Below are 115,343 nucleotides of genomic sequence, written 5' to 3' on the forward strand. Positions count from 1 at the left end.
CTGAAAGCAGCACGGACAAAGCTGGCCCTGGCCGAGGATGAGGTGCATCTGGCTAATATCGAAAAGCGCGAAAACCCGCAGGTCAATTTAGGCACGCGCACAATACGCGGCGGCTTTGATACGCAATTCAACGGCGCATTGAGCCTGAGTGTGCGAATCCCACTTGATGCAGAAGTGCGCTCTGCCCCCATGCTGGCCGCCGCCAACAGTAACTTCGCCCGTGCGGCTGCCGATCTTGAGCGGCTACGCCTCACCATGGAGACCATGCTACATGAAAGCATGCATAACCTAGAAGTCACCCGGGATGAGCTTGAAATCGCCACCCGGCAACGCGAAATTGCCCGGGAGAACCTGCGCCTGGCGCGCAAGGCTTTCCAGCTTGGAGAAAGCGACCTGGTTGGCCTGATGCGTGTCCAGGCATTGGCGACAGATGCAGAGCGTGCCTTCCAGAGCCGCCAGATACAAATGAAATGGGATATTGCCAAATTCAACCAAGCTGTTGGAGTCTTGCCATGAATAAATTTACATCTTTTACCCTACTCTCCCTCATCATGGGCTGGAGCCTGGGCGCTGCTGCAAGTGAGCAGGTAACCCTGACAGCAGCACAGCAGTCTGCATTGGGCATCCGCCTGGGACAAGCTGAAACTGTCAGCTCGTTCAATAGCCTGATGCTGCCCGGGGAGATCATACTGCCGGTCGGCAAGGAGCATATAGTCAGTGCTCCTCAGGACGGCATGGTGGACAAACTATATGCCGCTATTGGGCAGGATGTGCAGCGCGGACAAGTGCTTGCCCACTTGAGCAGCCAGACGCTGTTGGCCTTGCAGCGGGATTATTTACAGGCGCAGACCCGCCAGCGACTGGCCAAAAAGAACCTGGATCGTGATACAGAGCTGTTTCAGGATGGCATTATTGCCGAGCGTCGCTTCCTGCTGACACAGGGAGAGTTTGAGGATGCTGATGCCGCCCTGCAGCAAAGCCGCCAGAGCCTGCGGATTGCCGGACTGGATGATGCCACTATTACCAGGCTCAGACAGGCATCCCAGCTTGGCAGCGGTTCGACATTGACTGCGCCGATTGCCGGCCAGGTCATAGAGCAGAATGTCCACACCGGTCAGCGCGTGGATATGGCAACACCTTTGTTCAGGATCGCCGACCTGTCCACATTGTGGGTACTGATTCATGTCCCGGTGAACCAATTGACCAATATTCGCCATGGAACTGCGATCAGCTTAGGCAGCGCTGGCATTCAAGGCAAAGTCATTGCCATTGTGCGCAATGCCAGCCGCACCGACCAGACAGTGCAGGTTCGCGCTGAGTTCCGGAATACGGGCCAGCAGTTTGTACCAGGGCAATTTGTCGAGGCCCAACTGTCACTGGAGCCAGTGGATGGCAGCGGTCAGGCATTGCATTATCGCCTTCCACGCACTGCCATTACCCGGCATGAAGGAAAAACCTATATTTTCAGTAGTGTCGACAAGCTGCATTTTGAAGTGCATCCCGTTGATATCGTCGCTGAGCAAGGTGACCAGGTGACTGTCAAATCCAGTACTGCCCTGAAGTCCGGGATTGCCTTGAGTGGGATTGCTACCCTCAAGGCCGTGTGGACCGGCCACTCAGGGGAGGAGAAATAATGTTTTCTTCCCTGATTCGGCTGGCCTTGACCCAGCGCCTGCTTATGCTGGTGCTGACAGCAGTCCTGGCTGGCGCCGGCTTCCAGGCCTTTCGCCATTTGTCGATTGATGCGTTTCCTGATGTATCTTCCACTCAGGTAAAAATCATTATCAAGGCGCCCGGCATGTCGCCTGAGGATATTGAGGCCCGCATTACAGCGCCGATTGAGGTTGAGATGCTTGGGCTACCGCACCAGACCATGTTGCGCTCGGTTGCCAAATATGCGCTGACTGACATCACCATCGATTTTGCTGACGGCACCGATATTTACTGGGCGCGCCAGCAAGTCACGGAGCGGTTGAATGGCGTGTGGGAAAAACTTCCAGAGGATATCAGCGGCGGCATTGCCCCCATGACCACTCCTCTTGGTGAGATGTTCATGTTTACCGTGGAAGGCGATATCTCGTTACAGGAGAAACGCAGCCTGCTGGACTGGGTCATCCGCCCTGCCCTGCGGACTGTGGCTGGCGTGGCAGATGTCAATGCGCTGGGAGGCACTGTCCGCAGTTTCGAGATTATGCCGGACCGCAGCCGCATGTATGCACGCGGCATCAGCATGGCGCAACTGCAACAGGCGCTGGAATTCAATAATCGTAATGATGGCGCCGGACGGCTGGATGATGGCGAAGAATCCCTGCTGGTCAGGGCCGAAGGCCGGTTCAAGACCTTGCAGGATATAGCAGAGACGGTCATCCGCAGTGTCAATGGCATGCCGGTGCGTATCGGTGATATCGCCCAGGTCAGGGTGGGCGCCCTGACCCGTTATGGGGCTGTCACGGCTAATGGGCACAGGGAGTCTGTGCAGGGGCTGGTACTCAGCCTGCGGGACGCCAATGCCCGCGAGGTCGTGCATGGCATCAAGGCCAAGCTGGATGAAATCAGCGCCAGCTTGCCGGAAGGTGTGACACTGCATACATTCTATGACCGCAGCTCCCTGGTGGATAAGGCAGTTGGCACCGTCAGCAAGGCTTTGCTGGAAGCCGTTGTGCTGGTTATCGCATTGCTGATACTGTTTCTTGGCAACCTGCGTGCTGCCCTGACAGTCGCGCTTTCACTGCCACTGGCAGTATTGATTACCTTCATACTCATGCAACAGTCCGGCCTGTCTGCCAACCTCATGAGCCTGGGTGGGCTGTCGATCGCCATCGGTATGCTGGTGGATGCGGCGGTGGTGGTTGTCGAAAACATTATTTCCCACCTGGCACATGACGGACCATCGCGCCTGCCACGCCTGCACCTGATTTTTCGTGCGGTACGCGAAGTCAGTGTCCCGGTGACTGCCGGTATTATCATTATCGTGACTGTGTTTCTGCCCTTGCTGACCCTGCAGGGCCTGGAAGGAAAATTGTTTTCCCCGGTCGCACTGACCATCGTGTTTGCCCTGTCCGGCTCCCTATTGTTGTCACTGACTGTGATCCCTGTCCTGGCCTCCTTCCTATTGGGAAAAGTCAGCCACAAAGAGCCATGGCTGGTGCGTCAGGCCTTGCGCCTCTATCAGCCGACACTGCAATGGTCACTGGCTCACAGCCGCCTGGTATGCAGCCTGGCCCTTGTATTGCTGCTGGTGACAGCTTTTATCTACTCCCTGATAGGCAAAACCTTCATGCCGCAAATGGATGAAGGTGATGTGGTCATGCAAACCGAGAAGCTGCCCTCTATCAACCTTGAATCAGCGCTGGGCATTGACAAGGTTGTGCAGCAGAAAATTCTTGCCCAGGTACCGGAAGTTACAGAAATCGTGGCCAGAACCGGCACGGATGAACTCGGACTGGACCCGATGGGACTCAATCAGACTGACAGTTTTCTTGTGCTGAAGCCACGCTCGCAATGGCGCTCCCCGGACAAAAATGTGCTGCTGGATGCCTTGCGCCAGACCATGCATGAAGTGCCTGGCATTCATTATGCATTTACCCAGCCTATTGAAATGCGTGTCAATGAGATGATTCTCGGCGTGCGTGGCGACCTTGCTATCAAGATATTTGGCGATGACCTGGATGAGCTGAACCGGCTTGCTTTGCAGACCGTGGACATCCTGCAGGATATTCGCGGATCGGAAGATGTTTACACGCCGATCAATGCTGGTGTGCAATATCTGCGCATTACGGTAGACCGCCTGGCTGCAGGGCGCTTGGGGTTGGATATCACGCAACTGCAGGACACGTTACGCAGCCAGCTCGAAGGCAGGCAGATCGGTATCGTACAGGAGGGACCAGTTCGTACGCCGGTATTGTTACGAGGCAATGCAGCATTGCAAGGCTCTGTTGCCGAATTCAGCAATCTCAGGATCACCCTGCCGGATGGTAGTAATGTGCCCGTCAGTACTGTCGCCAGCCTGGAACGTGTGGATGGTCCGGTAAAAATTGACCGTGAGCGCGGCAACCGCATGGTCGTAGTGGTCGCCAATATCCGAGATCGTGATCTTGTCGGCTTTGTTGATGAAGCCAAAAGCAAGGTCCAGCAGCATATCATGCTGCCACAGGGCTACCTCATGCAATGGGGCGGACAGTTCGAGAACCAGCAGCGTGCCGCCGCGCGGCTGGGTGTCGTAGTGCCGCTGGCAATTGTGCTGGTTTTCCTGCTGCTGTTTGCCACGTTCCGTTCATTACGCCAGGCAGGGTTGATCCTGTGCAATATCCCGTTCGCCATGATAGGCGGTGTGCTGGCATTGTGGGCATCGGGTGAATATCTGTCCGTGCCGGCATCAGTTGGCTTCATTGCCTTGCTCGGGATTGCTGTACTGAATGGCGTGGTTATGATGAGTTATTTCAATCAGCTTGCCGACCAGGGTATGGCACTGTCAGAGATCGTCATGGAAGGTGCCAAGCGCCGCTTGCGGCCTGTGCTGATGACTGCCAGCATCGCTGCTTTCGGGTTGCTGCCCTTGCTGTTTGCCAGCGGCCCAGGTTCGGAAATACAACGACCGCTTGCGATTGTAGTCATCGGCGGGCTGGTGACTTCTACACTGTTGACCCTAATCCTGTTGCCGATTCTTTATCGCCGCTTCGGTTTCCGGGAAAGGAATTAAAATGTCCCATACCCTTATCCAGCTAGTGGTAGCAGACAGGCTTGAAGAGGCTGTCATCGACTGGTTGCTGCATTATCCGCAGCCATTGGTATTTGAAACCGGCGAGGTGCGACAATATGGACAGCCGCTGCACAGCCTGAAGGAAAAGGTTGCCGGTTGCAGGCAGCAGGTTTTATTCACGTTGGAACTGCCATCAGGACAGGTGGATGATTTACGCTCCGGCCTGTACCAGCATTTTTCCACAGAGCTGGTGAGGTTTCGCGCCATGAAACTGGAATAACGAAGCAACTGGCAACCAGCTCTTGGCAGCTACTTGAGATGCACACTTAGCCATAACAGTTTAGAGTAAAGGGCATGAATACCGCATCCGCCAATCTGGTTCCCCACCTTTTGAATGCCCTGTCCTGTGCAAAAATCCTGACACAAGGTGCCACACAAGATAGATGGTCATGCTGATCACGCAATCGATTAAGTTGCCGCCTGGATATCGCCATACTGACATATTGGCATTCCATGGCCGGGATGAACACAGTGTTTCCGAGATGGTGGCAGGCAACACCCTGCAAAAGGGCATCATGTGGAACGGTCACCCTGCCCTGTTGACGATTATGTTTTCGGGATTCCAGGCGCACGTGCAGCTGCATACGGATGGTGCAACAGATTCCCCAGGTGATGCGCAGGCGCTGGAAACCATGGCCAGGCACATGCTGGAGCTGACCCAGCCCATTGAACCATTCGAGGCTGCGCATGGCGATCACCCCTTGATCGGGGATATTCTCGTGCAGCAATCTGGCTTGCTGGTTGCTGTCTGTGCCTCGCCGTTTGAGGCGCTGACATGGGCAGTGACCGGTCAGCAGATCAGTCTGCGTGCTGCCATTGCATTACGCAGGCGACTGATCCAGGAGCTGGGTATCCGGCACTCATCCGGGATGTATTGCTATCCAGATGCCAGTCATCTCGCCAATATGGATGATGATGCATTCAGGCTGACCGGCATGTCTCGCAGTAAAAGCAATACCCTGCGCACCATCAGCCAGGCCGTACTGGAACAGCACCTGCCTCTCGATGCATGGCTGCACTCCCCGCCGGAACAGGTTCCGGAGATTTTCAGCGTACTGAGGAGTATCAAGGGTGTCGGCCCATGGACTATCAACTACACCCTGTTGCGCGGCTATGGCTGGCTCGATGGCTCCCTGCATGGCGATGCTGCAGTCAGGCGTGCCATACGCACATTGATACAATGCAGTGAGCTGGATGAAAAAGCAGCTGAATTGTGGCTGCAACCATTCAGTCCCTGGCGCGCTATCCTGGCTGCCCACTTATGGCAATGGCTCTCTGGTCATGAGGCATAGTGGACATCCGGCGACACCATCCGCGCATCGCTGGTACAGAATGAATATGGAAGGAGGCTATTCATGATACAAATGGATTTTCTACTGGAGCGAGTAGCTACCCCACTTGGCCAGATGCTGATCGTGACAGATGAGCAACAGCGTTTGCGTGCGCTGGACTGGCAGGACCACGAGGATGATATGCATGTATTGTTCAGGCGCCAATACCGCGAACACAGCATCGTCCTGCATGAAACCAGCACCGTCTCTCCAGCCACGCAAGCCATGCTGGAGTATTTTGACGGCAATATCCCGGCCATTGACCAGATTGCCGTCGCCACGGGTGGCACAGACTTTCAGCAAGCGGTATGGAAAGCCCTGCGGGAAATTCCCCATGGGCATACCATCAGTTACGGAACATTAGCACAACGTATCGGCAGGCCTGCTGCGGTGCGTGCCGTTGGCATGGCCAATGGGGCCAATCCTGTTTCGATTGTCATTCCCTGTCACCGCGTGATTGGCGCCAACCAGTCACTGACCGGCTATGGCGGCGGATTACCACGGAAACAGTGGCTGCTGGCCCACGAAAGCCGGATGCTGACAGGCAGCCTGATATAGAAAACCAGAATGCCTGTATGTGCTTCCGTACTACATGAACACTTGCATGACAAAAAAAGTGACCAGAAATGACAAAGGCCTCGCACAAATGGCGAGGCCTGGATATTAATCACGAGAGTGTTGAAGACTACCTGTTATTGAAGAATGCAATATTCACGCATTTATCATTCACAAAAGTCAGCTCGATCGTTTTGTAAGGTGCACGTTTTGGATCGTATTTGACGAGTTCCTTGTAGTACCACATTTCCACCTGGTCTGGCTTACCTTCTTTCTCAGTTGGTCGGCCGATCACATTGGATGCATTGCTGGGTTTGACAGATTGCTCTTTCTTGAGTGGCTGTCCCAATTGCTTGGCTACTGCATCACGGGTCTTGTTGCCAAACGCACTCAGGAACTCCTCTTCAGTGTAGGTTTTCTTAGCCGGTTCAGCTACAACAGGTGTGGTGATCATGATAGAGGCCAATAACGCACCCATGACCAGCAAGCATTTCTTGTTCAATACCATTACTACTTACTCCTTCTTCCTCTGTATTCTGGCCTGTCCGCCATGCGCCAGGCCCTTGTAATTTAAAAATCCGCTATTTCAAGCTTGAGTCCATCATACCCTACCTGTACGGAGGATGGCAGCATTTTGCTGACCGTTTCATACTCCATTTCATGAGTCATATGGATCAGGTAGGTCTGTTTCGCGCCAATGATGGCAGCCTGCTCCAATGCCTGCTCCAGGCTGAAATGCGTGTAGTGTGGCGTGTAACGCAGGCAGTCCAGCAACAGAACATCAAGGTCTTCCAACAGCGCCATGGAGCTGGGCGGGATTTCTGAGGCATCTGTCAGGTATGCCAGCTTTCCCACCCGGTATCCATACATGGCCAGGCGTCCATGCATAATGGGTACCGGCAGTATCTGTGTGCCAAACAATTCAAATGCCTGCTCAACCGGATTGACGCTCAGGATCGGCAAATCCCAGTAATCTCCAGCCTCACGGATGGTATAGCCGAACTTGCTGACGATATGTTCCATGGCATCCGGCCTACCATACAGCGGGATTTGTTGGCGCTGACGCTGACAGAAGGCGCGCAAGTCATCAATTCCATGCATGTGGTCAGCATGAGTGTGGGTATAGAGCACGGCATCCACATGCGTGATCCCTTCCCGCAATGCCTGCTGCCTGATATCCGGCCCGGTATCAATCAGGATATTCTTGCCATTGTCCAGGGTGATCAGGGAGGAGCAGCGGGTGCGCTTGTTTCTTGGGTTGTCTGACAGGCATGTAGCGCATTGGCAGGCAATGACCGGTGTTCCGGCACTGGAGCCAACGCCCAGCATGGTCAGTTGCATGGACGGGCATCCTTGAACAGGCGGAAGAAGTTTTCTGTCGTGGCCTGTTCTACTTCCTGGTAACTGATACCGCGCAGCGCGGCAATTTCCTCTGCGACATAGCGCACATAGGCTGGCTGGTTAAGCTTACCCCGGAACGGCACCGGTGCGAGATAAGGGGAATCCGTCTCGACCAGGATACGGTCCAGTGGCAGCACCTTGGCAACCTCCTTCAGCGCTACGGCATTCTTGAAGGTGACAATACCGGAAAAGGAAATATAAAACCCAAGCTCTATTGCCGCCAAGGCAACATCCAGGCTTTCCGTGAAGCAATGCATGACACCACCGATCTTTTCGGCATGCTCCTCGCGCAAAATGCGCAAGGTATCCTCAGCCGCACTGCGGGTGTGGATGACCAGGGGCTTCTGTGCCCGGATCGCCGCACGGATATGGGTACGGAAGCGTTCACGCTGCCATTCCAGGTCACCGGTCAAGCGAAAATAGTCCAATCCAGTTTCACCGATGGCAACCACTTTCGGGTGCGCAGCAAGGGCAACCAGCTGATCCTCGCTGAACTCAGGTTCGCTTTCATAATCCGGATGCACACCTACCGACGCATAAAAATTCTCATTCGCCTCAGCCACGGCCAGCACTTGTGGAAAATCAGGCAGCGTCACGGAAATGCATAGTGCATGCCCTACCCTTGCTTCCTGCATGGCAGCTCGCAAGGCCTGCATGTTATCCCGCAACTCAGGAAAATTGAGGTGGCAATGAGAGTCGACCAACATAATACAATTTCAATCCAGGTTTTTAGCTCATCAGCAGGCACATCAGGTGCGCGCCTTGCTGGAAAACAATTTGCTGTATTGCAACAGCAAATGCTCAAGCTGTAGTTCATTATTCAATGGATGGCTGGCAGAACGCCGCGCGCTATCCACATCACGTTGGTACGCCAGCAACTCGCTCAAGTCTACGCTTTTGCTCAATGCTTGCAAAGCAGGCAGGCTGTTCAGGTGATAGCGCGGCTGGGTATCCAGGCTGATGGCCAGCAGGTCATATAGCCATTTCTGCAATGCAGTCATGACCTCCTCCATCCCCAGCATGGCAAATTCACTGGCTGTCGCAAACGGGTCCAACCCCTGCCCTTGTGCCAGGCGTGTTGCCAACGCCTGCAGGCGTTCATTGCCTGTAGTCGCAGCCTCTGCAGCCTGTAGCGGTGATCCTCCACTATATGCCAGCCAGTTAGCTGCATCCTGCACGCCTTGCTGTTCCAGCCACGCTAGTGCCTCCGCCTCAGCAGGTGTCGGCATTTCCACTTGCTGACAGCGGCTCATGATGGTGGGCAGCAACCGCTGCGGATGACTGGTTACCAAGAGAAATATGACATTGGCCGGTGGCTCTTCCAGCATTTTCAGCAAGGCATTGGCAGACGTCTGGTTCAGTGCATCTGCGGGATGAATGACCACCACGCGCCGACCATCGACCTGATGGCTGGAAAGTTCAAGGAACCCTGCCAGCTCGCGAATCTGGGTAACCGAGATCTGTGTGCTCTTGCGTACAGCCTTTTTACCGCTGGCTGCCGCTGCCTCTGCGCCTTCAGGCGCGTCCTGCTCCGGTGTCAGCAAGCGGTAGTCGGGGTGCGTACCTTGCGCGAACCAGCTGCAACTCACGCATTGCCCGCAGGCATCTCCATTGTCCAGCGGGGACTGGCATAACAATGACTGGGCAAGTCGGTTGGCGAAATCCAGCTTGGCAATGCCCTGCCTGCCGCGTAACAACAAGGCATGGTGCCTGCGCTGCCGCGATTGCTGCAGGCGCTGCCAGGTGCTGTTATGCCAGGGATAGTGCTGCTGCACACTCATGCGCAAAAGTCCTTGAGGATATTCACGACTTCCTGCCGGACAACTTCCAGGGGGCGATTACCATCAATCAGACGGAAACGCTGTGGATGTGCTTCTGCCCGTGACAGGTAGCCATTGCGGATACGTCGGAAGAATTCGGCACTTTCGCGCTCAAACTTGTCTGGTGTCCTGGCCGCGGCCAACCGTGCCACACTTACCTCCACCGGCACGTCAAACAATAACGTCAGGTCTGGCTGCAGGTGCTGCTGTACCCATTGCTCCAGGACTTCCACCTTGCTACGCTCCACGCCACGCCCGCCGCATTGATAGGCAAAAGAAGCATCGGTAAAGCGGTCAGATACCACCCATGCACCATGTGCCAGCGCCGGCTCGATCACTTCAGCAATATGCTCCCGCCTGGCAGCGAACATCAACAGGGTTTCCGTTTCTGCATGCATGGCCTGGTGCAGCAGCAATTCACGCAGCTTTTCTCCCAGTTCCGTACCTCCCGGTTCCCGCGTTGCCACCACCTCCAGGCCGCGGTTCCTGAGCGTGGCCAGGATATTATCGATATGGGAGCTTTTTCCAGCTCCATCCATGCCTTCCAGAGTAATAAATTTACCGCGCATTTCCACCTTTCAACTGATAGCGCACTACTGCACGATTATGCTCACTCAACGTCCGGGAAAACTGATGGCTGCCATCGCCTTTGCCAACGAAATAAAACGCATTGGTTGTTGCTGGGTGCAATGCTGCAGTGATCGCTGCCATGCCGGGCATCGCTATCGGTGTGGGTGGCAGCCCTGCCCTGGTATAGGTATTGAATGGTGTATCGCTTGTCAGGTCACGTTTCCGCAAGTTACCGTCAAAACTTTCTCCCATGCCATAAATCACGGTCGGGTCTGTCTGCAGCCGCATCCCTACCCGTAGCCGGTTCAGGAATACACCGGCAATGACAGGTCGCTCGCTGGCCATGCCAGTTTCTTTTTCCACAATAGAAGCCATGATCAAGGCCTCATAAGGAGAAGCATATGGCAGCCCGGCGGCACGTTGTTCCCAGGCAGCGCGCAAGCGGTTCTGCATTGCCACATAGGCACGCTTGAGGATGTCCTGGTCGCTCATGCCACGGCTGAAATAATAGGTATCAGGGAAGAACAACCCTTCCGGCAATGTTTCGGCGGCATTAATGTTATGCATGATTTCCGCATCGGTATAAGCCATGGTCAGATGCCGAATCGACTCATGCTTATTCAATGCCTGGCGCATCTGGGAGAAATTCCAGCCTTCGATGAAGGTGATGCTGTCCTGAGTCACATTGCCATTGCTCAGTGTCGTGAACAGTTCATAAGGCGTCTGCCCTGATTCCAGCAGGTAATTGCCAGCCTTGATGCCAGCCGACATTTTCATGGCCCTGACCAGCAGGATGAAACGCCAGGGCTCCTGTAGCACCCCTTGATCAACCAACTGCTGGGCAGTGGTACGCAAACTGCTGCCCATGCGCAACTCAAACTCAACTGTCTGGGTAGCAAACTGCAAAGGAGTGACAAGAAAATAAGTCATCCAGGCAGCAAATCCGATGACTGCTAAAGCCACTAACAAAAAAACACTCTTCAATATACGCATGCTATTCCTGCAATACTCGACGCAAGCTGGTGCTCAGTTCACCCTTCGCCCAGGTGCGTCCATTAAAATCTACTACTTGCCAGGCTCCATACAGGCTGTTGCACATCACAACCTCATCGGCTTGCATCAGCTCCGGCAGGGATAAATGCACAATGTCTGGTGTCAGGCCAAAACTGGGAGCCAGTTCAAGAATGCGCTGCCGCGTCACGCCGGCAACACCACACTGCTCCAATGCTGGAGTCACCAGCATTGTACCTGAGCGTACAAAGATATTACTCATGACACCCTCTATCACCCAGCCCTCCTGGTCCAGCATCAGGCCCTCGCTGATTTCCGGATCATGCCATTCATTTCGTGCCAATACATTTTCCAGGCGATTGAGATGCTTGATGCCTGCCAGTAAGGGCTGATGTGCCAGTCTTGTTGCACACAGGTGTACGCGTATCCCTTCGCTGGCATTCTTTTCAGGATAGGCAGGCAAGGCTGTCCGCATAATGATGCGCGTCGTTTCCGCATGTGGGGCAAACGCATATCCGCGCTCAGCAATGCCCCGCGTCAGTATCAGTTTGGCAACCCCACTATCCTGCTTTGCAAATAAGCGGGCCATTTCTTCGCGCCATATATCGGCAGGAGGACATGTTATCCCCAGCCGGGCGCTGTCCGCTGCAAGTTTACGATAATGGATATCCCACAGCAGAGGCTGCCCTTGCCGCACAGCAATGGTGCGAAACACCCCATCGCCATAGGCCAATCCTCTATCCAGAGGGGAAATGGCTGCGCCAGGCATGCCGTTGACGAGGAAGGAAGTTGAGCTCATAACCATATGCAGAATGAATAGTCGCCCATGCTAAAGCATACTGATCGGCTTAGAAAGAAAATCTCTCCACAAAAGCTGTGGATAGTTTTGTGGATGAGCTTAGGAAAGGTAAGCTAAGCTATCGTTATCATTACAGTTTTTTTAAATCGCCCAGTTTTTAGGCAGATAATTTTATTTATTAAAATCAATAAGTTAAAAAAACACCCATATAAACAAGCATTAAAGCGTACATCTTACTGTCACATATCAGCAATCTGTGCATAAAAGCCCGCGCCTCCTGAGAGAGTGCGCGGGCTTTTATGGTTGCCTCTGACGAAGCAGATAAAGATCAGGCCTTGCGGAAAACCAGACTGCCGTTAGTGCCGCCGAAACCGAAATTGTTTTTTACAGCCGCATCAATTTTCAAGTCCCTGGCTTCATTTGCACAGTAATCCAGATCACACTCAGGATCCTGATTGAAGATATTGATGGTAGGTGGTGATACCTGATGGTAGATAGACAGCACAGTAAATACTGACTCCAACCCTCCCGCACCACCAAGCAAGTGACCTGTCATTGACTTGGTGGAGTTAACCACCAGTTTCCTGGCATGATCACCAAATGCCGCCTTGATTGCGTTGGTTTCATTCGTGTCACCCAGGGGTGTCGAAGTACCGTGAGCATTCACAAACTGCACTTGATCAGGATTCAGTCCGGCATTCTTCAATGCATTGACTACTGACCTGCGTGGTCCATCCATACTTGGCGCCGTCATGTGATAAGCATCGGCACTCATCCCGTAACCAACCAGCTCTGCGTAAATTTTTGCTCCACGCTTTTTCGCTGATTCGTACTCTTCCAGCACCAGAACTCCGGCACCTTCACCAATGACAAAACCATCACGGTCAGCATCCCAGGGGCGGCTGGCTGTGGCAGGATCATCATTGCGAGTGGACAAGGCACGCGCTGCAGCAAAACCACCAACTCCAAGCTCTGTGATTGGTGCTTCGGCGCCACCGGCGACCATGACGTCTGCATCTCCATACTCGATCATGCGGGCAGCATCACCAATTGAATGTGTGCCTGTGGTACAGGCAGTCACAATCGCGACGTTGGGTCCCTTGAAACCATACATGATGGAAAGGTTACCCGAAATCATATTGATAATAGTGCCAGGGATGAAGAATGGTGAGATCTTTCTAGGCCCGGACTCGTGATACAACTTGTCCGTATCTTCAATCAACTGCAAACCACCAATACCGGAACCGATGGAAACACCGATGCGCTCAGCATTTTCGTCAGTCACCTCGATGCCGGAGTCCTTGACGGCCTCAATGGCTGCTGCCATGCCGTACTGGATAAAGGTATCCATTCGGCGTGCTTCCTTGGCAGGCAGATATTGAGACACATCAAATCCTTTGACCTCACCTGCAATTTGCGAAGCAAATGCAGAAGCATCGAATTTGGTAATGTTGGTGATACCGGACTGGCCGGCCACAAGGTTGGCCCAGGATGTTTGTACACCTATACCTACAGGTGACACAACGCCCAGGCCAGTAATAACTACCCTACGCTTGGACAAGACGACTCCAAGAAAAAATCAGAAATTGGAAAAAGAAAAAACTACTTCAGGTTTGCGTTGACGTAGTCAATCGCTTGCTGAACAGTAGTAATTTTTTCGGCTTCTTCGTCAGGAATTTCACAGTCGAATTCTTCTTCCAGCGCCATCACCAATTCTACGGTGTCGAGAGAATCAGCACCCAGATCGTCAACAAAAGAAGACTCGTTTTTAACGTCAGCCTCGTTTGCACCCAGTTGCTCGGATACGATCTTTTTAACGCGTTGTTCGATGTCAGACATCTAAATTATTCCTTTCAAGTTAAGTCGCTTAAAAAAGCTCGGGCTATTCTATCAAAAGTCCCGAGGAATTCAAAAACAGAATGACTAAGCAGTATAGCTATCATACAGGGCATTACGCCATGTACATGCCACCGTTCACATGCAAGGTCTCGCCGGTGATGTATCCGGCAGAGGCCGAAGCCAGGAAACTGACGGCTGCGGCAATATCGGCCACATCGCCGAAACGGCCTGCTGGCACGCGTTTCAACAACTCTTCGCGCACTGCCTCAGGCAATTCACGCGTCATATCCGTATCAATAAAACCAGGGGCAATGCAGTTCACGGTAATGCCACGGCTGCCAACTTCTGCAGCCAGTGAGCGTGTGAATCCAGCCATGCCCGCCTTTGCCGCTGCATAATTGGCCTGCCCTGGATTACCCATGTGGCCAACGACAGAGGAAATATTGATGATACGCCCCTGTCTTGCTTTCATCATCGGGCGCAACACTGCCTGGGACATACGATAAACAGAAGTCAGGTTGGTGGCAATCACGGCATCCCAATCTTCATCTTTCATGCGCATCAACAATGTGTCACGTGTAATGCCTGCATTGTTGACCAGGATACTGACATCACCGAACTGGGTGGCAATGTTCTTCAATACAGATTCAACCTGGGCAGCATCATTGACATCCAGTGCCAGGCCAAGGCCTTTATGTGCATTCAAAGCCTGTGAAATCTGTGTAGCCCCGGACTCAGTGGTGGCGGTACCGATAACGATAGCGCCCTGCTTTGCCAATTCAAGCGCAATCGCAGCGCCAATGCCGCGACTAGCGCCGGTTACCAGTGCAACTTGCCCTTCCAGCATGATTGCCTCCTCTTAAATTTATATTATTGGTTAAATTGTGCCTGGGCTTCCGCCAGCGCATCCTGATTGACCAGTGCGATACAAGGCAACTCGGCAACAGTACGTTTCACCAACCCGGCCAAGACCTTGCCTGGGCCACATTCTGCGCTGGCAGTCACGCCGGATGCGTGCACAGCCTGCACGGTTTCTACCCAGCGCACAGGGCTGTAAAGCTGGCGCACCAGCGCATTCTTGATTTCTTCCGCATCGTGGTGGCTTGTCACATCTGCGTTATGCAGCACAGGCACCTGGCCTGCGTTAAAGTTGAGATCCTTGAGGTACTGGGCCAGTTCATCGGCTGCAGGCTTCATAAGGGCGCAATGTGAAGGGACGCTGACCGGCAACAGCAAAGCACGCTTTGCCCCTTTGCTCTTGGCCGCCTCAATGCCACGTTCAACCGCTGCCTTGTGCCCTGCGATCACCACTTGCCCTGGAGAGTTCAGGTTTACGGCTTCAAGCACTTCACCCTGTGCTGCTTCAGCACAAGCTGCACGTACAGTATCATCATCCAGCCCCAGTACAGCTGCCATGGCTCCCACACCTTCAGCCACCGCACGCTGCATGACTTCTGCACGAAAACGTACCAGCGGCAAGGCTGTCTCATAGGAAATGATGTTGGCGGCTACCAATGCGGAATATTCCCCCAGGCTATGGCCTGCCAACACTGTTGGCAAAGCACCTCCCTGAGCCTGCCATGCACGCCATGTGGCAATGCCGGCAGCCAGCATCAGAGGTTGTGTGTTGCTGGTCTGGTTGAGCACTTCATTCGGCTCAGTCGCCATGCGCCAGAAATCCACCCCGAGAATATCTGAGGCTTCAACAAAGGTATCCTTGATAATGGCAAGATCACCGAATCCCTGCATCATGCCAACAGATTGGGAACCTTGTCCGGGAAAGAAAAATGCAAATTTCATGAGTTCGGCCTTTATCGAGGTCGTAGAAACTGATCAGATCAGTATTTAAGAAGTACGGAGCCCCAGGTGAATCCTCCACCAAAAGCCTCCATTAATACAGTTTCACCACGCTTGATGCGCCCATCACGTATGGCCACATCCAGTGCCAATGGTACGGAAGCTGCTGAAGTATTACCATGCCTGTCCACAGTTACGACAACACGTTCCATATCCATGCCCAGCTTGCGCGCCGTGGATTGCAGGATACGGATATTGGCTTGATGAGGCACCAGCCAGTCGATATCGGATTTCTGCATGCCATTGGCCTCAAGCGTTTCATCTACAATAGCGTCCAGAGTATTGACTGCGATTTTGAAAACCGCATTGCCTTCCATGTGGATGGTGCCATTCTCGCCGCGCTCGGAAACACCGCTGGGTACATTGAGCATTTTGGAATACTGGCCATCTGCATGCAGATGAGTGGAAATGATCCCCGGTTGGTCGCTGGCACCGAGCACGACTGCCCCGGCGCCATCGCCCCAGAGGATACAATTGCTGCGGTCTGTCCAGTCAGTAATGCGCGACATGGTTTCGGCCCCCACTACCAGCACCGTACGTGCAGCACCGCTACGGATAAAATTGTCCGCAGTTGCCAACCCATAGATAAAACCGCTGCAAACTGCCTGCACATCAAATGCAGGTGCCCCGGAATTACCAAGCTTCTGCTGCAACAAGCAAGCGGTACTCGGAAACACACGATCGGGAGTGGTGGTTGCCACGATAATCAAGTCCAGCGCATCAGCAGCCACACCTGCGCTTTCCAGCGCACGCCTGGCTGCATTGAGCGCCAGATCACTGGTAAATTCGTTTTCTGCGGCAATATGACGTTGACGAATACCCGTGCGCGTATAAATCCACTCATCTGTCGTGTCGACCATACGCTCAAGATCAGCGTTAGTCAGGATTTTTTCTGGCAGATAACTGCCAGTTCCCAAGATGCGTGAATAAATGGTCATATATCCTCTTTATTTAATTTCTTGACTGGCAAGCTGTGGTTGAAGGTGCTCAATCTCCAGCTGCTCAGTAATACGCTCCAGCACGCCATTACGCGACTCTTCTGCCGCCGCTCGAATGGCATACTGAAATGCCAGGCTGTCTGCGCCACCATGACTCTTGACCACAACGCCGCGCAGCCCCAGGAAAGTGGCACCATTGTAACGGCGATGATCGAGGCGGCGCTTGAATGCCTTCAGAACCGGCATGGCCATCAAGGCTGTCATTTTTGTCAGCCAGTTGCGCTTAAACTCCTGCGTCAGGAAGCGATTGACCATCTGGGCCAGGCCTTCCGATGTCTTGAGTGCTACATTGCCGACAAAACCATCACAGACCACGACATCGGTCGTGCCCTTGTAAATGTCATTGCCCTCAATATTGCCATAAAAGTTCAAGTGGCTGGCACGCAATAATTCACCGGCTTGCTTTACGACCTCATTACCCTTGATGTCTTCCGAGCCGATATTGAGCAGCCCCACAGTCGGGCGCTCCTTGTGCTCAACACAGGACACCAGCATGGCGCCCATGATCGCGAACTGCAATAAATGCTCTGGCGTACAATCGGCATTCGCTCCCAGATCCAGCATATATACCTTGCCTTTTTGCGTGGGCAGGATGCCTGCAATCGCAGGCCTATCAATGCCTGGCAAGGTTTTCAGGACAAACCGTGCCGTCGCCATGAGTGCACCGGTATTGCCGGCACTGACACACGCGTTGGCCTCGCCACTCTTGACGAGGTTGATTGCCACACGCATGGAGGAATCTTTTTTGTTTTTGAGTGCACTCTGCGGAGATTCATCCATTGCCACGATTTCACTGGCGTGATGAATCCTGAGCCTGGGGCCTGCCTCAGCTTTATTCGCAGCAAGCTCAGCTTCCAGCACATCCCTTGGTCCAACCAGGATAATGCTTAGCTGGCTATCATGTCGGATAGCGTGAAGTACGGCGGGAATGGTGACATGAGGGCCATGATCGCCTCCCATCGCGTCAATAGCAATTGTTATATCCATGCTCACAATCGGAGGTTAAATACGAAAGCGCCAGCTCTGGAGGCTGGCGCATATAATCTGAAAAAATTCAGATGAATTACTCACCCTTGGCAGGCATAACCTTGCGACCACGGTAGTAGCCGTTTGGGCTAACATGGTGACGCAAGTGGGTTTCGCCAGTAGTTGGCTCAACTGCCAACGGAGGGTTAGTCAGAAAATCGTGGGAACGGTGCATACCACGCTTTGATGGTGACTTCTTATTCTGTTGAACGGCCATAATTTACTCCTATTTAACTAATCGTTTTGGCTTTTGCCAGCTTTAAAACCTTTTAACACAGCAAAAGGACTCGGTTTTTCCAACTCAACCCTGCCTGTTCCACTACAAGCCTCATCAGCATGCTTAGGAGCCAGCGGCAAGGTCAGCAATATCTCGTCTTCTACCAGGTCTATCACCGGCATTTGCGTTTCCGCCACCAGATAATCCACCTCATCGTCATATTCACCTGAATCTGGCGATGGAATCGCATCTTCACTGGCGACGATTACAAATTCTGCAGTCACGTCCAGCGGGTATTCAAATGAATCCAGACAACGCTGACAAGCCAACTCCAGCACTCCTTGCACTTGCAGATGAAGTGCAGGCTTACCTGAGCTGTCAGCCTTGCCAATCAGGGTGATTTCTAACGACCCATTGGAGGCAGCCAGATACTCACCCAAGCGAGAAAATCGCAGGAGCGGGATTGTATCACGAAACTCCAGCGCTTTTCGCGCAAAGTCGAGACTATTAATAACAGGGATGTTGATTGCATGTGCAGTCATAAGCCGCGCATGATATAATTTGTCGGTTTCCCTGTCAAAAATCAGTACCATTTTTCAGGCTTAGGTTTACTACGTGATCAAAAAAATTCTAATTGCCAATCGCGGCGAAATTGCTGTGCGTATCGTACGTGCATGCTCCGAGATGGGCATAAAATCTGTTGCTATATACTCAGATGCCGACCGTCATGCCCTGCACGTCAAAAAAGCAGATGAAGCTTACAATATCGGGTCAGATCCGGTACTCGGCTATCTAAATGCACATAATATAGTCAATCTGGCTGTAGCCTCAGGCTGTGACGCATTACACCCTGGCTATGGTTTTCTTTCCGAAAATCCGGAGCTGGCTGAAATCTGCGCCCGCCGCGGTATCAAGTTCATAGGCCCTGATGCCAGGGTTATTCGCCAGATGGGTGACAAGATCCAGGCACGCACTGCCATGATTAAGGCAGGCATTCCCTGTGTACCCGGAAGCGAGGGCAACCTGGCTAATCTGGAAGAAGCTCGCAAACTGGCCAATAAGATTGGCTATCCCGTCATGCTGAAAGCCACCAACGGTGGCGGTGGCCGCGGCATCCGCCGCTGTAATGACGAGAAGGAACTGCTCAGCAACTATGACCGTGTGATTTCCGAAGCCAGCAAGGCATTCGGCAAGCCAGAAGTATTTCTGGAAAAGTGTGTGGTTAATCCCCGCCATATTGAAGTGCAGATATTGGCAGACAGCCACGGCAACGTTATCCATTTGTTCGAGCGTGACTGTTCCATCCAGCGCCGCAACCAGAAGCTGATCGAGATTGCACCATCACCACAGCTGAGCAAGGCGCAGCGTGAGTATATTGGCAACCTGGCAGCCAAGGCAGCCAAGGCTGTCGGCTATAAGAATGCAGGCACTGTCGAATTCCTGTTGGATTCGGACAATAATTTCTACTTCATGGAAATGAATACCCGCCTGCAGGTGGAGCATACTGTCACCGAGCAGATTACCGGTATCGACATTGTGCAGGAGCAGATCCGCGTTGCAGATGGCCAGCGCCTGCAATACAAGCAATCGGAAGTGCAGTATCGTGGCTTTGCGATGGAATTCCGCATCAATGCGGAAGACCCCAAGAATGATTTCCTGCCCAGCTTCGGCAAGATCACGCGCTACTACTCCCCGGGCGGCCCTGGTATCCGTATGGATGCCGCCATGTACAGCGGGTATGTGATTCCCCCCTACTACGACTCCATGTGCGCCAAACTCACCGTATGGGCACTAAACTGGGAAAGTGTTGTGGAGCGTGGTCGCCGGGCGCTCAATGACACTGTGGTATATGGTGTCAAGACCACGATTCCTTATTACCAGGAAATTCTGAAACACCCGGATTTCCGCAACGCCAGGTTCAATACCAGCTTTGTGGAGTCCCATCCTGAACTTGCCAATTATGCAACCGAGTTCCCACGTGAACTGATTGCGGCAGCGATTTCAGCCGCCATAGCTGCCCACGAGGGTATCTGAGGCTTACAATCAACACCTTGAAGTGGTAAAAAATTATGGCAAAAGTACATATAACCGATGTAGTTCTACGTGATGGTCACCAATCTCTGATTGCAACTCGCATGCGTACAGCCGACATGCTGCCCATCTGCTCAAAACTCGACTCAGTTGGCTACTGGTCACTGGAAGCCTGGGGTGGCGCAACATTTGATGCCTGCGTCCGCTATTTGCGTGAAGATCCCTGGGAGCGTCTGAAGAAATTGCGTAAGGCATTGCCTAACTCCCGCATCCAGATGCTGTTGCGTGGCCAGAACCTGCTGGGATATCGCCACTATTCCGACGATGTAGTACGTGCGTTCGTGCAGAAGTCTGCGGATAACGGCGTGGATGTGTTCCGCATTTTTGACGCCATGAACGACCTGCGCAACCTCAAGGTCTCCATTGAGTCAGTCAAGGCAGTCGGCAAACATGCGGAAGGCACGATCAGCTACACAACCAGTCCGGTACATGACATTCCCTATTTCGTCAGCCTGGCAAAAGAACTGGAAAGTTTCGGCTGCGACACCATTGCCATCAAGGATATGGCCAGCCTACTGACCCCGCAAGTCACAGGCGACCTCGTCAAGGCCTTGCGCGAGGCTGTCAGCCTGCCTATCCACTTGCATGCGCATGCGACTTCCGGCCTGGCCAGCATGTCGATCCAGCGCGCAGTCGATAACGGTGTATCCATTGTTGATGGCTGCATTTCCTCATTTGCAGAAGGTGCCAGCCTGCCGACCACGGAAAGTATCGTCGCCGCACTCAAGGGCACGGAATATGACACCGGCCTGGATATCGGCCTGCTACAGGAAATTTCTGCCTATTTCCGCGATGTACGCAAGAAATATTGGCAGTTTGAGAGTGATTTTACCGGCGTGGATACCCGCGTGCTGGTCAATCAGGTGCCAGGTGGCATGATTTCCAACCTGTCCAATCAGCTCAAGGAGCAAGGCGCCCTGGATCGTATGGATGCTGTGCTGGATGAAATCCCCCGCGTCCGTGAAGACCTTGGCTTCCCTCCGCTGGTAACGCCAACTTCACAGATCGTTGGCACTCAGGCAGTGCTGAATGTCATCACCGGTGCACGCTATAAGTCCGTGACTAACGAAGTCAAGAACTACCTACTGGGCCATTATGGCAAGGCACCTTCTGTGGTCGATGCAGAAGTACGTAGCCTGGCCGTAGGCGATGCCCAGGTGATCGACTGCCGCCCTGCTGACCTGCTGACGCCAGAAATGGACAAGTTGCGCAATGAAGTGGAAGGCCTGGTGAAGAACGAAGAAGATGTGCTGACTTATGCCATGTTCCCAGACCTGGCCAAGACCTTCCTGCAGGAGCGCAATGCCGGCACACTGAAACCCGAAGTCCTTCTGAATAAGGAAGAAGTCAGCTCCAGTGAGTCCCGCTCCCGTTTTGCGCCAAGTGAATTCAATGTCACCCTGCATGGCGAGACCTTCCATATCAAGCTCACCGGCAGTGGCCACCATGGTGAAGACCAACGTCCTTTCTATGTATCCGTTGATGGTGTGGCGGAAGAAGTGGTGGTTGAAACACTCAGCGAAATCGAGGTGTCCGGTGGTGGGCAAAGCAACGGGGATGCCAAGAAAAAATCCAGCCGTGCCAGTGGTGGCAGCAGCCGCCCTCGCCCATCACATCCTGGCTGCGTTACCACTGCCATGCCGGGCACGATTGTCGATGTCAAGGTCAAGGTCGGTGATAAGGTCAATGCCGGCGATGCCGTACTGGTGATTGAAGCCATGAAAATGGAAAACGAAATCCAGTCAGCCAAAGCCGGGGTGGTGGTAGCCATCAACGTGACCAAAGGCGACAGCGTCACTCCAGATGAAACCTTGCTGGAAATCCAGCCTGACTAGAGTTTAATCTCCAGTAACTGAAAAAGCCGGGATATCCCGGCTTTTTTCATTCTGTTTTTCATCTATTCCATGCCACAATAAAACTTTCCAATTCATTATCCACCATGCAGCCATTGATTCTTGCCTCATCCTCCCCTTATCGCAGGGAGTTACTCAGCCGCCTGCAATTACCATTCAATGTGCTGTCTCCTGATATTGATGAAACTCCTTATACGGATGAGCAGCCGGAACAGACTGCATTACGCCTGGCGCAGGCAAAAGCTTGCAAGATTGCCGAAACCCATCCGGATGCGCTGATTATTGGCTGCGATCAGGTTGCAACTCTGGACGGACTGCAGTTAGGTAAACCCATTACTCATGACAATGCCGTCAGGCAGTTATCGCTCATGCGCGGACGCAGCGTAGTGTTTCATAGTGCGCTCTGTCTTTATAATGCGGCTAATCAACAGATGCAGGCAGATGTTGTGCCTTATACTGTCACCTTTCGTGACCTAAGCGACCAGCAAATAGAAAACTATCTGCGCAAGGAACAACCTTATCAATGTGCCGGTAGCGCCAAATCCGAAGGATTAGGCATTGCAGTCATTGCCGCCATGGAAGGTAATGACCCGAACGCACTGATTGGCTTGCCATTGATTCGCCTGATAGACATGCTCTCTCACCAAGGCGTTGATGTTATCTAGGCACCTACATATAGAGGATCTCTCATGACTTTCAAACCTACACTTCTTGCCTTGGGCTTGTTAAGCGCATTCCAGGCCATGGCTGCCGACGATGAAATCCGCAGCACACTGCATGACCAGCAAAGCGTTGCAGTCACGATTTACAATGGGAACCTGGCCTTGATCAAGGATCAGCGCAAGGTCAACCTGAATACCGGCTTGAATGCACTGGCCTTGCGTGATGTCAGTGCCCAGATCCGTCCGGAGACAGCGCTGCTGCGTAGCCTGCGCGGACAGCTGCAGACATTGGAACAAAATTTCGATTACGACCTGTTGAGCCCGGAAAAACTGTTAGAGAAGTACATAGGCCAGACAGTCCAGGTGATACGTACCAACCCTGCCACAGGCGCCGAAACCATCGAGCCGGCTGAAGTGCTGGCTGTCAACAACGGCACTGTACTCCGCATGGGGAATCGTATTGAAACCGGCATTCCCGGCAGGATTGTATTCCCGGATGTACCGGAAAACCTGAGAGACCGCCCCACGCTGGTCACACAGCTTAACGCCAGACAGGCAGGCCTGCAGGATATAGAGTTAAGTTACCTGACCTCAGGCCTGAGCTGGCAGGCCGACTATGTGGCGGAACTGAGCCCGGCAGAGGATAAGCTGGATTTGTCGGGCTGGGTGACATTATCCAATACCAGCGGTACTTCTTATCGTGATGCCAAACTGCAACTGGTGGCGGGTGATGTCAATCGCGTGGTTACACCACGTCCGTCTATGCCATTGGCAGCCATGCGCAAGAATGAAATGATGGTGGCAGATGCAGCGCCTGCCATGTCTGAAGAAGCCCTGCTCGAATATCATTTGTATTCCCTTGACCGTCCAACCACACTGGCAGAAAACCAGACCAAACAAGTGGCATTGCTGAGCGCACAATCCATTCCTGTCCGCAAGGAACTGGTGCTCAGAGGGTCAAATTACTATTATCAATCCAGCCAGGGTGATCTGGGCCAGAAACTCAAGGTGGGTGTTTTCGTGGAGTTTGACAACAAGGAAAGCGCCAAGCTTGGCAAACCCCTGCCCAAAGGTGTCATGCGTGTCTACAAGCAGGATAGCCAGGGTAATGCGCAATTTGTGGGCGAAGACAGGATTGACCATACCGCGAAGAACGAAACCGTGCGCCTCAAGCTGGGAGAGTCTTTTGATGTCACCGCCAACAAAAAGCAGACAGACTTCAAGAAACTTCCCAACCCAGCCAAGGGTAATAGCCAGTTTGAAAGCGCCTATGAAATCGTCTTGAAAAACGCCAAGAAACAGCCAGCTACCGTCACCGTGGTAGAACCGATTCCCGGAGACTGGAGAATTTTGTCCCAGAACCATACAAGCAGCAAAACCAGCAGCAACACGGCCAGTTGGCAGATTGCCGTCCCGGCTGAAGGCACGGCAACACTGACCTATAGAGTGCAGGTGAGATATTGAGCAACAACGGCATCCTCTACATGCTTCCAGTCACTCTGGGAGCTGACAACCTGCAGCAGGTGCTGCCAGATGACGTCATTCAGCTGGCACAAGGCCTGGATACGTTTATCGTCGAAAACGAGAAAACAGCCCGCCGCTTTCTCAGCCTGATCAAGACACACAAACCCGTGCGTGAGCTGGCCCTGCTCCCCTTGAACGAACATACCACGGATGCAGAACTGCCAGCGCTGCTTGCACCTCTTCGCGCCGGCAAGGATGTAGGGCTGATGTCAGAAGCGGGCTGTCCAGGCATTGCCGATCCAGGTGCCCGCCTAGCCGAGCTTGCCCACAGGCAACAGATTCGCGTTGCCCCGATGACAGGCCCCTCCTCCATCCTGCTGGCCTTGATGGGCTCAGGTTTCAACGGACAACGCTTTACGTTTCTGGGGTATATCCCCAGCGACAAGCAGGCCCGCATCCAGGCACTCAAGGATCTTGAACGTCATTCCAGGCAACACCGGGAAACGCAGATTTTCATTGAAACGCCTTACCGCAACCAGCATTTGCTGGAGGATATCCTCGCGCATTGCGCAGCGGAAACTCGCTTGTGCATTGCACGTAATCTCAGCCTGCCAACAGAACTTATTATCAGCAAACCAATCCGGGAATGGAGAAAATCGGAACTACCGGAGTTGCATAAGCAACCGACTGTATTCCTGTTGCTGGCCTGAGCAGCAATATTGAGCTGGTCAGGCCAGGCTCAATACCTTCCTGACAGGCGCGTAACTACGCCTGTGGATTTCACAGGCGCCGTGCTTTGCAAGCAATTTCAGGTGCAGCGCCGTAGGATAGCCTTTGTGCCGGGCAAAATCATACTGCGGATACCGCTCATGCATTTCCAGCATTTCATGATCACGTGCCGTCTTGGCCAAGATTGAAGCAGCGGAAATTTCCTGCACCTTGCTGTCGCCCTTGACTATGCCCTGCGCCGGAATGGTGATATCAGGACAATGCAAACCATCGACCAGCACCTCGGTTGGTTGTATGGACAATTGTGCAATCGCACGTTTCATTGCCAACAGGCTGGCCTGCAGGATATTGATTTCATCGATTTCCGCAGCACTGCAGGATGCAATCGCCCAAGCCAGCGCATACTGCTTGATCTCGATTGCCAGCATATTGCGTTTTTTCTCGCTCAAGGCTTTGGAGTCTGCAAGCCCGGAAATCGGTCGTTGCGGATCCAGAATCACTGCTGCGGCATAGACTGCGCCTGCCAATGGTCCGCGCCCGGCCTCATCCACACCACAAAGAATCACTTGGCTCATTTGATAAAGGACAATACAGCCTGCGCTGCTTTTTCTTCTGTATTCTGCTGGAGAATAGTATGGATGCGGTGGAATTCCGCCTGGATATCCTCTCTTTTTGCCTTGTCATCAGCCAGCTGCAAAGTCGTGGCTGCCAGCTTTTCAGGCACAGCATCGTGTTGCAGTAGCTCAGGCACGACAAAGCGGCCAGCCAGCACGTTGGGCAATCCGACATAGGGCAAATACTTCATCCGCTTCAGTATCTGCCAGCTCAGACCAGGCATTCGATAGGTAATCACCATCGGCCGCTTGATCAATGCTGCTTCCAGGGTTGCAGTGCCTGAGGCCACAATCACCACGTCAGCCGCCTCCATTGCGCGATGGGCATGCCCGAACATGATCTGGATCGGCAATGCCTGTGCCTGATTCTTATATATCGCATGCTCGAATATCAAGCGTGTTTCCCGCGTAATGAGGGGAACCAGGAACTGGACGCCAGGCCGTTCTGCCGCGATAAGCTTCGCCGTCTTGATATAGAGATCCGCCAGTTGTTGCACTTCGCTTTGCCGGCTACCAGGCAGCATGGCAACCACCAAGCCATGTTGTGGTAGTTTCAGCTCCTCCCTGACTTTCTGCATATCAGGGTTCATGGGCAACAGGTCTGCCAGTGGATGCCCCACATAGGAAACCGGGATACCAGCCTGCTGATAGATTTCCGGTTCGAATGGGAACAACGCCAACATATGGGAGACTGCCTGTTTGATCTTCTTGATCTTACCCCGACGCCACGCCCAGATTGATGGGCTGACATAATGAATTGTGGGAATACCCTGCTGCTTCAATTCGCGTTCCAGCGTGAAATTGAAATCAGGCGCATCTATACCGATGAACACATCGGGACGCTGATCAAGAAAATACTGCGTGAGCTGCCTGCGGATTTTGAGCAGACCCGGTAGATGGCGCAAGACCTCCACATATCCGCGCACCGACAACTGCTCCATGGGAAACAGGGTTTCCGCCCCCTCAGCTATCATCTTGGGACCGGCAATACCCACGAACCTCAAGTCCGGCCGCTGTTTTTTCAGCGCCCGGATCAAGTGGCTACCCAGCAAATCGCCAGAGGCTTCTCCAGCCACAATACCGATGGTCGGCATATGACAACCTTGGTCTAGCGGACAATACCGCGTGTTGAATGATTCAGGAAGTCCACCAGAATCTTCAGTTCCGGTGCGATTTCCTGTTGCGTGGTCAATTGTTGCTTGGCTTCTTCCAGTGTCAAGCCATTGCGATACAGGGTTTTGTATGCGCGCTTGATTTGCAGAATATTCTCAGCAGAGAAGCCACGGCGCTTCAAGCCTTCCGAATTGATGCCATGAGGCTTGGCGTCATACCCGGCCGCAGTGACATATGGGGGAATGTCCTTGAATACCACGGAACCCACAGCTGTAATCACATGAGAGCCAATCTGGCAGAACTGGTGTATCAAGGTAAAACCACCGAGAATGGCATAGTCATGCACGTCCACATGCCCGGCAAGGGAGGAATTGTTCGCAAAAATCGTATGATTACCAACCATACAATCATGCGCAATATGCACATAAGCCATGATCCAGTTATGGTTGCCTATCTTGGTCGTGCCCTTATCCTGTACTGTGCCACGGTTAAAGGTACAAAACTCGCGTATGGTATTGCCATCACCGATTTCCAGTAACGTCGGCTCATCCCTGAACTTCTTGTCCTGAGGCACTTCGCCGAGAGAGGAATACTGGAATATCTGGTTATCCTTGCCGATAATGGTCGGCCCTTTGATCACAACATGACTTGCCACGCGTGTACCAGCAGCAATCTTTACGCCTGGACCGATAATACTGAATGCACCGACTTCAACACTTGAGTCCAGCTCCGCCTTCGGATCAATAATGGCGGTGGGATGTATTCTTGCCTCTGACATCAATCAATCGCCTTCAGAATACACATCATGTCGGCTTCAGCCACCACTACACCATCCACCAGGGCTTCGCCCTTGTATTTCCAGATACCGCGCAAGATACGGTCTATGCTGACCTTGAGAATCAGCTGGTCTCCAGGAGAAACCGGTTTTTTGAAGCGTACGTTATCCATACCGGCAAAATAATAGACTGACTGATCATTCGGCTTGGTGTTCATTGTCTTGAAAGACAGGATTGCCGCCGCCTGTGCCATTGCCTCAACAATAAGGACGCCGGGCATGACCGGATGATAAGGGAAGTGGCCAGGAAAGAAAGGCTCGTTGATGGTGACATTCTTCACCGCCACGATTTCTTTGTTCAACTCCAGTGAAAGCACACGATCCACCAATACAAAAGGATATCGATGCGGCAGGTAGTTCAGTATCTCATGGATATCCATGCTCGTAGTGGCTTGTTCAGTCATGGCTTTTCTCGTTTCTCAACATCAGTTTATTCATTATTTTCCCCGGCAGCTGATGCCAGCACTCCTGACAATTGCTTTTCCAGCTGCTTGACTCGCTCAGCGAGTTCCCCTAAACGCCTGATACTTGCGGCGGTCTTGAGCCACTCCTCATGTCGCTGGAATGGCATCAATGCAGTATAGGTATCTGACTTGGCCAGTGAGCGTGTAATCATACTCCCTGGCGATACTGTGACACCATCTGCAATCTCGAGATGCCCCAATATCATGGCAGCACCTCCAATACGACACTGGCGTCCCAGCACAGCACTTCCTGCGATACCGACACAACCCGCAATCACGGAATGTGCTCCGATACGGCAATTGTGTCCAATCTGGACCAGGTTATCGATCTTGCATCCATCCTCGATCACCGTATCATCAATCGCACCACGGTCGACGGTGGTATTGGCACCAATATCCACATCATTGCCGATGCGCACACGACCAACCTGCGGAATTTTCACCCAGCGCCCATTATCCGGCGCGTAACCAAACCCATCGCCGCCAATGACACTGCTGGAAAAAATCGTACAACGCTCGCCAATACAGCAGTGATGGTAGATCACCACATTGGCATGCAGCACAGAGCCGGCGCCGATCTCGACGCCATCACCGACGAAACAGCCCGGATAAAGGACGACGTTCTCACCGAGCACAACATCACGGCCAATCACCACATTTGCCATGATGGTACAGCTTGCTGGGATGCTGGCATTAGCCGCAATGCTGGCTGTTTTATCCGCACCTGCAGCATATTGCGGTAGCGGGTTCAGCAGGTCGGAAACCCGGGCAAAATAAGCGTAAGGGTTATCCGTAACAATCCGCGGCAACTCCGTGGCATCCTGATGCTCCGGCTTCAATATAACCGCACTTGCCTGGGTACCGGCAAGCACAGAGAAATATCTGGAATCTGTCAGAAAACTGATTTGCCCGGCCTGGGCATTGACCAGCGAAGCAACCCGTGAAACCAGGATATCCTCCTGCCCCACTACTTCGCCCCCCAATCTGGATACAATCTCCCGCAGTGAGTAGGACGTGCTCATGAACGGTTACTGAGCTTACTTCTTGCCAAGTGACTTCAATACCTTGTCAGTGATATCGATCTTCTTGTTGGCATAGGCCACGCCACTGTATACCACCAGGTCATAGCCTTCTGCTTCAGACACTGAGGAAACTGCCTTATTGATCTTGTCCTGCAATACACCTAACTCTTCGTTCTTGCGCAGATTGACATCTTCACGTAATTCACGCTGCTTACGCTGGAACTCGATTTTGAGGTTGGATGCATCGCGCTCCTTGTTACGGCGATCTGCTTCCGACATGGTCAGACTGTCTTTTTCCAGTGCAGTTTCAAGATCACGGATCTGTTTCTGCAACTTGTCCAGTTCAGTAGTACGTGGACCAAATTCCTTTTCAAGCTTCTTGCCACTTTCAGCGGTTTGCGGGGCTTCCTGCAGGATCTTGTCAACCTGTACATAGCCGATTTTCAACTCAGCTGCCTGTGTACTCACTGCAAAAGATATAGCACTTGCCACCAACAGACTTTTCAACAACTTATTCAATTGACTTTCTCCTGAAATTCAAGCGTTTGTTTCAATAATTTTAATTCACTATAAGGATTTAGTGAAATCAGAACTGTTGTCCCATCTGGAATTGCAACATCTGGGTACGGTCACCATCCTGCTTGTTGAGAGGCTTGGCCAATACCAGTTTAATCGGCCCGAATGGAGACAACCAGCTTACTCCCACCCCGGTGGAATAGCGAATATCACTCAAGCTTGTAGAATAATCCTTTCCATATGCATCGATACCGTCACCTGCAATCGAACCGGCATCAATGAAGGTACTCAAACGCAAGGAGTTATTGTCTTTCATGCCAGGAATCGGGAAATACAATTCTGCATTTGCCAGCATGCGCTTGGTACCGCCGGCAGCAAAGTCACTATAGGTTCCATTCGTATCGTAAATACGCGGACCAATCGAGCTTTGTTCATAACCACGCACCGAGTTCACACCACCGGCATAGAAGTTCTTGAAGAATGGGAAATCCTTGTCACCATAGTTATTGCCATAACCAATTTCGCCATTAAGCATCAAGGTTACATGCTTGCTGATATCCTTGTACCAGGCATGCTTGTATTCCAGTTTGTAGTACTGCAAATCCAGGCCAGGCAAGGAAACTTCAGAGCTGATACGTTGCAATACCCCGCGATTCGGGAACATGATGTTGTCACGCGTGTCATGCGTCCATGCGAGATTGACAAACCATGAGCTGTTGCTACAACTATTCTGATCTTCTGCAGCGCTGCAATAACGCTTGAATTGCGGTGGACTATTAGTGCTCAGCTCCACGTCAGTATAGTCGAACGTCAGGCCGGCACTGATAAAGTCACGTTCATTCAGCGGCATGCCGAAGTTCACACCTGCACCATATGAGGATGTCTTGTAGTCACCCGTATTCAGGTAGGTCGTATCCACTTTACGATGGTAAAGATTGAAACCACGGCTGATACCATCCGGCGTGAAATAAGGATCCGTATAGCTCAAGGAATACACGGTATTGATCCGACCAGTATTCACCTGAGCAGCAACACGGTTACCAGTGCCCAGGAAGTTGTTCTGGTTGATGGTCACACCCAGCACAACACCTTCATAGCTGGATAGACCGGCACCAAACATGACGCTACCAGTGGAGCGTTCCGTTACATTAATGTTGAGGTCAACCTGGTCGTTGGTGCCAGGCACAGCCGGTGTTTCCACATTGACATCAGAGAAGAACTGAAGGCGCTCAAGACGCTGCTTGGAACGCTCAATCTTGTCCGCACCATACCAAGCAGATTCCAGCTGACGCATTTCACGGCGCAATACTTCATCGCGGGTACGTGTATTACCTGTCAGGTTGATACGACGCACATACACCCGACGGCCCGGATCAATATAGAAGGTAAATGCAACGGTATGCTTGTCCTTATCCACCTCGGGAATGGCATTGACGTTGGAAAATGCATAGCCATCGTTGCCCAGGCGGTCATTGAGCGCCTTGCTCGACTCGGTCACGCTCTGGCGATTGAAAATATCGCCGGGCGCTACAGAAATCAAATTACGTGCCTCAGCTTCCGGCAGCAGCATCTCGCCTGCCAGCTTGACATCAGTCACGGTGTATTTTTCGCCCTCGGTGACGTTGATCGTAATATAAATATCACGCTTGTCAGGAGTAATGGATACCTGGGTAGAGTCCACGTTGAACTCGAGGTACCCCTGATTCATATAAAACGAACGCAATGCCTCAAGGTCAGCGGTCAGTTTCTGTCTTGAATACTGGTCGTTCTTGTTCCACCAGGTCAACCAGTTAGGTGTAGTAAGGGTCAGTTTTTCCAGCAACTCGTCCTGCGTGAAGTCCTTACTACCCACAATGTTGATATTGCGGATTTTGGAGACGGCACCTTCCTCAATATCAAAACGCACTGCCACCCGGTTTCTTTCCAGCGGTGTCACGGATGTTTTGACAGAGGCACTGTATTTACCTTGTGCCAGGTACTGACGCTTGATTTCCTGTTCTGCACGATCAAGCATGGATTGATCAAAAATCAATCCCTCCGCCAGGCCGATCTGCTTCAGACCTTCCTTCATCTTGTCGGTAGGAAACGACTTGTTGCCATTGAAGACCAGTTGCGCAATGGCAGAACGTTCCTGTACCAGAACCACAAGCACACCACCATCAGACTCGATCCGCACATCCTTGAAAAAACCGGTCCCGTAAAGCGACTTGATTGCCTGCGTCGCCTTTTCCTCTGTCATGGTGTCGCCGACACGCACTGGTAGATAATTAAATACTGTGCCCGCCTCGGTTCTCTGCAACCCCTCCACACGGATATCTTTCACGACAAAAGACTCTTGTGCCAATGCTGAAGTGGAATACAGTGCCAGGATGAGCAGCGGAATTTGTTTAAGCTTCATGCCAAACTTCATTAAAATCAACCTGTTATAAACCTGGTTATGTCATTATAAAAAGCAACTGCAAACAGCAGTGCCAATATTGCCAGCCCAATACGTTGCCCCACATCCATGATGGCCTCCGAGACAGGGCTACCCTTTAAAATTTCTATCGTATAATACAGCAAATGCCCACCATCCAACACTGGTACAGGCAATAGATTCAATATCCCCAGGCTGATACTGATCAGAGCCAGGAAGCCAACAAATGATTTCCAGCCGGAATGTGCACTCTGTCCCGCATAACTCGCGATCGTCACAGGCCCGCTCACACCCTTCCACGATGCTTCGCCTGTCACCATTCTTCCCAGCATCCTGAGACTGAAGACAGAAGTTTCCCAGGTTTTATCAATGGCCTTGCGCATGGATTGCCATGGCCCATAATTCACCACCACCATCATTTTCTCCATGATGGCATCATCCACCTGAAAAGCCGCTCCAATACGCCCTGTCTTCACTCCGTTATCATCGACATTATCCGGTGTCACCACCACTTCCACTCCCCGGCCTTCACGGCTGACCCTCAGTGCCAGAGGCTGTCCCGGATGTTCGCGCACCAGTGTGACAAACTGTTCCCACTCATGAATTGACTGATCGTTAACGGTCAACACTTCATCCCCTGGCTTCAAACCGCCCTTCTCTGCAGCACTATCAGGCATAACATCCCCGATGCGTGCCGGCATAGGCAAACGATAAGGCTTCAAGCCCAGTTTTTCCAGGAAATCAGACTCGATATCTTCCTTGTCCAGGCTATCCAGCCCGAGCGTCACCGTGCGTTTCTGCTGTGCCTCGTCCTGGACCTGTATGGTCACTGCAGGTGCCTTGATTGATTCCTGCATCAATATCCAGCGGACATCAGTCCAACTTGTCACAGCCTTACCTTCAATGGCAGTAATCAGGTCATGCTGGCGCAATTCAGCCTGCGCAGCTGGTGTTGCTACAGGAATTTCCCCTAGCAACGGTTTCATGCCCGGTACGCCCTGCATGAACAACAGCCAGTACAAGAAAATAGCCAACAGCAGGTTGGCGACTGGTCCAGCTGCCACGATCGCGATACGTTTCCAGACAGATTGCCGATTAAAGGCACGGGATAACTCCGTCTCACTCAGGCCACCTGCAGGCAACTCATGCTCGTCCAGCATTTTGACATAACCGCCCAGAGGCAATACTGAAATCACGAATTCGGTCTGGTCCGCACCAAAACGCCGCCTGAAAATGGGCTTACCAAAGCCGAGTGAGAAACGCAGCACCTTGACATTGCACCAGCGTGCCACCTGGAAATGACCATACTCATGCACCGTCACCAGGATGCCAAGTGCCACGAGAAACGCAACCAGGGTCAGCATGATGGTCTCCATTGCATGGCCTGGGAGCGGGCCAGCGCATCCACTCCAATCAGTTGGGCAATCGAATTGACTGGCTCAATATGCATTGAATTCATGACGGATTCAATCAACTGTGGAATATCCTGAAAACCTATGCCTCCTTTCAGGAAAGCGTCTACCGCAACCTCGTTAGCCGCATTAAGGATGGCCGGAGCCGTTCCTCCCTGCGCCAGCGCATCGAATGCCAGACGCAAGCATGGGAAACGCGCAGTATCAGGTGCTTCAAAATCCAGACGACCCACCTGGAACAAATCCAACGCACTCACTCCAGCATCCAGTCGCTCCGGATAACCCAGGCCATAGGCAATAGGAGTACGCATATCCGGGTTTCCCATCTGCGCCAACACAGAACCATCGACATATTCAACCATGGAGTGGATCACGCTCTGCGGATGGACAACCACTTCAATCTTTTCCGCAGGAGCATTGAATAGCCAGTGAGCCTCAATGACTTCCAGCCCCTTGTTCATGAGCGTGGCAGAATCAATCGTGATTTTTGGTCCCATGACCCAGTTAGGGTGGTTCAGGGCCTGAGCAGGTGTGACTGCTTTCAGCTCGTCCACGCTTGCCTTGCGAAAAGGCCCGCCGGAGGCTGTCAACAAGATGCGTTTCACTCCCCCATCCTGCAGTGCACTCAAGCGCCTGGCCGGCATCACCTGGAAAATAGCATTATGCTCACTATCAATGGGCAGCAAAGTAGCTCCACCCTTTTCCACCGCCTGCATAAACAGGCTGCCAGCCATGACCAGCGTCTCTTTGTTGGCAAGCAGGATACGCTTACCTGCATGGGCTGCCGCAATGGCTGGCTTGAGACCAGCAGCACCGACAATAGCAGCCATGACAACATTCACATCCACATGCGATGCCACTTGCTCCAGGGCCTCGATACCTTCAAGCACTTGCGTATCGGTATCACGCAGTGCCTGCCGCAGCCTTTCCGCTGCATCCGTATCGAGCATGACCGCATATCGCGGCTGGTAGCGCCGGCATAATTCGGCCAACTCGCTCACGCGGGAGTGGGCGGTAAGCGCAAACACCCGATAACGCTCCGGATGGCGGGAAATCACATCCAGAGTATTGAGACCTATCGTGCCTGTTGCACCTAAAATCGTGACATTTTGTAGCATGGGAATTACGCGGAATACATCCACGCTTGGTAATAAAGCGGCAAATGAAGAAACAAGGCTGCCAGAGGCAGGCTGGATGTCAGCCCATCGACCCGGTCAAGAACCCCACCATGTCCGGGCAACAGTGTTCCACTGTCCTTGAAACCTGACTGGCGCTTGATCAGCGACTCGAATAAATCTCCCATGATGCTGAATACAGCAAGTATGAGGAAGCCAGGAATAATGAATAGGTTCAGGTTGAATGCCACGCACAAGGCCCAGCCATACAACCCAACTGCGACCAGGGCACCCAGCACTCCTTCCCAGGTTTTTCCGGGACTGATATGGACAGCAAGCTTATGTCTGCCGAAACGCTTGCCTGCAAAATAGGCTGCACTGTCTGCAATCCACACTACCAGCATGACAGCCAGCAATATCCAAGGAGTAATGGCACGCAGGCTTACCAAGGCCAGCCACAAAGGCAGCACCAATATCCACCCGGACAGCAACATCAGGTAGACATTGCGTATCCTGGCGCGAGACATCAGCCAGGCTGGAGCCAGCACAATCCAGAACAGGGCTGCCACGGGCAAGCCCCAGAACAAGGCATACTCTTGCAGAAACGCATTCTCAGGACCATGCCCGAATGTCAACAAAACTCCACCCAGCGCGGTAGCAGCGAGATAAAGATATTTCACGGCAGGCTTGAATCCTGCCATGTTGGACCACTCCCAGAGACCGATGATGCTGGCAGCCAACATCAACAACGACCAATATGGCTCTGGCAACAGAAACAGGGCAAGTAGGAATGCAGGAATCAAGACAGCTGCAGTTAACAGGCGGGTTTTCAACATATTCAGTTTGTTATCAGTTGTTCACTTGTTTGGCCGAACCGGCGCTCGCGCTGCTGATAGGAAATAATTGCCTGCTTGAATTCAGCTTCGTCAAAATCCGGCCATAATGTATCGGTAAAATAGAGTTCACTGTAGGCAAGCTGCCATAGGAGAAAATTGCTGATGCGCTGCTCACCGCCCGTACGGATGAACAGGTCAGGCTCAGGGGCATAATGAGTGCTGAGATAAGCAGCAAGATCATTCTCGGTGAAACTGCTGGCAAGTTCAGGCTTTTCAAGCAATAAACGCTTCATCGCCTGCATGATATCCCAGCGCCCCCCATAATTGACAGCAACCGTCAATGTCAGGCCATTGTTGGTGGCTGTCTGCTGTTCTGCTTCAGCAATACTATGTACCAGCGCAGGGTCAAATCGGGAGCAATCCCCAATCATGCGCAAACGGATATTATTTTCCGCAAGCTTTCCCACTTCCTGCTTCAAGGCTTCCATAAACAGGTTCAGCAGGAAACTGACCTCCTCTTCTGGACGGCGCCAGTTTTCACTGCTGAAGGCAAACAGGGTGAGGTACTTTACTCCATGCGCAGCACATTGGCGTACCACTTCGCGCACAACTTCCACGCCTCGCTTATGCCCGGCTGCTCGCGGAAGAAAACGTTTTTTGGCCCAACGTCCATTGCCATCCATGATAATGGCAATATGCTGGGGAACATCACCCGTTGCCGGGACAGTCTGGGTGGAGCTGGAAAAAAGTGCCACTCAATGCTCCGCGAAGATAAACACAATAAAAAATCAATCGGTGTGCGATTAAACCGCCATCAACTCGGTTTCCTTGGTTTGCAGCATTTTGTCGATTTCTGCCACGTATTTGTCAGTCAGCTTCTGCACATCATCCTGAGCACGACGTTCATCATCCTCACTGGCTTCCTTGTCCTTGACCAGCTTCTTCAAGGCATCATTGGCATCACGACGTACATTACGCACTGCAACTTTGGCATTCTCTCCCTCGCTACGCACGACCTTGATCAGGTCACGCCTGCGCTCTTCAGTCAGCATCGGCATAGGAACACGAATCACATCGCCATTAGTAGCAGGGTTTAAACCGAGATCAGAATCACGAATGGCTTTCTCCACTTTGCCTATCATGGTTTTTTCATAGGCTTGTACATTCAAGGTACGGGCATCACCAAGACTGACATTAGCAACCTGGTTGACTGCCACCATTGATCCATAGTACTCAACCATCACATGATCCAGTAATCCCGTATGCGCACGGCCCGTACGGATCTTGCTCAAATCAGTTTTCAATGCTTCAATGGATTTCTGCATTTTCTGGTCTGCAGTACTTTTTACGTCTTGTATCATGATTTCTCCTGCCTAAATTACGTGTATCTGAGTGTTACGGTAGAACGCGAGTTCCTTCGTCCTCACCCATCACGACCCGTTTCAGTGCTCCCTGACGGAAAATACTGAATACGGAAATTGGTAACTTCTGATCCCGACACAAGGTCAATGCGGTCGCGTCCATCACCTTGAGATTTTTGACAATAGCCTCATCAAACGTCAGGCTCTTGTAACGCATGGCTTCCGGATTGCGCTTGGGATCATCCGTATAGACGCCATCTACCTTGGTCGCCTTGAGCACAATGTCAGCATTAATTTCCATGCCGCGCAATGCTGCGGCAGTATCAGTGGTAAAAAATGGGTTGCCCGTGCCAGCACCAAAGATGACAACACGCCCCTCTTCCAAATAACGAATCGCCTTGCCACGAATGTATGGCTCAGCCACCTGCTCGATATTCAACGCAGACTGCACGCGACTGACCAGGCCGATATGCTTCATGGCATCCTGCAAGGCCAAGGCATTCATCACGGTGGCCAGCATTCCCATATAGTCCGCTGTTGCCCGGTCCATACCTTCAGCTGCCGGCGCAACGCCACGAAAAATATTACCACCACCAATCACTACAGCCACCTCCACGCCGAGATCAACCACCTCCTTGACCTCTTCCACGATGCGGGTAATGGTCGCTCGGTTGATACCGTAGCTGTCATCCCCCATCAGGGCTTCACCAGAAAGTTTCAATAGTATGCGTTTATAGGCGGGAGTGCTCATGGGGATCCTGATTGTTATGCAAATTGTGCAAAACGTGAGCATTCGCAGGGCAAATAGCTCACGTTCAGTTTACTACAAGGTTATCGCGGCATGCGCGATCATCCCTTAACCTTTTGCTGCAGCAGCAACTTCAGCAGCAAAGTCAGTGACAACCTTCTCAATACCCTCACCCACCACATACATGGTGAAAGAAGCAATGCTGGCATTGTTGGCCTTGAGCAATTGCTCAATGGTCTGCTTGTCGTCCTTGACGAATGGCTGGCTCAGCAAAGTCACTTCTTTAAGGAATTTCTGCACAGTACCTTCTGCAATTTTCTCCAGCATGGCTTCCGGCTTGCCGGCTTCCCTTGCCTTCTCAATGGCGACACGACGCTCTGCGTCCAGCAGTTCAGGTGCTATACCGCTGGCATCCAGTGACTTCGGCTTGGCAGCTGCAATATGCATGGCAATATCCTTGCCCAGCGCTTCATCACCACCAACTACATCCACCAATACACCAATACGGCCTCCGTGGACATAACTTGCCAGCGTGCCCTTGGCTTCAGCAGCCACAAAGCGGCGCACGGTAATATTTTCGCCAATCTTGCCAACCAATTGAGCACGCACACTCTCGACATTGCCGCCTGCAATGTTCAGTGCGGAAAGAGCAGCCACATCAGCTGGCTTCTCATCAGCTGCGACATTTGCCACTTGAACGGTGAACTCCAGGAAGTCTGCATTCTTGGCACAGAAGTCAGTTTCAGAGTTGACTTCAACAATGGCACCTACTTTGCCATCAGCCTTGATGCTAACAGCTACTACACCTTCAGCAGCGACACGGCCAGCAGCCTTGCTTGCCTTATTGCCAAAACGCACACGCAGGATTTCCTCTGCACGCGCCATATCACCCTCAGCTTCAGTCAAAGCTTTCTTGCAATCCATCATAGGTGCATCGGTACGTTCACGCAGTTCCTTGACCATACTTGCGGTAATTTCAGCCATTTTTACTCCTTACACTATAGTTTTTTGGCCTCAGGCCAGAATCAGGTACAAAAAAAGGGGGCCAAAGCCCCCTTGTAACAGGGTCTTACTCTGCCGCGGCTTCTTCAACCTCGACAAATTCTTCTTCAGACGCTGCCTTTACAATTTCATTGATGCTTTGGTTGCGACCTTCCAGTACGGCATCTGCAATGCCACGTGCATACAGACGGATCGCACGACTGGAGTCATCATTACCAGGAATCACATACGCAATACCGTCAGGGGAGTTGTTAGTATCAACAACACCGATCACAGGGATACCCAGCTTGTTGGCTTCAGTGACTGCACCACTTTCGTGGCCAACGTCGATAATGAAGATAGCGTCAGGCAAGCCACCCATTTCCTTGATACCACCGATAGAACGCTCAAGCTTTTCAACTTCACGCTTGTAACCAAGCGCTTCCTTCTTGCCGAACTTCTCGATGCCGCCATCTTGCAGCATGGCTTCATAATCATTCAGGCGCTTGATGGATTGCTTGACCGTCTTGAAGTTAGTCAGCATGCCACCCAACCAGCGATGATTGACGTATGCGCAGTTAGCACGTGATGCTTCTTCCTTGATGATTTCACGAGCCTGGCGCTTGGTGCCAACAAACAGGATGCGACCCTTGTTTGCTGCCAGTTGACGCACATACTTCAGTGAGTCCTCAAACAGGGGAAGGGTCTTTTCCAGGTTGACGATATGAATCTTGTTGCGATCACCGAAGATGTACTGAGCCATCTTGGGATTCCAGTAGCGGGTTTGGTGACCAAAGTGGACACCAGCTTCCAGCATTTGACGCATAGTAACGGACATTTCAAATCTCCAGTAAGGGTTATGCTTCCATACGCCCAACATCACCTGCATACGAGCAGGCACCCTGTACGGGGCATATGTGCAGATTTGCAGCCTGACAACATTGACAAGCTACGGGGTTTCACCTGGCAAGCATTATTCCTGCCAAGCGGGTGCGTATGCTACCATAAGCAGCTGTACGAATTCAAGGAAAACCTAGGCGCAAGCCTTGCAATACCATGGCAATCAACATCAAATCTGAAAAAGATATCGAAAAAATGCGCGTAGCCTGCAAATTGGCTGCCGAAGTACTGGATTTTATCACACCCCATATCAAGCCAGGCGTGACTACAGGCAAGCTGGATGAGCTCTGCCATGACTACATGGTCAATGTGCAAAAAACCATCCCTGCCCCGTTAAACTACGCCCCGCATGGCCATACACCCTACCCGAAATCCATCTGTACTTCAGTCAACCATCAGATCTGCCATGGCATTCCGGGTGAGAAAATACTGAAAAATGGAGATGTACTGAATATTGATATTACGGTCATCAAGGATGGTTATTACGGTGACACCAGTCGCATGTTCCATGTCGGCGAGATTTCCATTCAGGCCAAGCGCTTGTCCGACATTACTTATGACTGCATGTGGCTGGGCATTGACCAGGTAAAGCCCGGCGCGACACTGGGCGACATCGGCCATGCCATCCAGACTTATGCCGAGAAACATGGTTTCAGCGTAGTACGGGAATTCTGTGGTCACGGCATCGGCAAGAACTTCCATGAAGATCCACAAGTGCTGCATTACGGGCAGCCTGGCAAGGGAGCCGTGCTGAAGCCTGGAATGATTTTCACCATCGAACCCATGATCAATGCCGGTAAACGGGATATCAAGCAACTGGGAGATGGCTGGACTATCGTCACCAAGGATCACAGCCTGTCTGCTCAATGGGAACATACGATACTGGTTACCGATACAGGATATGAAGTCTTGACAGTATCAGCAGGTACGCCTGCAAGCCCGGCGTTCATCAAATAGCCTGTCCCATGCCCTCCTCCGGCCTCGATACCCTTGCGCGTCAATGGCGCCAGGAGCTTAGCTCCGCCCAGGCATCTCTTCGTCAGGCATTCGAGCTGAAACCTGACGTCACGCGCCTGCTGCAGGCACAATCCAGGCTCACCGACCATATCCTGCAATCGTTATGGCAGGGATTCGCGCTGGATCAGCATGCCTGCCTGGTTGCCGTTGGCGGGTATGGCCGCGGGGAACTGTTTCCGCATTCCGATGTAGATATCCTCATTTTATTGGCAGAGGATGTCCCGGAAGCCATCAATCGCAAGCTCGAGGAACTGATCGGACTATTGTGGGATATCGGGCTGGCTATCGGGCACAGCGTACGCACACTGGCTGAATGCATTGAAGAAGCACAGCGGGATGTCACGGTGCAGACCAATCTGCTGGAGGCACGCTACCTCAGTGGCAATGCAGCACTTTATGGCAACTTTGAGCAGGACATCATGTCGTCAATGGATCCAGCCGCATTCTTTGAAGCCAAAATCACCGAACAGCAGCAACGCCACGCCCGCTTCAATGATACTGCCTATAATCTGGAACCCAATATCAAGGAAAGCCCGGGAGGCCTGCGCGACCTGCAGAACATCATCTGGATTGCCCGGGCACTCAAACTCGGCAGAAATTGGCCGGAATTAGTCAAATCCCGAATCATGTCGCGGCAGGCAGCCCAGCAAGTCAGACGTCATGAACGTAACCTGCAATTACTGCGCACCCGCCTGCATTTTATGGCCAGGCGCCGCGAAGACCGGCTGTTGTTCGATTTCCAGAATGAGCTTGCCACTCAGATGGGGCTGGTTCCCCGCAAGCATAAACGTGCCAGTGAACAGCTGATGCACAGCTTTTACCAGAGCGCCAAGTTTGTCAGCCTGATCAACGAAATTCTCCTGCAGGTCCTGCGTGAGCGCCTCTATCCGCAGCAGCATACCGTCATCAGTCTGGACAGCCGGTTTGAAGCCATCAATGGTCTACTCGAAACCAAGAGCCCCACCCTGCTGTACGATGATCCATCTGCCATCCTGGAAAGTTTTCTCGTGCTGCAACAGCATCCCGAACTGCAAGGCATGGGTGCAGACCTCTTGCGCGCCCTGCACCGGACCAAGAGTGACATCACGCCACAGTTCCGCCAGGATCCCAGGAACAAGGCACTGTTCATGGAGATCATGCAGCAGCCGCAGGGCATTACACATACGCTCAAGCGTATGAGCCGCTACGGCGTACTTGGCCGCTACATCCCCGCGTTTGGCAGGGTTTCCGGCCAGATGCAGCATGACTTGTTCCATGTATACACTGTTGACGAGCACATTCTCAATGTCCTGGCCAATCTCAGGCGTTTCGCGAATCCCGCGTTTGCACATGAGTTTCCATTATGTAGCCGCCTGATCAGGGAATTTTCCAAGCCGCACCTGTTATATCTCGGCGCCCTGTTTCACGATATTGCCAAAGGCCGCGGTGGCGACCATTCAACCTTGGGCGCGGTCGATGCCCGCCGTTTCTGCAAGCAGCACAGCCTGCCCAAGGAAGATGGCGAACTGGTCGCCTGGCTGGTTGAGGCACACCTTGTCATGTCCTCTACTGCGCAGAAGTCCGATATTTCCGACCCGGCAGTGGTGGAAAAATTTGCCCAGTATGTTGGTAATGAGCAGCGGCTGGTTGCCCTCTATCTGCTGACAGTAGCCGATATCCGCGGCACCAGCCCAAAAGTGTGGAATGCCTGGAAGGCAACATTGCTGGAGAATCTGTTTCGCTCCACCCAGCGCATATTGCATGGCAGCAACATGAATGAGGAGCTCAGCACCCGCCAGCAACAGGCAAGGGAAATCCTCAGCTATTACGGGGTAAGTGAACATGCCTACCTGTCACTCTGGCAAAAGCTTGGCTCAAGCTACTTCCTGCGCCATGATGGACAACTGATTGCCTGGAACACGCGCCTGCTGCTCGCTCACGCCAATACCCAGCAACCCGTGGTTCGCGCCAGGCTCAGCCCAGCAGGCGACGGCATCCAGACCATGATCTACATGCCAGACCAGGCAGATATCTTCGTCCGCATTTGCAGTTTCTTTGGCCGCCTGGGCTACAGCATTGTCGAAGCTAAAGTCTATACGTCACAACATGGCTATGCACTGGATAACTTCCTTGTTCTTGATCAATCAGATAGAAAAATTTCCTACCGTGATTTATTAAGTTTCATAGAGTATGAACTGACACAGAAGTTATTGAGCCAGCTACCGACAGAGATACCGGCACAAGGTCGAGTCAGCCGGCAGGTCAAGCACATGCCCATCAAGCCAGTAATACTGCTCAAGCAGGAAGAGAACAGCCCTTACACCTTACTGGACATTGCCACCAATGACCGGCCTGGCCTGCTTTCCCGCATTGCTCATGTGCTGCAACAACAGCATATCCGCTTGCACACTGCAAAAATCAACACACTAGGCAATCGTGCTGAAGATACCTTCCTGATCACGGACAAGTCTGGCCGTCAATTGAGGCAAGACATCCTGGACAGGCTGGAAATCAGCCTGCGTGAACAACTCTGAGCCTATGCAGATATAAAAAAAGCCCTGCTGACCCAGCAGGGCTTTTCACTACGCGATTAACGAATTAACCGTGTTTGTAGTGCTTGCGCAGTGGCTTGACCACTTCCCAGTTGCTTTGCAAGCCAACAGGGAACACAACCAGATCACCAGGAACGATGCGTACAGGCTCGCCACCTTTTGGGGTTACCAGGATTTCGCCTTCCAGAACGTAAGCGGTTTCCTTGATACCGAAATCCAGTGGGAACTTGGACACTTCCTTTTCCCAGATAGACCAGTTTGCAACACCCAGTTCCTTCAGCTTTTCTTCGCTTGGGTTGTGCTCAATAATAATTTGGCTCATTTAAAATCCTTCATCTAAAAATTGATAAGCCACAAAGCGGCTCCACCGGGATTCTAGCATGCGTTGAATTGAACCCACAAAAAAGAGCCCTTCCCGTCTTACTTCTACACTTCTCCGGTCTGCAATTTCCATAGCTCTGCATAAGGCCCTTCTTGATGTAACAACTCCTCATGCCGACTGGCCTGCACGATCTGTCCATGATCCAGCACATAAATACAATCTGCATGCCGCACTGTAGACAAACGGTGCGCGATGATGATGCTGGTACGCCCGACCACCAGTTTATTGAGCGAGCGCTGGATGGCAGCTTCGGTTTCATTGTCCACAGCGGAGGTCGCTTCGTCGAGAACCAGGATAGGCGGATTCTTGAGAATGGCGCGCGCCAGGGCCAGCCGTTGGCGCTGCCCACCCGAGAGCTTCATGCCGCGCTCCCCAACCTGAGTTGCATAACCACCAGGCAAACGTTCGATGAACTCATGAGCTTCCGCAGCCTTGGCGGCGGCGACAATCGCATCAATGCCGGCATCTGGTTGGCCATAGGCAATATTCTCGGCAATACTGGCATCGGCAAGAAAAGTGTCCTGTGCCACATACCCAATTGCCCGTCGCAGCTGTTGCAGGTCCAGGCTGGCAATATTTTTCCCATCCAGCAGAATGCTGCCTTGTTGCGGATCATAGAATCTCAGCAGCAACTTTGTTATCGTGCTTTTTCCACCACCTGTCGCCCCGACAAATGCAATGGTTTTCCCGGCCGGAATATATAGACTCAGGCTGGATAACGCTGGCTGACCGACAGCTGGATCATAGGAGAATCCAACGTCGGAAAAACGTATTTCCCCCTTTACCTTTTCCAGTGGCAAGGCCTTGCCGCCATACTGAATTGCCACTGGCGTATCCAACAGGTTCATGACACGTTGTATCGAGGCCATGGAGCGCTGATAGAGGTCAGTCAACTCTGCCAGCCCGGTCAGCGGCCATAGCAGGCGCTGGGTCAGGTATACCAGTGCGGAATAGCTACCTACCCCAAGATCGCCATTCAGCGTCATGAAGCCTCCATACAGCAGCGTCACGGTAAACCCTGCCAGAATCGCAATCCGGATCACAGGTGTAATGGCAGCAGAGAGGCGAATTGCTTCTGCATTCCTGGCACGATAGACATCAGAAGCGCCATGAATATGCTGAGCCTCAAACTCTTCCGTTGCATAAGCCTTTACTGTAGATATTCCCTGTAAGTTATTGTTTAATCTTGCAGCCAATGCGCCAGAAGACTCCCTCACCGATGTGTAACGCTGCCAGCCTGGACTGGAACCAGAATGCGCCATACAGAATGAAAGGCACAGGAATCAGGGCCAGGAATGCCAGTTCTTTTGTCAGAAAAAAGAACACCCCACCCACCATGAGCGTGCCGAAAAAGACCTGGACCAGGCTGTTGAAGCCGCCATTGAAAAAACGCTCCATCTGGTTGATATCTTCGTTGAGGATGGCCAACAGGTTGCCGCTGCGATTGCGCTCGAAATAAGCCAGCTCCAGCTTCTGTACATGCTGGTATGCCTGCATGCGCAGCTCATGTTGCAAGTTCTGCGCGAGGTTGCGCCAGCGTACATCGTAAAGATACTGGAACAGCGACTCCCCGACCCAAATAATCACCGTCAGGATAGCCAGGAGAATCAGCTGATCCCTTGGTTCCACCACTCCCAATCCAGCCAGGAATGAATCTTTCTGGTTCACCACCACATCCACGGCAACACCAATCAGAATCTCCGGCAGGACATCAAAAATCTTGTTGAGTAAGGAATAAAATGAGGCAACCCATGCATCCCTCTTGTATTGACGTGCATGTGTGAAAAGTCTTTTCAGGGGGTGCATGGGTATAAAATATTGAAACAAAGTTGAATTTTAGGACATGCCGTCACGAATATCAGCCACGTAATGAGTACGGATTTGTATCAAGCGTAAAAAACCCCATGCCTCAGCACAGGGTTATTCAAATCAAGAACACGGCTCAGCCAACAGCCCGTAATGTTGCCGTGCTGTCATGTCCACGCACCAGTGGCAATACCTCCTCACCAACCCGGTAAGCCTCTTCCAGGTGTGGAGTACTGGCAAGAATAAAGGCGTCAGCTCCCAGGCGAACCAGATCATCCAGCCTTTCCGCTACTTGTTCATAGCTTCCGACAATACCCTGAGTCTGGCCGCCACGCAGCAGGCTCAAACCAGACCAGACATTGGGATGGATGATGAAATCACGGTAATCATTAAGCTCTTTTGGCGCATTGCCACGCTGGCGGCTAGCCCCAACGGAATCTCCGGCCTGCTCGGCAAAACGCTTGTAGCGCTCGCGTGCGGCGCCATCAAGATTTTCAAATCCACGCCGAACTTCACGCCAGGCTTCCTCTTCTGTCCTGCGTGCAATGATATCCACGCGCACTGCGCATTTAATCTTGCGCCCCAACGCGGCAGTACGCTCTTTGACACGATCGAACTTATCCCGCAACTGATCAAAAGGCTCCAGCCATGATAGGTAATAATCTGCATGTTTTGAAGCTGAGGCCAGCGCCGCATCGGAAGAGCCAGAAAAATAGATTTCCGGGAAATCCTGCCCCAGCAACTGGACAGGCAACGCTGCATTTTCCACCTGGTAGAATTTTCCCTGATAGGAAAACTCTCCTCCTTTCCAGACGCCGCGCAAGATATCAAGAAACTCAGTAGTACGGGCATAGCGGTCATCATGCGGCGCCACATCCCCCCACCACAACTGGGCAGGCCCGCCCCCGCCAGTAATGACGTTGTAAAGTGCACGACCTCCTGTTGCCCGCTGCAAGCTGGCTGTCATTCTGGCTGCCACAACCGGATTGAGAAAGCCCGGCTGGAACGCGATCATGAAACGGAAGGTACTGGTTTCACGCGCAAGGAAGGAAGAAATGGCCCATGGCTCATCGGTCATGGGGAAGGAAGGAATCAAGCCACCTTGAAAGCCCGATATCTCAGCGGCACGTGCCACTTCTGCAATATAATCCAGGTTGGTAAAACCATCATCATGACCGCCACTCAAGCCTTTGTGCACTACGTGGTCACCATGTTGCTGTGACCAGTCGCCACGGTGGTGTAACTTGTTGCGCAGAGAGCTGGGCTCTCCATGAGTGGGAATTCTCCAGAAAACATCAATTGTCATTTTTCACTCCTTTTCAGGCTGCGCGCTGGTTGGCGCTGTTGATCAGGTGTCGCAGTCCAGGCAAGACATTCTCGCCGACACGATAGGCTTCTTCCAGGCTGGGTACCGCTCCCAGGCTGAAATGGTTGACCCCAGCCGTGGCATAGGCAGCCAGTTGAGCGATAACCTGCTCATAACTACCAACCAGCGTGGCATCTGCGCCGGTAGTCGAGGTCGTCAGGCCTGCCCATAATCCGGCATGCTGCAATTGCGTGCCCTGCCCGCTCTGCTCCGCATAGCGACGAGCATCAAAGACCGCCTCCTCCTCACTTTCCCGGGCCAGCACATCAATACGCAGCCCGAAATCCACCTGACGTCCGGCTTGAGCAGCGTACTGCTCCAGCCTGCCAGCCAACAACCGAACATCCTCCAGCGGTAGCGCATTGAATACATGCACATCGGCAAGACGGGCCGATAACTTCAAGGCAGCTTCATCGGAGCCTGAAAAATACACCGGTGGTACCTTCTGCCCTGATAATGGTCCCTGAAATCCACCTTGCAATACCTGGAAAAAACGCCCGTTGAAGTCGTAGCCTGTAGTAGTGATCACATTGCGTGCCACCGTGACAAACTCATCAATACGAGGATAAAGCCCTTCTTCCTCAACAAAGTCACCTTGCCTGCGGCGTGCTGCAGCATTCGGCTGCACAGTCACTTTCCAGGCAAAACGCCCACCAGTAAAACGCTGGAAACTGACCGCATTCTTGGCTGCATAAACAGCAGAACCACGACTGGCATCAAACTCGGTCAATACAGTCAGGTTCCTGCTTGCACGACTGACGTAGCCCGCAACAATCCAGGATTCTTCCCCTTCCGGATCATTGCGTATCTCTATGCCATCGAAGTGTGCCAGCTCGACAGCCCTGGCTACCTGATGCAAATAATCGAAATAATTGAAATTCCTGTCCCGTGGATCAGTTACTCCCGGCAGAAAATAAGCGTCATCCGTGGTACGTTCCCCGCGAATCCGCTGCTGCGCATCGGCATAACGGCCATCACCTGCGGTAGGCAACAACCAGAAAAATTGGGCGCTCATGCATGGTCTCCTGCAATACTGAATAGTATTTATCTGTCGCAGAAATCGTGCCACACACCAACAGGAATGCAATGTAATAGATACTTTCTATCTATTACATTGTTTATATTGAATATTACCTAAATTACCCCAGTACAAAAGCTGGAACACCTTCAGCAGCATCTGTTGAATTCAGGACACCAGCATTGAAATCACTGTTTGTTTTTATCCATCTGCACAGAACCCAACACCCATGCAAACAGTAAAATCCAGTAAAGAGTGTGTGTGATTGAACGCGCCATCATGCAGGTAACTGGTTGCGCTGCAGCATCTCCGGTAGCAGCCGCATGCTGTCGAATACCTGAGCTGCTCCGGCTTCCAGTAAACGGCTCGCACTCATGGTACCGGTATAGGCATAGACTTGCATGCCGGCTGCAACAGCCGCGGTCACACCTACATCCGTATCTTCGATCACCAGGCAGGCAGAAGGTAGGTGCCCCATATCAGCAGCAGCCTGCAAATAAACATCCGGTGCCGGTTTGGGTTTGCCCATATCTGCCGCGCTGAATACCTGTCCGTCGAAATAGGCTGATAATCCTGTAATTTCCAGCATTTCGTGTATTTTTTCCGCCCTGCTGTTGGAAGCAACACAATGAGGCAATTGCAGTTGCTGCAATACCTCCCTGATACCTTCTACGGGCTTCAGGTGCTGCCTCAATGCTGCATCACGCCTGGGTCTGTAACGAGCAAGAAAATCCTGTCTCGGTTCACGACCATAAATCCCCGCAATCATTTTCATACATTGATCCAGTGAACGGCCGACAAAATGGCGCGCCATATCCTCCATGCGAGCAGGAATAGCGTCTTCATTCAGCACATCAACAAACACCTGATTGGTGATCTTTTCACTATCAACCAATACACCATCACAATCAAAAATCACCAACTCACGGTCAGGCATGGCTTCCTCGTTACCTATATCAAGCGCAGCATCATGCCTGAAAGCGAAAACTCATGCATCTATGCCTTGCCTTCACCATCCAGCCTGCCATCATTTTGCCATTGCAACAGAATGGATCAGGCAACATCCTCCAGATAGCGGCCGCTGTAGGCCTTGGAAGGATCCAATAGCCCTGTACGCTTCCACTGTACTTCCAGTGCGCCTGGCGTATACAGCTGCGCGCCACCGATCTGTTCGGCTATTGCCTGATAGCGGGCAGCCTCTTCCACGAACAGGATCAGCTCGGAAGTCCGGATAATGCCCCTACCCCAGAAGTTGACACCACCATTAGACTCCAGCAGTGCTGGCGGCGGCGCCAGTTCAGGATATTTATCCAGCCGCTCCCGGATGATATCAAGCACAGTACGGGTGCGATCCAGATGATTGGGAATCTCACGCGCCAGCAAATGACGGGCCGCCGCAACATAAAGAATGGGGAACGGCTTATGCGCCAGTGACCATGCTGAGAGGAAATTGGTATGCACATGAATGGCAGTATCCGCATCCAGCCGCGACTCATTCAGGATATGGTGCTTTTCATCGGAAAAGCTGGTGATATTGATCGTGGGCGCCTGATCCCTTGCCAATCCACCCGGAAAGCGGATATGCAACAGCTTGTCGTGACCGGGAATGCGGTGGGTAATATGAAATATCAGGCTGGCTGACAGAGTACGGTTCTCACGCAAGGTATTGAAAGCATGTATTGCGTCTGCCTTGGCATCTTCTATGTAAGAAATCAGATCGATTTCTGATAAAGCGTCACTCATTGCAATGTCTCCTTAAACTTGGATTGAATCCTCCTGGCCCTGGAAACCGATGTGTCCCAGCCGCATGCCAGTTGGCCCTAATGATTCATTGCAAGCTACATGCCAATATATCCCATCCCCTTAAATATAAAAAATAATCAATTATTATCAAATAACTACATATATATTCAAATGTAATTTATTAATATTTGAAACTGTGTGCCAGATGTTTAAATTTCAGCATATGCCTGGCTAACAACACTAACCTACAAGCAAATTTCCTTTGTCTGGTGAATTCTGGACAGGTATCTGCAAGATGCTTCAAAACAAACAGGTTCTGTTGCGGGCACGTCTTTACCGCTGTTGGTTTATAAACAAATATATTGGTTCTTCTTGTGTCATAAAAATAAATTTTATTACAAATCAAATAGTTAAAATAAACCAACAAACTGGCATGTTTTCTGCGAACAGATGGCTATCTCACTGTATGTGAGCCCGTCTTAATCTGATTGCAGGAATGAATATGCCAAAACATGAAAAAACTTCTTTTGCATTTATCCGTAAACCCCTGACACATGCTGTCGCCGCTACATTCGCAGGAAGCCTAGCATTTGCTGTTGCACAGGCGGCAGAGGATAGTGCCAAGGAAAACATTAATACTTCCGCGGAATCTGACGCGGACGGTATCACGCAAGCACGCCCCAAAGAAGTTGAATCCTCGTTAGGCAGCGTAGTAGTAACAGCGCAACGTCGTGAAGAAAATGCGCAGGAGGTTCCTACAGCCATTTCAGTACTGGGTGGCGATGATTTGCAGGAGCGTGGTGTTGGACGCTCGGCCGGGGAAATCCTCAACAACGTACCCAACTCATCTGCCGGTACTATCCAAAATGGTCGTCCTCGCTGGTGGATCCGTGGCGTAGGTGCAGGACAGCAGCAGCTGGACTTCCCCAACCCAATTGGTTTTTATATTGACGATGTATTCATCAGTAACGCCAGCGCTACCGGCATCCCTATTTTCGATCTGGAGCGTGTAGAAGTATTGCGTGGGCCACAGGGCACCTTGTGGGGCAAGAACACCACAGGTGGTGCTGTGAATATTGTGTCCAAGAAACCAACTTTTTCCGACAAACCTGAAGGATACGTCAAGGCAGATTACGGCAGTTTTGGCGACAAAGTCATTCAGGGGGCGATCGGCGGCACCATTGTGGATGAGCGCATCGCAGGTCGTATTTCTTTTTACAATCAGGATCTGGATGGCCGCTTCAAGAACCAGTTCAATGGCAAAACTGCCGGGGCTGTCGATGACGCTGTTATCCGGGGCCAGTTGCTGTTCTCGCTGACGCCTGACCTTGACGCTTTGCTGAATGTCTATCATCGCAAATACAAGACAGATGGCAATGTAGGCACTGTCAAAAGCAATAGTGCCACCGGTGTATTCCGCGATGGTTATATCCCCAGCACGGATATCAATCATGTCAGCAGCAATGCAGAGGACAGCAACGAGGTCACGCAAAATGGTATTTCGCTCAATGTAAACTGGCAACTGGGCAAACTCACTCTGACCTCTATCACAGCATTTGCCAATTACAAGCAGGAAACCCTGAGCGACTCGGACAATACCCCTCTGGAAATCGGACGCGGCTATACCGATGCAAAAAGCCATCAATGGAGTCAGGAATTCCGCCTGGCTTCTCCACGTGAAGACCGCTGGAACTGGCTCACGGGCTTCTTCTATTTCAAGGAAGATATTGATTCATACACTGCCGCGGCACGCTTGCCAGATGGCGCGACTCCGCAATTGCCAGGCTCATCACAAGCTGTTTCATTCAACAGCACGGATTTGTCCCACAAAACAGAAAGCTATGCCATTTTCGGCAGCACTACCTATAGCTTCACTGACAAATTCGACGTCACGCTTGGTGCCCGCTGGACCACGGAAGAAAAGGAATATGATCTCAACCGCCTCAACAATGGCAACGCAGCATCCTGGTCTGACTATGCTCAATGGTGGAATAACTACAACGGTAACTACGGTGACGTCGGCACATTCAGCGATAGCCGCAGCAAGCGCTGGAATGCCTTTACCTATGACATCACGCCCCAATTCAAGATCAGCGATACGCAACGGGTCTACTTCAAGTTCTCACGCGGCATCAAGTCTGGCGGCTATAACACTGCTGCAGCCAACCCGCTGGCGCTCAATACGCTGAAACCGGAAGAGCTCAACGTCTATGAAATCGGTTACAAGTCAGAATGGCTGGATGGTCGCCTCAACTTCAATGCCAATGCTTTCTACTACGACTACAGCAACGTGCAAGTCAACGTGGTAGGCACTAATCTATCCGTACCGATTTCCTACCTGCAGAATGTGGAAAAAGCCAGCGTCAAGGGTGCGGAATTTGAACTTGAGGCCTTACCCACTACCAATTTGCACCTGAATGCCAATATAGGCTTGCTCAAGACCGAGTTTGAGAAATTCGACGTGCAGAACGGTGGCGGCAACTATGACGGTAACGAATTCGTACGCGCCCCTCACCTCACTGCCCAGGTTGCCGCGCGCTACCGCATCCCGCTCAACAACGGCAACCAGCTGGTGCTTTCAGCAGACGCGCGCTACCAAGGCAAACAATACTTTTTTGTCGTTCCACAGGATAACGACCTGCTGAATCAAGATCCTTACACCCTGGTAAATGCAAGAGTGACCTACAGCACCCAAGGTGACAAGGTAGAGCTGACTGCCTACGTCAACAACCTGTTTGACAAGGAATACCGTTATCACGCCCTGCCTGCCAGCAATGCCACTGGCAACACCGTGTACTGGGGCAATCCAAGAACTATCGGCGCCTCCCTGACTTTCAGGTTCTAACTATTCGGTGAGCCGCAGCCTCAAGGCTCATACACAATCCCGGCCTGACAATTCATTGTCAGGCCGCTTATTTTTCCGACCTGCCAGCATCCCAGCTTTTCCCCATATCGTTGCTTTCTGCCTGATGGCAAACATGTTGATATCCAGACAGTGCCTCCTGTTGCTGCTTGAACATCAATATTTAATCTGTATTATTAAAATAATTTTTTAATTATTTGATTAATATAAATTAATTACAATTAATACTTTGTGGCACAAAACATGCAGATTGTAAAACTCCATCCTATTCTATTACAGGTCAACACCCCAAGGAGATTACCGATGTCATCAGAAAACCTGAACACTACGCCGATAGATACCCTCTGGTACACCCGCTGCCCAGTACCGACTCCACTTGGCTTGGCCGCCCGCCAGGACTGGTTTACACAGGAGTTCCAGCCAGACAACATCACTATCAACACCTTGCAGGAGACACGTGATCCTGCGCTGCGTGAATCCCATTATGATCACAAGCTGCCGCACTCCTTCCGCCAGGGAGGCAATGTCCCGGCGATCTGGGCAAAAGCAAATGGCGCTGATACCAAGGTCATCGGCCTCAACTGGATTGATGAGGCACAACTGATCCTCGCGCTGCCTACTGCCGGAATCAAGGAACCCCAAGACCTCAAAGGCAAGAGAATTGCCCTGCCACGCAACCACATCAGCATTGACCATCAGCGTGCCAGTGCACTGCGTGGCATCATTGTCACCCTGGATACCGCCGGGCTGACGTCAAAAGATATTGAGCTGATTGACCTGGAAATACCGCAGCCAGACGGTGATTCAGGCTGGAGCAGTGGTACTCGCGCTGCCTACAGCACAGAACTTGAAGCGCTCAAGAACGGCAAGGTCGATGTCATTTTCACCAAAGGCGCCCGAGGCGTTGAAGTTGCCGAAGCCAATGGCCTCACGGTGATCTACGATGTCCGCCATCATCCAGATCCCAAAGTGCGGGCCAACAATGGTGCCCCTCGCCCGATCACTGTGGATAGTGAGCTCCTGCGCAAACGCCCCGACCTGGTGATCCGCTTCCTGCGCCGGATCGTGGATGCGGGCAAATGGGCTGCTGCACATGAAGCAGAAACAGCAGCCTACATTGCCAAAGAGTCAGGCTCCACTACTGACTATGTCCACAAGGCTTATGGACATGATATTCACCTGCACCAGGGCACCAGCCTGAATCCTGACCTCATTCAGGCTCTTGAGGGTTATAAGGATTTCCTGCTGGAATGGGGATTCATCAACACTGATTTTGATGTCAATGCATGGATAGATCCTGCGCCTCTGGCAGAAATACTGGGCAACTCTATACAACTGGCTGCATAGTGCATATAACAATAATGTATAACTAAATTACCTCTAATATGTTTTAATTAGGGCTGTTACTTGACAGAATAAAGTGACAGCCCTATTTATTCCAGATGGCCTGTGGATGATCATAAAGACAGGCCATGACAGTTCAGGGTTGAATAATCAACAGGAGGTCTCAACATGGCAACACTACGCTTGGGCGATACTGCGCCCGATTTCACCCAGGATTCAAGCATTGGTCCAATTTCCTTCCACAATTGGCTGGGAGATAGCTGGGCCATTCTGTTTTCTCATCCCGCAGACTATACGCCGGTATGCACCACCGAGCTTGGAGCAACCGCCAAACTGGCTGAAGAGTTCAAGAAACGTAATGTCAAGGCTATCGCACTTTCAGTAGACCCAGTGGAGTCACACAAAGGCTGGATCGTTGATATCAACGAAACCCAGAATACAGAAGTCAACTTCCCTATCATTGCCGATGCTGATCGCAAGGTATCAGAGCTGTATGACCTGATACACCCCAACGCCAGCACCACAGCCACTGTGCGTTCGGTATACATCATCGACCCGAACAAGAAAATCCGCCTGACGCTGACCTACCCAGCCAGCACTGGCCGCAACTTCAATGAGTTGTTGCGCGTCATCGACTCACTACAACTGACTGAGTATCACAGTGTAGCGACACCTGCTGACTGGAAAGATGGTGATGATGTCGTCATTGCGCCTTCGATCAAGGATCCAGAAGTGCTCAAGCAGAAGTTCCCCAAGGGTTATAAGGAAGTGAAGCCCTACCTCAGGCTTACTCCGCAACCGAACAAGTAAATCTGCCGTATCCGATGCCCGCTCATGCGGGCATCTGCATTTCCCATGTAAGCCCATACAACCTGCACATGGCAAAGCGGGCAATTGATTCAAAAAGGAAAATTCACAGATAGTAAAATCGGGGCAAAACAGATGACAAAAATCTGACATTTCTTTGCAGAAAACAGTTGACCGCACCCCTGCCAGCCCAGTATAGTAGCGCCTTCATCGATTCCCCGATAGCTCAGTCGGTAGAGCAACGGACTGTTAATCCGTGTGTCCCTGGTTCGAGCCCAGGTCGGGGAGCCAGATAAGAAAAGGCCCGCAATTTTGCGGGCCTTTTTGTTACGCTCTGTCCGTACTCATTACTTCGACACATCATGCATCATCCTGGAGTTTTCTTGTGTCAGTATCATTTGATATATTGCATAGAAACACTTGATCTCATGACTCTGCTCGTGCCATGAGTAGACTAACACCTCTCGACACATGATATATCTGAACATTTTCCTTGTCGCTTTCCTGGCATTTGCCTTGAGCATGATTTGCGGAGGCGGTGCCGGACTGCTGCTGATCCCGATCCTGGGTTATGTCCTACCTGCTGCCCAGGTGCCTGCCGCCCTTTCCATTGGGACATCCGTCAGCTCCATCACCAAGCTCCATCTGTTCTTCCGGCAAATCAACTGGAACATCGTGAAACACTTCCTGCCGTTCGCATTGCCCGGAGTGTTGGTAGGCGCATGGCTATTGAGTTACCTGGCCCCAATGTATATAGAGTTATGCATGGCGATATTTCTTGTATCCAACTTGCCTTATATATTCAAGACAGAATCCGCAACGCTTCAGGACAAACCTGCATTCTCAAACCATACGCTCAGGTTCATCGGCTTCCTGGCCGGGTTTATCTCCGCCTTGACTGGTGCTGTGGGTGTCTTGTTCAACCGGGTATATCTACGTTACGGGCTGACAAAGGAGCAGATAATTGCTACCCGTGCGGCCAATGAAATCATCCTGCATATTGTCAAATTATGCTTATATGCCTCGTTCGGCCTGTTTACGCTGCAAGCATTCTATATCGGCATGCTGGTTGCAGTGGCCGCCATTGCTTCCACTTACCTGATGAAGTATGTCCTGCCTAATATCTCCATCAAGTTATTCAGCAAGATTGGTTACAGCGCCATGGTGTTATCCGGCGTGTTGCTGCTGAATAGCGCTGTGGTAAGGATCCAGGCGGCTCATAACCCCAACATTGATCTCATCAGGGTATCAAAAGGTTACGACGCCAAATTCAATTGGGATGACTTGGTCTACTCCATTGAATTCAAATATGGCGAGGGCTTCGAGTTCGAGAAAATCATCCCTTTCTCAAGCTTGAATCAGGCACGACAGGCCCACGTACTCTCGCAAGATGTGGGAGCTGCAAAGATTGTCATTGAGAAAGTCTATGCCTTGAGAAAGATTTCGTACGAGGCATATTATTACGACCACAACGATCAGTTAATCAGGAAAATCAAGTTCCCCTGACCTTGTAAACAATAAAGGCCTGCACGCATGCAAGCCTTTTAAGGAGAGAGTGGACAAAATTACCGCTCAATGCACACCCTCATCAATCGCCGATTGGATGATGTCATCAGTGAAAGGTGTGCCGGCAGCCCGCAAGGCAATGACAAGATCATCGACTTCATGCACCTTCATGGAATCATCTGTTGCGATTAGTTGGTTATATTCTTTTTCACTCATGATTAGCTCCTTTGCAGTATGTCGAAACATCATAGACAGGCCAGATGAAGAGGATATGACAACTGATCATCAAGCACTGGTTTAAATCAAGCACAAGTTGTGCCAATACGGCATTTTCATCTCCATGACTCCTGGATCCTGCTGTACAATCGTCCATGATTCCGACACCCTCCTTCTGCCATCATGCTGCCTGTTTACGTTCTGATAGACCTTGAGACCACAGGCGCAACGCCTGATAAAGACAGGATTACGGAAATCGGCCTGATCCGTTATGAAGACGGAATTGAGGTCAGCCGCTGGCAGACATTGATCAATCCTGAAATACCCATTTCCTCATTCATTGAAGGCATTACCGGCATCAGCAATGCCATGGTACATGACGCTCCACTGTTCCAGGATGTCGCCAATGAACTACTTTCTCACCTGCAAGGTGCAGTTCTGTGCGCACATAATGTGCGCTTCGACCATGGTTTCCTGAGACGTGAATTCAAGCGGCTAGGCATCACGCTGCAACTGCAGGCGCTGTGCACCATCAAGTTGTCGCGCCTGCTCTATCCGGTGCATAAAAGCCATGGACTGGACGCCATTATCAACAGGCATGCCATCCATTGTGAGGCCAGGCACCGTGCCATGGGAGATGTCGAGGTCGTGGCAGAGTTCCTGCGCATTGCCGCTGCAGAACATGGCATGGAACATTTGCGAAATACTGCAGCGACACTGCTCCAGCATCAGTCGCCACCTGCCGACATTCACGCAAGGTTGATGGACGAGATGCCGGAAAGCCCAGGTGTATATTGTTTCCATGGTGAAAACAGTTTGTCGCTCTATGTAGGGAAAAGTACCAACATCCGGCGCAAAGCCATGTCGCATTTCAATGGAGAACATGTGCGGATACACAAGGTGCGTATTACCCAGGCAATCCAGGACATCACATGGACAGCCACTGCAGGCGAATTTGGTGCGGCATTACTGGAGGCAAACCTGGTCAGGCAACATCATCCCATCCATAATCGTTTTCACACCCACCAGCTGTACACATGGCATCTGGCCAGCGCAGCAGAGCAGCTCCCCTTGCTGAAACTGGTCACATTGGATGATATGACGCCCGAGATGTCAGGCCAATTTTATGGGGCATACCGTAGCATCCGACAGGCCACGGCTGCCCTGCGCCAGATGGCGGAAGCACACAGCTTGTGTCCGCAATGGTTGGGGTTGGAAGATAGTGATGGCCCCTGCTTTGCAGCACCGCTCAAGCGTTGCAAAGGCGTATGCTGTGGCAGGGAAGCACCCACATTGCACTATTTACGCCTGCAACAGGCGTTGATCAATCAACAGTTGAAGCCATGGCCTTACCCAGGAAAAATCGGTATCCGCGAGCCAGGCTCCGGACATGACAAGACTGACATACATATCTTCGACCACTGGTGCCATCTGGGAACGGTGGATAACATCAGCGACCTGGAGCAGTTAGGTGATACCAAGGCAACATTGCAATTCGATTTCCAGGTTTACAAACTGTTATTGAAGGAGCTGAGCAAGCCCTGTGTGCAATTGCTTCATCTCTAGAACTCCTGCCCCGCTTCATAGGCGCGATACAAGGCTGCATAATGTCCGCCTTGCTGCATCAAGTCCGTGTGCATTCCCTGTTCTACTACCTGCCCGTCGCGGATCACGGCAATACGATCAGCATCACGGATAGTGGCCAAACGGTGTGCAATAATAATGGCAGTTCTACCCTCGCATAGTTGACGTAATGCATGCTGGATCTTGCGCTCGGTCTGGATATCCACGGCAGAAGTCGCCTCATCCAGGATCAGGATGGCAGGATCAGCCAGATAGGCGCGTACCAGGCACACCAGTTGGCGCTGCCCATGACTCAGGTGAGATCCCAGGGCACCAACTTCAGTATGATAGCCATGCGGCAGGCGGCTGATAATCTCATGCACGCCCAATGCTCCAGCCGCCGCAACCAGTTCAGTCTCACTGGCTTTAGGCCTTGCCAGGCGCAGGTTATCGAGGATGCTGCCACTGAACAGCACATTATCCTGCAGGACAACACCCACATGGCGGCGCAGCTCATGCTGGGCCAATGTCCTGACATCTTTACCATCAACCAGCACCGCCCCACCCTGCACTTCATAAAAACGTGTCAGCAATTGCACCAGCGTACTCTTGCCATGCCCGGTCGGGCCAACAATAGCCAACACCTCGCCAGCTTCGACCTTGAGGTTCAGGTGGCGTATGACCGGATTTTCACCGTGAGGATGATATGAAAACACCACATCACGGAACTCCACATTGCCCCCCACATTCGATAATGATGCGGGGGATGATGCATCGCGGATTTCAGGCTGAGTATCCAACAACAGGAAAATACGCTGGGCCGAAGCCACGCCATTGATATAGCGCTCGAATAAATCCCCCAGTTCCTGCAACGGGCCAAGAAACATGAAGACATAGAACATGCTGGCTGCCATCTGCCCAAAGCTGATATGTCCCAGGGCAACTTCACGTCCGCCGAATACGATGAGCAGCATCATGCCCAGGGTAGTCAGTATTCCGGTGAAATGAGAGAACCAGCCGGCCATCAGGGTATTACGGATCAAGGCATTGATGAAATCCTCGATCAACAGCCGGTAGCGCTGACGGTTACTTGCCTCCTGCACAGCCTGCTTGATCAGGCGCACACCGGCAACTGTTTCCACCAGGTGAGCAGTGAAGCGGGCGCGATTCTCAGCCACGCGTGCATAATTGCTCTGGGCCAGATGCTTGAACAGCCAGGTTGCCGCCAGCAACAGCGGGATCACCGATGCCAGGCTGAGAAACAGCACAGGCGATGTCAGCCAGAGTAGTATGCCGGCCACCACACTACGTAACAAGGCCGAGAGCAGCTCCGGCGGCCCCTGGATCATCAAGGGTTCAAGGCTGTCCACATCACGGTCAATACGCGAGACGATGCGCCCGGATTTGGTACGGTCAAAATATCCCACGCTCAGATGCTGTACGTGATTGAACACGCTGACCCGTAATCCGTTGAGTACCCGAATGGCAGCCGAACCGGACAGGAACTGTGACAGCCCGGCCAGGCCAAAACGCCCGGCCCAGGACACTATCATGCCAACCAACGCCCAGAGCATGATATGTGTGTTCAAGTGATACAGCCCTTCCAAACTCCTGACCATCCCATGGTCAATCACCTGCTCAATCAGGTAAGGCCTCAGGAATATCAATGCCACGAGCACAATCTCAGCCACAATAGCACCAATGACAAAATGCCTGACCGGGCGTAGCAGCGGCAATAACCGCCAGAACATGCCACGCTGCAGTTTCTGTCTGGCCAGCATTTCTTCCAGTTCGATATCAGACATGACACGCAAGGCAGGTGATTTATCCATGGCCATGTTCCACTCCCAGTAATTGCCGGTACTCAGCGTTTCCCGTTACCAGGTCGGCATGCGTTCCTTCGGCCACAATCCTGCCACCGGACAGCATCAATACCCGGTCAGCCAGCAGAATGGTGGATAGCTTGCTGGCAATCATCAGCACCGAAACAGCCTGGCCATTTTCATCGGACAGGCTGCGGATATTGTTGAGCACGGTTCTCTCGGTCACTGCATCCAGCGCGCTGGTCGCATCATCCAGCACCAGGATGGCAGGCTTGCTGATCAATGCCCGGGCCAGGCATATGCGTTGCCGTTGTCCTCCTGAAAGCGTAATACCTCGATCCCCAATACGGGTTTCCAACCCATGCTCCAGGCGATCCAGCACTTCATTGGCTGATGCCAGGTGCAATGCCCACAATAACTCCTCCTCCGTAGCAGAGGGAGCTGCGAGCCGCAGGTTGGCCGCCAGTGTGTCAGAAAAAAGAAAACTCTCCTGAGGCACGACATGGATTGCGCGCCTCAAGCTATCCAACCTGAACTCCCTTATTTCATGCCATTCATCTTCCGCGCCAAGTGTGATCGTGCCATGGCTGGCATCCACCAGCCTGGGTAACAGGCTTGCCAGCGTACTCTTACCCGACCCTGTTGCTCCTACCAGTGCCACAATCTCCCCTGGCTTCAATTCAAGGCTGCAATCCTGCAATATCAGGTTGCCTCCGCCAGGCGGCGCTACATTGATATGCTGCATACGCACGCCGAGGGCTCGACCTGCAACCACATCCCGAGTGCCATCTGCAATTTCAGGCACTGCATCCAGTAGTTCCCAGATGCGTGCAGCGGATGATCGTGCATCGGCAAACACCTGTATCACACGTCCGACTCCCTCCACGCGGAAAACCAGTGTGGTGGACATCAGCAATGCTGCTACCAGCTCCCCGTAATTCAGGTGCTGGTCGGCGACCAGATAGGCCCCGATGCCCAGCACCCACACCTGCCCCAACCCGACGATGAATTGTGGAAGCGGGATGCGACTGGCAGAGTAACGTAGTGCCTCCAGTGCCTGGCTCACAAAAAACTGCACATGCCGCTCAAATTTTCTGACTCGACTGGCTTCCAGGCCAAATGCCTTGATAACGCGCACACCGTTCACACCTTCGGTCAAGTCCTGGTTGACGTGATCAAAAGCCCTGCCCACAGCGCGATCAAGCTGCACCAGGTGGTCAGCCTGGCGGAACAGGATATAGAACCCCAGGCTAGTGAGCAGCAAGGGCCCCACACCCAGCCATGGGTGGTACCAGAAAAGAAAACCGATAGCGGCAGCCACGATGAATGCAGTGTCCACCACCTGCCGCCAGAAGCTGATCAGGGCATCGCGCAATTTGTCCGCATCACGGGTTGTACGCGTGACAATTTCCCCTGCACCGTGTAACCAGTGATAGGCAAGATCCAGACGCTGCACCTGGACCAGAATCATCTCGCGGAGATGACCCAGCAGATCCTGTTGGATCGTGAGGGATAGCCAGCCGACAAAATACATAACCAAGGCACGGCCAGAGGCAATGGCCACAATGACCATCAACCAATGTACGGCCATACTGATATCCAGCCCACCAGCGGCATCAATCACCACTGCTACACCACGCTCGACATCGTGCAATGCACGCGCAATCATGCCCTGCTGCCACACCAGCATCAGGTTGGCCAGTGCAAACAGTGCGGTCGACAGCAGGAAGCGTATCGGTGTACGACGATACAAGGACAAGCAACGCAATAAGGGATAGGAATGGAGTTTCACAATTTCACACACTATTATTTTTCATGCCACGAAGCCAGGCATGGTGACAGCGAGAACCCGTGGTCGAACGCTGTCAATTATTCAGGAACTGGATATATCAGCGCAGGTTGCGCCAGCGGAAGAAATAGCGCCCGGTACGCTGAATAATGAAATTCATCCCATACCCCAGGAAGCCTATCAATACTGTCAGCACAATCAGAATATCCATGCGTGAGGCAGCCTGGGCATTCATCATGATATTTCCCAGGCCCGCACCGGCACTGAAGAGAATCTCACTGCCTATGGTGGCAAGCCAGGCAAACGCCAGCGCGAATGAAACTCCAGTAAATATATTGGGCAAGGCTGCTGGCAGCAGGATTTTAAAAAAAGCCTGCCAGCGACTCAATTTGTAGACATCACCAACTTCCTTATACTTAACTTCAACCTGGTACAGGCTTTCATAAGTAGCCAGCACTAAAGGATAAAATGCCGACAGGCATACCACCACAAGCTTGGATGGGTCGCCATTACCCAGCCAGAGGCTGAATAAAGGCACCAGTCCCATCAGTGGTACCTGGCGCAGCATATGATAGAGTGGCCCGATAATGACATCTGCCACACGCCACTGAGTCATGATGATGCCGACAATAAATCCGGCAAATCCGCCAAGCAGCAAGCCAAGAAAAGCACGTTGCAGGCTGGCCACTATACCCTGCTGCAACTCACCGGTAGAAATGATTTCCACCAAGCCATGATAAATTTGTGGGATCGAGGCAAATGCATAGGCATGCTCCGCACTCTGGCGCGACATGCACTCCCAGATGAGAAGTAAGGCTATCGGGAACAGCCAGCCACGTCCGCTTTGCAGAAAACGATATCGAGATAAGCTTTGTGTTGTCATTTTCATGCCTTGCGCCAAGGTATCAGCCTGGCTTCCCCCCATTTAAATATCCTGTCGATGCCAAACCCGATGAGTCCGGTCAGCACCACACCCACCATCACCACATCAATGCGGAACATCTCTCGCCCCATCTGCATCATATGTCCCAAGCCGCTATCTGCCGCCAGCAGCTCTGCTGCAACCAGGATGGTCCATGATCTTGCAAAGGCAATGCGAAAACCTGTCAGCACCGGCAGCAAAATCGCCGGAATCACCACACTGGTATACAGTTTGCGCGCAGGCAGCTGATAAGCCTGGGCCACTTCAAAATAATGGCGGGGAATGCCTTTTGTCGATTCATAGGACGCCAGTGCAACGGTAAAGAATGCGGCCTTGACTACAATCGCAACCTTGAACACCTCCTCAATCCCGAATAGCAGGATGAAGATGGGAATCAAGGCAATGCTAGGTACCTGGCGCAATGCCTGGAATAAAGGAGCGAACAAGTCTTCTATGGTGCGAGACAAAGCCATGAGAATACCGAACAGCAAGCCCGAACTGGCGCCAATCAGGAATCCTGTACCCAGGCGAGACAAGCTGACTGACAGATGCTCCCATAATTCACCGGAATCCAGCAGCTCAAGGAAAGCAAGCAACACTGCATCTGGTGACACCAGCAACTGAGTGGGGAATATTTCCATCCTGCTCACCCACCACCATAGCAGTATGAATGCCAGAGGTGATAAAAATGCCACCAAGCGTAATTGGTTACGCCGGCGAAACACTGGATCGGCCTGGTTGATTCCCAGCGCAACCCTGATACCTATACTCATGAAGGACTCTTTCCTGCTAATCAATACCGGCTTTACTCTGCCTGGGTCAACACTGCAAGCTTGGTGATGCCAGCACGTTCAATGGCCGCCATGACTTTGGCAACCACACCATAGTTCACCGCTTCATCAGAACTCAGGTGCAGCGCCAGGTCTGGATTAGCAGCCTGACGAAGCTTCAATTCAGCTTCCAGTTGCGCGATCTCTGTTTCCTGCTTGTCCACAAACACCTTGCCTTCCGCATCCACGCTCACCGTTACCGGTTTTTTGGGTTCAGGTGGCTGAGTTGCAGCCGTTTTTGGCAGATTGACCGTAATGGCGTTGTTCAGGACCGGGATGGTGACGATAAATGCCACCAACAGCACCAGCATCACATCCACCAAAGGCGTGATATTGATTTCACTCAAGATTTCATCAGAGTCTGTACTAGTCGAAAACGCCATTATGCAAGCACCTCATTTTTCAGTTTAACGACAGAGGAAATGTTTTCCTGCGGCTTGTTGGATGACAGCTCAACAGGCTTGCTACCTGCAAAATTGGCTTTGCGGGACAATCGAATCAGGTCAGCCGCAAAATCATCCAGGTCACCGTTGATCAACTTCAGGCGGCGAGTGAAGAAGTTGAATGCCAATACCGCCGGTACCGCCACGGCAATACCCAAGCCAGTCGCAATCAGGGCTTCACCGATAGGCCCTGCCACAACTTCCAGGCTGGCAGAACCCAAGGCACCAATATTGGTCAGCGCATTCATGATGCCCCACACCGTGCCAAAGAGCCCCACAAACGGCGAAGTGCTGCCAATACTCGCCAATATCGCCAGACCACTATCCAGGCTGCGGCGCTCTTTCAATATCTGCTGGCGCAACGACCGCTCCAGCAGATCCTGACGCTCACCCGTGTGTTCCAGATCACTGGAAGCATGGTTATCTACCTCTCGCAGAGTATTGAACCCTGCCTGAGCCACTCTGGCTGCAGGGCCATCGATATCATGGATACCAGCTGCCACGATAATATTAGGAGCACTCCAGAAAGACTTCTTGTAACGCCGGGACTGGCTACTCGCACGCCAGTGCTGGAATCCCTTGACCAGCAACAGGGTCCAGGTCGTAATGGAAAACGCAATCAGTGCATATAGCACGCCATCCACCACCAGAGAATTGGATTCAGCAATATCTAGCATTTCTTTGTTCCTTCAATATTTGATTAAATAAGACTGGTTTCATGAAGCCAACTTGAACTCAATGGGCACGGTCGCCCAGCCATCAATCGGCGTGTTGCCACGTCTCGATGGGGCAAACTCCCAACCCTTCACCGCCTCTACCGCTGCCTCATCCAGGGTTTTCCTGCCACTGGATTGTTTGATTTCAACGCCCTGTACCCTGCCATTCGCCAATACCCTGACGCGCAGTATCACAGTGCCCTGCCAACCCTGGCGCTGGGCGAATGATGGATATCTGGGCGCTGGATTATTTAAATATCCGGCATAACCAGTTGCCTCTGTCACCGGCTCTTCCTTCACAGCTTCAGGAGCTGGAGCCGGTGGAGCGGCCTCCACAGGCTCAGACGTCTTTTCTGTTGTTGTATTTTCCTGCACCACAATATCGTCAGGCTTGATATCAGGTTCAGCTTCCGGCGTTTTCAATGCCGGCTGGGGTTTAGGCTGAGGTGGTGGCTCCTTCACTACCTTTTTAGGAGGTGGCGGAGGTGGAGGCGGCTTCACTTCAGGTGGAGGCTCAATGACCGGCTTGATAATTTCAATGGTCACAGGCTTAGTCTTGGGAGCCACTACTACATGCGGAATATGATTGTAGTAATATGCCCCGCCAATATGAGCGGCAATGACAATCAGGCCCAGCGCCAGGTAGTGCCTGCTGCGCCCAGAGGCAATAACCTCTTGCACTATCTCTTGCTGCCGCAAGGAAAATGCATGATCCAGATACTGACTTTCCCCTGTTGCCCGCTTGCCGGACTCTCCCCTTGCATGCCAGGAATGGCCGCTGTCAATCAAACCCGCTGAGGGACTCAAGGCAGAAGTAGACACTCGTATCTCCTTTAACTCATCCGTTGCGTACTAGACAAAATCCGTCAACACATCATCCCTGATGGCATGAAATGCTGGCGCAGTCCTAATGCGTGGTCGCGGCAGGCTTACCGGGACAATCCGTTTGATGCGGCCTGGGTGTGACTGCATGACCACGACCTGATCTCCGAGAAATACGGCCTCTTCCACATCATGTGTCACCAGAATCGTGGTCAGTCCCTGGTGCTCCCAGAGTCGTTGCAGTTCCTGCTGCAACTTGAGCCTGGTCAGCGCATCCAGGGCGGCAAACGGCTCATCCAGCAACAGCAATTGCGGTCGCAATATCAAGGCTCTCGCGATAGCGACTCGTTGGGACATACCACCGGAAATCTGGTGGGGATATGCTTTCTCGAACCCGGATAGACCAACGAGGTCAATCTGCGCCTGCACGCGTTTTCTGCGTTCAGGCTTGGATACATTCGTGGCTGAAAAGGCCAGCTCGATATTGGCTTCCACTGTCAGCCACGGAAACAGACGATGCTCCTGGAACACAATCCCCCGGCCAAGATCAGTGCCCTCAATACGCTTGCCCTGATACACGATATCGCCCTCATACTGGGTATCCAGCCCAGCCACCAGCTTGAGTAAAGTGGATTTGCCACAACCGCTGGCGCCCACAATGGAAATGAACTCTCCTGAACGGATATCCAGATTGATATCTGACAAGACATTCAAGTTTTCCCCTGCAAGCTGGAATGTCTTGCCTACGCGCTGGATCGCCAAATCCACTGGTCCAGGCTGGCGTTGTACCCTATCCTGTAACTGATATTGCGGTGCTTGTTGTCTTGCGAAACTCAACACCGTATTCAATGCGCTCATGCTTATTTCTTTCCCCACCAAGGCTTGTGGCACCTACAGGCACCTGACTCAAATAACCAGAAACCATTTTTCATCGCTCACCTTTTGAGGAACGTAAAAAATTTAATCTTGCTATATATAGGCAATCGCCATGCCAACTACCATAAAATTAATTTCATTTTATTTTTCATATAGTTACTTATAAACCATCATTCATTCCAGTCTGAATGTGTTGCCTGGTCACCAGGAAAATATGCGCAGATGTTGGAAAATAAACAGGAGCTTGTGATGAAAATAGAACAGCCCTGCATTGCAGGGCTGTTCTATTTAATATCGCGGCCTGGTTGAGAGCGAGGACCGCATGAACTTCATGACATGATCACTGCTTTGCATGAACCTGGGGAATCTCCCGGCTTTGCCAATAATCTTCCAGATTCAATTCCTTGAGCGCATGCTCCACGAAGCGGGGATTGATCAACTGATCAAGATTTACCTCATTGCGCACCAGGCCAGAGTGCTTGGCATAGCTTGTCACACGCAGATAATGCGTTTTCAGGGCATCGTCATACAGTGGCGACCAACGATCCTTCCAGGCCACGATATCATTGTCGTAATCCTTGCGCACCACATCCTCCGGCAATGCATTGGTGGCATATTCCTTGATGTATTTATCCTTGTTGGCCTCCTGCGATATCCAATAGTTGGATTTCACGTATGCCGTCACAATTGCCTGGGTCAGCTGCGGATACTTCTTCACGAAATCATTGCTTGCCCAGAGCCCACCCATGAGCTTCCAGTCAGGCGGTGCATTCTTGGTCGACCAGATAATGCGTCCCACCTTACGCTGCTCCAGGATATGGGCATCATTCAAACCGAAGAATCCATCCACCGTGCCACTTGCCAGCGCTGCTGCACCGACTTGGGGATTGACATTGACGATCTTGAAATCCTTGAAACTCAGCCCCTTGGATTCAAGCAGGTTGGCAAACGCAATTTCCCACGGGCGGCCACGATGCAAGGCAATACGCTTTCCTTTCAGGTCCTCAATGCTCTGTGCCCCGGATTTTGCCGGCACAACCAGATAGGAATTGCCACTTCGCCCCCAGGGCGCTACCAATTGCACAGTGGGTTTGTTGGCGTTCAGGATCACTGGTGGCAGATCGCCATAAGAAGCAAAATCCACTTTGCCGCTGGCAAACCCTTCATTAATGATTGGGCCGACTGCGGCGTGTGATGCCGGCACCCATTCAATTTTCACTCCCTGCCTGGCCAAGGTTTCCTCCAGGCCACCTTCGGTCAACGCAGCAGCGCCATTCAGGTAAGTGGTTTTTCCTGCAATGTTGTATGCCACAGCCGCAATACGTACCACCTTGGGCGCTTCCTCCCGAGCCAGGGCAGCAGTGGCTGGTGCAGTGATAAAAGTGATAATAAGCAGCCTATAAAATGCTTTGCGTAACATGAAAAACTCCAGAAACGATATCGATACTGTTTCAAAACCCAGTACGGGGCATTTGAAACTCATCAAGAAACAGTGAAAAAACAGTGCGCTCTCCCGTCGTCGGGTAAAACACACTGGAACCTGCAAAGATCACCTGCCCACGCAGTTGCCCGCGTATATAAGTCCGTTGCCAGCGTCATGCAGCCTTGGATTGCAAGCGCTGCAATGCAGCTTGCAAGGGGCGCTGGTCAATCCACTCATCCAGCTCAAAATCCCGATCCAGCAAGCCATGAATCCACATGAAATTTTTCTGCTTGTCGAACAGGGCAATACGCTCAGGCGTCAGCGCAGGCTCCAGATGCAGGTGGAAATCGTTGCGGTAGGCGGTTGCGACGCTTTCCGCACCAGCAAACGTCTCATCCTGCAAAATGGCTCTCACCCCTTCCAGATTATGTTTGGCCCAATCTGCCGCGCGCAGCGTCTGGTAAAGAAAACGGACTACCAGATCAAAATGGTTTTCCAGCAGATGCTCATGCACAGTGATAGGACGCGGGGTGCCATTGTTGACACGTACCGCAGGATCAGGATGGCTATCCAGGTCTATCCCCACGACGACACCCAGGCGTTTTGCTGCTTCAACAGCAGAAGCGCCCTTCACATATACAGCATCAACATTGCCTGAAATCAGGTCATCCAACCCAGCCCACAATCCCCCCAGTACTTCACGGGTACGACGGGCATCGCCGCGTCCACGCCCTGCCGCCACCTCTACCAGCTCAACATCATCCAGGGTCAATCCTGCAATGCCCAGCGCCCCCTTATACCCATGCAGGCTCATACCACGGGCAATGCTGCTACCGCGCACATGCTCCTTGATGGGGTGATCAACAAATGCTGGCAGAGCTAAACGCTTGCCTTTAAGGTGCTGTGGTTCGGTAATTCCAGAATCAGGTCGCACCAGGATAGCCTGCCATTCGTCTATCCAAGTCAAACCAATCAGTCGCGTAGGCGCATATTGCGCGCGAGCAGCTATCGCAAGCAGGTTTCCACCCTCCCGTATCAATGTCGGCAACTGATGATCATAGTGGTGGCGGTTGAATTCCCTGGGGCCCTCCTGCAGTGTGGACACAGCAATACCATCACGCTCAAACTCCTCGGTCAGCCAGCCCAGTTTGTAGGCAATTCCAGTCGCAGTAGGCACTGGGCAACGGGTAAACCATATTTGATTCAATGCCTCATTTTTCTCGCTCATCGCAACCTCTCCCAATTAACCCAGATCAGTTGCAGGCAACAGGTTCAATGCCTTGGCCTGATCAAAAATCCTGGCCATACGCCATTGCTGGGCCAATACCCCAGGACCATAATCTCGCGACCCTCCAATGGCATCAGCCAGTATCTGGATCTGCGCCCCCTCTTCCAGCAGCAAAATGAATTCTGCGGTTTTGCGCAAGCCTTGCCTGCCCCAGACCGTGGAGCCGCCATTTGCCTCGAGAATCGCCGTGTGATGGGGATTAATCCTGATCTGGTCCAGGATAAAATCCACTTCCTGCTGCCGACGATCAATATAGATAGGAATCTCCCGGATCAGGTTATAACGCTGCACCGGTACATAACGGATCGGCAATGTGCGGTGTGTTTGTGCCCAGGCACCAAGATACGGGGAGTGCACATGAGAGACCGTAGTGATATCGGCATGCTCTCGGAACAGCTTGATATAGCGTCCAGCGCCAGCCGCATTGCCATTCCCCAGTATCAGCCTGCCTTCAAAATCCACGACAATGGCTTGCAGTTCGCGCTGCTCCCAATTAAATGGGCCGGGATCATTCACAATCACCAGCAGCTCCTCGCCCGGCACACGCTCAACAAACCCCACCGTGCCATTCGCAGTAATAGTGCCAGTCTGGCGAAATGCGGAAAATGCTGTTTTGGCATCAGCCAATACCTGGGCAGCAAAAGCTTCCAGGTCGTTTTCTGTATCAATTGCGGTTATCGTCATCTCTTACCTCTGAATTGTCATCAATAACAGGAACTATCTGTCAGGAGCCCGGCTTTCCCGGACACTATGCAATTCATTGGCAAGAGCTGTGCCATTGAAAAAGCAAACCCATCAAATAAAAAAATAATAATTTAAATTCAAATATTTATTAAAATAATATAATATTTAACATTAGATATTGCAGTGTGTATTAATCAACATTTGCGCATATGGCAACACCTACCCACCTGGCATCACTGCTTCAATCACAACAGTCCATTGTTGCCAGCAGCCATCACCTACATATTCCATTTAATAATATAATTATTAACATATAGTTTTTGTTAGTCTAAATAAGCAGCGTATATTGGAAAAAATTTAGTCAAGGAAAGTCCTGAACAATGCATGCTGAATTATGGAATTATGAGCGCGCATTCGAGAGTGCAGATCATGTGATCATCCATCCAGACCCCAATGCTGTCAGTCTGTCTGTCCGTGCCAGCGCACTGGTATTCAGCGACCCCCGCTCACAGGGATTGCTGAACCTCATTGAAAAAATCGCAACCAGCAATGCTACGGCCCTTGTCATCGGCGAGACCGGCACAGGAAAGGAGCTCATTGCCCGGCATATCCATGCACTGAGCAACCGCCGGAATGGCCCATTCCAGGCCATCAATTGCGGAGCATTCTCGGAAACTCTGGTGGAAAGTGAATTATTTGGCTATGAACGTGGCGCATTCACGGGCGCGACCACGGCCAAGACTGGCTGGTTCGAGTCTGCCAACGGCGGCACCCTTTTTCTTGACGAAATTGGCGACCTGCCACAATCCACACAGGTCAAACTACTGAGAGTATTACAGGAGCGTGAAGTCGTACGCCTGGGATCACGCAAGGCAACCCCGATTGATGTGCGTTTGATTGCCGCCACCAATGTAGACCTGGAAGAGGCCGTGCGGGCTGGACGTTTCCGCGAGGATCTCTATTACCGGATCAAGGTAGTGCCAGTCGATCTGCCGCCATTACGGGAGCGGCCTGGGGATATCCTGCCGCTGGTGGAACATTTCCTGAATGTATACAAGTCACGCCTGCATACAGACATTCCCAAACTGGCGCCAGAAACGATTCAGCAACTGCTTGAATATCCCTGGCCCGGCAACATTCGCGAGCTGGAAAACGTAATCCATCGCGCATTATTGATTTCAACCTCCGGCACCCTGTTTCCCCGTGACCTGGGGCTACCAGCCGTAGGAGCCTTGCGCCTAGACAAACCTGATGCCAGGCCGCCTGTATTCACGACGCATCACAACCCAGGACAAGAGGAAGCAAACCAGTTGGAGGCCCAAACATCATCATCCAGTGAGTCCTACCAACTGGAGCATGTTTTCAAGCAGCTGTTTGCATCACCGCCACCCGGCCTGTTTGAACTGGTCAATGCTACCTTGGTCAGGAACGCGTATGCATTCAGCAATCACAACCAGGTACACACTGCAAAACTATTGGGTATCAGTCGCAATATTCTGCGCACCCGATTGAAAGAGCTGAAACTGATCGCCTGAATCAGTTCCAGCATCAAAAGCGGTATATGCCGCTTCTGGTTTTCTAGGCCACCAGTGTCTGCGGCACATCCTGTTTCAGGAGGAATACTGCCTGTTCCACTGCAGTTTCAACCCGCTTACGGATTGCATCACTGGTCAACTGATAGTTGGTGAACTCTGTATCCTTGGCATAAATGGCAGTAGGCGTGGTGTAAATGTTGAAAAAACTCGCCAGCGTGCGCAGCTGATAATCAACAACCAACGCATGCTGGTCACTGCCACCAGTTGCCGCAAGAATGGCAACTTTACCTGCCAGTGCCTTGGGATCGAGCAGATCGAAGAAATGTTTGAGCAAGCCTGTGTAGGACGCCTTGTAAACCGGACTCGCGATCACGATCAGATCTGCCTCTTGCAGTTTTGCATACGCCTCTGCCAGCGGCTCGGGGAAATGATTGTATGAAATCGTACTGCCCAGTACCCCTGCGATTTGCGCAATATCAATGATCTCGGCAGGCGCATGCAATTGCTGCGATGCGCTGGCAGCAATCTCCTCCACCAGTGCCCTGGTCCGGGAAGGTTGCGTCAAACTGCCTGAGATACCTACTATTTTTGCCATTCCTGCTACTCCTGCTCACATTAATCGATTCACTTCATGCCATGGCATGCGATGAAATAGATTCAGCAAGAAAGGTGCCAGGGCAAAATGTAATTATAAATCAAATACAAACAATAAAGTCCCCCTGATCCAACATGGGTAAGTGTTGATTTTGCAGCTGTCATGCTGAATCAGTGCTGATTAACCAGCAGTTATTTTCCGACTGCTTTCATAGCAGCAGATACTTCTGCATCCATCCAATAAATGACTCATGGATTCATCCAATGCAGTATCCATTATGTCGGCCATCATCCTGACCAATGACATTTTTTTATGTTTGAATTCAATCGACTTCCGCCAGAATGCCTCTTGCCCCTTAAATCAGGCAATGAAATCACTGGCTGTTTGTACCAGCTTTGAGTTAGAATTTTGGCTTGGCGGGCCTCCCCGCATTGCAAAGTAGCCAACCTGGTCAGGTCCGGAAGGAAGCAGCCACAACTATTGAAGCAAGTGCCGGGGGTTTGGCTCGCCTCTTAAAGAACACTATGTACTACGCCTTGATTATCTGGCTCCGGACAACAATTGCCTTGAAATATCATAATCTCAGGTGCAGGCAGTCTCCCGTAACGCATGATACCCATTGAGTTAATACGCTATGAGCTATCAGGTTCTTGCCCGCAAATGGCGTCCCAAATCCTTTGATGAACTGGTTGGCCAGGAACACGTTGTACGTGCGCTGACCAACGCGCTGGAACAGCAACGCCTGCATCATGCCTATCTATTCACTGGCACCCGAGGTGTAGGCAAAACCACGCTATCACGCATTCTGGCAAAATCCCTGAATTGCGAACAAGGCGTCAGCCCCCGCCCCTGCGGCCAATGTGCAGCCTGCCTGGCCATCGATAAAGGCAGTTTCCTGGATTATGTGGAAATGGATGCCGCCTCCAACCGTGGCGTCGAGGATATGACCTCACTGCTGGAAAAAGCTGTTTACGCGCCAACCCAGGGCCGCTACAAAGTCTATATGCTGGACGAAGTGCACCAGCTGACCGGCCATGCGTTCAATGCCATGTTGAAAACGCTGGAAGAGCCTCCGGCCCACGTCAAATTCATTCTTGCCACGACTGACCCGCAAAAAGTCCCGGTCACAGTGCTGTCGCGCTGCCTGCAATTCAACCTGCGCCAGATGTCTGGCAGTGGTATTGCAGAACACCTGCAACATGTCTTGACCGAAGAGCATATTGTCTTTGAACCTGTCGCACTGAACCTGATCGGGCGTTCAGCCAATGGTAGTATGCGCGATGCTCTTTCACTGCTGGACCAGGCCATTGCCTATGGCGGCAACAGCGTCAACGAAAAAGAAGTACGCGCCATGCTGGGGGCTATCGACCAGGGTTATCTGTTCGAGCTGCTTGGCTCCCTGCTCGCCAATGACGGCAATGCCTTGCTGGAGCAGGCGCGAGCCATGGAGCAGCGTGCCATATCATTTGACACGGCACTGAATGACCTGGCCAACCTGCTGCATGAAATTGCGATTGCCCAGGCCGTGCCCGGCAGTATTGCAGATGATCACCCTGAGCGTTCAGCATTGCTGGATTTGGCCTCGCGCTTCAACGCAGAAACCATACAGCTGTATTACCAGATCGCCTTGCTGGCAAGGCGTGACCTGGGTCTGGCGCCGGATGAGTTTGCCGGCTTCACCATGGCCTTGCTGCGCATGCTGGCCTTCAACCCAGGGGATCAGAAATCTCCCCCTGCGCACGCGAAGACGGTACCACCAACTGCTGTCACAGCTGCGCCCAGCGAGAGTCCTGTCCGCGCCAGTGCGGCACTTGCAATCAGCACACCATCTGCCAGTATGCCAGCCACGACACAACCGCCGGCCCCGATGGATAAACGCCAGGAGACAACGCCACCTTCGCCTCCCGCCCCGGCAAATAATCAGGCAAACGCAGAGGATGTTGAGGCAGTATCTGATTCCGTGACGCGCAGCTTTGATGGGAACTGGCGCACATTGGTCGACCGCCTGAAATTGGGCCTGGCTCGTGCCCTGGCGCAAAATTGCGAATTGAACAGCTTCGACGAGCACAGCATCATGCTTTCTGTGCCACCATCACAAAAACATCTGCTGGGCATGGGGTATGAAGAAAAGTTGCAAAGCGCAGTCACGCAATATTTTGGCCGCAAGATCAATATGACTTTTTCCCTGGGCGGCAGTGGCAATACGCCAGCCCAGATGATGAGCCAGGAAAAAGCCATGCTGCAGGCACAGGCAGAAAACGCCATCCAGAATGATGGGTTTGTGCAAGCGCTGATCAAGGACTTTGGTGCTCACATCATTCCATCCAGTATCAAACCACTTCAATAAATCCGGAGGTATCAACATGATGAAAGGTGGCTTGGGCAACCTGATGAAACAGGCCCAGCAAATGCAGGACAATATGAAACGCGCCCAGGAAGAACTGGGCAAAGTGGAGGTTGAAGGCCAGTCTGCTTCAGGTTTGGTCAAAATCACCATGACCTGTCGCCACGAAGTACGCCGCGTCAGTATTGATGACAGCCTGCTCAGTGATGACAAGGATATGCTGGAAGACTTGATTGCCACAGCATTCAATGATGCGGCCCGCAAGGCCGAAACCACCACACAGGAACGCATGAGTGGCCTGACTGCCGGCCTGCCGTTGCCTCCTGGCATGAAACTGCCATTCTAATCACTCATGCGCAATCCACCTGCTCTGGAACAACTGGTAGAGGCCTTGCGCTGTTTACCAGGCGTCGGGCCAAAATCCGCATTGCGCATGGCTTATTACCTGTTGCAGCGCGACCGTAAGGGGGCTGGGCTATTGGCCCAGTCGCTGGACCAGGCCCTGCAGGTTGTCAGCCATTGCGGCTTATGCAACAACTTCAGCGAGCAGGAAGTTTGCCCGTTATGTACCTCCCCTGCCCGCGATCACTCCCTGCTCTGCATTGTGGAAATGCCCAGTGACCTGATGATGCTGGAACAAACCCAGTCCTATAATGGCATGTATTTCGTACTAATGGGTCGATTGTCACCACTGGATGGCATAGGGCCGCGCGATATTCACCTGGACAAGTTATTGAAGCGCGCCCAGGATGGAGAAGTGGAAGAAGTCATCCTCGCCACCAACTACACAGTGGAAGGAGAAGCTACGGCCCATTATGTCAGCGAATTGCTGCGGGCTCGTGGCCTGAAGGTCAGCCGCATTGCACGCGGCCTTCCTATGGGTGGTGAAATCGAGCATGTGGATAGTGGCACACTGGCCCAGGCCATGCTTGAACGGCGCAACGTCCGCTAACACCGCTTTCACAGGTGTGTGTGGCTTGAAACCACCTATCTCAACGCTTACCCGCTCTTTGTTAATCTGGCACTTACGGGGGCGTGAATTGAAACAAGGAAGCTGTGAAGGCTGACGCCGTTAAATCCACTTGCACCCTTCACAGGTACGTGAATTGAACACAGCCTACCGAGAGCACTACTACCGGTCTGACGTCTCAAAGCAGCTACTGACGCTAGCTTGCTGAAGGCTGTTCCGCTATCGAGGAAACCGGGCATGGGTCATCCAGCCAATTGACCAGGCAGCTTTCCAGATCCTCAACGGATTGCACGGCATAATCCGCTCCCCACTGCAATGGACGGTCATGTTCATCAATATAGCCATATAATGCAACGACAGCAGGCATGCCAGCCGCCTTTCCTGCCTCGATATCACGTTGCGCATCGCCAATATAAATACACGCATCCGGCGGCACTGCAGCTTGATCGCATGCCATCAAGATAGGATCAGGATATGGCTTGGGGCGTGGCGCATCATCCCCACATACCAGGCAGACCGCGCGCTGCTCCAGCCCCAATGCTGTTAGAAACGGGGCGGAAAACCTTCTTGGCTTGTTGGTGACGACTCCCCACTGCAAACCTGCGGCTTCAATCTTATGCAGTAATTCCGCCATGCCTGCAAACAAGGTCGGTGACTTGATGTAGACCTCATCATACAGTGCAAGATATTCATCACGCATCACGGAAAACCCAGGACTCTCTGGTGTCAGGCCAAACCCCACACCCAGCAGCCCCTTGGTACCATGGGACGCAAATGGTCGAATAACCACCTGATCCAAGGCAGGTAATCCATGGCGCTCCCGTTGCAGGTTAAGTGCAAGTCCAAGATCCGGCGCCGTATCTGCCAGCGTACCATCAAGGTCAAACAAAACCAGCCGCTTCATACCGACTTGACCGTCTGCAGAATATAATTGACTGACACATCATCATTCAATTTATAATTCTTAGTCAATGGGTTATATCCCATCCCCTTGGTTCCTACAGTCTCCAGGCCAGCTTGCCGAGCCCAGCTTGCCAACTCTGATGGTTTGATGAATTTTTCATACTCATGCGTACCGCGCGGCAGGAGGTTCAGCACATACTCCGCACCCACTACCGCAAAAAGATAAGCTTTTGGGTTGCGGTTGAGCGTCGAAAAGAACACCTTGCCGCCCGGTTTCACCAATGCTGCACAGGCACGTACAATCGCTGCAGGATCCGGCACGTGCTCCAGCATTTCCATACAGGTCACCACATCAAAGCTTTCCGGAACTTCCTTCGCCAGGTCTTCCACTGAAATCAGGCGGTATTCCACCTTGGCGCCACTTTCATATTGATGCAGCTGCGCTACCTTGAGCGCTTTTTCACCAAGATCAATACCTGTGACCTCAGCACCCCGCTCGCTCATGGACTCAGAGAGAATACCCCCCCCGCACCCGACATCCAGCACGCGCTTACCCGCCAGACTGGCATGCTCATCTATATATCCCAGACGCAAGGGATTAATCTCATGCAATGGCTTGAATTCGCTATTCTTATCCCACCATTTATGGGCAAGCTCAGCGAATTTCTGTAATTCTGCCTGATCTACATTGAGATTTACTGACTCAACCGGGTTTGCCATTTGCTACTGATCTCCTTTAATTCCGCAGGCTCTATATTGGCATACATGCCAGCCTGCCCTTCCAGTTTCTGATATTTCAAATCGCCATTGACCCATACATGAGTCACATGTTCACGACCTGCACTATAGACCAGATGTGACACAACGTTGAAACAGGGTTGTATTTCGATTGCAGACAGCTTCAATGCTATCACGTCAGCGCACTTGCCCACTTCAAGAGAACCGATCTGCTGATCAAGGCCCAAAGCCTTGGCTGCATTCAGGGTTGCCATTGCCAGCGCATCCATAGCCGGCACACTGGCAGCATCCCCGCTAACCCCCTTGGCCAGCAAGGCTGCAAGGCGCATTTCAGCAAACATATCCTGGCGGTTATTGCTGGCAGCACCATCTGTACCGATCGCCACATTGACTCCTGCTGCCTGCAAGGCGGCCACGGGTGCCATGCCACTGGCAAGCTTGAGATTGGAGGCTGGACAATGTGCAATATGACAGCCATAGGCAGCCAGTTTCTGCATTTCCGTTTCAGTCAGGTGCACCCCGTGCGCAGCAACCAGGTTCGGCCCCAACACTCCCAGGGATTCCAGACGTTGCAAAGGATGTACGCCATACTCCTTCAGGCTGCTGCTGATTTCCTCCCTGGTTTCATGTAAGTGTGTATGTATGTTCAGCCCCAGCTGTTCGGCATACGTGACCACCTGCTCAAAAGTACGATTACTGACAGTATAAGGCGCATGAGGAGCAAAACTTGCACTCAATAACGGCTGATCCCTCCAACTATCCCGCGCCTGCAAGCCCTTTTGCAGATAATCTTCCGCATCATGCGCATATGCAGTGGCGAACTCCATCACAACCAGGCCGACATTGGCCCGCATGCCTGCTTGCAAAGCAGCGTCAGCCACGGCTTGGGGAAAGAAATACATATCACTGAAACAAGTAGTGCCACCAGCCAACATTTCAGCACACCCGAGCAAAGTTCCATCTCGCACGAACTGCTCTGAAACATATTTTTTCTCTGCAGGCCAGATATATTCCTGCAACCAGCTCATCAAGGGTTGGTCATCAGCAAATCCACGCATCAGGCTCATGGCTGCATGCGTATGCAGATTAATCAATCCAGGAATCAGGACATGCTCATCCAGCGTTACCACGCTGGCGGCAGGATACCGCTGCCTGGCCTGCTCAGTTGATAAAATATCCAGGATTTTCTGGCCATCCAGTATCACGCTGTGATACTCCAGTACCTGTCCATACGGCACAACAGGCACGACCCAGTGTGCATCCAGCGCTTGAAGCGCAGCAGATGAAGCAACTTCTTCGGCTGTATGAGGTGAATTCTTATTCATGGGAGCACCATATGAAAAAGCCCCGCTTTGCGGGGCTTTTTTTAACACTCAGGCAGACTATTAGTTGCCAGCGCGTTGTACTTCGATTTCAACCACTACACGGCGGTTAGGTTGCAAGCACTCGATTGCCTTCTTGCCACGTACGCCAGCGCACTCAGCAACAGGTTCGCTTTCACCCTTACCAACTGCATGCAGACGGCTTTCTTCAATACCTTGAGCAACCAGGTACTTCTTAACAGTGTTAGCACGACGCTCAGACAGCTGTTGGTTGTATGCATCGTTACCGATACGGTCAGTATGACCAGTGATCAGCACCAGCTCAACTTCTGGATGAGCCTTCATTTTTTCAACCACGTCTGCGTTCAGAGCAGCCTTACCTTCTTCCTTCAGGTTGTCCTTGTCGAATCCGAACAGAACTTCAGAAGACAGGGTTACCTTTTCAAAAGCTGGCTCTGCAGGACCAACTGGCTCTGGAGCAGGTGCTGGAGCTGGTTCCGGAGCTGGCTCTGGAGCTACTACTGGCTCTGGAGTAGGCTCAACAACTGGAGCAGGCTTAGCGCCGCCGAAACGGAAGATCGCACCCAGGTTCAGGTAGGTATTACCTACAGTGTGTGTGTCAAACTGTGCATCAGAACCCATGTATTCAGCACGGCTCCATACGTGACGCAGATCAGCTTGCAGGCCGAAGTTCTCGTTGAAAAGGTATTGTGCACCCAGACCAACGTTAGCCATCCAGGATGTCTTCTTGTCACCGATTTGTGTGCCAACAGGACCTGCTCCGGAAACTACAGTAGTCTTGTAGTCAATATCGTTACGTGCTGCGCCAACACCAGCCAGCAAGAATGGACGGAATTTCTCACGGCTGAAGAAGTACAGTGCATCAACACCGAAAGTTGTTTGACGGTATTTACCTTCTGCACCATCGAAATCATCGTAAGAACGATTGTGGCCCAGGCCTACTTGCACATCCCAGTGCTCACTGATTTCCTTACCAAACTTCAGGAAACCGCCAGCACGACTGGAACCAGTTTCCAGCTTGCTGTCAGCGTGCATTACATTTACGCCTGGCAATGCATACCAAGAACCATCATATGCAACTTCATCAGCAACAGCTGCTGTAGATGCAGCAAACGCAAATGCGCCTGCAACTGCAATACCAATCAGATTTTTTTTCATTCGATTTAACTCCTGATGACTAACGGACGACTTGACTATACCCAATGCCTATAAGCCACGCAACGGTATAATCAAGAAAATCAAGCCAGTTCTATATTTTCGACTAACTTGTTGCAATTATACAACAACGTGCTTATCGCAGATACTCTGTTTTTACAAAGTTTTGCAATTCGGCTACCCTCCCAGCATACCGCACCACGCACTCCTATATATGAAGGTTTTATTGCGAGTAGTTGTTCAATATGTTCAATTGCCAGCGAGCCTGCCAATCCTGTCTGCATATCACCAGCCAGATACAGGAAGTTTTGCAATTGGTTAATTGTCAGGTGGGAAAGCAAGGTCTGGCCATTTTTTCTGGCAGTGTCCAGCATGACTCCGAAAAACCCAGCCTGTCTCAGCAGCTCCACAACCTCTAATGTCGGCTCCATATCGGCCATCAATACTGCTACCACGTGCAGATTATTTTTCTGGATCAATGGCTGCAACGCCGAGATACAACTGGCATTCTCTGCGTGACTGCCGAAGAACCCCACTTTAATAATATCAACCCCGGTGGTTGCCATCTGCATGACAGCCTGGCAAATGATATCGGGCTGCATCGGCAAGTCACCCGTTGTTGCGCTGGTGACACGCTGGCCATTGATAGCATTTACCGCCTCAGCGACCACGGTGAGAGGCAAGGCACCGAGTGCGCCAAGATGCGGATTTTTCATATCAATGATGTCCGCACCCCCTTCCATGGCCAATAATGCCTCCTCGACAGAGGTGACACTCACTAATAACTTGCTCATGCCTGATTCTCCCCGGTCAGTGTTGCCTTGTAGTTCTCCACCTTGTCAATCAACCATTGCCAGGCTTGCAACTCTCTTTCCCCGGCAGTTTTTTCTATGGCAATCCGCAGATAATTCAATTCCGCATCGATTTTCTCCATGGGCAACATATGTAGCCGGCTTACCAATACGGCAAACTCAATCACCGCAGCTTGCGCACGGTTGAATCCTCGGAATGGCGTATGCATTTCTTCATGCACTACTTTGAAATACAACTCAGGCCGGACAGCATCTTCCTTGATATCGACAAGCTCAAGCTCCCGGTGCGCCAAGGCTGAAGCCAGCACGACACCATTCACTTTGTGGGCCTGGCGCAATGGCCAGTCGCCATGCCCGGTCAAACTCCCGGCGAACACACGCACATCATCAGTCAGATTCAATACTGCCTGACCTGTCGTCACCAGGTTATCAAGCGTGGTAGATGGCCTGAACGGCGCAATCAATATTTGCCCATGGCTTTCCTTGACACCAAATGGAGCGATATGCGCCTGTCCATCCCGGTTCAATGAGGTCAATATGCTTTCATATATCATGTATCAGGTGCCTTTGTTCTGCGCGGCCCACAAGTGGCTTCTGCCACAGGCAGCTCAGCCTGGGTCGATTCTTCCACCCGACGTGGTCCGCAAACTGTTTCTGCATTGCCTTGCCCGGTGCGTTTGTCTTTTTTTTCCTTGAGGGCAGCGTCCCGGTGGCCAACCCGGCCTTCCGGGTCTTTCATCAATGTAGCGCATCCCCATTCAAGTTCTTCATCTTGGCTATAACGCTTTTTCAACTGCCAGGCGATCTGGGCCCGGGCCAGCTCTACGCCTAAATAGAATGCGTGAGAGCCATCCTGATCCACATTGAGGTAAGGATAAAGCTTGAATGGATCCGTATCGCAATGGATACCGTCACGGTTGAAAACATGCATGCCCTCTTGACTGACAATGACACGGAAGCTGGGATCCTTGATCTGCGTTGCCAGCTCCGTCACTTCTTCCGGGGTATAGGTAAAAGGACGTTTGTCATGCAACCCAAGCAAGCCATTGTCATAATTACGCGGCAAGCGGTTTTCCTCACGCGCGGCATACATGATGCGACGTGCAATATCCGCTTCGGCAACAGCATAGGTAGCATGGGCACTCACAGAGGTAGCCAATACTGCATTGATATTGAGCTCGGCAATGATGCCGAACAGGATGGCATTGATGCCGGTAGTATCAGCATCAGTCAGTTCTGTCAGATTGCCCACGCCCATCATGATATCGATATCCGGATATTTTTTGCGCAAACGCTGATAGCGCACGATGGATTCAGTAAACCCAAATGGAATCGGGTCAAGGATGGCATCGGCAATGAATGGCCGCCCCCGCTTGATCATGCCATCAATGGCGCGATACAGTGAGCGCGGATTGGTAGGTGTGGTCGGGATCAGGATAGGCGTAGACTCCACCTCATCCGCCACCCATAATGTTTTTTCCGTCAGGCTCAACAGGTAATCCGCTCCTGTTTTACCAGCCAACAGCAGGTCGTCCGTGTTCAATGAGTCGACACTCACCTGGAAGCCTTCCTGCTTCAGAGCCTGGATGGAATCCTTGAGATGAGGAAAAGGTGTATTCGGCAGGCATCCGAGATCAATCACGTCAGCACCCTGGCGGTGAAAATCCTGCGCACGCGCTACGACACCTTCCACGGTCAACTGTGGCGCCTCAACAATCTCAGCAAAAATTCTGACATCGAACCTGGACAAATCCACTTCCCGTCCACCTCTTCCAAAAAATTGCGGTAAATCCTTAAGGTCGTCAGGGCCCAACTCCACAGGAACACCATATTTTTCTATCAGCGGGGCCAGGTCTCCCTTGCACAATCCCGGAAGAATGATGCGATCTGCATCGCCCGCATCAGGCAGGCGACGCAAAATAAGCTGAGGGGTTAAGAGTGCGGCTACAGAAACACCGAGTTGCGCAATACGATACTTGAACTCGGTCGGCTGCATATCTTCCAGCACTTTATGCAGGCTTTTTTCTGCGAGTTTCCCTGTCAGGAATAAGATGTTTTCAGACATGCCAGTCTGGCCTGAATTGCTGCCTGTAATTGTTGCATATCGCTGACCACTGTCGTGCCCTCATCACTCTTGAGCCGCTCCATGTTCTCAAGATCGATACGGCGTGGATACACCATCACCATATTGTCGCGCGGCGCTTCCGACTCCACCTCAGGTGCAGTATCGCAGGCAAATACAATGCTGGGGACACCACATTTCCCGGCCTGGGCATATACATTGGTCACCAGTGTATCTGAAATTCCATACACCATTTTGGCGACGGTATTGGATGTCGCCGGCGCCACTACAACAGTATGGTAATACCCATAATAGAACATTTCCACTGGCACCGAACTTGCCGTTTTATCCTGGAATACCTTGGCAACTTTATGCTTGTAACCATACTGCTGCAGAATCTCTGCCGCTGCACGACTCAGGAACAAGTCAACATCCTCAAGCCCATCCGCAATTTCCAGACACTCACGCAGATAATGGCCCGAGCCAGTGATAGCCCAGGCCAGCCTTGGTTTTTCGACTGTTTTCACGCCAGAACTATGCTCCGAACGGATGACGCAACACGATGGTTTCATCACGCTCCGGACCGGTAGACACAATATCCACAGGCACTTCACATAATGCTTCCAGGCGTTTCAGGTACTGACGTGCATTCTCTGGCAAATCTTCCCAGCGACTGATACCAAAGGTATTCTCGTCCCAGCCCGGCAATGTTTCATAAACAGGCTGGCAACGCGCCACATCATCGGCACCAACAGGCAGCAAGTCAACCGGCTTGCCATCCAGTTCGTAACCAGTACAGATATTCAGCTCCTTGATTCCGTCCAGTACATCCAGCTTGGTAATGCACAAGCCTGTCAGGCCATTAATACGTGCAGAACGGCGCAACGCCGCTGCATCGAACCAGCCACAGCGCCGCTTGCGCTTGGTGACAGTACCGATTTCACGCCCCTTGTCGGACATTTGGTAGCCTGGCGAGCTTTCAGTTTCAATATCCAGCTCGCTGGGGAATGGACCACCACCAACACGGGTTGTATATGCCTTGGTAATCCCCAGCACATAATGCAACATGCTCGGGCCAACACCAGTACCGGCAGCAGCCTGTCCGGAAATACAGTTCGATGATGTCACATAAGGATATGTCCCATGATCAACATCCAGCAAAGTGCCTTGCGCACCTTCGAACAGCAAGTTCTGCCCCGCCTTGTTTGCCTCATATAATGCCGCAGAAATATCAGTCACCAGCGGTTGCAGCAATGGCGCCTTGGATAAGGCATCATCCAGCTGCTTCTGATAGTCTACCGCCTCTGCGTTGAGGTATTTGGTCAATACAAAATTATGGTAATCCAGGACTTCCCTGAGCTTTTCCGCAAAACGCTCAGGGTAAAACAAGTCGTAGACGCGCAATGCCCGGCGCGCCACTTTGTCCTCATAGGTCGGGCCGATACCCTTACCTGTGGTGCCAATCTTGCGACCAGGTTCGCGTGCAGCTTCGCGCGCCTTATCCAGACGTACGTGATAATCCAGTATCAGCGGGCAACCGGGGCTCACTTTCAGGCGATTGCGTACTTCCAGCCCGGCTTTTTCCAGCCCGTCAATTTCATAGAGTAAATGATTGGCATCGAGTACGACACCATTGCCAATGTAGCAATTCACCCCTTCGCGCACGATGCCGGAAGGCACCAGATTCAATTTATACTCTCGTTGAGAAGCGCCTTGTCCGATCACCAGGGTATGACCAGCATTATGGCCGCCTTGGAAACGCACCACTCCTTGCGCATGATCCGTCAGCCAATCGACGATCTTACCTTTACCCTCATCACCCCACTGGGTACCGATAACGACAACGTTCTTACTCATGAATAGATCCAATAGATAAATTTGATAATTCGGGTGCTGTAACAACCACCCACTCACCATCCTGCTTGGTCAGGATGCGGTCACATCCTAGCTCGGCACGGTAATCCTCTTGTCCGGGCAGGTCCTGGATCACCACCGCTCCCTGGCTACGCAATCGCTCGATTGCCACTGTCAGGGAAGCATCTGTGAACACTGCGGGAGCCAAAATGGCACTCGTTTTCCCAGCAGCAGGCAAGGATGCCACGACACCACGCAAATCCAGGCTAAACCCTGTAGCAGGACGCGCCCGGCCAAAAATAGCCCCGACCTCATCATAGCGCCCACCACGTGCCAATGGCCCGGAATAGCCTTCAGCATAGACAGCGAAGACAATCCCGCTGTGATAGTGATATCCGCGTAGTTCGGCAAGATCGAAACATACTTTGACATCAAGATCTGCCAGGCCGGTGGCAATTTTCTTCAGATCATCAAGCGCCTTCTGGATTTTGTCCGTCTTGGGCAAGCGGATAGCGGCAGTATCCAATATCTCAACACCGCCATTCAGCTCAACCAATGCACATAAGACATCCAGCAAATCAGGGCTTAAAGTCTGGCCCAGTTGACGCACAGCTGCCTGATCCTTGCTCTGCAAGGCAGCGTATAGTTCCTGTTCCTGTAGTTCGCCTATCCCGACTCCATCGATCAGGCTGTCAAAAATACCAACATGACTGATGTCGATATATAAAGTCCCCAGCCCGACGGCATGCAATGCTTTGATCATCAGACGTTGAATTTCAATATCGCTTGCCACGCCAGCATGACCGTAGAGTTCCGCTCCTACATGCAAGGGTTCACGGCTGCGTGCCAGACCATCAGGCTCTGTACGCAGCACGCTTCCGGCATAACAAAGACGGGTAACACCCTGATTATTGAGCATATGGGCATCAATACGGGCTGTTTGCGGTGTGATATCAGAGCGGATACCCATCAGCTTGCCAGTCAATTGGTCGACAACCTTGAACGTTGCAAGATCAAGGTCATGACCGATGCCGGTAGTCAGTGATTCCATATACTCCATCATGGGAGGAATCACATATTGATAACCGTGTACTCTGAACAGGTCCAGCAGGCTGCGCCGCAGCTGTTCAACACGCGCCGCCTCTGCAGGAAGCACATCTTCAATATATTCGGGAAGTAACCAGTTACGCATAATTTTCTTGTGAGATTGAGGTCTAGTACACCAGAAGCACGATCAACAGACCCACCAGCACCGATGCCAGGCCAATGAAACGCAACTGCCCATCCTTCATTTCCACCATGCGCTGAAACGTTTGCTTCCATGCCCGGGGAGCAAGAAGGGGCAGCACCCCTTCAATGACCAGCACCAGGCCAAATGCAAGCAACAAGGCAGAATTCAAGATGGGCGTTCCTGCTTAATTGCCAGTATTATTGGCGCGACCGGAGCTGCGCATATATTTCAGGAAATCAGAGTTGGGGTCCAGCACCATGACATCACTCTTGCTCTTGAAGCTGTTGCGATAAGCATCGAGACTGCGATAGAAAGCATAGAACTCTGGGCTTTTTCCATATGCCTGGGAGTAGATTTCTGCCGCCTTGGCATCACCCTCACCCTTGATCTTCTGGGCTGCGCTGAACGCTTCAGCAATAATCACCTCACGCTGTTTGTCAGCATCGGCGCGAATTTTTTCCGCCTCACTGGCGCCAAGTGATCGACGCTCGTTGGCTACACGCTTACGCTCTGCTTCCATACGCTGGTACACGGATTCGCTGACTTCCTGCGGTAAATCCACCCGGCGCAAACGCACATCCAGCACCTGGATACCCATCTGGCGCGAATCGCGATCAGCACGTTCACGCAGGATATCCATGATCTGGCTACGTTCGCCAGACACCACTTCGTGTGTAGTACGTTTACCAAACTCGGCACGCAAGCCGTCATTCACTGTCTGAGACAGGCGGCGTTCCGCCTGCAGCTCATCACCTTTGACCGAAACATAGTATTTGGCAGGATCGACAATGCGCCACTTGATGAATGAATCCACCAGCACATTCATTTTCTCGCTGGTCAGGAAGCGGTCAGGCTCAACCCAATTCAAGGTAAGGATACGTCTGTCGAAATACCGCACGTTATCCACCAAAGGCACCTTGAAGTAAAGGCCGGGTTCCTTTTTCACCGACACGATCTCACCCAAGCGGAATACCAGGGCGTATTCACGCTGGTCTACGCTGAAAGCAGATAGGCTTAACAACAGCAAAGCTGCAATCAGGCCCACCAGGACTGTTCCAAGATTTCTCATTATCGGCTCTCCCTGTCACGACTGCGGAAAGCATCACGTGAACGCTGACTGTTGGCATCCAGCTCCGGTAAACTGCTGGGAACTACTGGCTGCGCTGCCGCAGCAGGAGCTGAAGTGGCTCCCGAGGCAGACATCAGCTTGTCTAATGGCAAGTACAACAGACTGTTGTTACCCTTCTGATCCACAATCACCTTGCTGACCGTGGACATGATTTGCTCCTGCGCGTCCAGATACAAACGCTGGCGCGTCACTTCTGGCGCGCGCTGGTACTGGGTCAGTATCTGCTCAAAACGACTTGCGTTACCGGTTGCCTCATTTTCAACACGCAACTTGTAACCAGCAGCCTCTTCCAGTAAGCGGGAAGCAGTACCGTGCGCACGCGGGACTACATCATTAGCATAGGCATGGCCTTCGTTTTTCTGGCGCTCCCTGTCCTGTCCGGCCTTCACTGCGTCATCAAAAGCCGCCTGCACCTGCTCAGGTGGTTGCGCATTCTGCATCGTGACACTCACAATATTCACGCCAGTGGAGTAACGATCAAGAATTTCCTGCATCAGTTTTTTCGCCAATGCAGCAATTTCCTCACGCCCTTCGTACAAGGCAAAGTCCATCTTGCTCTTACCGACAATTTCACGGATAGCTGTTTCAGCAATACCGCGTACAGACTCTTCTGCAAAACGGTTGTTGAAAAGCGTATCTTCCACATTTTTCAGGTTATATTGCACCGCAAGCTGCAGGTCAATGATGTTCTCGTCATCCGTCAGCATGAGAGACTCTCTGAGTTCCCTCCCACGACCAGAACCACCTTCTGCAGAACGATAGCCTACTTCCACAGTGCGTACCTGCTCCATATTAACCACAGTCACACTTTCAACCGGGTAAGGTAAATGCCAACGCGGGCCAGGCATTGTAGTTTCCACATGCTTGCCAAAACGCAGCACAACGCCACGAGAACCTTGATCAACAATGTAAAAACCCGTTGCAAACCAAATTACGGCAACCAGTCCCAACACGGGTAGCACAGGAACACCAGCCCCCCCTTGATTGGGCGTGCTGCCTCCCCCGTTTTTACCAAATACGCCCTTCAGCTTATTGCTGAACTGCCGAAATACTTCATCCAAATCGGGCGGACCATCGTTATTACGATTGCCCCAACCGGGATCGTTAGCCATGCATCACTCCGAAAAACAAAAATTATGCGTTGAGATAGGATTGCGCCAGTTTTTCGTTCAACCCCTGCTGATGTTCCAACAGAGCTTGGCGCAACAGGTCAAGTCCTTCACCTGTCCTGGCAGAAATACGTACTTTCGAGATTCTACCATATTCGTCACGATCAAGGCCTGGCGCGATCCCCGTACGATCTATCTGGTTCAGCACCAGAATCTGGGGCACATCTTGCGCGCCAATCTCAGAGAGTACCAGATTGACCTGCTCTATCTGTTCATCCCGATTTTCACCTGCAATATCGACTACATGAAGCAGTAAATCAGCCTGTACGGCCTCTTCCAGGGTGGCACCAAATGCTTCGACCAACGCGTGTGGCAGATGCTTGATGAAGCCAACAGTATCGGAAATCACGACAGGACCACCTTCAGGAATATAAAGCTTGCGGGAGGTAGTATCCAGTGTCGCGAACAATTGGTCTGCTGCATATACGCCAGACTGCGTCAGGCGATTGAACAAGGTCGACTTACCTGCATTGGTATAGCCCACAATGGACACTGACAGGACTTGTGAGCGACGACGGGCACGCCGCTGCATGCCGCGCTGCTGCTTGAGTTTACCCAGCTTTTCACGTAACTGCTTGACGCGAATCCGCAACATGCGTCTGTCCAGCTCAAGCTGGGTTTCACCTGGACCACCACGCACGCCAATACCGCCTTTTTGTCGTTCAAGGTGAGTCCAGCCGCGCACAAGCCGCGTTGACAGATGCTCCAGTTGCGCAAGCTCCACCTGCAGCTTACCCTCATGGCTTTGCGCCCGCTGGGCAAAGATATCCAGGATCAGACCAGTACGATCTACCACCCGCACCTCAAGCAGACGCTCAAGATTACGCTGCTGCGAGGGACTGAGGTCGTGATTGAACACCACGACTTTGGCGCTGATAGACTGAACCAGCGCCAATAACTCATCGGCCTTGCCGCTACCAATAAAATACTTGGGGTCAGGTCGGGGGCGACGCCCTTCTACGACACCTGCAATGGACATGCCCGCACTTGTAACGAGCTGTCGCAATTCCTGCAGGCTATCTTCGTATCCTGGATCACCAAAATCCACACTTACCAGTACGGACGCATCTCCGCCACCCGGCCGATCAAACATATAACGCAGACTTAATAAAATTAACCCTCAGTCGAAGTAGCCGCAGCCCCATGGGGAATGGATACTGCACGTCCTGGCACAATCGTGGAAATGGCATGCTTGTACACCATCTGGGTGACTGTATTTTTCAGCAGGATGACATATTGATCAAATGAATCCACTTGCCCCTGCAACTTGATACCATTGACCAGATAAATAGACACTGGCACATGCTCCTTGCGCAATGTATTTAAAAACGGGTCTTGTAACATCTGCCCTTTAACGCTCATTTTGACGCTCCTTCAACTTTCTAATTGTATATATAGGGAGTTTTTTTATTACTGCAACTTTACGTTAAAAATCTTTCCCCGGGTCAAGGTATTTCAACTTCTTAACAGAGTAGCACTCATTCCTTCATCAATGGGGTGTTCAACTACAAAAAACAAGTCTTTTTTGCATATTCCACCCCAACCAAAAAGAATCCTCTTGCTTTAGGACTATCCATCTTCCGGATTGTTCTATTTTTTATAGATTTTTCACTGTTATTGCCCCTGCAACACTGCCTGCATCCGGGCCAGACTTTCTTCTTTGCCCAGCAGGAACATGACAGCGTCAATACTTGGCGACTGGGCACCGCCAGTGAGCATCACCCGCAATGGCATGGCAATCTTGGGAAATTTCAGCGCGTTGCTTGTCACTGCGGTCTCAATTGCCGCATGCAGGCCCTCTTGCGTCCAATCCACTTGTTCCAGCACGCCTGACAAACCATTCAAGACAGGCAGTATTTCAGGTGTCACATGTTTTTCCAATGCTACCGCATCAAGCTGTGGTTTCTGGTAGAAATAGGCAACACTATCTGCCAATTGGTTAAGCGTATTGGCACGATCACGGTATAAGGAAATCACCGCCTGAAGGTCGACACGATCGTTCACGGCAACACCAGCACTTGCCAACCGTCCGGCAATATCCTGCGCCAGATAGTCCAGATCCGCCTGCTTGATGTAATGAGCATTGAGCCAGTTGAGCTTTTCGGTATTGAATTGCGCAGCAGACGGCGTGATATGGTCCAGATCGAACCATGTGCAGAACTGCGCCATGCTGAAGACTTCATCATCGCCATGCGACCATCCCAGGCGTGACAGGTAATTCAATACCGCTTCCGGCAGATATCCGTCTTCATGATATTGCATGACACTGACCGCACCATGCCGCTTCGATAATTTCTGCCCATCATCACCCAGGATCATGGAAAGATGTGCATATTGGGGAATGGTTGCATCCAACGCCTGGAGCAGGTTGATTTGCCTGGGCGTATTGTTGACATGATCATCGCCGCGGATCACCTGGGTAATACCCATATCCCAGTCATCCACCACCACACAGAAATTATACGTAGGTGTTCCATCGGCACGTGCAATGATCAGGTCATCCAACTCCTCATTGGCAATGCTGATCTGCCCTTTCACCAGGTCATCCCAGACGACATTACCTGTAAGCGGATTCTTGAACCGTACCACAGGTGGAATATCAGCAGGCACTGCAGGCAATACCTTGCCTGGTTCAGGACGCCAACGCCCATCATAGCGTGGCTTCCTGCCTTCCTGCATTTGCTGCTCACGCAATGCGTCGAGCTCTTCCTTGCTGCAGTAACAGTAATACGCCTTGCCTTCATCCAACAGCTTCTGAATCACCTCTTTGTAGCGATTCATACGCTGCATCTGGTAAAACGGGCCCTCATCCCACTCCAGTCCCAACCAGTTCATGCCATCGAGAATAGCCTGCACCGCTTCGGGCGTTGAGCGCGCCACATCCGTATCTTCAATGCGCAGAACAAACTGCCCGTGATGTTTACGGGCGTATGCCCACGAAAACAACGCAGTTCTTGCGCCACCGATATGGAGAAAGCCGGTAGGGCTGGGAGCAAAACGGGTACGGACGGTCATGGCAGATAACAAAAATGTAAACGTGTCATTTTAGCATGTCCCCCTGTTTTCAGCAGAGATACAGGGACAATACCTGCAAAAAGAAAACCGGGATAAACCCGGCTTCCTGATGATATATCACATACGGACTATATCAATGCTCCTGCTGCTGTTCAGCCTGGGTATAGCCTTGCGCAGTTTTCCAGCCTCCACCCAATGCCTTGAACAAATCCACTGTCGCAACCAGTCGTGCCTGGCGACTCTGGATGAATGCCAGCGCCGCATCGTTATAGACACGTTGTGAATCCAGCACATCAAGATAGGCTGAATAGCCCGACTTGTAACGATTTTCAGAAATCTGCAATGCTTTTTTGGCTGAATCCTGGCTGATATTCAACGCTTCTTCGCGTTCACGGTTCTGACGAACCGTTATCAGCGCATCATTAACCTCCTGGAAGGCGGTCTGCACAGTGCTTTGGTAACCTGCCAATGCCTGCTTCTGCCTTGCCGTTGCCTGATCCACCTGCGCAGACAACCTGCCTGCATTGAAGATAGGCAAACTCAATCCCAGGCCGGTAGACCAGATCCGTGATGGCGCACGCATGATCTCATTCAAGGCTGCACTTTCGCCACCATAGGTTGCCGTCAAACTGATACTAGGAAACAAAGCCGCTTTGGCCACACCAATCTGGGCATTTTGAGAAACCAATGTCTGCTCTGCTTCGCGCACATCAGGACGAGCCTCCAGCAAACTCGAAGGCAAGCCTGCCGGCGGTACAGGGGGAGTAGGCAATTGATGAATGTCCCCCTCCGGTATCTGAAGCGTCAAATCCCCGGTCAGCACGGCAAGCTGGTGTAACGCCACTTCACGTTGGCGTACCAGGTCTGCAATCTGTGCCACCAGGTTGGAGTTTGCCACTTCAGCCTGATGCACATCCAGCATTGAGGCGGTACCACCCTGCTGTAACCGCTTGGTCAGCTCAAGGCTCTCTTGTCGGCTTTTCAAGCTGTCTTTTGAGACGGCAATCTGGGCTTCAGTACTGCGCAATAGTAGATAATTACTAGCCACCAGGCCAGACAGCGAGAGACTGACCGTATCCTTGGCGAAGTAAGTGCCCAGTGCCTGCGCACGCGCTGCTTCCCGTGCGCGACGCAATTTACCCCAGAAATCCAGCTCAAAACTGGTTCCTAGCTGCAAGTTATAATTCTCACGCAGGGCAGGCACATAGGATGGCAAAGGGAACGCTCCCGTTTGCGTTACCCGCTGGCGCACACCATTCCCGCTTAAATCCACCTGCGGGAATAATGCGGCCCCAGCTTCACGCATGGCAGCATCCGCCTCCTCAATTCTGGCAACAGCCTTGGCAATGTCCAGATTATCGGTAAATGCCTTTTGCATGAGATCGCTCAAGACCGGGTCTTGAAAACTCTCCCACCAGTTATCCAGATTAAGCGCCTGCTGCCCGTTTTCCTGTGCCGTGTCGGCAACACTGAAACTGGCAGGCATCTTGTTCTCGGGACGCTGATAGTCAGGCCCCACCATGCACCCTGTCAGCGCCAGCGCAACAGCAACATGAACTAGATTAATACGCACCATCATGCTGTTTCCTTGAAATCATCGTGATGTACACGGCTACTGGTGTTACCAGACAGCCAGGTAAAGAACATCGGAATAAAGATAGTAGCAACGAATGTAGCCAGCAACATGCCACCGAACACGCCGGTACCCATGGACTGACGTGCAGCAGCGCCTGCGCCTGTTGCAATGACCAACGGCACGATTCCCAGCACAAAAGCCATGGAAGTCATGACGATCGGACGGAAACGCAAGCGCGCCGCTTCAATCGCAGCCTGCTTGATTGGGAGGCCCTCTTCCAGTTTCTGGCTGGCGAATTCCACGATCAGAATCGCATTCTTTGCCGCCAGACCGACCAGAGTTACCAGGCCAATCTGGAAGTAAATGTCGTTAGGCATGCCACGGAACAACACTGCCAGCAAGGCACCTACCAGCGCAAACGGTACGGCCATGATGACTGCCAGAGGCAAAGCCCAGGTCTCGAACTGCGCAGCCAAGATCAGGAACACCATTATGATCGCAAAGCTGAATGCAAAGATCGCAGCGTTCCCGGTCAGTTTTTCCTGGTAAGCCTGGCTGGTCCAGGCCAGCTGGTATCCATCAGGCAATGTATCGTTCGCCACCTTCTCGATGAGCTTGATTGCATCACCGGAACTGACGCCGTACGCTCCACCACCCATCACTTTGGCAGCCACCAGGCCTTTATACCGTTCCAATTGCTCGGCACCGACAATTTCACGCACAGTGCTCAATGCCGACATCGGCACCATGTCACCACCAGCCGAACGTACATAAACACGTCCAATGTCTTCGGGCTTCATCCGATAAGCTGGTTCTGCCTGTAATTGCACACGATAAGTACGGCCAGAGCGATTGAAGTCATTGACATACAAAGTACCCATGGTGCTCTGCAAAGTAGCATAGACATCAGCAATCGGCACTCCCAGAGACAGGGCTTTCGCTTCATCTACTTCAATGAGCAATTGCGGCACTGTAGGACGGAAGAAAGTATTGACCCCTGTCAGGCGCGGCTCCTTGCGCAAGGCATCTATGAAGTTATTCACGACCTCTGACAAATGTATCGGGTCTGTATCTCCCCGACTCTGGATATACATTTCCATACTGCCAGAACTACCCAGGCCGCGAATGGCTGGCGGATTGAAGGCGATCGCCATCCCGTCAGGCTGCATCATGCCGATACCGAACAGGCGTTGCACGACCTGCTCCGCCGTTGTTGTACGCTGATCCCAATCCTTCAGTCGCACAAACATGGTTGCTGCACTGGTCTTGTTGCCACCACCAATCAGATCGAACCCATTGATGACGAACTCGGTGTCTACTGCAGAATCCTGGTCAATCGCCTTACGCACATTCTCCATCGTATTGCTTGTGCGCGTCAGGCTGGAGCCATCGGGCATCATGACAGCGGTAACGACATAACCCTGGTCTTCAGGCGGCACAAAACTGGTCGGTACAACACGGAACAGGTAAGCGCCTGCAGCAATGATGCCGACAAACACAACAGCCCCGATGATACGGTGACGCAATGTCAGGCCGACCACAGAAGTATATAAATTGGTCAGTTTGTCAAAGCCACGGTTAAATGGCTTAAAGAAACGTGACTCTTTGTGCACACTTTTGAGCAGGATGGCACATAGTGCAGGCGTCAACGTCAACGCCACAATGCCTGAAATCACCACTGCCACTGCCACAGTCACCGCAAACTGGCGATACAGCTCACCAGCGATACCGCCCATGAAAGCTACAGGAACGAACACGGCACACAATACCAGCACAATAGCGACCACAGCCCCCGATACCTGCTGCATGGATTTAATCGCAGCATGCAGAGGGGAAAGTTTTTCCTGGCTCATCAAGCGCTCAATATTCTCCAACACCACAATCGCATCATCCACCACGATACCGATTGCCAGCACCATCGCAAACAATGTCAATGTATTGATAGAGAAACCAAACAGCCACAAGCCGGCAAAAGTGCCAATGAGTGAAATCGGTACTGCAATCAGGGGAATCAGGGTAGCACGCCAGCTTTGCAGGAACAGGAATACAACCAAGACCACCAGGATCATGGCTTCAGCAAGGGTATGCACCACTTCGCCAATGGATGCCTTGACGAAGTCACTGGTATCGTAAGGAATACGATAATCCATATCCTCAGGGAAGCGCTGTTTCAACTCCTCCATCTTGGCCTTGATAGCCTCTGCAGTTTCCAGCGCATTGGCGCCTGTCTGCAGAAATACCGGAATACCTACTCCAGGCTGTCCGTCAAGTGTAGTGCGGATATTGTAGTTCTGGGCACCCAACTCAACTCGCGCGACATCCTTCAGGTACAACACCCCACGCGGGCCATTGGCCTTGATAATGATATTGGCAAATTGTTCAGGATCAACCAGACGTCCCTTGGCAGTGACGGTATACACCAACTGCTGATCATCTGGAGCCGGATCCTGGCCAATACGACCTGCTGCATACTGCGCATTCTGCGCCGCAATTGCTGCAGAAATATCACTGGTCGTCACTCCAAGCTGCGCCATGCGATCAGGCCGCAGCCAGATGCGCATCGCATAATCCTGGGTACCAAACACTGTCGCATCACCAACGCCCTTGGTGCGCTTCAACTCATCCAGCACATTCAGGGTCGCGTAATTGCTCAGATAAAGCGGGTCATAAGTCTTGTTGGGAGAAATCAGCATCAATGCCATCAAAATGTCATTGGAACGCTTCTGCACCACGACACCTGTACGACGCACATCTTCCGGTAATCGTGGTTCAGCAATATTCACGCGATTACTCACGTTGAAAGTTGCCTGGTTCACATCTGTACCAGTCTCGAAGGTAGCTGTAATAGTCAGCGTACCGCTGGAGTCAGCACTGGATTGATAATAAAGCAGACCTTCGATACCACTGAGCTGCTCTTCGATCGGTGCTGCTACCGTCTTGGACAATGTTTCAGCACTTGCACCAGGGTAAGTCGCGGTCACGATGACCGTAGGTGGAGCAATTTGTGGATATTGCGCAATTGGCAACTGGAATGCAGCAGCAAGTCCGGCCAGCACAATAATGATCGATACCACCGAGGCAAATATCGGCCGTGTAATAAAAAATCTCGTCATAGTTGTTCTCGCTTAAGCCGACTTGCTGTTTGCCTTAACCACTGACTGCTCTTGTCCAGCAGCAGGCTGACCAGCCTGCTCCGCAGGTGGATGTGGTTGCAGTGGGGCACCGGGACGAATCTTGATCAGGTTATCAACCACCACCTTCTCTCCAGCCTGCAGCCCCTGCAAAATCACCCAATCACGCCCTACCCACTCACCAGTCACGACTGGTCGCACTGCAGCCTGATTATTCTCATCCACAACATACACAAAACGTCCCTGCTGAGAGTTCAACACGGCCACTTGCGGCACCAGGAATACGCCATCACGCTCACCCACTGTTACTTTTGCGCGTACAAACTGGCCTGGTAACAATTGTCTATCCGCATTCACAAAAGTAGCGCGCAATTGCTGCGTACCCAGCGTAGGATCAATCTGGCTTGCTGCAAAATTCAACTTGCCACTTTCGGCATATTCACTGCCATCAGGCAATTTCAGGGAAATCTGCTTGGCAGTTTTCTCAGTCACAGGGCCACCCAGTTGCTGCAGTTCGTTATCAGACAAGCTGAAACGTACCCAGATTGGCGAGAGCTGGACTACAGAAGTCAGCAGGGTCTCATTTGCCGCAACCAGTGCTCCTTCTGAAAGCTGGAAACGTCCGGTAACACCACCCACAGGTGCAGTTACCTTGGTATAGGAAAGATTCAGCTCAGCTTCACGCACGCTGGCCTGCGCCTGCAGTACAGCAGCCTTGGCGACTTCATCTTCCGAAGTCGCATTATCATATTCACGTTGACTGATGGAATTTGTCTCCAGCAACCCCTTCAAACGGGTGGCTTCCCGCTGCGTCTGGGCAATTTTGGCCTGAGCTTGCGCCAGCTGGGCACGAGCCTGGTCGAGTGCGATCTTGTATGGCTCCGGATCAATCTGGAACAATACTTGGCCTTCCTTGACGGAAGCCCCCTCGTCATACAAACGCTTCAACAGAATTCCACCAACACGGGGGCGAATCTCAACTTCGCGTGCTCCTTCAGTTTGTGCCACCGCTTCAGCAGCAACCGGCACACTCGTCGCTTCCACTGACAATACAGTCACAGGCATTGCCTGGGCACCAGCTGCTGGCGCAGTTTGCTGCTCACCCTTTCCACAAGCAACCAGAGCAAATGCAGCCATCATGGCAAGCACGATTTTTTTGCTGGGATTCACTCTTTCCGCACTAGTATTAACCTGATTTATCACACTCACTCCCATATATAACCCCATGTCTTATAAACAATTAACTTGCTTACATTCACAAACGAATGTATATTATATACAAACATGATTGTATGTAAAACAATTTATTCCGCAGGGATATCATGGCACGCAAGACCAAAGAAAACGCAGAAATCACTCGTCAGCGCATCATTACCGCCGCACGTGAGGTGTTTGCCAAACGAGGCGTCAGCCGCACGACAATGGAACATATCGCCTCACATGCTGAAGTCACCCGGGGTGCCATCTACTGGCATTTCAAGAATAAGATTGAGCTGTTCCATGCAATGCGGGATCAGGCCATCCTGCCACTTATTGATCATATTGATGCTGTGGCCCTGGATGAAAAGTCAGAAGATCCCCTCTCCACTATCGAACAGTTCTTTACCAATACCATTCTCACATTGATGCAGGATCCGGCTACAAACCAGACTTATGAAATCATGATGACAAAATGTGAGTACGTGGACGAATTTGCTGCAGTATTACAGCAAATTGTTACAAACTGTGATTACTTCACCGAAAAAATCCGGCTGTTATACGAACATGCCAAACAAAAAGACCAGCTTAACGCCGCGCTTGATCCTGCAGCACTGGCAATGGACTCTCACCTGTTCTTCTCCGGCCTGCTGCATATGTGGGTCAAGGATACCGGACGTCTTGGCTTCCGTGAACAGGCTCTCGGCCTGATCAAACAACATATTGCATTACGTCGCGCCTGCTGACACTCATACGCAATCACTCAAGAACCTTGTCATATATGCCTCATAACGATATGATTGGAAACGTATTATGAAAGGCACATCTTGGACATTCTTACCGGTGAAATTTATGGCAAACAAACAGGCAGCAAGTTTGTCATGTACAACGTCCTGAAAGTCGGTAAAAACTCCATTACCCTGCAGAACATAGACAACCCTCTCAGCCTGTTCGAGACAACGCCAGCCAAACTGCATGCCTCCGGTTATGTGCGTATCAGCCAGACACCGTATATCAACACCAAGACAACCGGTAAAAAACGTAAATCCATCCGCAACCCAACCCGCTGCCCCTATACACTGGATTTCCTTGAGGAGCGTGCAGACTCTGAACGCCCTGCCCCTTTGATGCCAGACTTGTTTACCTGAAGCAACAAATCTCTGCCAACCGAGCAATACAAGCGTCAGCCTTAATGCACCAACTCACCAGCCAGCCAGATTGAAATCACGCCCAGGCTGATCAATCCTGCCTGCTGCAAGGTCGCCCGCAACTCAGTACGCTTATGCAGGCCGGGGATCAGGTCTGCTACGGCAACATAAATCATGCTGGCAGCAGCAAGGCCGAGGATCGTGGGTATCCATGCTTGAAGCTGGCCCAGGGCAAAATAGGCGCCGACGCCGCCGATCAGGGTTGCCATGCTGGAAAACAGGTTGAACAGCAATGCCTGCCGCTTGTTATACCCTGAATGCAGGAGAATCAGGAAATCCCCCACCTCTTGCGGGATTTCGTGCGCAATGATCGCAATAGCCGTCACCATTCCCAGGTGAACATCTGCAAGAAAGGCAGCTGCGATCAGCACACCATCAACAAAATTATGAAAAGTGTCGCCAATCATGATCATCAGGCCGCTACGTCCATGATCATGGCCTGCGTGCTTATGTGTGTGATGTGTATCCCCGGCATGGACCTCACATTCCTCGCCGTGGCAATGCCGCCACAACACCAGTTTTTCCAGGATGAAAAACAACAGGATGCCTGCCAGTATCGTGGCCGACATCACTTCCGGGCTGCTGCTGACCTCAAATGCGTGGGGAAGTATCTCAAGGAATACCGCACCCAGTAATGCCCCAATGGCATAACTGATAAGCATCGGCACCCATGCCGCCTTGGCTTTCAATGCCAGGAAAGCAGCACACAATACGCTCAGCACGCCTCCAGACAGGCTTACCAATATGATCATCAGCAATATAGACATAGAGATAAATTATACGGGATGTCCATGGATTTTCAGGCAGACGCTGGCGGATTTTTTCAATCTATTCAGTTTTGTAGCCGTAGTTGGCAACGCCTGATAGGGCAATAGAAAGCAAACAGCCATATACTTGGTTTTCATCCAAAAAAGAGTATGGTGTCACTCAAGGAATACATGCCATATACCACAGGAGGCGCGGGGACGAATCATGATGAAAAACCTGATTGCTATCTTATTGCTGCTATACACCCTGCCAGGCTGGGGACATAGTAAGCTGGTCAAGACAGAGCCTGCAGACGGTGCCATTCTGGCCACTCCTCCGCAAGAGGTCAGGGTTCATTTCGCCAAGCTGATAGAGCCTGAGCTGCACCCTGCTGAAATATGGCATGACGGCAGTTGGCACAAGGCTCATTCCACAGTGCGCAATCGCACCTTGATCATCCAGCTGCCAGAGAATGTCTCCCTGACCAAGTACCAGCTGAGATGGAGCGTGATGTCGAAGGACGGCCATCACCAGCAAGGCAGTATGCAGTTCTCCGTTCAATAAACCCATGTCTGTGCTGCTGGAGCATCCGCACCTGCTGGACATCATCCTGGGCAGGACCGCGGCTTATATTGCGCTCGCCCTGCTGCTGGGGATATGGCTATGGGAATGGCGATGGCAACGCCAATTAATGCACAGTAACCACTACCGGGCCATTGCCGCCATCTCAGGTAGCCTTGGTGTGCTCATCGTCATCAGCAACATTGCATTGGAGTCTTCTGCGCCTTTCGATGCAAACAATATGGCGTTACCAGGTCTGAGCGACATTGCCTCGGTATTGCAGACTTCATTCGGTATCGCGTGGATGGTTTACGGAGTGTCGTTATTGATCGCGGTCGCAAGCAGCAGGCAGTACTTGCGGTTCGCCGGGATCATGGGGATGGTTACCGCCATGGTACTAACCTCGCATGCCGGAGAGGATGGCATATATCAATTGGTGTTCTGGATTGATGCCCTGCACTTGGCATCTGCCATGCTGTGGTTTGGCGGTCTAAGTCTGCTACTGGCGTTCAGGCTGACAGGAACCGAGTACACAAGCCGGCAGGATTTACAGTTTTTTTCCTGGCTGGCACTCCCGGTTTTTATTTGCGTACTTGGTAGTGGCGCTATCAGGATTACGCTGCAATACCTTGAGACCCGCACACTGGCATCGGCTTACATCCTGATGCTCATGGTCAAGCTGCTCTTGATATCAGGTGTGGTCATACTAGCAGGATGGCTGCGTCACCAGCTGCACCATGGGAGCATGCATAACACCACTTATGACCAGGGTATAACCCTGGAGTATTTTTTTGCCTTGCTATTGGTACTGGCAACCACCACACTCACCCAGCTATCGCCTTATTAGGATGGCATAGACTCTGCGATGATATTCTGCCCGCCATAATGGCTGAATATTTCACTGAGCCTGGCAGCCTCATCTCCTGGCTGCAGATAAACCAGCAGCAACATGGCATCGTCCCTCCCGGCAGCGCGCTTCATCCATAGATTGGTTTCATCTTCGTGCACCCAGCCATATGCCGCCCCCAATATAGCTCCCAGCACAACACCAATATCAGGGCCAAGCAACTGGATGAAAGCCAGCTGCTTGCTGACTTCATACCCATTGATCAGGATGATGCCCAATGTCAACAAGGCGCTTGTCAGCAATCCGATCAATGCCCCCCGGCCTGTCCAGGCAAACCAGTTGTCCGTATTCCGTCCCGCTTTCAGGTTGCCGAACCTGCGCGCTGCCGCTTCAGACAATGCAAGGTCAATAAGGTCCCTTGGAATGCCACGCTGCAAACATACAGACAATACTGCGTCCACCTGCTTCTGCTCGCTGAAAAACCCGGAAACAGTTAATAACTCACGCTTGTGCAGATCATGGCTCATGATTTTTCCAGTGCCTCCAGCTCAGGTACTGTCCAAGGCTTCTGCCTGTCTTTCTCTGCCGCCCTGATTTTCTGTACCAACTCCACATCCACCTGCCCAGCCTGGTTCCCGCCCAGTTCAGTGCGGATGTAATTGATTACGGCTGTCGTTTCCTCGTCGCTCAACTGATCCTGCCAGGGAGGCATAAGGCCGTTATAGGCTTGGCCCTCTACCTTTATCTCCCCTTGCAGTCCCTGCAACACAATACGTACCAGTGTTTGTGGGTCCCCGAGCACATACGTGGATTTCACAAGGGGAGGAAATGCGCCGGGAATACCCTGTCCATTGGCCTGATGGCAGCTCACACAGCGGCTGGTGAAAACAGCTGCACCAGAGACCGTTTTGACTGCTGCTGCCCCACCCTGCCCTGATTGCTGCTTTTGCGCTTGCAGAAAACCGATATGGGCTTCTGTATCCAGATTGCCCATATGCCGCCCCAGATAAAATGCGCCCACCACAAGCGCCACCACGGAAAACAGATAAAACCACCGCGGTCCACTGGCAATATCCTCGAAGGGTTCCGGCGTTTCATAAATCACCTGGTCATGCAGATCCAGTTCTGTGCTTTCATTGTTTCCTGTTGGAATTGCAGGGTCAGTCTGGCGGGGTTGATCATTCATGGTTGGGACTCCTTGAATGCTGGGCTGTCGGGAATGGGATAGTCATGCCGCAAACTGGTCAGGTAAGCCACCAGTGCCGCTGCTTCAGGCGTAATCACCACCACACCTTGTTTTGGCGCATAGGCAGCAGGCACTTTCAACACTTTATCCCCTTTTTCTGCCTTGGGTTTATGCTCGAACAGGAAAGGAAAGGCCGGCATGATGGACCACGGCACCAGCGCGCGCGGCTGGTAAAGATGCAATAAATGCCAGTTGCTATCCGGTAGCCGAACCCCGACATTGAACAGGTCCGGCCCTGTCCGCATGGTGCCCAACAGGTTGGGAGCATCATAAACATAATCTGCCGGCACTGACGCCCGGTTACCTAGCCCACTGCTCACATCGGCAGTAATTTCGGCATCACGAACTTGCTGGGTATGGCAATAAATACAGCCATTGCTGATATAAATCTGTCGTCCCAGCAACTCCTGCTGACTGGGACGTTTCAGCTGTGGCGGTGCCTCCACATGGGAAAGCAGGCTGCTGGGCAGGATCACCAATATTACCAGGGCAAAGATGACGGTAGCCAACGCCCCCATCAGCAATACACATATCCTGGTCATGATTTTCTCTCTTTCACCAGCACAGGCTTGAATTCAATGAAAGGAGGCAGCTGTGTCGTGGAATGTTTGCGGGAAAACGCCAGCAGGTAGCTATGGTAGATAAATGCCAGGTGCCCCACTGAGATGATGACGGCTGAGATACTGCGCAACATCAGCCAGGGCTTGGTACTGGCAACCGAAGCCTCGAACCCGGTACCTGGCGTCAGCAGGCTGAGGCCCTGCAGGACTCCACCTATCCCCAGCGCAATGATATATAGCGCCATGCCGCCTCCCGTCAGGAGAATATGCAGGCGTATGAGCCTACGGCTGGGCCACTCTCTTTTCAGCACCCTGGGCAATATGTAATACATGCCGCCGAACAACGAGAGTGTGACGAACATGTAGAGCCCCAGATGAGAGTGGGCAATCGTCCAGTGTGTGAAATGCGTGATGCGGTTGACACTGACCAATGCTGTCATGATGCCCTGCAGGGATACGGCGGTGTATGACATTGCAGCAATGACAGCCAGGGTCAGTGCCGGTGAGTAACGCATGGCGCCGAACCTCCCGACAACCGTCATATGCTGATTGATGCCCACGGCAATCACGGGAATTACCATCATGATACTGGCGGTGATGGATGTGGCTATCATCCAGGAAGGAATCGGGCCGCCGATCAGGTGATGCATGCCGTTGAGCGCGTAGAACAAAGCCAGTGCCCAGAAGCCGACCAATGATAGCCAATAAGAATAAATCGGTCGTCCGATGATCTTGGGCAATAAATAGTAAATCAATGCCAAGTTGACAGCAGTCAGCCACAAACCCAGGGCATTATGGGCATAAAACCAGTTAACGGCGGCAGACTCAACACCACGGTAGAAAGGTAGATTGCCTGCAAGGAAAATAATCAGGAACCACGGATAGGAAGCCGCCACGTACCACACTGAAACATACAAGTGGTGTACATTACGTGCCGCCAGGGTTCTCCATACGGAAGCGCCGACCATGGCTGCACCGACTACCAGCAGCGGGTCAGCCCACATGCGATCTAGCTCCAACCACTCCAGGCCGTCGCTGTATCCCTGCAACAACAGTACAAGTCCGACTATCAGGCCAGCAGTCCATACCAGGATTCCACAGCTTGCCACCCTGCCCCAGCGTAATCGCGTGCGACACAATCTGGGCATCAGCCATAGTGAAACAGAAAACATGGCAGTGGATGCCCAGCCATATACCATGGCATTGAGGTGTGCAGGCCGTATACGACCAAAGGTAAGATAGGCCTGTCCGCTCAGCAAATCAGGATGGTCAAATTTGAAACTGCTCAGATCACCGAGCACCGTACCGATCAATAGCCAGATGACGGCAATCAGGAATCCCAGCAATACTGGCTGCCTACCTGACTGGTCATATGTTTCCATTTCCATGGCGCTGGCTTTGTTCAGGTATTGAGAATTGTCCTCCTGCTTCACGTCCACCTGTCCTTGCTGGATAGTCATAGCCAACGCTCCCACTCGGCACGAGGATTATTCATGAGGTTGCCATGTTGCTGCACCCGATCCTGCATCTGTCGTCGCGTCTCCCATGGCCGGGAATATCGTAGTTCCTGCTCCTCAAAAATGGATTCGGCAGATGAGCCGCCATCATCGAGCTGTCCTGCGGATAAGGCCATGAACAGGCACACTAAGGGAGGCAGCCCTATGACCAATGTGAGGGTAATCAGTACGACTGAATTGGCAAACATGGCACCTCCTTTGGAGAGATCAGGTTAAAAGATAATCAACCGCTTATGCCGTATGTCCTTTGGGATCTGTGTCGATGGCATGCAAACCATCTGACTCATTCAATCCAAACATGATGTTGAGGTTCTGTATTGCCTGCCCTGCTGCGCCCTTGATCAGGTTATCCAACGCCACCAGAATGACTGCAGCACCGTCTTTCTGCCTATGCGGCGCGATTTTGCAATAATTGGAACCGCGTACGTTCCTGGTTTCAGGGACACACCCGGCAGGCAATACCTCGACAAAAATTTCTTTTCGGTAAAACTCTTTATACAGTTTGAACAGGTCGATTTCCGGATCGACCTTGAGATATAACGTGGCATGCAGCCCCGTAATCAAAGGTGCTGAATGCGGAATACAGGTCAGTTCAATACGTTTTCCATGAATACGTGAGATGACACTTTCTGTTTCAGTCCTGGCTAAAGGAAAATCCACATCAAACGCCTGCATCGTGTCTGAATGCTCGGCAAACATGGCAGTGTGTGACATCACTCTGCCGTGGGCTGTCATTCCCACGACAATATCCGCGACCAGAGATTCTTCCTTCATTTTCCCCGGAGCCAAGAGCGGTAGAACACCCAGGATGATAGCGGTGCTGTAACTGCTCGGGCTGTTCAGCAATAACGCTTTCTTGATGGCTGCCCTGTTGATTTCAGGCAAACCGAATATTGTGGAGGGGATCAATTCCGGGCTGGAGTGCTCCAGTGCAAATCGCGATTTCCAGACCTCCTGATTTTCCAGGCTGAAATCAGGCGAAAGATCGATCACTCTTATCCCTCTTTCCAAGAATGACCGGGCATACCTCATGATAGTTCCCAGGGGTGTCGAAAAAATGACGACATCACATTCCAACAGGACAGGATCGTCAATGTCCACAAACCTGAGATTCAGGTACTTGGGAATATACGGATAATGTTCATTGACACATTTGCCGATACTGCCCCCTGATGTCACGGCATGCAAGCGTACATGGGGATGTTCTGCCAACAGCCTGACCAGCTCAGCCCCGACATATCCTGTGCCACCAGCAACCCCTACCTTGACAGGTAATCCCCCAATACGCCTGAGAAGCTGTGCCGCAGTCACCATGCCACCTGCATCACCACTGCCAGACCTGATCCACCTGCTTGTAAAGGCTGACCAGCTGCGTCCTATCTATTGGCTTGATGGAAGGCCGTAGCATATCGACATTCAGCCCCCGCTCTTCCAACTCATGTTTCAACACATAAACTGGTATATCCTGCTCCAATATCCTGCCGAGATCACTGGGAATATCTGCAGGCTCCTGTTGCACCCAATCCCCGATTTTCACCGCAGGCTGCCTGTTCTTCATCACTGCATAATAGACCGCGTTGCCCGACAGCAGCACTTCCAGGTTCGCCCCCGCACCCGCCATGGATTGGGTCAGCCACAGAATGGTATCGTCCTGTTCCTCGACCAGCGTTCTGAATGCCTGCTCAACAATTTGCAAAATTTTCATGTTAGCGAGTCCCGATAACCAATGTGTTGAATGAACTGGACGCATAACGCCAGAGATCTGCCGGAGAGCCGCGCTTGCAACCTGGAATACTTTCGTTGACGCCACGTTCATCCACACATAAGCCGCAATTCACCCAGTCCAGCTGCCTGCCAAGCCGCTCTGCCTTCTTCTGCAAAGCCGCTATCCAGTCCTTGGTCAGGGGATGCGCTTCTTCTTCCGCATCACGATGATGCACGGAATTGCCATGCGCCTTTTGCAATGCAAATGCCAGCGCGGCAGCTCCCTCGTAAGCGAATACTTGCACGTCAGCACCACCATCCAGGGCTGCATCCACAATCCTGAAAAATGTAATTGTCCTTTCATTCTCGAAAGGTGGATCCATAAAGGCAAATGTCAGTTTCTTATTTTCCATATTCACTCCGTTACCACCATACAACCTTGTCGCCATTCAGCATGGCATCAATGACGACATCAATTTTCACAGGCTTGATACCATCACTCAGCTCTTCCGGGGATATTTCCCGCTGTTTCAACGATAATTCATCAGCGTATACCTGGATATTATGCTGATTTAAATCAGCATAAATATTGGATTCAACTCCTTTTCTTGTTGCCAATACAGCGTTCTGAACCAGCAATATACTGACACTTTCCTTTGCTTCTGCAAGTGAAACTACCAATTTATATTGGGCGCTAGTCCTTGCATCGTAGAACTGGTCCTGGCTTTGTATAAACAAATAACCTTTCAATTTACTGCTCCTATTCTATGCATGCTGAACAGATGAAACTGTCTCATCTATCAGCGTAGTTCTTACCAGAAAATCTCCAAACCTTTCCTCAGGGTTGGCAAGCAATTTATAACGCTGCATCAATTCATTCAATATGCTGAGTATCTTCACCTCATTGACATTTTTTGCATAAAGTTTTGCCAACCTATTTCCAACATGACTTCCTCCAAGATATAAGTTATATAATCCATGCGCTCTTCCTGTCAGTGCCACTTCAGCAATATAAGGTCTTGCGCATCCATTTGGACAACCTGTGATCCTCAATGTAATCGGCAGGCTATCCAGGCCATAATTGGACTTTATCTGGTTGAATCTTGGCAGGAATTCCGGGAGATAGCGCTCAGCCTCTGCCATTGCCAGGCCGCACGTAGGCAATGCAACACAAGACAGGGTATTGACCGCCTGCTCACTCGGTTTGGTCAGAGTATCCAATCCAAGATCACTCAGCCTGATCTGCAGCTGCCGCAGCTCGTAATCGTGGACATCTGTCAGTTGCAAATTCTGGTTCGTCGTCAAGCGGACGCGACCATCGTACAGCTGGAACAATCCTGCCAGCTGGTCCCTGAGCGCCGCGTTCACCCTGCCACTTTCTATATACACAGTACATTGCCAGAGACCATCATCGCCGCACCTCCATCCAATCTCGTCGCCATTTTGCGTAAATTTGACAGGATATGCCGCTGACAATGGCTTTCCTCTGCGCTGCTGTAACTCATCCAGGAACCAGGGTAATCCCAGCCTGTCCAGCGTATATTTGAAACGTGCGCGATGCCTGTCCTGGCGGTCACCAAAATCACGCTGTATTCCCATGATGACCTCAGCGACTTCTGCTGCTTCATCCACTTGGACAAACCCGATTTCCTCGGCCAACCTTGGATAGCTGTCCTCCCGGCTATCAATTTGTCCCATACCACCGCCAACGCATAGATTGAAACCGGTCAATTTTCCATCCCGAACAATCGCGATGAATCCGACATCCTGACCGTAAACATCAATATCGTTGACGGGCGGAATGACGAATCCGACCTTGAATTTACGTGGCAAATACAATGGTCCATAAACCGGCTCGGCATCGACCGCCTGAACTGGTTTCGTTTCCTCATACCATATCTCCGGATATGCCTCTGTCTTGGGAATCAGCCTTTGTGATGTTTGTTTTGCGATTTCCTGCACTTTTCTTGAGATGCTGGAAATCGTGGGATTGCCTCCACAGACCACTCCCCTGCTGTCATCGCCACAGGCAGCAATCGTATCCAGCCCTATCTTTCTCAGCGCCTGCATGCACTTTCTCAGGTTGCCTTTCCTGATCCCGTGGAACTGTATTGTCTGACGTGTCGTGATACGCAAGCCTCTTTCTGCATACTTCCGCGATATATCATCCAGGCCTATCCATTGCTGTTTGCTCAACAATCCTCCCGGTATGCGTATACGCACCATGAACTGGTAATTAGGCTCGAGGAATCTTTTCTGGCGATCAGCGCGCAGATCCCTGTCATCCTGCTGGTATATGCCATGGAATTTAAGCAGCAATGTATCGTTGAACTGCATACTCCCCGTCACTGGATCACCCAGCCCATGGCTGATACTTCCCCGTAGGTAGTTACTATCATATTTAACCAGCTCATTGCTATTAAACTGGTCAATATTTCCAACTAAGTGTTCAAATTTATTTTTCATATCAGATCAGTATAAATTCTTATGCAAGCGTTTCTCGGTAGCCAATTTATCCCAGTGAACATCATCTTGTGATTTTGACCAACTCTTGATGGAGTCTTCTGCCTTTGTCAGGATAGATTTATCCCCACTCAGGTAAACATGTGCTCCTTGATTTATCCATTGCTTGAATTGATCCTGGTGTTCCACAACGTTATCAAATATTTCGTTATCACTTTCATCACCATAAAATACCGGATGCAGATGCTTCAACACACCGGCATTCATGAACTTGATTAACTCAGCCTGATATAAAAAATCTTCCTCAAAAGTCATTTCAGAAAATATCAGCCAGCATTCATGTACTCTTTCCCCAGCTTCAATTTCCTGTAAAAAAGCAATAAATGGCGCAATACCAGTGCTATCTGCAATCAGGATTAATGGCAATCCTGGATCTTCAGGCAAGTGAAATCGTTGATGTTTATGAGGGAATATTTCTACGGCATCATCAGCTTTTAATGTTGCAATGTAATTAGATGCCACCCCCTGATAGGTGTTATCGTCTTTGGTATAGTGATATCGCTTCACGCATACATGTATTTCATCCGGGAATTGCTTAAGGCTATTGGTAATGTCGTAAAGACGTGGCTGCAATGGTCGCAATACATCAACCAGTTGTTGTGCGTTGACAACAACATGGAACTGTTTCACAAGCTCCAGCAATGGTTTGCTTTTCAGGAAATCCTTCTTGCTTTTCTCTGAATCCCCCATCGCCTCGTGGAATTTTCCTGTTGTATCCAGGGATTCCCAGAGTTGTCCAAAATCCCGGCTTGGGATCGTGATATCCAGCTTGTCCCGCAAGGCATCGACGAGCGGCATACTGGCACCATCGATACTCACTACCTGCTCTGCCTTGAGATTGGTTTCCTGCAACAATCCCGTTACCATATCCATGGGATTCTTCACAAAAATGCCTACAGCATCCCCTGCAGTGGCAGCCAGTGACATTTCATCAAGATCGAACACCAGGTGATGAATGGCATCCTGTCTTTTCATGGATGAAAGCCTGATATTCTCAAGTACCTTGACCGTAGCAGGATGTGTCCTGTCAATCTCTCTGGTTTCAGGCGCGACAACTACAGCGGGAGCGTTATCATGGCTATCAATGGCTGGCAGCCTGGAGACTAAATCTGCCAGCCAACTATCTGCCGTTTTCTGGAAATCCGTATCGCATTCTTGCCTGTCCAACCAGCTTCTAGCGCCAGATTGTTTCAGCTTTTCATCAATATTGATGCCTGTGACACAGAAATGCTCATACGATGAGTCACCCAGTGCCAACACGGCATAACGCATATCTTCCAGTGGCAAACTGGACGACATCAAACTATTGTAAAAAGCAGTCACAGGCTCTGGCGGGTCTCCATCGCCGTGTGTACTGCAGATGATGATGACCTGGCGTAATTTCGCGAACTGCCGCACTGTCATCTGCGCCAGATCGTAGACTTTCACCTGATAACCCAGCGCTACTATTTTTTGCTCTGCCTGTAAGGCAATTTTTTTCGAGTTTCCTGTTTCCCCGCCATGGCATATCACGATCTCGCCGACTGCTTCCGTAGTAGCAGTCAGCGGCTGCAAATCGACTCGTCCAGCCAGGTATCCCGACAGCCAGATACTTTGCCTCTCATCCAGGCGCTTGGTGAGTTCTATGATCTCTTTCCAGTGTTCCTCTTTAAAGATTTCCGGCCTTGTTTTCACAATCATCACAGGTAGATAAATAAATTGATGACTGATTATGATCTGGGATAGAATTAATTAATAATGAAATTTAACTTCACTTAATATTAAAAAAATTGATACATGGATATCACTCTCGCTAAAACCTTTCTAGAAATCATCCAGTCAGGGAGCTTTATTGCAGCCGCAGAACGCCTGCATGTGACCCAGACAACGATCACCACTCGCATCAAGACACTGGAAGAGTTGCTTGGATGCCAGCTGTTCGTGCGTAATCGCAGCGGTGCGAAACTGACGGATAACGGCGTCAGGTTTACTGCCTACGCACAACAACTGGTACAGACATGGCATGCCGCAAAACGCGACCTGCCCTTGCCTGAGGGTACGGCAAACTCCATTACCATCGGCGGAGAAATCAGTCTCTGGAACCCGCTGCTGCTGCAATGGTTCAATTGCCTGAGGATGGAAATCCCTTCTATCGCCATCCGCGTGGAAGTCAGTGAAGCCGCTACTCTGCACAAAAAACTGGAAGGCGGCGTCATGGATGCAGCATTGGTTCACAGTCCTGATTACTGGTCAGGAATGCAAATAGAGGAACTGCTGGAAGAAAAGCTCATCATGGTGAAATCGAGCCGCAACCCGGAACCGTATATTTATATCGACTGGGGAGATTATTTCAAACAACAACATGATTCTGCCTTGGTCGAATTTGCCAAACCAGGCTTATCCATCAATCTTGGCCCGCTTGCACTGAACCACATCCTTGAATATGGTGGCAGTGGCTATTTCAGGAGCCGTGTCGTTCAGAAATATATCGAGAACGGTGAGCTGGAAAAAGTCGATGCTTCTCCTGAGTTCTCGTATCCGATCTACTTGATTTATCCCCGTAACAAGAAAAATACCGTCATGACACAAGTACTGACCAAATTAAGGGAAGCCTCACAGCAGGAGTTCGACTGGTCCCAGCACTAGTGCTTTGCGTAACATACGGGTGAGGCCAAGGCACGCTCCTCCCGAGATCGGAAGTGGAAAAAGAACAGATCTTTCATGATATTTTCCATTTGCCTGCCAGATGTCACCCATTGCAAGTTGCCATCCCTGAAATGCCGCACACCTTGCTCTGTCAGGATGAACTCTATCGGCACACTGCGAGCGCCTGGAATGACACTGCCCAGCAGCCCGGCTTCGTATCCCAGGCCAATAGTAATAGGAGGAGGATCAAACCCGCGCAACGCTGTATCATAGCTGTCGGTGCCATATCCCAACCGATATCCCCGGTTATCAAACCCGACCAGTGGAACAATCAGGATTTTCGGTTGCACACTGTCGGTATCCACCGGATAAGGTATTTGCAACGCCCCCTTTGTCATCAAGGCTTCGGGATGCCATCTCTTAAAACCCACTGCTGAACTCTCATCATCCACGACCGGCAACGATATAGTGCTACCGGCTTTATGCAGCTGCATCATAAGTGGAACACTGTTGACTTCGCCCTTGATCGGCCAATAGCAACCGATACTTCTGCCAAACATGCACTCGCATATCAGCTGGAAGTGTGTGATGATTGCAGCACTGATTCTCGCAGCATCCTGCCTGTCCAGTGCAAGCCTGTCTTCAATCAAGCGCTTCCTGATCTGGCCAAGTTCCATCATTATCCCTAATCAGGCACCAGTTCTTGCATATCAGCACCAAAACACATGAGCAGATACTCATCCAACGGCAGTGGGGCGAACTTGGATCTATCCGTGCCACACACTGCACATCGCCAATTTTCCGGCACCCTTTCCCAGGTCGTTCCCGGCAGGATACCCTTCTCGTGCTGGCCGATCAGTTCATCATAAACAAAATCGCAACAACTACACTTCCACACGTAATGATTCATTACCGTTGTGCCATCACACTTCACCACTGAACAAGTGCCGCCTGCAATCCATTCTCACCCCCGCCATCATCAAGATAGACGTAAATTATGCTGAAAAACCAATGTTTTACATAATGAAAATATTTGCCGATTATTATCAATAAAATTCATAGATAACAATGGATTGAAATACAGGCATTAATCACAATACACACAAACCAGTGTCTTGCACACTCAGTATTTATCGCATGAACATACTACCGAAGGTGTTGACAACAACCATCGCAATAAAAGCCAGAACGAGCATTCCTACTATTAACAGCAAAGATTGCAATACAAGAAGCACGAGCGCTGTGCTGATCGAGAGCTGGTTACCTTCTTTTGTCTTCAGCCATCGTTGATAGAGTAGCCAGGACAGCAATACATTAATCAACCAGTGAACAAATGATACTGATGAATTTTCATTGGTACTGACTATGTGTCCAGATATACGATTGGGATTCCCTTCAAGTACACCTGAAATGATCGCAATGGCAGTGGTTATCAAAATCAATCTGATGACTGTTTTTCTGTCTTGAAAACACTTCAAGTAATACTGGCTAGCCTTTTGCAGCGTGTAGTACTCCAGCAACACAATAGCGATACAAACAACAGCAATTATTAGAATGCTCACAGAATATCCCCGATAAATACTCATGAATCAATTTGCATGGTCTCGCCACCATCAAGCCAAGGTATATCTCATATTAGCAAATATGAGCTTGGCCTCTTCACAACGAAACACTATCAACGACCTTCAGCTACTGTTCAAAGGGAAGCTGCGCTTTTTAATGTTACCGCGCTTTCACAGTCTATACACCTCAGAACTGTCCGATATTAACTCATATTTTCAACAGATATTTAAGTGTCATGCCAACCTGACATGTAAATGTAAAAATGGTGCTTGAGAGGTATACAGCAAATAGATAGATCAGGCTGATCGATCGAGAGAGAGCTGGCGAAAGTAAATGCAGCATTAAATGCCCCAAATATTCCCCAGGAAATCTAACTATCTTGAAACGCCGCTCTGACGCGGGTTAATTGGCGGAAGCGGTGAGATTCGAACTCACGAACCCTTTCGGGTCGCCGGTTTTCAAGACCGGTGCCTTCAACCACTCGGCCACACTTCCGTTTGACTTCAGCTAGAGTACTGAAGAAAGGCGGCTATTGTAGCACAGGATTAATCATCGTCCACAACTATTCCGGGGAATAGCACATCGGTGAAACCAAACTGTGCCAGGTCCCGAATCCGCATTGGATAAAGGATTCCGTCCAGGTGGTCGCATTCATGTTGCACGACCCTGGCATGAAAACCGCTGACCAGCCGGTCTATCGGCTTTCCATACTGATCGAAGCCGCTATAGTGCAAGCGCTGATAACGCGGCACGATGCCACGCATGCCTGGGACGGAAAGACATCCTTCCCAGCCATCTTCCAGCTCTTCGCCCACAGGCGTTACAGTAGGATTGATCAACACGGTATAAGGCACCTGCTCGGCGTCGGGATAACGTGGATTATGACCTACGCCAAAGATAACGATGCGCAAACTCACGCCGATCTGCGGCGCGGCAATTCCTGCCCCATTCAGGTCGGCCATGGTATCTTCCATGTCCTTGATCAGGGCATGCAGTTCCGGTGTATCGAACTGCTCAATGGGCTGCGCCTTTTGCAACAACAAAGGCTCGCCCATTTTCAGCACAGGCCTAACAGGCATGACCGACCACCATTCTTTCTATGAGTTTTCTTACTCGTTCCATGGTTTCATTCAGCACATCCGCTGTATCTTCATAATGAATATGATGCACACTGTTTCCTCGTCCAGCCGCATGATTGACTATCGGACAGATGGCAGCATAGTTTATACCCAGTTCACGTGCGAGTGCAGCTTCCGGCATACCTGTCATGCCTACCATGGTAGCGCCATCCCGCTCCATGCGATTGATTTCCGCCCTGGTTTCAAGCCGGGGGCCCTGCACGCAGCCATAAACGCCACCATCCACCAGTGACTCATTGATATTCTGCGCAGCCTCCAGGCACAACCCTCTCAGTCTTGGGCAATAGGGTTCAGTGAAATCCACATGCTTGACCGGCATATCTCCACCATCGTGGAAGGTATTTTTTCGCCCCTGGGTGTAATCGATGACTTGGTCAGGCAAGGCAATCACGCCAGGATGCAGGTCTTCATGGATACCTCCAACCGTTGCCACAGAGACAATGTCACGTACACCTTCCGAGTGCAGGGCCCAGATATTGGCACGATAGTTGACTAGATGCGGCGGAATGGTATGTCCGTGCCCATGGCGCGGCAGGAAAATAACCTCGTAGCCACAGATATCTCCATAACTCAATGGTCCTGAAGGTTCACCATACGGGGTGCGCACGATCTGCCTGCGCTTGATCTTCAGATTGGCCAATTGCGTTAATCCCGTACCACCAATAATACCTAGCATGAAAACTCCAAGAGAACGGACTGGGACATTGTAGCGCAACAATATTCACTTGCCATCAAACGCGGGTATATACGTTTTATGGCATACTCTGCGGATGATAGTATCCAAGCACCCTGCCATCCAGCAAGATCTGGCACTTGCAAAAACGCATTACGAAAATTTTCCGGTTGCTTCCTTTCTCCTCCCCAGGAAATTACGCGAACCTGTCCGCCTCATTTATGCCTTTGCGCGTCAAGCGGATGACTTCGCTGACGAAGGTGATCTGGCTCCTGAAGAGCGCCTGGCATTACTGGAAGGCTTCCGTACGCAACTGGACCATATCCGCGATGGTGCGCAACCTGATGTACCGCTATTCCAGGCATTGCAAAACGTCATCAATACCCATCACCTGCCGCTAGCCCCTTTTTATGATCTCCTGTCTGCATTCAGCCAGGATGTGACTAAAACGAGATATCACAATTTTGGTGAGCTTGTTGATTACTGCCGTCGTTCAGCCAACCCGGTAGGCCGCTTGCTGCTGCATCTCTATAATGCCGCAACACCGCGTAACATCGCTCGTTCGGATGCCATTTGCACATCCCTGCAATTGATCAATTTCCTGCAAGATGTGGAAGCGGACTACCAGAAACATCGTATTTATCTCCCCCTGGATGAGTTATACAAATTCAATATCCATGAGCAGCAGATTGCCAACCGCAATGCGCAAGGCACATGGGGCATGTTCATGGAGTTCCAGATCAATCGTACACGTCGCCTGCTGCAATCCGGTGCACCACTTGGACTGATTCTGCCTGGCCGGATCGGACTGGAAATGCGCATGATCATTGCAGGTGGTGAACGTATCCTGAAAAAATTGCACCAGAGTCGTGGTGATGTGTTCAACCAGCGCCCGACCCTGAAAACACGTGACTGGATCTATATGTTTTATCGGGCGATCAGCAAAAAATGAGTCCGCAGGAATATTGCCAGAAAAAAGCCGCTGCCAGCGGCTCCAGCTTTTACTACAGCTTCCTGTTCCTACCCAAGCCTAGGCGCGAGGCTATTACAGCCCTTTATGCCTTTTGCCGTGAGGTGGATGACATTGCCGATGAGGTGCAGGATATCAACGTGGCGCAAACCAAGCTCAACTGGTGGCGTAACGAAATCCTGAACCTGTACCAAGGCAAGCCGCAGCACCCAGTCACCAAGGCGCTGCAGGGACCAATCGCAGAGTTCGGGCTCAAGCAGCAGCATTTGCTTGAAATCATTGACGGCATGCAGATGGACCTGGAGCAGAACCGCTATCGGGATTTTGCCGAACTGGAGCTTTACTGTTACCGCGTTGCCAGCGTTGTCGGGCTGCTCTCGGCCTCCATTTTCGGTTACAGCAATGCCAACACCCTGCAATATGCGCTAGACCTCGGCATGGCGTTCCAACTGACCAATATCACGCGTGATGTCGGGGAAGACGCGCGGCGCGGCCGCATCTACCTGCCACAGGATGAGCTTGCCCGTTTTGGCGTGAGCGACCAGGACATCCTGCATGGCAAGTCATCGGACAACATGAAGAAGCTGCTGGAATTCCAGGCAGAACGTGCCGAAAGCTACTATGACAAGGCATTGGCGGAACTGCCGCCTGAAGATCGCAAGCTGCAACGCACTGGCCTCATCATGTCGGCGATTTACCGCACCCTGCTCAAGGAAATCAAGGCTGACGATATCCAGGTTGTATTGAATGCCCGGGTTTCCCTGACACCGATCAGAAAGCTCTGGCTTGCATGGCTGACATGGATGCGCTACTGATACCTCATGTTGCCATCATTGGCGGTGGTTGTGCCGGGTTAAGCGCTGCAGCCGCGCTTGCGCGCGCTGGCGTCAGAACCACGGTGTTCGATTCCAGCCACCAACTAGGCGGGCGCGCCCGGGGCATACACTGGCAAGGCCTTACCCTGGATAACGGTCAACATATCCTGCTGGGCGCTTATGCCAGAACACTTGAGCTGCTACACCTGTGCGGTGTCGCCCCTGATCATGGCTTGATGCGTTTGCCGCTCAAACTCGACATGGCCAACGAGTTCTCATTATCCTGCCCGCAATACTTGCCTGCCCCACTGCATATCCTGGCTGGCTTGTTACAGGCACGCGGTTTAAGTATCAGCGAGCGCCTGGCTGCCGTGCATTTCATGGCCAGCCTGAAGTTAAGAAACTTCCATCTGCCCGCAGATATGCCCTTGCAACAACTGCTGGAAAAGCAGCCGGCACGCCTCACCCAGATGCTATGGGAGCCACTGTGCCTGGCTGCTGTCAATACGCCAATTAGTGAAGCAAGCGCGCAGGTTTTCCTGAACGTGCTGCGCGACAGCTTCGCCCGTAAGAAGTCGGATAGCGACCTGCTGCTGCCGCGTGCTGACTTATCCACCCTGATTGCCGAACCTGCAGCCAGGTTCATTGCGCAACATGGAGGCTACATCAAGCTCAATAGCGCCATTACCAGCATCCAGGCACACGATGATACGCTGCAACTACAAGACAGATATGCCACTGTCGGGCGCTTCAGCCATGTCGTAGTTGCCACATCCCCGTTCCGGGTTGCAGA

Annotated in this window: 116 protein-coding genes, 2 tRNA genes and 1 other RNA gene (2 of these 119 running past the window's edge); 32 read left to right on the forward strand and 87 right to left on the reverse strand. The window is 51.7% G+C overall.

The features are described from left to right. From CHB59_RS06840 to ogt, 6 genes are all read left to right on the forward strand, one after another. Nucleotides 1–516: the final stretch of a TolC family protein gene (locus tag CHB59_RS06840; protein ID WP_179212099.1), read on the forward strand. Its footprint begins 732 nt before the window's first position; only the last 516 of its 1,248 coding nucleotides appear in the window; its start codon lies off the left edge, out of view; the stop codon is at nucleotides 514–516. Then, the gene (locus CHB59_RS06845; protein WP_179212100.1) at nucleotides 513–1,634 is read left to right on the forward strand and encodes an efflux RND transporter periplasmic adaptor subunit; all 1,122 of its coding nucleotides are present in this window, start codon (nucleotides 513–515) and stop codon (nucleotides 1,632–1,634) included. Before CHB59_RS06840 ends, CHB59_RS06845 begins: the two co-directional genes overlap by 4 nt. Then, complete coding sequence (locus CHB59_RS06850) at nucleotides 1,634–4,699, forward strand: efflux RND transporter permease subunit (protein WP_089375493.1); 3,066 nt, start codon at nucleotides 1,634–1,636, stop codon at nucleotides 4,697–4,699. The genes CHB59_RS06845 and CHB59_RS06850 overlap by 1 nt, the downstream gene beginning before the upstream one ends. Before the next feature lies 1 nt (nucleotide 4,700). After that, a complete protein-coding gene (locus tag CHB59_RS06855) occupies nucleotides 4,701–4,979 on the forward strand; it encodes a DUF3240 family protein (protein WP_089375494.1) in 279 nt (92 codons plus the stop codon). Nucleotides 4,980–5,148: 169 nt separating this feature from the next. After that, nucleotides 5,149–6,051 carry a DNA-3-methyladenine glycosylase 2 gene (locus tag CHB59_RS06860; protein WP_218816217.1) on the forward strand — a complete coding sequence of 301 codons (903 nt, stop codon included), beginning with the start codon at nucleotides 5,149–5,151 and terminating at the stop codon, nucleotides 6,049–6,051. 63 nt (nucleotides 6,052–6,114) lie between these two features. After that, complete coding sequence (gene ogt / locus CHB59_RS06865; protein WP_218816218.1) at nucleotides 6,115–6,648, forward strand: methylated-DNA--[protein]-cysteine S-methyltransferase; 534 nt, start codon at nucleotides 6,115–6,117, stop codon at nucleotides 6,646–6,648. 127 nt (nucleotides 6,649–6,775) lie between these two features. Here ogt and CHB59_RS06870 read toward each other — a convergent pair whose 3' ends face one another. From CHB59_RS06870 to CHB59_RS06940, 15 genes are all read right to left on the reverse strand, one after another. Continuing rightward, nucleotides 6,776–7,153, reverse strand: a complete 378-nt coding sequence (locus CHB59_RS06870) for a hypothetical protein (RefSeq protein ID WP_179212101.1) — start codon at nucleotides 7,151–7,153, stop codon at nucleotides 6,776–6,778. A gap of 62 nt (nucleotides 7,154–7,215) precedes the next feature. Continuing rightward, nucleotides 7,216–7,986, reverse strand: coding sequence for an MBL fold metallo-hydrolase (locus CHB59_RS06875; protein WP_089375496.1), 771 nt, complete (start codon nucleotides 7,984–7,986; stop codon nucleotides 7,216–7,218). Further along, nucleotides 7,977–8,753: a TatD family hydrolase gene (locus tag CHB59_RS06880; RefSeq protein ID WP_089375497.1), complete on the reverse strand. Its 777-nt coding sequence runs from the start codon at nucleotides 8,751–8,753 to the stop codon at nucleotides 7,977–7,979. Before CHB59_RS06880 ends, CHB59_RS06875 begins: the two co-directional genes overlap by 10 nt. Nucleotides 8,754–8,795: 42 nt before the next feature. Further along, nucleotides 8,796–9,827: a DNA polymerase III subunit delta' gene (holB, locus tag CHB59_RS06885; protein ID WP_089375498.1), complete on the reverse strand. Its 1,032-nt coding sequence runs from the start codon at nucleotides 9,825–9,827 to the stop codon at nucleotides 8,796–8,798. Continuing rightward, the gene (tmk, locus tag CHB59_RS06890; RefSeq protein WP_089375499.1) at nucleotides 9,824–10,435 is read right to left on the reverse strand and encodes a dTMP kinase; all 612 of its coding nucleotides are present in this window, start codon (nucleotides 10,433–10,435) and stop codon (nucleotides 9,824–9,826) included. The genes holB and tmk overlap by 4 nt, the downstream gene beginning before the upstream one ends. After that, nucleotides 10,425–11,429, reverse strand: coding sequence for an endolytic transglycosylase MltG (mltG, locus tag CHB59_RS06895; RefSeq protein ID WP_089375500.1), 1,005 nt, complete (start codon nucleotides 11,427–11,429; stop codon nucleotides 10,425–10,427). Before mltG ends, tmk begins: the two co-directional genes overlap by 11 nt. A 1-nt stretch (nucleotide 11,430) precedes the next feature. Next, a complete protein-coding gene (gene pabC / locus CHB59_RS06900) occupies nucleotides 11,431–12,246 on the reverse strand; it encodes an aminodeoxychorismate lyase (protein WP_089375501.1) in 816 nt (271 codons plus the stop codon). Between the two features lie 328 nt (nucleotides 12,247–12,574). After that, complete coding sequence (gene fabF / locus CHB59_RS06905; protein ID WP_089375502.1) at nucleotides 12,575–13,807, reverse strand: beta-ketoacyl-ACP synthase II; 1,233 nt, start codon at nucleotides 13,805–13,807, stop codon at nucleotides 12,575–12,577. Between the two features lie 41 nt (nucleotides 13,808–13,848). Continuing rightward, nucleotides 13,849–14,085, reverse strand: a complete 237-nt coding sequence (acpP, locus tag CHB59_RS06910) for an acyl carrier protein (protein ID WP_011479726.1) — start codon at nucleotides 14,083–14,085, stop codon at nucleotides 13,849–13,851. 112 nt (nucleotides 14,086–14,197) lie between these two features. Beyond that, nucleotides 14,198–14,932: a 3-oxoacyl-ACP reductase FabG gene (gene fabG / locus CHB59_RS06915; RefSeq protein WP_089375503.1), complete on the reverse strand. Its 735-nt coding sequence runs from the start codon at nucleotides 14,930–14,932 to the stop codon at nucleotides 14,198–14,200. Between the two features lie 23 nt (nucleotides 14,933–14,955). Then, nucleotides 14,956–15,885 (reverse strand): ACP S-malonyltransferase, encoded by a 930-nt coding sequence (gene fabD / locus CHB59_RS06920; RefSeq protein ID WP_089375504.1) that lies wholly within the window; start codon nucleotides 15,883–15,885, stop codon nucleotides 14,956–14,958. 38 nt (nucleotides 15,886–15,923) lie between these two features. Next, entirely contained in the window at nucleotides 15,924–16,880 is a 957-nt protein-coding gene (locus CHB59_RS06925) for a beta-ketoacyl-ACP synthase III (protein WP_089375505.1), read from the reverse strand. Between the two features lie 9 nt (nucleotides 16,881–16,889). Continuing rightward, entirely contained in the window at nucleotides 16,890–17,927 is a 1,038-nt protein-coding gene (gene plsX, locus CHB59_RS06930) for a phosphate acyltransferase PlsX (protein ID WP_089375506.1), read from the reverse strand. A gap of 76 nt (nucleotides 17,928–18,003) precedes the next feature. Next, a complete protein-coding gene (gene rpmF, locus CHB59_RS06935) occupies nucleotides 18,004–18,183 on the reverse strand; it encodes a 50S ribosomal protein L32 (RefSeq protein WP_020181874.1) in 180 nt (59 codons plus the stop codon). A gap of 17 nt (nucleotides 18,184–18,200) precedes the next feature. Beyond that, nucleotides 18,201–18,776 (reverse strand): YceD family protein, encoded by a 576-nt coding sequence (locus CHB59_RS06940; protein ID WP_245835081.1) that lies wholly within the window; start codon nucleotides 18,774–18,776, stop codon nucleotides 18,201–18,203. A 22-nt stretch (nucleotides 18,777–18,798) separates the two neighbouring features. On the opposite strand from CHB59_RS06940, the gene CHB59_RS06945 reads away from it, so the two are divergent. The 5 genes from CHB59_RS06945 (at nucleotide 18,799) to CHB59_RS06965 (ending at nucleotide 24,963) form a co-directional block, all read left to right on the forward strand. Then, nucleotides 18,799–20,217 (forward strand): acetyl-CoA carboxylase biotin carboxylase subunit, encoded by a 1,419-nt coding sequence (locus CHB59_RS06945; protein WP_089375507.1) that lies wholly within the window; start codon nucleotides 18,799–18,801, stop codon nucleotides 20,215–20,217. A 35-nt stretch (nucleotides 20,218–20,252) separates the two neighbouring features. Then, on the forward strand, nucleotides 20,253–22,109 hold the full coding sequence (gene oadA, locus CHB59_RS06950) for a sodium-extruding oxaloacetate decarboxylase subunit alpha (protein WP_089375508.1): 1,857 nt from the start codon (nucleotides 20,253–20,255) through the stop codon (nucleotides 22,107–22,109). Nucleotides 22,110–22,213: 104 nt separating this feature from the next. After that, nucleotides 22,214–22,792, forward strand: a complete 579-nt coding sequence (locus CHB59_RS06955; RefSeq protein ID WP_089375509.1) for a Maf family nucleotide pyrophosphatase — start codon at nucleotides 22,214–22,216, stop codon at nucleotides 22,790–22,792. A gap of 24 nt (nucleotides 22,793–22,816) precedes the next feature. Continuing rightward, nucleotides 22,817–24,253: a DUF4139 domain-containing protein gene (locus CHB59_RS06960; RefSeq protein WP_089375510.1), complete on the forward strand. Its 1,437-nt coding sequence runs from the start codon at nucleotides 22,817–22,819 to the stop codon at nucleotides 24,251–24,253. A 20-nt stretch (nucleotides 24,254–24,273) separates the two neighbouring features. Then, complete coding sequence (locus CHB59_RS06965; RefSeq protein WP_089375623.1) at nucleotides 24,274–24,963, forward strand: SAM-dependent methyltransferase; 690 nt, start codon at nucleotides 24,274–24,276, stop codon at nucleotides 24,961–24,963. Between the two features lie 18 nt (nucleotides 24,964–24,981). Here CHB59_RS06965 and rnhB read toward each other — a convergent pair whose 3' ends face one another. The 15 genes from rnhB to rpsB form a co-directional block, all read right to left on the reverse strand. Next, nucleotides 24,982–25,557, reverse strand: a complete 576-nt coding sequence (rnhB, locus tag CHB59_RS06970; protein WP_089375511.1) for a ribonuclease HII — start codon at nucleotides 25,555–25,557, stop codon at nucleotides 24,982–24,984. After that, nucleotides 25,554–26,690: a lipid-A-disaccharide synthase gene (gene lpxB / locus CHB59_RS06975; protein WP_089375512.1), complete on the reverse strand. Its 1,137-nt coding sequence runs from the start codon at nucleotides 26,688–26,690 to the stop codon at nucleotides 25,554–25,556. The genes rnhB and lpxB overlap by 4 nt, the downstream gene beginning before the upstream one ends. A 14-nt stretch (nucleotides 26,691–26,704) precedes the next feature. Beyond that, complete coding sequence (gene lpxA / locus CHB59_RS06980; protein ID WP_089375513.1) at nucleotides 26,705–27,487, reverse strand: acyl-ACP--UDP-N-acetylglucosamine O-acyltransferase; 783 nt, start codon at nucleotides 27,485–27,487, stop codon at nucleotides 26,705–26,707. Then, a complete protein-coding gene (gene fabZ, locus CHB59_RS06985; protein ID WP_089375514.1) occupies nucleotides 27,487–27,948 on the reverse strand; it encodes a 3-hydroxyacyl-ACP dehydratase FabZ in 462 nt (153 codons plus the stop codon). The genes lpxA and fabZ overlap by 1 nt, the downstream gene beginning before the upstream one ends. Nucleotides 27,949–27,974: 26 nt before the next feature. Beyond that, nucleotides 27,975–29,030 carry a UDP-3-O-(3-hydroxymyristoyl)glucosamine N-acyltransferase gene (lpxD, locus tag CHB59_RS06990; RefSeq protein WP_089375515.1) on the reverse strand — a complete coding sequence of 352 codons (1,056 nt, stop codon included), beginning with the start codon at nucleotides 29,028–29,030 and terminating at the stop codon, nucleotides 27,975–27,977. A 15-nt stretch (nucleotides 29,031–29,045) separates the two neighbouring features. Next, on the reverse strand, nucleotides 29,046–29,549 hold the full coding sequence (locus tag CHB59_RS06995; protein WP_179212102.1) for an OmpH/Skp family outer membrane protein: 504 nt from the start codon (nucleotides 29,547–29,549) through the stop codon (nucleotides 29,046–29,048). A 67-nt stretch (nucleotides 29,550–29,616) separates the two neighbouring features. Next, complete coding sequence (gene bamA, locus CHB59_RS07000; protein WP_425435868.1) at nucleotides 29,617–31,944, reverse strand: outer membrane protein assembly factor BamA; 2,328 nt, start codon at nucleotides 31,942–31,944, stop codon at nucleotides 29,617–29,619. Between the two features lie 17 nt (nucleotides 31,945–31,961). Continuing rightward, nucleotides 31,962–33,326: an RIP metalloprotease RseP gene (gene rseP, locus CHB59_RS07005; RefSeq protein WP_089375518.1), complete on the reverse strand. Its 1,365-nt coding sequence runs from the start codon at nucleotides 33,324–33,326 to the stop codon at nucleotides 31,962–31,964. Continuing rightward, entirely contained in the window at nucleotides 33,320–34,492 is a 1,173-nt protein-coding gene (ispC, locus tag CHB59_RS07010) for a 1-deoxy-D-xylulose-5-phosphate reductoisomerase (RefSeq protein ID WP_089375624.1), read from the reverse strand. The genes rseP and ispC overlap by 7 nt, the downstream gene beginning before the upstream one ends. A 5-nt stretch (nucleotides 34,493–34,497) precedes the next feature. Beyond that, nucleotides 34,498–35,325, reverse strand: a complete 828-nt coding sequence (locus CHB59_RS07015) for a phosphatidate cytidylyltransferase (protein WP_089375519.1) — start codon at nucleotides 35,323–35,325, stop codon at nucleotides 34,498–34,500. A 2-nt stretch (nucleotides 35,326–35,327) separates the two neighbouring features. Next, entirely contained in the window at nucleotides 35,328–36,080 is a 753-nt protein-coding gene (locus CHB59_RS07020; RefSeq protein ID WP_089375520.1) for an undecaprenyl pyrophosphate synthase, read from the reverse strand. Nucleotides 36,081–36,128: 48 nt separating this feature from the next. Beyond that, nucleotides 36,129–36,686 (reverse strand): ribosome recycling factor, encoded by a 558-nt coding sequence (gene frr, locus CHB59_RS07025; RefSeq protein WP_089375521.1) that lies wholly within the window; start codon nucleotides 36,684–36,686, stop codon nucleotides 36,129–36,131. Between the two features lie 34 nt (nucleotides 36,687–36,720). Next, nucleotides 36,721–37,437 (reverse strand): UMP kinase, encoded by a 717-nt coding sequence (gene pyrH, locus CHB59_RS07030; RefSeq protein WP_089375522.1) that lies wholly within the window; start codon nucleotides 37,435–37,437, stop codon nucleotides 36,721–36,723. Between the two features lie 105 nt (nucleotides 37,438–37,542). Continuing rightward, nucleotides 37,543–38,418: a translation elongation factor Ts gene (gene tsf, locus CHB59_RS07035; protein WP_089375523.1), complete on the reverse strand. Its 876-nt coding sequence runs from the start codon at nucleotides 38,416–38,418 to the stop codon at nucleotides 37,543–37,545. Nucleotides 38,419–38,503: 85 nt separating this feature from the next. Continuing rightward, complete coding sequence (gene rpsB, locus CHB59_RS07040; protein WP_089375625.1) at nucleotides 38,504–39,253, reverse strand: 30S ribosomal protein S2; 750 nt, start codon at nucleotides 39,251–39,253, stop codon at nucleotides 38,504–38,506. 218 nt (nucleotides 39,254–39,471) lie between these two features. Here rpsB and map point away from each other — a divergent pair, with 218 nt between their 5' ends. Together map and CHB59_RS07050 are read left to right on the forward strand one after the other, a co-directional pair. Next, nucleotides 39,472–40,272: a type I methionyl aminopeptidase gene (map, locus tag CHB59_RS07045; protein ID WP_089375524.1), complete on the forward strand. Its 801-nt coding sequence runs from the start codon at nucleotides 39,472–39,474 to the stop codon at nucleotides 40,270–40,272. 8 nt (nucleotides 40,273–40,280) lie between these two features. Beyond that, entirely contained in the window at nucleotides 40,281–42,845 is a 2,565-nt protein-coding gene (locus CHB59_RS07050) for a [protein-PII] uridylyltransferase (protein WP_089375525.1), read from the forward strand. A 64-nt stretch (nucleotides 42,846–42,909) separates the two neighbouring features. Here the strand turns inward: CHB59_RS07050 and CHB59_RS07055 are convergent, their stop codons facing one another. The 7 genes from CHB59_RS07055 to CHB59_RS07080 form a co-directional block, all read right to left on the reverse strand. Then, entirely contained in the window at nucleotides 42,910–43,185 is a 276-nt protein-coding gene (locus CHB59_RS07055; RefSeq protein ID WP_089375526.1) for a cupin domain-containing protein, read from the reverse strand. Between the two features lie 104 nt (nucleotides 43,186–43,289). Beyond that, nucleotides 43,290–44,507, reverse strand: coding sequence for an ABC transporter ATP-binding protein (locus CHB59_RS11810; RefSeq protein ID WP_281252022.1), 1,218 nt, complete (start codon nucleotides 44,505–44,507; stop codon nucleotides 43,290–43,292). Next, nucleotides 44,419–45,051: an ABC transporter transmembrane domain-containing protein gene (locus tag CHB59_RS11815; protein ID WP_281252023.1), complete on the reverse strand. Its 633-nt coding sequence runs from the start codon at nucleotides 45,049–45,051 to the stop codon at nucleotides 44,419–44,421. The genes CHB59_RS11810 and CHB59_RS11815 overlap by 89 nt, the downstream gene beginning before the upstream one ends. Nucleotides 45,052–45,187: 136 nt before the next feature. Next, on the reverse strand, nucleotides 45,188–46,357 hold the full coding sequence (locus tag CHB59_RS07065) for an LLM class flavin-dependent oxidoreductase (protein ID WP_089375527.1): 1,170 nt from the start codon (nucleotides 46,355–46,357) through the stop codon (nucleotides 45,188–45,190). Nucleotides 46,358–46,370: 13 nt separating this feature from the next. Further along, nucleotides 46,371–47,432 carry an LLM class flavin-dependent oxidoreductase gene (locus tag CHB59_RS07070; protein ID WP_089375528.1) on the reverse strand — a complete coding sequence of 354 codons (1,062 nt, stop codon included), beginning with the start codon at nucleotides 47,430–47,432 and terminating at the stop codon, nucleotides 46,371–46,373. 280 nt (nucleotides 47,433–47,712) lie between these two features. Then, nucleotides 47,713–48,372, reverse strand: coding sequence for an HAD family hydrolase (locus CHB59_RS07075; protein WP_089375529.1), 660 nt, complete (start codon nucleotides 48,370–48,372; stop codon nucleotides 47,713–47,715). Nucleotides 48,373–48,488: 116 nt separating this feature from the next. Continuing rightward, entirely contained in the window at nucleotides 48,489–49,178 is a 690-nt protein-coding gene (locus tag CHB59_RS07080) for a class II aldolase/adducin family protein (protein ID WP_089375530.1), read from the reverse strand. Nucleotides 49,179–49,680: 502 nt separating this feature from the next. Between CHB59_RS07080 and CHB59_RS07085 the strand changes: the two genes are divergently transcribed. The 5 genes from CHB59_RS07085 to CHB59_RS07105 all read left to right on the forward strand — a co-directional run bounded on the left by CHB59_RS07085 (nucleotide 49,681) and on the right by CHB59_RS07105 (nucleotide 55,698). Beyond that, entirely contained in the window at nucleotides 49,681–52,023 is a 2,343-nt protein-coding gene (locus tag CHB59_RS07085) for a TonB-dependent receptor (RefSeq protein WP_245835082.1), read from the forward strand. 321 nt (nucleotides 52,024–52,344) lie between these two features. Then, a complete protein-coding gene (locus CHB59_RS07090; protein ID WP_089375532.1) occupies nucleotides 52,345–53,388 on the forward strand; it encodes an ABC transporter substrate-binding protein in 1,044 nt (347 codons plus the stop codon). Nucleotides 53,389–53,553: 165 nt separating this feature from the next. After that, entirely contained in the window at nucleotides 53,554–54,195 is a 642-nt protein-coding gene (locus CHB59_RS07095) for a peroxiredoxin (protein WP_089375533.1), read from the forward strand. 212 nt (nucleotides 54,196–54,407) lie between these two features. Further along, nucleotides 54,408–54,483, forward strand: a tRNA-Asn gene (locus tag CHB59_RS07100). A 180-nt stretch (nucleotides 54,484–54,663) separates the two neighbouring features. Then, a complete protein-coding gene (locus tag CHB59_RS07105; protein ID WP_089375534.1) occupies nucleotides 54,664–55,698 on the forward strand; it encodes a sulfite exporter TauE/SafE family protein in 1,035 nt (344 codons plus the stop codon). A gap of 66 nt (nucleotides 55,699–55,764) precedes the next feature. Here the strand turns inward: CHB59_RS07105 and CHB59_RS11745 are convergent, their stop codons facing one another. Next, a complete protein-coding gene (locus CHB59_RS11745) occupies nucleotides 55,765–55,914 on the reverse strand; it encodes a hypothetical protein (RefSeq protein WP_179212103.1) in 150 nt (49 codons plus the stop codon). A gap of 183 nt (nucleotides 55,915–56,097) precedes the next feature. Here CHB59_RS11745 and CHB59_RS07110 point away from each other — a divergent pair, with 183 nt between their 5' ends. Further along, nucleotides 56,098–57,480, forward strand: coding sequence for an exonuclease domain-containing protein (locus tag CHB59_RS07110; RefSeq protein WP_089375535.1), 1,383 nt, complete (start codon nucleotides 56,098–56,100; stop codon nucleotides 57,478–57,480). On the opposite strand, the gene CHB59_RS07115 is transcribed toward CHB59_RS07110, so the two are convergent. The 11 genes from CHB59_RS07115 to CHB59_RS07165 all read right to left on the reverse strand — a co-directional run bounded on the left by CHB59_RS07115 (nucleotide 57,477) and on the right by CHB59_RS07165 (nucleotide 69,093). Continuing rightward, the gene (locus CHB59_RS07115; RefSeq protein ID WP_089375536.1) at nucleotides 57,477–59,315 is read right to left on the reverse strand and encodes an ABC transporter ATP-binding protein; all 1,839 of its coding nucleotides are present in this window, start codon (nucleotides 59,313–59,315) and stop codon (nucleotides 57,477–57,479) included. The genes CHB59_RS07110 and CHB59_RS07115 overlap by 4 nt on opposite strands. Then, nucleotides 59,302–61,092: an ABC transporter ATP-binding protein gene (locus tag CHB59_RS07120; RefSeq protein WP_089375626.1), complete on the reverse strand. Its 1,791-nt coding sequence runs from the start codon at nucleotides 61,090–61,092 to the stop codon at nucleotides 59,302–59,304. The genes CHB59_RS07115 and CHB59_RS07120 overlap by 14 nt, the downstream gene beginning before the upstream one ends. A 97-nt stretch (nucleotides 61,093–61,189) precedes the next feature. Beyond that, nucleotides 61,190–62,014 (reverse strand): ABC transporter permease, encoded by an 825-nt coding sequence (locus CHB59_RS07125; protein WP_245835083.1) that lies wholly within the window; start codon nucleotides 62,012–62,014, stop codon nucleotides 61,190–61,192. Further along, nucleotides 61,975–62,784, reverse strand: coding sequence for an ABC transporter permease (locus CHB59_RS07130; RefSeq protein ID WP_089375537.1), 810 nt, complete (start codon nucleotides 62,782–62,784; stop codon nucleotides 61,975–61,977). Before CHB59_RS07130 ends, CHB59_RS07125 begins: the two co-directional genes overlap by 40 nt. Nucleotides 62,785–62,816: 32 nt before the next feature. Further along, nucleotides 62,817–63,224: an ExbD/TolR family protein gene (locus tag CHB59_RS07135; protein ID WP_089375538.1), complete on the reverse strand. Its 408-nt coding sequence runs from the start codon at nucleotides 63,222–63,224 to the stop codon at nucleotides 62,817–62,819. Further along, complete coding sequence (locus CHB59_RS07140; RefSeq protein WP_089375539.1) at nucleotides 63,224–63,961, reverse strand: MotA/TolQ/ExbB proton channel family protein; 738 nt, start codon at nucleotides 63,959–63,961, stop codon at nucleotides 63,224–63,226. Before CHB59_RS07140 ends, CHB59_RS07135 begins: the two co-directional genes overlap by 1 nt. A gap of 39 nt (nucleotides 63,962–64,000) precedes the next feature. Next, nucleotides 64,001–64,822, reverse strand: a complete 822-nt coding sequence (locus CHB59_RS07145; RefSeq protein ID WP_089375540.1) for an energy transducer TonB — start codon at nucleotides 64,820–64,822, stop codon at nucleotides 64,001–64,003. A gap of 30 nt (nucleotides 64,823–64,852) precedes the next feature. Continuing rightward, nucleotides 64,853–65,680 (reverse strand): ABC transporter ATP-binding protein, encoded by an 828-nt coding sequence (locus tag CHB59_RS07150; RefSeq protein WP_089375541.1) that lies wholly within the window; start codon nucleotides 65,678–65,680, stop codon nucleotides 64,853–64,855. Between the two features lie 358 nt (nucleotides 65,681–66,038). Next, entirely contained in the window at nucleotides 66,039–67,118 is a 1,080-nt protein-coding gene (locus tag CHB59_RS07155; RefSeq protein ID WP_089375542.1) for an ABC transporter substrate-binding protein, read from the reverse strand. A gap of 175 nt (nucleotides 67,119–67,293) precedes the next feature. Next, nucleotides 67,294–68,349, reverse strand: coding sequence for an ABC transporter substrate-binding protein (locus CHB59_RS07160; protein ID WP_089375543.1), 1,056 nt, complete (start codon nucleotides 68,347–68,349; stop codon nucleotides 67,294–67,296). 15 nt (nucleotides 68,350–68,364) lie between these two features. Beyond that, entirely contained in the window at nucleotides 68,365–69,093 is a 729-nt protein-coding gene (locus tag CHB59_RS07165) for a class II aldolase/adducin family protein (protein ID WP_089375544.1), read from the reverse strand. Between the two features lie 380 nt (nucleotides 69,094–69,473). On the opposite strand from CHB59_RS07165, the gene CHB59_RS07170 reads away from it, so the two are divergent. Continuing rightward, nucleotides 69,474–70,628, forward strand: a complete 1,155-nt coding sequence (locus tag CHB59_RS07170; RefSeq protein WP_089375545.1) for a sigma-54 interaction domain-containing protein — start codon at nucleotides 69,474–69,476, stop codon at nucleotides 70,626–70,628. A gap of 43 nt (nucleotides 70,629–70,671) precedes the next feature. Here CHB59_RS07170 and CHB59_RS07175 read toward each other — a convergent pair whose 3' ends face one another. After that, complete coding sequence (locus CHB59_RS07175) at nucleotides 70,672–71,223, reverse strand: NAD(P)H-dependent oxidoreductase (RefSeq protein ID WP_089375546.1); 552 nt, start codon at nucleotides 71,221–71,223, stop codon at nucleotides 70,672–70,674. A 415-nt stretch (nucleotides 71,224–71,638) separates the two neighbouring features. On the opposite strand from CHB59_RS07175, the gene ffs reads away from it, so the two are divergent. The 4 genes from ffs to recR all read left to right on the forward strand — a co-directional run bounded on the left by ffs (nucleotide 71,639) and on the right by recR (nucleotide 74,519). Beyond that, an RNA gene (gene ffs, locus CHB59_RS07180) (signal recognition particle sRNA small type) lies at nucleotides 71,639–71,736 on the forward strand. Nucleotides 71,737–71,857: 121 nt separating this feature from the next. Beyond that, nucleotides 71,858–73,570: a DNA polymerase III subunit gamma/tau gene (dnaX, locus tag CHB59_RS07185; protein WP_089375547.1), complete on the forward strand. Its 1,713-nt coding sequence runs from the start codon at nucleotides 71,858–71,860 to the stop codon at nucleotides 73,568–73,570. A gap of 16 nt (nucleotides 73,571–73,586) precedes the next feature. After that, nucleotides 73,587–73,913 (forward strand): YbaB/EbfC family nucleoid-associated protein, encoded by a 327-nt coding sequence (locus tag CHB59_RS07190; RefSeq protein WP_089375548.1) that lies wholly within the window; start codon nucleotides 73,587–73,589, stop codon nucleotides 73,911–73,913. 6 nt (nucleotides 73,914–73,919) lie between these two features. Next, complete coding sequence (gene recR / locus CHB59_RS07195; protein ID WP_089375549.1) at nucleotides 73,920–74,519, forward strand: recombination mediator RecR; 600 nt, start codon at nucleotides 73,920–73,922, stop codon at nucleotides 74,517–74,519. Between the two features lie 214 nt (nucleotides 74,520–74,733). Here recR and CHB59_RS07200 read toward each other — a convergent pair whose 3' ends face one another. From CHB59_RS07200 to CHB59_RS07290, 19 genes are all read right to left on the reverse strand, one after another. Continuing rightward, the gene (locus tag CHB59_RS07200) at nucleotides 74,734–75,441 is read right to left on the reverse strand and encodes an HAD family hydrolase (protein ID WP_089375550.1); all 708 of its coding nucleotides are present in this window, start codon (nucleotides 75,439–75,441) and stop codon (nucleotides 74,734–74,736) included. Then, nucleotides 75,438–76,160 (reverse strand): bifunctional 2-polyprenyl-6-hydroxyphenol methylase/3-demethylubiquinol 3-O-methyltransferase UbiG, encoded by a 723-nt coding sequence (gene ubiG, locus CHB59_RS07205; RefSeq protein WP_089375551.1) that lies wholly within the window; start codon nucleotides 76,158–76,160, stop codon nucleotides 75,438–75,440. Before ubiG ends, CHB59_RS07200 begins: the two co-directional genes overlap by 4 nt. Next, on the reverse strand, nucleotides 76,136–77,503 hold the full coding sequence (locus CHB59_RS07210; protein ID WP_089375552.1) for a TRZ/ATZ family hydrolase: 1,368 nt from the start codon (nucleotides 77,501–77,503) through the stop codon (nucleotides 76,136–76,138). The genes ubiG and CHB59_RS07210 overlap by 25 nt, the downstream gene beginning before the upstream one ends. Before the next feature lie 60 nt (nucleotides 77,504–77,563). Then, nucleotides 77,564–78,679, reverse strand: a complete 1,116-nt coding sequence (locus CHB59_RS07215) for an OmpA family protein (protein WP_089375553.1) — start codon at nucleotides 78,677–78,679, stop codon at nucleotides 77,564–77,566. An 80-nt stretch (nucleotides 78,680–78,759) separates the two neighbouring features. Then, nucleotides 78,760–79,470, reverse strand: a complete 711-nt coding sequence (locus CHB59_RS07220) for a (5-formylfuran-3-yl)methyl phosphate synthase (RefSeq protein ID WP_089375554.1) — start codon at nucleotides 79,468–79,470, stop codon at nucleotides 78,760–78,762. Continuing rightward, a complete protein-coding gene (locus tag CHB59_RS07225; RefSeq protein ID WP_089375555.1) occupies nucleotides 79,467–80,042 on the reverse strand; it encodes a DUF447 domain-containing protein in 576 nt (191 codons plus the stop codon). The genes CHB59_RS07220 and CHB59_RS07225 overlap by 4 nt, the downstream gene beginning before the upstream one ends. Beyond that, nucleotides 80,039–81,553 (reverse strand): DUF6513 domain-containing protein, encoded by a 1,515-nt coding sequence (locus tag CHB59_RS07230; RefSeq protein ID WP_245835084.1) that lies wholly within the window; start codon nucleotides 81,551–81,553, stop codon nucleotides 80,039–80,041. The genes CHB59_RS07225 and CHB59_RS07230 overlap by 4 nt, the downstream gene beginning before the upstream one ends. Further along, a complete protein-coding gene (locus tag CHB59_RS07235; protein WP_089375556.1) occupies nucleotides 81,529–82,077 on the reverse strand; it encodes a flavoprotein in 549 nt (182 codons plus the stop codon). Before CHB59_RS07235 ends, CHB59_RS07230 begins: the two co-directional genes overlap by 25 nt. Before the next feature lie 7 nt (nucleotides 82,078–82,084). Next, nucleotides 82,085–83,407: an adenylosuccinate synthase gene (locus tag CHB59_RS07240; RefSeq protein ID WP_089375557.1), complete on the reverse strand. Its 1,323-nt coding sequence runs from the start codon at nucleotides 83,405–83,407 to the stop codon at nucleotides 82,085–82,087. Beyond that, nucleotides 83,400–84,596, reverse strand: coding sequence for an ATP phosphoribosyltransferase regulatory subunit (locus CHB59_RS07245; RefSeq protein WP_089375558.1), 1,197 nt, complete (start codon nucleotides 84,594–84,596; stop codon nucleotides 83,400–83,402). The genes CHB59_RS07240 and CHB59_RS07245 overlap by 8 nt, the downstream gene beginning before the upstream one ends. A gap of 22 nt (nucleotides 84,597–84,618) precedes the next feature. After that, nucleotides 84,619–84,804 (reverse strand): DUF2065 domain-containing protein, encoded by a 186-nt coding sequence (locus CHB59_RS07250; protein ID WP_089375559.1) that lies wholly within the window; start codon nucleotides 84,802–84,804, stop codon nucleotides 84,619–84,621. 15 nt (nucleotides 84,805–84,819) lie between these two features. Further along, a complete protein-coding gene (gene hflC / locus CHB59_RS07255; protein WP_089375560.1) occupies nucleotides 84,820–85,704 on the reverse strand; it encodes a protease modulator HflC in 885 nt (294 codons plus the stop codon). Beyond that, complete coding sequence (gene hflK / locus CHB59_RS07260) at nucleotides 85,704–86,876, reverse strand: FtsH protease activity modulator HflK (RefSeq protein WP_089375561.1); 1,173 nt, start codon at nucleotides 86,874–86,876, stop codon at nucleotides 85,704–85,706. The genes hflC and hflK overlap by 1 nt, the downstream gene beginning before the upstream one ends. Nucleotides 86,877–86,898: 22 nt before the next feature. Further along, the gene (hflX, locus tag CHB59_RS07265; RefSeq protein WP_089375562.1) at nucleotides 86,899–88,026 is read right to left on the reverse strand and encodes a ribosome rescue GTPase HflX; all 1,128 of its coding nucleotides are present in this window, start codon (nucleotides 88,024–88,026) and stop codon (nucleotides 86,899–86,901) included. A gap of 20 nt (nucleotides 88,027–88,046) precedes the next feature. Then, nucleotides 88,047–88,295 carry an RNA chaperone Hfq gene (gene hfq / locus CHB59_RS07270; protein WP_089375563.1) on the reverse strand — a complete coding sequence of 83 codons (249 nt, stop codon included), beginning with the start codon at nucleotides 88,293–88,295 and terminating at the stop codon, nucleotides 88,047–88,049. A gap of 252 nt (nucleotides 88,296–88,547) precedes the next feature. Further along, a complete protein-coding gene (gltX, locus tag CHB59_RS07275) occupies nucleotides 88,548–89,948 on the reverse strand; it encodes a glutamate--tRNA ligase (protein WP_089375564.1) in 1,401 nt (466 codons plus the stop codon). Nucleotides 89,949–90,081: 133 nt separating this feature from the next. After that, complete coding sequence (locus tag CHB59_RS07280; RefSeq protein ID WP_089375565.1) at nucleotides 90,082–91,527, reverse strand: efflux transporter outer membrane subunit; 1,446 nt, start codon at nucleotides 91,525–91,527, stop codon at nucleotides 90,082–90,084. Further along, entirely contained in the window at nucleotides 91,524–94,637 is a 3,114-nt protein-coding gene (locus tag CHB59_RS07285) for an efflux RND transporter permease subunit (protein WP_089375566.1), read from the reverse strand. The genes CHB59_RS07280 and CHB59_RS07285 overlap by 4 nt, the downstream gene beginning before the upstream one ends. A 12-nt stretch (nucleotides 94,638–94,649) precedes the next feature. After that, the gene (locus CHB59_RS07290) at nucleotides 94,650–95,795 is read right to left on the reverse strand and encodes an efflux RND transporter periplasmic adaptor subunit (RefSeq protein ID WP_245835089.1); all 1,146 of its coding nucleotides are present in this window, start codon (nucleotides 95,793–95,795) and stop codon (nucleotides 94,650–94,652) included. Nucleotides 95,796–95,977: 182 nt separating this feature from the next. Here CHB59_RS07290 and CHB59_RS07295 point away from each other — a divergent pair, with 182 nt between their 5' ends. Continuing rightward, nucleotides 95,978–96,598, forward strand: coding sequence for a TetR family transcriptional regulator (locus tag CHB59_RS07295; RefSeq protein ID WP_089375568.1), 621 nt, complete (start codon nucleotides 95,978–95,980; stop codon nucleotides 96,596–96,598). 81 nt (nucleotides 96,599–96,679) lie between these two features. Further along, nucleotides 96,680–97,000, forward strand: coding sequence for a hypothetical protein (locus CHB59_RS07300; RefSeq protein ID WP_089375569.1), 321 nt, complete (start codon nucleotides 96,680–96,682; stop codon nucleotides 96,998–97,000). A 41-nt stretch (nucleotides 97,001–97,041) separates the two neighbouring features. Here the strand turns inward: CHB59_RS07300 and CHB59_RS07305 are convergent, their stop codons facing one another. Next, entirely contained in the window at nucleotides 97,042–97,827 is a 786-nt protein-coding gene (locus CHB59_RS07305) for a ZIP family metal transporter (RefSeq protein WP_089375570.1), read from the reverse strand. A gap of 205 nt (nucleotides 97,828–98,032) precedes the next feature. Here CHB59_RS07305 and CHB59_RS07310 point away from each other — a divergent pair, with 205 nt between their 5' ends. Continuing rightward, a complete protein-coding gene (locus CHB59_RS07310) occupies nucleotides 98,033–98,371 on the forward strand; it encodes a copper resistance CopC family protein (RefSeq protein WP_089375571.1) in 339 nt (112 codons plus the stop codon). Between the two features lie 4 nt (nucleotides 98,372–98,375). Then, entirely contained in the window at nucleotides 98,376–99,215 is an 840-nt protein-coding gene (locus CHB59_RS07315) for a hypothetical protein (protein WP_089375572.1), read from the forward strand. Here CHB59_RS07315 and CHB59_RS07320 read toward each other — a convergent pair. The 11 genes from CHB59_RS07320 to CHB59_RS07370 are packed head-to-tail and all read right to left on the reverse strand — an operon-like array spanning nucleotide 99,212 to nucleotide 108,445. After that, entirely contained in the window at nucleotides 99,212–99,742 is a 531-nt protein-coding gene (locus CHB59_RS07320; RefSeq protein ID WP_089375573.1) for a hypothetical protein, read from the reverse strand. The genes CHB59_RS07315 and CHB59_RS07320 overlap by 4 nt on opposite strands. Next, entirely contained in the window at nucleotides 99,739–100,401 is a 663-nt protein-coding gene (locus CHB59_RS07325; protein WP_089375574.1) for a c-type cytochrome, read from the reverse strand. Before CHB59_RS07325 ends, CHB59_RS07320 begins: the two co-directional genes overlap by 4 nt. Continuing rightward, a complete protein-coding gene (locus tag CHB59_RS07330) occupies nucleotides 100,398–101,003 on the reverse strand; it encodes a cbb3-type cytochrome c oxidase subunit II (RefSeq protein WP_089375575.1) in 606 nt (201 codons plus the stop codon). The genes CHB59_RS07325 and CHB59_RS07330 overlap by 4 nt, the downstream gene beginning before the upstream one ends. Next, on the reverse strand, nucleotides 101,000–102,481 hold the full coding sequence (locus CHB59_RS07335) for a cbb3-type cytochrome c oxidase subunit I (RefSeq protein ID WP_089375576.1): 1,482 nt from the start codon (nucleotides 102,479–102,481) through the stop codon (nucleotides 101,000–101,002). The genes CHB59_RS07330 and CHB59_RS07335 overlap by 4 nt, the downstream gene beginning before the upstream one ends. Next, nucleotides 102,478–102,726, reverse strand: coding sequence for a hypothetical protein (locus tag CHB59_RS07340; RefSeq protein WP_089375577.1), 249 nt, complete (start codon nucleotides 102,724–102,726; stop codon nucleotides 102,478–102,480). The genes CHB59_RS07335 and CHB59_RS07340 overlap by 4 nt, the downstream gene beginning before the upstream one ends. Nucleotides 102,727–102,769: 43 nt before the next feature. Next, nucleotides 102,770–103,852, reverse strand: a complete 1,083-nt coding sequence (gene argC, locus CHB59_RS07345; RefSeq protein ID WP_089375578.1) for an N-acetyl-gamma-glutamyl-phosphate reductase — start codon at nucleotides 103,850–103,852, stop codon at nucleotides 102,770–102,772. Between the two features lie 10 nt (nucleotides 103,853–103,862). Then, a complete protein-coding gene (locus CHB59_RS07350) occupies nucleotides 103,863–104,243 on the reverse strand; it encodes a hypothetical protein (protein ID WP_089375579.1) in 381 nt (126 codons plus the stop codon). Between the two features lies 1 nt (nucleotide 104,244). After that, nucleotides 104,245–104,655, reverse strand: a complete 411-nt coding sequence (locus tag CHB59_RS07355; protein WP_089375580.1) for a DsrE family protein — start codon at nucleotides 104,653–104,655, stop codon at nucleotides 104,245–104,247. Between the two features lie 10 nt (nucleotides 104,656–104,665). Then, a complete protein-coding gene (locus tag CHB59_RS07360; RefSeq protein WP_089375581.1) occupies nucleotides 104,666–104,992 on the reverse strand; it encodes a DsrE family protein in 327 nt (108 codons plus the stop codon). A 15-nt stretch (nucleotides 104,993–105,007) separates the two neighbouring features. Beyond that, entirely contained in the window at nucleotides 105,008–106,708 is a 1,701-nt protein-coding gene (locus CHB59_RS07365) for an NADPH-dependent assimilatory sulfite reductase hemoprotein subunit (protein WP_089375582.1), read from the reverse strand. A 6-nt stretch (nucleotides 106,709–106,714) separates the two neighbouring features. Next, nucleotides 106,715–108,445 (reverse strand): diflavin oxidoreductase, encoded by a 1,731-nt coding sequence (locus CHB59_RS07370; RefSeq protein WP_089375583.1) that lies wholly within the window; start codon nucleotides 108,443–108,445, stop codon nucleotides 106,715–106,717. Nucleotides 108,446–108,541: 96 nt separating this feature from the next. Between CHB59_RS07370 and CHB59_RS07375 the strand changes: the two genes are divergently transcribed. Continuing rightward, nucleotides 108,542–109,390 (forward strand): LysR family transcriptional regulator, encoded by an 849-nt coding sequence (locus tag CHB59_RS07375; protein ID WP_089375584.1) that lies wholly within the window; start codon nucleotides 108,542–108,544, stop codon nucleotides 109,388–109,390. On the opposite strand, the gene CHB59_RS07380 is transcribed toward CHB59_RS07375, so the two are convergent. The 6 genes from CHB59_RS07380 to CHB59_RS07405 form a co-directional block, all read right to left on the reverse strand. After that, the gene (locus CHB59_RS07380; RefSeq protein ID WP_089375585.1) at nucleotides 109,387–110,070 is read right to left on the reverse strand and encodes a 5-formyltetrahydrofolate cyclo-ligase; all 684 of its coding nucleotides are present in this window, start codon (nucleotides 110,068–110,070) and stop codon (nucleotides 109,387–109,389) included. The genes CHB59_RS07375 and CHB59_RS07380 overlap by 4 nt on opposite strands. A gap of 5 nt (nucleotides 110,071–110,075) precedes the next feature. Further along, on the reverse strand, nucleotides 110,076–110,300 hold the full coding sequence (locus tag CHB59_RS07385; protein ID WP_089375586.1) for a rubredoxin: 225 nt from the start codon (nucleotides 110,298–110,300) through the stop codon (nucleotides 110,076–110,078). 220 nt (nucleotides 110,301–110,520) lie between these two features. Then, the gene (locus tag CHB59_RS07390; RefSeq protein ID WP_089375587.1) at nucleotides 110,521–110,976 is read right to left on the reverse strand and encodes a hypothetical protein; all 456 of its coding nucleotides are present in this window, start codon (nucleotides 110,974–110,976) and stop codon (nucleotides 110,521–110,523) included. A 384-nt stretch (nucleotides 110,977–111,360) separates the two neighbouring features. Then, nucleotides 111,361–111,448: transfer RNA gene (locus CHB59_RS07395), tRNA-Ser, on the reverse strand. Between the two features lie 50 nt (nucleotides 111,449–111,498). Next, nucleotides 111,499–112,032, reverse strand: a complete 534-nt coding sequence (gene def, locus CHB59_RS07400; RefSeq protein ID WP_089375588.1) for a peptide deformylase — start codon at nucleotides 112,030–112,032, stop codon at nucleotides 111,499–111,501. Next, nucleotides 112,022–112,768: an S-methyl-5'-thioinosine phosphorylase gene (locus tag CHB59_RS07405; RefSeq protein WP_089375589.1), complete on the reverse strand. Its 747-nt coding sequence runs from the start codon at nucleotides 112,766–112,768 to the stop codon at nucleotides 112,022–112,024. The genes def and CHB59_RS07405 overlap by 11 nt, the downstream gene beginning before the upstream one ends. Before the next feature lie 94 nt (nucleotides 112,769–112,862). On the opposite strand from CHB59_RS07405, the gene hpnC reads away from it, so the two are divergent. The 3 genes in view from hpnC to hpnE are tightly spaced (each overlapping or abutting the next) and all read left to right on the forward strand, a layout consistent with a single transcriptional unit that may run on beyond the window. Continuing rightward, nucleotides 112,863–113,717, forward strand: coding sequence for a squalene synthase HpnC (hpnC, locus tag CHB59_RS07410; protein WP_089375590.1), 855 nt, complete (start codon nucleotides 112,863–112,865; stop codon nucleotides 113,715–113,717). Beyond that, nucleotides 113,714–114,550 carry a presqualene diphosphate synthase HpnD gene (gene hpnD, locus CHB59_RS07415; protein WP_089375591.1) on the forward strand — a complete coding sequence of 279 codons (837 nt, stop codon included), beginning with the start codon at nucleotides 113,714–113,716 and terminating at the stop codon, nucleotides 114,548–114,550. Before hpnC ends, hpnD begins: the two co-directional genes overlap by 4 nt. After that, nucleotides 114,526–115,343, forward strand: the 5' portion of a protein-coding gene (gene hpnE, locus CHB59_RS07420) for a hydroxysqualene dehydroxylase HpnE (protein WP_342743069.1). Its footprint extends 517 nt past the window's final position; 818 of the gene's 1,335 nt are visible here — the first part of the coding sequence; it begins with the start codon at nucleotides 114,526–114,528; its stop codon lies beyond the right edge, outside the window. Before hpnD ends, hpnE begins: the two co-directional genes overlap by 25 nt.

This window comes from Methylobacillus rhizosphaerae (assembly GCF_900187985.1).
GTDB lineage: Bacteria > Pseudomonadota > Gammaproteobacteria > Burkholderiales > Methylophilaceae > Methylobacillus > Methylobacillus rhizosphaerae.

Excerpts from the sequence above, each read along its gene's own strand:
- dnaX (WP_089375547.1), top strand. The coding sequence starts at position 71,858 with ATGAGCTATCAGGTTCTTGCCCGCAAATGGCGTCCCAAATCCTTTGAT.
- CHB59_RS07375 (WP_089375584.1), top strand. The coding sequence starts at position 108,542 with ATGGATATCACTCTCGCTAAAACCTTTCTAGAAATCATCCAGTCAGGG.
- CHB59_RS07315 (WP_089375572.1), top strand. The coding sequence starts at position 98,376 with ATGTCTGTGCTGCTGGAGCATCCGCACCTGCTGGACATCATCCTGGGC.
- CHB59_RS07115 (WP_089375536.1), bottom strand. The coding sequence starts at position 59,315 with ATGGCCATGGATAAATCACCTGCCTTGCGTGTCATGTCTGATATCGAA.
- CHB59_RS07370 (WP_089375583.1), bottom strand. The coding sequence starts at position 108,445 with ATGATTGTGAAAACAAGGCCGGAAATCTTTAAAGAGGAACACTGGAAA.
- CHB59_RS06925 (WP_089375505.1), bottom strand. The coding sequence starts at position 16,880 with ATGACCATTTATTCACGCATCTTGGGAACTGGCAGTTATCTGCCAGAA.
- CHB59_RS11745 (WP_179212103.1), bottom strand. The coding sequence starts at position 55,914 with ATGAGTGAAAAAGAATATAACCAACTAATCGCAACAGATGATTCCATG.
- lpxA (WP_089375513.1), bottom strand. The coding sequence starts at position 27,487 with ATGTCAGAGGCAAGAATACATCCCACCGCCATTATTGATCCGAAGGCG.
- CHB59_RS07095 (WP_089375533.1), top strand. The coding sequence starts at position 53,554 with ATGGCAACACTACGCTTGGGCGATACTGCGCCCGATTTCACCCAGGAT.
- CHB59_RS07210 (WP_089375552.1), bottom strand. The coding sequence starts at position 77,503 with ATGAATAAGAATTCACCTCATACAGCCGAAGAAGTTGCTTCATCTGCT.
- CHB59_RS07175 (WP_089375546.1), bottom strand. The coding sequence starts at position 71,223 with ATGGCAAAAATAGTAGGTATCTCAGGCAGTTTGACGCAACCTTCCCGG.
- CHB59_RS07285 (WP_089375566.1), bottom strand. The coding sequence starts at position 94,637 with ATGACGAGATTTTTTATTACACGGCCGATATTTGCCTCGGTGGTATCG.
- CHB59_RS07070 (WP_089375528.1), bottom strand. The coding sequence starts at position 47,432 with ATGAGCGCCCAATTTTTCTGGTTGTTGCCTACCGCAGGTGATGGCCGT.
- rpmF (WP_020181874.1), bottom strand. The coding sequence starts at position 18,183 with ATGGCCGTTCAACAGAATAAGAAGTCACCATCAAAGCGTGGTATGCAC.
- rnhB (WP_089375511.1), bottom strand. The coding sequence starts at position 25,557 with ATGAGCCAAGTGATTCTTTGTGGTGTGGATGAGGCCGGGCGCGGACCA.
- CHB59_RS07335 (WP_089375576.1), bottom strand. The coding sequence starts at position 102,481 with ATGACTATCCAGCAAGGACAGGTGGACGTGAAGCAGGAGGACAATTCT.
- CHB59_RS07125 (WP_245835083.1), bottom strand. The coding sequence starts at position 62,014 with ATGGGGGGAAGCCAGGCTGATACCTTGGCGCAAGGCATGAAAATGACA.
- fabG (WP_089375503.1), bottom strand. The coding sequence starts at position 14,932 with ATGCTGGAAGGGCAAGTTGCACTGGTAACCGGCGCTAGTCGCGGCATT.
- holB (WP_089375498.1), bottom strand. The coding sequence starts at position 9,827 with ATGAGTGTGCAGCAGCACTATCCCTGGCATAACAGCACCTGGCAGCGC.
- CHB59_RS07105 (WP_089375534.1), top strand. The coding sequence starts at position 54,664 with ATGATATATCTGAACATTTTCCTTGTCGCTTTCCTGGCATTTGCCTTG.
- CHB59_RS06860 (WP_218816217.1), top strand. The coding sequence starts at position 5,149 with ATGCTGATCACGCAATCGATTAAGTTGCCGCCTGGATATCGCCATACT.
- CHB59_RS06960 (WP_089375510.1), top strand. The coding sequence starts at position 22,817 with ATGACTTTCAAACCTACACTTCTTGCCTTGGGCTTGTTAAGCGCATTC.
- CHB59_RS06965 (WP_089375623.1), top strand. The coding sequence starts at position 24,274 with ATGCTTCCAGTCACTCTGGGAGCTGACAACCTGCAGCAGGTGCTGCCA.
- CHB59_RS07350 (WP_089375579.1), bottom strand. The coding sequence starts at position 104,243 with ATGAAAATTTTGCAAATTGTTGAGCAGGCATTCAGAACGCTGGTCGAG.
- hflC (WP_089375560.1), bottom strand. The coding sequence starts at position 85,704 with ATGAGAAATCTTGGAACAGTCCTGGTGGGCCTGATTGCAGCTTTGCTG.
- CHB59_RS07075 (WP_089375529.1), bottom strand. The coding sequence starts at position 48,372 with ATGCCTGACCGTGAGTTGGTGATTTTTGATTGTGATGGTGTATTGGTT.
- CHB59_RS07090 (WP_089375532.1), top strand. The coding sequence starts at position 52,345 with ATGTCATCAGAAAACCTGAACACTACGCCGATAGATACCCTCTGGTAC.
- hpnD (WP_089375591.1), top strand. The coding sequence starts at position 113,714 with ATGAGTCCGCAGGAATATTGCCAGAAAAAAGCCGCTGCCAGCGGCTCC.
- hpnC (WP_089375590.1), top strand. The coding sequence starts at position 112,863 with ATGATAGTATCCAAGCACCCTGCCATCCAGCAAGATCTGGCACTTGCA.
- CHB59_RS07220 (WP_089375554.1), bottom strand. The coding sequence starts at position 79,470 with ATGAGCAAGTTATTAGTGAGTGTCACCTCTGTCGAGGAGGCATTATTG.
- gltX (WP_089375564.1), bottom strand. The coding sequence starts at position 89,948 with ATGACCGTCCGTACCCGTTTTGCTCCCAGCCCTACCGGCTTTCTCCAT.
- CHB59_RS06880 (WP_089375497.1), bottom strand. The coding sequence starts at position 8,753 with ATGTTGGTCGACTCTCATTGCCACCTCAATTTTCCTGAGTTGCGGGAT.
- CHB59_RS06955 (WP_089375509.1), top strand. The coding sequence starts at position 22,214 with ATGCAGCCATTGATTCTTGCCTCATCCTCCCCTTATCGCAGGGAGTTA.
- def (WP_089375588.1), bottom strand. The coding sequence starts at position 112,032 with ATGCCTGTTAGGCCTGTGCTGAAAATGGGCGAGCCTTTGTTGTTGCAA.
- CHB59_RS07240 (WP_089375557.1), bottom strand. The coding sequence starts at position 83,407 with ATGAGTAAGAACGTTGTCGTTATCGGTACCCAGTGGGGTGATGAGGGT.
- CHB59_RS07165 (WP_089375544.1), bottom strand. The coding sequence starts at position 69,093 with ATGACGATAACCGCAATTGATACAGAAAACGACCTGGAAGCTTTTGCT.
- tsf (WP_089375523.1), bottom strand. The coding sequence starts at position 38,418 with ATGGCTGAAATTACCGCAAGTATGGTCAAGGAACTGCGTGAACGTACC.
- CHB59_RS07140 (WP_089375539.1), bottom strand. The coding sequence starts at position 63,961 with ATGCTAGATATTGCTGAATCCAATTCTCTGGTGGTGGATGGCGTGCTA.
- CHB59_RS07085 (WP_245835082.1), top strand. The coding sequence starts at position 49,681 with ATGCCAAAACATGAAAAAACTTCTTTTGCATTTATCCGTAAACCCCTG.
- pabC (WP_089375501.1), bottom strand. The coding sequence starts at position 12,246 with ATGAGCTCAACTTCCTTCCTCGTCAACGGCATGCCTGGCGCAGCCATT.
- lpxD (WP_089375515.1), bottom strand. The coding sequence starts at position 29,030 with ATGAGCACGTCCTACTCACTGCGGGAGATTGTATCCAGATTGGGGGGC.
- acpP (WP_011479726.1), bottom strand. The coding sequence starts at position 14,085 with ATGTCTGACATCGAACAACGCGTTAAAAAGATCGTATCCGAGCAACTG.
- CHB59_RS06870 (WP_179212101.1), bottom strand. The coding sequence starts at position 7,153 with ATGGTATTGAACAAGAAATGCTTGCTGGTCATGGGTGCGTTATTGGCC.
- CHB59_RS07280 (WP_089375565.1), bottom strand. The coding sequence starts at position 91,527 with ATGATGGTGCGTATTAATCTAGTTCATGTTGCTGTTGCGCTGGCGCTG.
- CHB59_RS07390 (WP_089375587.1), bottom strand. The coding sequence starts at position 110,976 with ATGAGTATTTATCGGGGATATTCTGTGAGCATTCTAATAATTGCTGTT.
- CHB59_RS07320 (WP_089375573.1), bottom strand. The coding sequence starts at position 99,742 with ATGAGCCATGATCTGCACAAGCGTGAGTTATTAACTGTTTCCGGGTTT.
- CHB59_RS07295 (WP_089375568.1), top strand. The coding sequence starts at position 95,978 with ATGGCACGCAAGACCAAAGAAAACGCAGAAATCACTCGTCAGCGCATC.
- mltG (WP_089375500.1), bottom strand. The coding sequence starts at position 11,429 with ATGCGTATATTGAAGAGTGTTTTTTTGTTAGTGGCTTTAGCAGTCATC.
- CHB59_RS11810 (WP_281252022.1), bottom strand. The coding sequence starts at position 44,507 with ATGGCGCATTCTGGTTCCAGTCCAGGCTGGCAGCGTTACACATCGGTG.
- CHB59_RS07330 (WP_089375575.1), bottom strand. The coding sequence starts at position 101,003 with ATGACCAGGATATGTGTATTGCTGATGGGGGCGTTGGCTACCGTCATC.
- hflX (WP_089375562.1), bottom strand. The coding sequence starts at position 88,026 with ATGTTTGATCGGCCGGGTGGCGGAGATGCGTCCGTACTGGTAAGTGTG.
- CHB59_RS07065 (WP_089375527.1), bottom strand. The coding sequence starts at position 46,357 with ATGACAATTGATGTTTTCTGGAGAATTCCCACTCATGGAGAGCCCAGC.
- CHB59_RS07110 (WP_089375535.1), top strand. The coding sequence starts at position 56,098 with ATGCTGCCTGTTTACGTTCTGATAGACCTTGAGACCACAGGCGCAACG.
- CHB59_RS07405 (WP_089375589.1), bottom strand. The coding sequence starts at position 112,768 with ATGCTAGGTATTATTGGTGGTACGGGATTAACGCAATTGGCCAATCTG.
- CHB59_RS06855 (WP_089375494.1), top strand. The coding sequence starts at position 4,701 with ATGTCCCATACCCTTATCCAGCTAGTGGTAGCAGACAGGCTTGAAGAG.
- hfq (WP_089375563.1), bottom strand. The coding sequence starts at position 88,295 with ATGAGCGTTAAAGGGCAGATGTTACAAGACCCGTTTTTAAATACATTG.
- CHB59_RS07130 (WP_089375537.1), bottom strand. The coding sequence starts at position 62,784 with ATGAGTATAGGTATCAGGGTTGCGCTGGGAATCAACCAGGCCGATCCA.
- ispC (WP_089375624.1), bottom strand. The coding sequence starts at position 34,492 with ATGCTACAAAATGTCACGATTTTAGGTGCAACAGGCACGATAGGTCTC.
- CHB59_RS07050 (WP_089375525.1), top strand. The coding sequence starts at position 40,281 with ATGCCCTCCTCCGGCCTCGATACCCTTGCGCGTCAATGGCGCCAGGAG.
- rpsB (WP_089375625.1), bottom strand. The coding sequence starts at position 39,253 with ATGTCCGTTACTATGCGTCAAATGCTGGAAGCTGGTGTCCACTTTGGT.
- CHB59_RS07190 (WP_089375548.1), top strand. The coding sequence starts at position 73,587 with ATGATGAAAGGTGGCTTGGGCAACCTGATGAAACAGGCCCAGCAAATG.
- CHB59_RS07325 (WP_089375574.1), bottom strand. The coding sequence starts at position 100,401 with ATGAATGATCAACCCCGCCAGACTGACCCTGCAATTCCAACAGGAAAC.
- CHB59_RS07245 (WP_089375558.1), bottom strand. The coding sequence starts at position 84,596 with ATGCGTAACTGGTTACTTCCCGAATATATTGAAGATGTGCTTCCTGCA.
- CHB59_RS07385 (WP_089375586.1), bottom strand. The coding sequence starts at position 110,300 with ATGAATCATTACGTGTGGAAGTGTAGTTGTTGCGATTTTGTTTATGAT.
- CHB59_RS06850 (WP_089375493.1), top strand. The coding sequence starts at position 1,634 with ATGTTTTCTTCCCTGATTCGGCTGGCCTTGACCCAGCGCCTGCTTATG.
- CHB59_RS07150 (WP_089375541.1), bottom strand. The coding sequence starts at position 65,680 with ATGAGCGCATTGAATACGGTGTTGAGTTTCGCAAGACAACAAGCACCG.
- lpxB (WP_089375512.1), bottom strand. The coding sequence starts at position 26,690 with ATGCCGACCATCGGTATTGTGGCTGGAGAAGCCTCTGGCGATTTGCTG.
- CHB59_RS07355 (WP_089375580.1), bottom strand. The coding sequence starts at position 104,655 with ATGGAAAATAAGAAACTGACATTTGCCTTTATGGATCCACCTTTCGAG.
- argC (WP_089375578.1), bottom strand. The coding sequence starts at position 103,852 with ATGGTGACTGCGGCACAGCTTCTCAGGCGTATTGGGGGATTACCTGTC.
- hflK (WP_089375561.1), bottom strand. The coding sequence starts at position 86,876 with ATGGCTAACGATCCCGGTTGGGGCAATCGTAATAACGATGGTCCGCCC.
- map (WP_089375524.1), top strand. The coding sequence starts at position 39,472 with ATGGCAATCAACATCAAATCTGAAAAAGATATCGAAAAAATGCGCGTA.
- CHB59_RS07135 (WP_089375538.1), bottom strand. The coding sequence starts at position 63,224 with ATGGCGTTTTCGACTAGTACAGACTCTGATGAAATCTTGAGTGAAATC.
- oadA (WP_089375508.1), top strand. The coding sequence starts at position 20,253 with ATGGCAAAAGTACATATAACCGATGTAGTTCTACGTGATGGTCACCAA.
- recR (WP_089375549.1), top strand. The coding sequence starts at position 73,920 with ATGCGCAATCCACCTGCTCTGGAACAACTGGTAGAGGCCTTGCGCTGT.
- CHB59_RS06875 (WP_089375496.1), bottom strand. The coding sequence starts at position 7,986 with ATGCAACTGACCATGCTGGGCGTTGGCTCCAGTGCCGGAACACCGGTC.
- CHB59_RS07225 (WP_089375555.1), bottom strand. The coding sequence starts at position 80,042 with ATGATATATGAAAGCATATTGACCTCATTGAACCGGGATGGACAGGCG.
- CHB59_RS07055 (WP_089375526.1), bottom strand. The coding sequence starts at position 43,185 with ATGAGCCAAATTATTATTGAGCACAACCCAAGCGAAGAAAAGCTGAAG.
- CHB59_RS07215 (WP_089375553.1), bottom strand. The coding sequence starts at position 78,679 with ATGAAAAAAAATCTGATTGGTATTGCAGTTGCAGGCGCATTTGCGTTT.
- CHB59_RS07080 (WP_089375530.1), bottom strand. The coding sequence starts at position 49,178 with ATGAGTGACGCTTTATCAGAAATCGATCTGATTTCTTACATAGAAGAT.
- CHB59_RS11815 (WP_281252023.1), bottom strand. The coding sequence starts at position 45,051 with ATGCACCCCCTGAAAAGACTTTTCACACATGCACGTCAATACAAGAGG.
- CHB59_RS07015 (WP_089375519.1), bottom strand. The coding sequence starts at position 35,325 with ATGTTGAAAACCCGCCTGTTAACTGCAGCTGTCTTGATTCCTGCATTC.
- fabZ (WP_089375514.1), bottom strand. The coding sequence starts at position 27,948 with ATGACTGAACAAGCCACTACGAGCATGGATATCCATGAGATACTGAAC.
- ubiG (WP_089375551.1), bottom strand. The coding sequence starts at position 76,160 with ATGGCAAACCCGGTTGAGTCAGTAAATCTCAATGTAGATCAGGCAGAA.
- CHB59_RS06845 (WP_179212100.1), top strand. The coding sequence starts at position 513 with ATGAATAAATTTACATCTTTTACCCTACTCTCCCTCATCATGGGCTGG.
- CHB59_RS07170 (WP_089375545.1), top strand. The coding sequence starts at position 69,474 with ATGCATGCTGAATTATGGAATTATGAGCGCGCATTCGAGAGTGCAGAT.
- CHB59_RS06940 (WP_245835081.1), bottom strand. The coding sequence starts at position 18,776 with ATGGTACTGATTTTTGACAGGGAAACCGACAAATTATATCATGCGCGG.
- CHB59_RS07290 (WP_245835089.1), bottom strand. The coding sequence starts at position 95,795 with ATGATGGCTGCATTTGCTCTGGTTGCTTGTGGAAAGGGTGAGCAGCAA.
- plsX (WP_089375506.1), bottom strand. The coding sequence starts at position 17,927 with ATGGATATAACAATTGCTATTGACGCGATGGGAGGCGATCATGGCCCT.
- tmk (WP_089375499.1), bottom strand. The coding sequence starts at position 10,435 with ATGCGCGGTAAATTTATTACTCTGGAAGGCATGGATGGAGCTGGAAAA.
- bamA (WP_425435868.1), bottom strand. The coding sequence starts at position 31,944 with ATGAAGCTTAAACAAATTCCGCTGCTCATCCTGGCACTGTATTCCACT.
- CHB59_RS07200 (WP_089375550.1), bottom strand. The coding sequence starts at position 75,441 with ATGAAGCGGCTGGTTTTGTTTGACCTTGATGGTACGCTGGCAGATACG.
- CHB59_RS07160 (WP_089375543.1), bottom strand. The coding sequence starts at position 68,349 with ATGAGCGAGAAAAATGAGGCATTGAATCAAATATGGTTTACCCGTTGC.
- CHB59_RS07305 (WP_089375570.1), bottom strand. The coding sequence starts at position 97,827 with ATGTCTATATTGCTGATGATCATATTGGTAAGCCTGTCTGGAGGCGTG.
- fabD (WP_089375504.1), bottom strand. The coding sequence starts at position 15,885 with ATGAAATTTGCATTTTTCTTTCCCGGACAAGGTTCCCAATCTGTTGGC.
- pyrH (WP_089375522.1), bottom strand. The coding sequence starts at position 37,437 with ATGAGCACTCCCGCCTATAAACGCATACTATTGAAACTTTCTGGTGAA.
- frr (WP_089375521.1), bottom strand. The coding sequence starts at position 36,686 with ATGATACAAGACGTAAAAAGTACTGCAGACCAGAAAATGCAGAAATCC.
- CHB59_RS07310 (WP_089375571.1), top strand. The coding sequence starts at position 98,033 with ATGATGAAAAACCTGATTGCTATCTTATTGCTGCTATACACCCTGCCA.
- CHB59_RS07340 (WP_089375577.1), bottom strand. The coding sequence starts at position 102,726 with ATGTTTGCCAATTCAGTCGTACTGATTACCCTCACATTGGTCATAGGG.
- CHB59_RS07365 (WP_089375582.1), bottom strand. The coding sequence starts at position 106,708 with ATGAAAAATAAATTTGAACACTTAGTTGGAAATATTGACCAGTTTAAT.
- CHB59_RS07230 (WP_245835084.1), bottom strand. The coding sequence starts at position 81,553 with ATGTCTGAAAACATCTTATTCCTGACAGGGAAACTCGCAGAAAAAAGC.
- CHB59_RS07380 (WP_089375585.1), bottom strand. The coding sequence starts at position 110,070 with ATGATGGAACTTGGCCAGATCAGGAAGCGCTTGATTGAAGACAGGCTT.
- ogt (WP_218816218.1), top strand. The coding sequence starts at position 6,115 with ATGATACAAATGGATTTTCTACTGGAGCGAGTAGCTACCCCACTTGGC.
- rseP (WP_089375518.1), bottom strand. The coding sequence starts at position 33,326 with ATGCTGACCCTGGTTGCGTTTCTCGTGGCACTTGGCATCCTGGTGACG.
- CHB59_RS07155 (WP_089375542.1), bottom strand. The coding sequence starts at position 67,118 with ATGTTACGCAAAGCATTTTATAGGCTGCTTATTATCACTTTTATCACT.